Raw genomic sequence first — 115,343 nt, 5'->3', positions numbered from 1 at the left:
TGCCGCCGGAGTGCACCACCCAGTGGTCGATGTCCGAGGCCAGCAGCCCCGTACCGTGAAGCAGCCGCTCCAGCGCCCCCTCCGCGTGCGCGCCGACGACGTACGGGATCTGCGGGTCCAGCCAGAAGCTGAACTTGCCGTGCCCCTCGTCCCAGTCGTAGCGCATCGCGTCGACGGCGTCGGGGATGATCCGGCTGGAGAACTTCAGCAGCGCCGGCGCCCCGCCCGCATCCCCCGGGCCCCCGCCGCCGGGCGCGGTGACGGCGACGGCCGCCGCGCCGTCCCCGAAGAGGCTGTTGACGACGGAGGAGCGCATCGTGCCGTCGAAGACGTACGCCGCCGAGCACACCTCCACGCACACCAGCAGGGCCAGCTCCCCGGGGTGCGCCCGAGCCCACCCGGTGACCGAGGCCAGCGCGTTGAGACCGGCGTTGCAGCCCATTCCGACGACGTCGAGGCGCGAGCAGGCGACGTCGAGGCCCATCTCCTTGATCAGCAGGGCGGAGAACCCGGGCGTCAGGAATCCGGTCGAGGTCACGCAGCACAGGTGGCGCACGTCCGACCGCCGCGCCCCGGTGTCGGCGAGGCAGTTCTCGACCGCCCGCCGCCCCAGCAGCAGCCCCTGCTCGGTGTGCTTGCGCAGCAGCGCGCCCTGCGACTCCACCGCCCGCGAGCCGTCGGGGCCGGCGGCGGGGAGCGTCAGGCCGCGCCGCTCGATGGCGCTGTTCAGGAAGAGCGAGCGGACCCGGGGATCGGTCACGGCCAGCAGGTCGAGCAGCTCGCGCTGGCTGTAGCTGGTGTCGGGGACGGCCGTGCCGACCCCGGCGAGCCGGGCCGCGGCCCCCGTGTCCGGCAGGCTCATCCGAGGTAGTCCTCCAACCCGCCTTCGCGGACGGTGTCCAGCGTGAAGCAGTGGAAGCCCCCGCCGAACAGCCGCCGGTGCCGGTGCCGGACCGGGACCGCCGTGAAACCGTGCTTCTCCAGCGTCCGCGCCAGCTCCGGGCAGGCCTCGTTGACCAGCACGGTGTCCGGGCCGGCGGACAGCACGTTCAGGTCGATGAACGGGCTGGTCAGCACCAGGTCCTCGTCCTCGTACCGGGGGAAGTTGTCGCCCTCCGGGGCGGGCGCGACGATCCGGTCCCACTTCCGCAGCGCCTCGGGCAGCTTCTCGGCGACGGCCTCCGAGCGCACGAGCAGGGTGCCGGGCCGCAGCGCGAGGACCATGCTGTCGATGTGGCTGTCGCTGAGCCGGTGCACACGGTGGATCCGGAACCGGTCGCCGACGTGCCGCTCCAGCCAGTCGCAGGCCAGGGCGTGGTGGGCGGTGGAGACGTTCACGACGAGGTCGCGGCCGAGCCGCAGCACCTGCGCCCCGTCGAACATCATCTCGATGCCCACGTCGTAGGGGGAGGGGCTCGGGGTGCCGATGGGCTCCGTCGGGCCGCCGATCGTGCTCTCGCGGGCGTAGTCCAGGTCGAACGACGCGTCCGTCATCAGGGGGCGCGGCATCACCGTCCAGCGGGCGCCCTGCGCGAAGTACCGCTGGAACACCGGGGTGAGGAACTGCGTCTCGAAGTACCGGGAGCGGATCATCGGAGGCGTCTCGATGATCTCGTCGCCGAGGATCAGCGTGTTGTCGCGGATGTTCAGCGGCGGGACCACGGACGCCGACCAGGCCGGGGTGCGCACCTCGCTGGTGCCCGGGTCGAGGTCCATCGGGCGGAGCACCGTCACCCCGAGGGCGGTCAGGGCCGCCGCGATGCCCTCCAGGTCCTCGACGAGCTCGTCGACGTAGCGCTGCTTGATCGGCACCCGCCCGCGGCGGGCGCCGTCCGGTCCGGCACCCCCCTCCCCGGCTCCGCCGACGGTGAGCCTCGGGTAGTACCACTCGGACCGCGTCGTGTTGTCGCCGGCGATGTTGTCGTGGAAGAAGAGGTCGAAGGACAGCTCCCGCTCGTGGGAGGTGTAGTGGGCGGCCGAGCCGACGACCACCTCCTTGAGCGGGGACCATTCGTCGAAGCTGTTCAGCGTCATCGTGAGCTCCCTCGCTCGCTCGAAGTGCCCGGCCCGGCCGGCGTGCGCCCGGGCAGTGCGGGCAGCCCGGGCCGGAGCGGCAGCGCCAGGGAGAGGTACTTGCCGTCCTCCTCCAGGCAGATCCCGTGCGCGACGCAGGAGCCGAGGAACTCCTCGACCTCCGCCCGCTCGACGGCTTCGCCGTCCGCTCCCGTGCCGCCGCCCAGCTCCCGGTGGATGCGGGCGGCGCTGCGCGGGGCGTCGCCGCACAGCTCGTACGCCCGGGCCCGCCACCCGGCGAGGGTCGTCTTGCGGCGCCGGCCGCCCCGCGTGTCGAACAGGGTCAGCCAGTCCGGCCCCCGCCGGTACGTGAGGGTGGGCCGGTCCGCGGAGGCCCATTCCCGCCCCCACGCCTCGACGGCCTTGGCCAGCTCGGCGACGGCGTCGGGGGAGGCGGTGTCCGGAGCCCGGTAGTCGAAGAAGTAGGCGATGCGGCCGTGGTCCAGCCCCGGCACCGGGAACGCCAGCCGGTAGGCGCTCTTCGGCCGGATCTCGCCCATCCCGAAGGACGGGTCGGTGAAGTACGGGCTGAACCGCTCCAGCCAGATCCGCCCGACGCCGGCGGGCGGCTCCAGGTGGGTCAGCAGCGGCACGAGGGCGGCCTGGCCGGTGTAGTCCTCGTCGGTCTCGCCGGGGAAGCCGGCCAGCACGTTCCAGTCGACGCGGACGCCGTAGTAGTGCGCCCACTTCAGCAGGCGGACGTTGAGGAGACGCGAGGAGCCCTTCCGCATCAGCCCGAGGACGTGCGTGCTGAGGCTCTCCAATCCCGGCTGGATCTTCCACACCCCGGCCTCGGCCAGCAGCCGCACCTGGTCCCGGGTCAGGTTGGCCTTCACCTCGAAGAACAGGGCGGTGTCCCACGGGGCCCCGCGCAGCCCCGAGCAGAAGGTGTCGAGGTAGGCCATGTCGAGGATGTTGTCGACGGCGTCGACCGCGAGGACCCGGTGCCGGCGCATCAGCTCCTCCAGCTCCGCCAGCGCCCGCTCCGGGGACTTCGCCCGGTACTGCATGCCCAGCGCGTTGAGCCCGCAGAAGGTGCAGTGGTGCTTCGCGCCCCACCAGCAGCCCCGGGAGAACTCCACGAGCAGCCGCTGCGTGTTCCGGCCGATCACCCGGTCCCGGCCGAGGGCGTCCAGGGCGGCGAAGTAGTCGTCGTAGTCGGGGACCGGCAGCTGGTCCATCTCCCGGGTGCGGGCGCCGGGCGCGGGGGTGGTCACCCGGCCGTCGGGGGTGCGGCCGCAGACGCCCGGCAGGGCGGCCGGGTCGGCGCCGCGCGCGACGGCCGCCGCGAGCCGGGGCAGCGTCACATCGCCCTCGCCGACGACCACGTAGTCGATGAAGTCGAAATTCCGCAGGTACTCCGGCCCCATGTCGCCGTCGTAGTTCGCGCCGCCGAATACGGTGATCAATTCGGGGCGGGCTTCCTTCAGGCGGCGCGCGAGCGCCAGCGCGGCGACGTTCTGGATGAAAGTCGACGTGAATCCGACGATGTCGAATTCCGACCAGATGTCGCGGGCGGCGAGTTCGTCGACCCACGCGGGGAGGCGGCGGCCGCGCAGATCGGCCACGGCGTCCCAGTCGGCTCCCGCTTCGGCACACATTTCGGCCACTTCCGGGAAACGCAGCCGGTACTCCTCCACGTCCTCGGTCACCCCGAAGGCCGCCGTCCCGAAGAGCCATTCGCCGAACAGGTGGACCCGTTCGGAAGGGGCCTCGGTGATCACCTCGTAGAGGTCCGTCCCCAGTTCGGCGGCCAGCTCCAGATTCGGGTAGACGCTCCGCGCGTCGTGCCCGAAGGAGCGGAGCGCGGCCTGGAGCAGCCCGCACTGGATGGACGGGGTGTCCGTCCGCGCCCACGGCATGTTCACCAGCCCGATCCGCAGCGGCCTCGCCGGGACGCAGTCCGGTGGGAACAGGGGCCGGTCGATCAGTTCCAACTCACCGCCGCCTGACACGATTCCTCCGTACGTCCGCTCCGGCAGGCCGGACCCCTCCCCGGCGGGCGGGGAAGGACCCGGGTCGCGCACTGGCCGGTCCGCCGGCTCAGTTTCAGTCCTTGACGTTGCTGGCCGAAACGATGCCGATGTCCTTCACATTGCTGTCCGAGACGATCTCCGCGACGTCCGCGTCCTCGATCTCGGTCCAGACGATTTCACGCTCCATGGTTCACCTCCTTCCTCATATCCGGACATGAGATTCCGTCGGTGAACGGTCAACGATCGTAGGAAGCCCGTCAGCGGCGAACAAGGTGGCGATCCGGCCACGGAGACCAGCGGCCGGGCTGCCCCGGCCGATTCCCGTGGGGTCCCGGAGGCGGGAGAGGCGCTCTTGACGCCCTCTCACGCCGATTTTCACAATGGGCCGGTCCCGCCGGGCCGGAATCCTCCGCCCGCCGCCGGAAAGGGCACTGCGACCACAGGGAGTATTGCCGGATGCCGCGACTGCTCATCGGAAACGACTGGAGCGAGGAACTGGAGGAGCCGGCCGGCATCGGCTGGGCCGTGCAGCGCCTGCTGTGGTTCGCCCGCGACGGCGACGTCCTCGTCCTGCCCGTCCCGCCGGAGGAGGAGTTCCTCTCCTACGTCACCTCCCTGACGGGCACCCGCCGCGACTCCCTGGAGGTCGTCGTCCCGCCGCCCGGCCGCATCGGGACCGGCGCCCTCACCGCGGACCGGCTCACCGACCCCGCCTTCGTCGCCGAGCTGCACAAGCGGACCGCAGGCCGGCCCGTCGACGAGGTCTTCGCCCTGTGGCCGGACGCCGCCGTCGCGGCCGCCGCCGACGCCCTGGGCTGCCCCGAAGCACTCGAAGGACACGCCTTCCTCGCGCAGAGCGGCGGACTCCTCGGCAGCAGCAAGGCCGTCTTCCGTGCGCTCGCCGCCGGCGTGGGCGCACCCCTCCCCGACGGCGCGGTCTGCGCCGATCCGCGGCGCGCCGAGGAGCACATCGCCCGCCTGCTCGACGACGGCAGCCCCGTCATCCTCAAGCAGGACTTCGCCTCCGCCAGCGAGGGCAACGAGATCCTCGGCCGCACCGCCGACGTCGACCTGCGCGGCGCCCGGGCCGTACGCGTCCTCCCCGACCGGGCGGCGGTCACCGCGTACCTGGCCGAGCGCTGGGACTGGCTGACCGTCGGCGGCCGCGACCGGGTCGTCGTCGAGCGCTACCACCCCGGCAGCCGCGCCTACTTCGCCGAATACTGGATCTCCGACGCGGGCGTCCGGCTCGGCGGCCACGGCGAAATGCAGTACCGCCCCCTGCCCAACGCCCAGGTGATGCCCGCCCCGGACCTCACCGCCCGCCAGCTCGACGCACTCCTCGACGGCGGCCGCCGCATCTCGGAGGGGCTCCGCGCCATCGGCTACCGCGGCATCCTCAGCGCCGACGCCGTCGTCACGCCGGAAGGGGACGTCCTCTTCACCGAGTACAACGGCCGCGCCACGGGCTCCACCCACATCTACGAGATCGTCGGCAAGCGGGTCGTCGGCCCCGGCTTCGGCACCGACCGCATCCTGTTGGAACGCGTGTGGCCCCGGCACTGGGAGGTGCCCTCCTTCACCGACGCCCTCACCCGGCTCCGCGACTCCGGCCACGCCTACGACCCCGCCACCCGCCGCGGCGCGGTCATCCTGGCCGCCTACCACCCGGGCCGCAAGGGCGTCATGCTCTGCTTCGCGGACGACACCGTTGAGGCCGCCCTCCACCGCGAGGAACAGGTCGCGCGGCTCTTCACCTCCGCCTCCTGACCGGCCCGGGCGGGACAGCGGCCGCCGATTGCGCCGAGGGGGGTCCGCGGCGCCCGGTCCGGCGGTACGCTCCCGCTGCGCCCGCTGCCCGCGGGCCGGGTGGGGAACCGTCGGGGGTGGACGAGTTGGCGCTGGACGACCGCTATGCGTTGAGCGTCGGATGCCGGGTCAGCGTGGAGAGCCGGGCCGGCATCACGACCGTGAACTGGAGCGTGGCGCGGCTGTCGTCACCCGACATGCGCCGGCCGCGGCAGGGAGAGGCGTCGGTCGCCTTCTCGTGCCCGCGGTGCCGCAGGGACTTCACCGCCACCGTCGAGAGCGCCGCCAAGGCCCGGCGCAAGCGCATGGTCTACCTGGTGATCGGCAGCGTGCTGCTGCTCTCGCTGCTGGTCACCCTCCCCATGGCCTTCCACCTCGGCGGCCAAGTGCGGGAGGAGGACGACCCGTCCATGAACCCCATGGCCGTCCTCGTGCCCCTGGTCGCCGTCGGGTTCATCGCCGGACTGACGTTCTTCCTGTTCGGCCGCCGCTACGAGGGCATCAGGAAGTACCGCCTGGTCCGGCCCGACGGGAAGCGGACGATCCTGGTCCAGGGGCACCGCTTCGACTGATCCGCCGCCCGCCGAACGGCGGATCCGCCGTGCACGCACCGCATACCCGCCGGTACGCCACGCCGAACGGCCCGGAACGGGAACGCGCGGGGCCCCGCGTACATCTATCAGTACGGCGCGGCCCCGCGGGGGCCGCGCCGCACGTAACTGCACGGTGTGAGGGCAAGGCGGGGCTGGGATGAAGGCGATAACGGTGGCGGGCGGCTCTCCGGACGACCCGGAGCGCGACAGGACGGCCGCGCCGGGGGCGGGCCGGGACGACGCGTCCGCGGAACCGGACACCGCGGCCGCGGCGGACGGGGCCGCGGACGAGGCCGCGCCCGCCGCCGAGTCGCCCGAGGCGGATGCCGACGGGGACACCGGCGCCGCGCCCGCGGCACCCTCCGCCGAGGCACCGGACGGCGAGCCCGTTGAGGACACCGCCCCCGGGCCCGGGCGCGAACCCGCAGCCGACCCCGCCCCGGAGGAGGCGGCCGCCGGGGCCGGCACCGACGCCGGTACGGAGGCCCCGACCGCCGAAGCGGAGCAGGCGGGCACCGCTGAGGCGCCTGCGGCAGCCGACTCCCGGGCGGAGGCCGCCGAGGCCGACGCGCAGCCCGAACCGACGGCCACCACCCGGGAAGCGGGGCCGTCGCCCGCCCCCGAGGCCGACCCGGAGCCCGAGCCGGCGGCCGACCCCCGCGAAGCGGCGCCGTCGCCCGACGGGGAGGACCGCCCGGAGGCGGAGGCGGCGGACGCCGCCGTGGAAGCCGCGCCGTCGCCCGAGCCCGGGGACTCCGCGGAGGAGACCCACCCCGAGCCGGACGACGTGCCCGAGGGCCGCACCACGACGGCGCCCGAAGACGGCGCGAAGGCCGACGCGACGCTGGTGTTCGCCAAGCCGCCGCGCGGCCCGGCCGGCACGCCCGCCAAGCCGGCCGCGAAGCCCGACCCGGAGCCCGCGCCGCGCGCCGATGCGCCGGGGGACGACTCCGGAGCCGAGCCCGCCCCGACAGGCGCGGACGACGACACGCGGACCCTCGTCTTCCGCGCCCCCGACGCGGCGAAGGCGTCCCGAAAGCCCACGCCCACGCCCGCGCCCACGCCCGCGCCCGAGTCCGAGTCCGAGCCGGGCCGCGCGCCCGCGGCGGAGGACACCGAGGAGTCCCCTGCCCGGGGCGACCTGCCCGCGCCGTCCGACAAGGACGGCCGGAAGTCGCCCGCGTGGGCGCGTACGGAGGAAGAAGGGGAAGGCGACCCGGAGCGAACGACCCGCTTCGCCGCCCTCAAGCCCCCCACCACCCCGACGCCCACCGCACCCAAGCCCACCGCACCCAAGCCGACCGCACCGCGCCCCACCGCCCCGAGGCCCGCCGCCCCGGCGCCGGCCGCGCCGTCCCGGTCCGCCGCAGCGGCGCCCGGCACGCCCCGGCCCACCGCCCCGGGGCCCGCCGCTCCGGCGCCGGCCGCATCCCGGCCTGCCGCCGCGGCGCCCGCCACCCAGCGGTCGGCGCCCCGCCCGCAGCCCCCCTCGCCGGCACCCGCTCCGGCGGCGTACCAGCCGCCACCGCTGGACCTCCCGCCGCTGCAGCTCCCGCACGCGGAGCCCGGGCGCCGCCCGCTGCTGCGCAGCGCCAGGCTGTGGGCGCCGGTCGGGGTGCTGCTCCTCGCCGGGGGCTTCGTCGGCGCCCAGCTGCTGCGCCCGCTGCCCGCGCCCCGGCTCGTGGCCGCCGAGACCGCCCGTACCGTCGACGGGCAGTTCTCCGTTCCGTGGCCCGCCAAGGGCCAGGGCGCGGTCCGCGTCGCCGGCTCGGGCGACGTCGGCTCGTTCGGCGAGCAGAAGCCCGTTCCGACGGCCAGCGTCGCCAAGGTGATGACGGCGTACGTGATCCTCAAGGGCCATCCGCTGCGCAAGAACGAGCCCGGCCCCTCCCTCACGGTGGACGCGAAGGCCGTTGCCGAGGGCAAGTCGGAGGACGAGTCCCGGATCGAGGGGCTCACCGCCGGCCAGAAGTTCAGCCAGCTGGACATGCTCAAGATGCTGATGATCCCGTCGGGCAACAACGCCGCACGCCTGCTGGCCCGCTGGGACACCGGCACCGACTCCGAGGCCGCGTTCGTGGAGAAGATGAACGCCGCGGCCCGGGACCTCGGGATGAAGGACACCACGTACACGGACCCCAGCGGCCTGGACGCCGGGACCGTCAGCACCGCCGCCGACCAGCTGAAGCTGGCCGAGGCGGTGATGAAGGACGAGGTGTTCCGCTCGATCGTCGCCATGCCCAGCGCGCCCATCAAGGGGCTGCCGCAGCCGCTGTCCAACAACAACACGCTGCTGACCGCGCAGGGCCTCAGTGTCCGCGGCATCAAGACCGGCTCCAGCACGCCTGCGGGCGGGGCGCTGATGTGGGCGGCGTACAAGTCGGTCGGCGACGAGACCCCGCTGATCCTCGGCACCTTGATGGAGCAGCGCGTGGAGGGACCCGACCCGAACGCCACGAAGAGCCTGGGCCTGGTGCTCTCCAACAGCAAGAAGATCATCGAGGCGGTGCGCTCGGCCCTGGCATCGGCCCCGCTCGTCCGCAAGGGCGACGTGGTCGGACACGTGGACGACGGCCTCGGCGGCCGTACGCCGCTCGTGGCCGCCAAGGACCTGAACGCGATCGCCGTCCCCGGCCAGCAGTTCAAGCTGACCCTGTCCCCCGGGGCGTCGCCGCTGCGGCGCGAAGCGAAGGCGGGCACCGAGGTCGGCACCCTGACGGCCGGCGAGGGCGACGGCGCGAAGAGCGTGCCGGTGGCCGTCCGCACCGCCCTGGAGGAGCCCTCACTCGGTACCCGCCTCACCCGCCTGCGCTGACGCCCCGCCCGCCCGCGCTGCCGCCCCGCCTAGGGGCGGCGGCCGGTGGTGGAGGCGAAGCCGAGCCAGGTGTGGCGGTTGTTCCACCAGCACCAGCCGACCTTGGGCGCGTTGCGCCGCTCGCGGCCGTCGCGGCCGGTGCCGTTGCTGATCCAGATGGCCGGCGTACGGGCGTCGAAGCTGCCGTTCGGCTTGCGCAGGCGCGAGCCGATCGTCATGAAGCAGCGGTTGCGCTCCAGGACGGCGGGCTGCTGGAGCAGCCAGTGGATGCCCTCCGTGAGGAGCAACGGGGTGCGGTCCTCCTTGTGGAGTGCGGGCAGCGCCTCCTCGGGGCTCCAGTTGGCCATCCGGTCGCCTCGGTCGGGGCCGGCGACGACGTAGAGGGGCGCGTCGGGCAGGTCGATGCCGTCCGGGGTGAACCGGTCGACGTCGGCCATGTCGGTGACGACGAAGCCCGGCTTGTCCCCGTGGCGGAGCAGCGGTGCGAGGACGGAGGCGGGTGCCAGGTCCGGGTGTACGGCCAGCAGGAGGTCGCCGCCGTCACCGCCGGCGGTGACGGCGTACGCCCGCAGCCGGTCGGCGGGGATCCCGGCGACCTCGGGCACCCCGAGCCCGATCAGCCGCTCGGCCTGCTCGGCGAGCGAGGGGAGCGGGACGGCAGCGGAAGCGGAAGAGGCGTCGGAGGCGGCAGCGGAAACGTTCTCGGGCAAGGTACTTCCTCGTTTTCGTGATCCGGCAGTACAGGGCAGTGCAGGGGAGGGGAGGAGCGCGGCGGACGGGATCTAGCGGCTCAGGCCCCGGAACCGCTTCACGGCCAGCGGGAAGAACACCGTGATCAGCGCCACCGGCCAGGCCACGGCGAGCAGTTCGGCGTGCTCGGCGGCCCAGGAGCCGCCGCCGGTGCCGCCGGGGCTGCCGACGAGGCCGCGTACGGCGGTGGCCGTCGCCGACAGCGGGTTCCACTCCACGACCGCGCCCAGCCAGGCGGGCATCGATCCGGGCGCGGCGATGGCGTTGGAGAGGAAGCCGACCGGCCACACCAGGATCTGCACCGCCTGCACCAGTTCCGGCTTGCCCGCGACCAGCCCCAGGTGGATGCCGACCCACAGCATCGCGAACCGCAGCAGCAACAGCAGCCCCACGGCCGCGAGGAAGGCGGCGGTCCCGTGGTGCCAGCGCCAGCCCATCGCGTACCCGACCGTGATCATCACGGCGAGGCCGACCGCCGACTGCAGCATGTCGGCGATGCTCCGGCCGACGAGGACCGCGCCGGAGGCCATCGGCAGCGACCGGAACCGGTCGATGACGCCCTTGCCGAGGTCCTGGGTGACCGCCAGCATGGTCGCCTCCAGGCCGAAGGCCATCGTCATGGCGAGCATGCCCGGCACCAGGTAGGCCGTGAAGTCCCCGTCGACGCCGCGGCCGCCGCCGATCAGGAAGCCGAACATCAGCATCATCATCACCGGGAAGACCAGCCCGACGGCCACCTGGGCCGGTTCGCGCCCCCAGTGCATCAGCTCGCGCCGGGTCATCGTCCACGAGTCGGCGGCGGCCCAGCCCAGGCGCGTGCCCGTGCCGTGCGCCGCGCTCGCCCCGAGCAGCGTGGTCGTACTCATGCCGCGTCCTCCTTCTTCGTCAGGTGCATGAAGACCTCGTCGAGGGTGGGGCGGCGCACCGCGATGTCCCGCGCCTCGATTCCGGCCGCCTCCAGGGCACGTACGGTCCCGGTCAGGGCCGCCATCCGGTCGGTGACGGCGGCGCTGACCAGGCGCAGGTCCTCGTCGACGACGGCGTCGCCCGGCAGGAGGGCGGCCGCGCGCGCCAGGTGGGCCGCGTCGTGCAGCACGACGTCGATGCGGTCCCCGCCGGTCGCCGACTTCAGCTCGTCGGGGGTGCCCTCGGCGATGGCCCTGCCGTGGTCGACGACCGCGATCCGGTCGGCGAGCTGGTCGGCCTCCTCCAGGTACTGCGTGGTCAGCAGGACGGTCGTGCCGCCGCCGACGAGGGAGCGCACCGCGTTCCACACCTCCGTGCGGCCGCGCGGGTCGAGCCCGGTCGTCGGCTCGTCCAGGAAGAGCACCTCCGGCCGCGAGATGAGGGCCGCCGCCAGGTCGAGCCGCCGCCGCATCCCGCCGCTGTACTGCTTGACGGCCTTGGGGCCGGTGTCCGAGAGCCCGAACCGGGCCAGCAGCTCGTCGGCCCGGCGGGCGGCGCCGCGCGCGCCGAGCCGGTGGAGCCGGCCGAACAGCTCCAGGTTCTGGCGTCCGCTCAGCTCCTCGTCGACGGCGGCGTTCTGGCCGACGAGCCCGATGCGGGCGCGGACCTCGTCGGTGCGGGTCCTGACATCGGCCCCGGCCACCTCGACGCGTCCTTCGTCGGGGCGCAGCAGCGTGGACATGATGCGCACGGCCGTGGTCTTGCCGGCGCCGTTCGGGCCCAGGATGCCCTGGACGGTCCCGGCCCGGACCGTCAGGTCCAGGCCGTCCAGGGCCTGCTTGGCCCCGTACTTCTTCCGCAGGCCTTCGACGAGGATCGCCGGTTCGCGGTCGGTCAACGCATGACCCTTCCGTAGGTGGTCAAACTTGACTAGCAAGGAAGAAGGTACGATGCCCGAGCCGATTAGTCAAACTTGATTAGCCTCGGTCCTCGGCGCGGGCCCTCGGCCACGGGCGGCCCGCCCCGACACCTACGCTGGTCGAACCTGTCCTGAAGGGAGACGCCCATGTCAGCGATCCGGCTGCTGGTCCTCGGCGCGGTCCGCCAGCACGGTCGCGCACACGGCTACCAGGTGCGCAACGACCTGGAGTTCTGGGGCGCCCACGAGTGGTCCAACGCCAAACCGGGCTCGATCTACCACGCACTCAAGCAGATGGCGAAAGAGGGCCTCCTCCTGGCCCACGAGGTCGCCCCGAGCACCGCCGGCGGCCCGCCGCGCGTCGAGTACGAGATGACGGAGCAGGGCGCGGAGGAGTACTTCGCCCTGCTGCGCCAGGCGCTGACCTCGTACGACCAGAAGATGGACGTCCTCTCGGCCGGCATCGGGTTCATCGTCGACCTGCCGCGCGAGGAGGCCGTCGCGCTCCTGAGGGAGCGGCTCGCCCGGCTGGACGAGTGGCGGTCCGCGGTCACCGACTACTACACGCCGGAGAACGGCCCCGGACAGCTCGGGCACATCGGCGAGATCATGAACATGTGGGTGCACTCGGCCGACAGCGAGGGTGCGTGGACCAACGGCCTGATCGCGCGGATCGAGGGCGGCGCGTACACCTTCGCCGGGGAGGGCGAGCCCTTCGTCGGCATCCTCGCCGACGACGAGCCGAACCCGTACGCCGCGCCCCGCTGAACCGGCAGCAGCCGCATCCCGCACGTCAGGCGGCCGGATCCTCCGGCGGGAGGTAGGGGCCGAAGTGCCCGGCGACCGCCTCGGCGACCGCGGCGGCGTCGCGCGAACCGTCGACTTCGATGACCCGGATCCCGAGCCGCCGGGCGGTCCGCACGGCGTCGTCGGCGACGAGCACGTCCCGGGCGAGCCGGTTGGCCTGGGCTCGGGCCGGGTCGCTGACGGGATGCCCGAAATTGGCGGCGCGGGGCAGTTCGCGCAGCTGGCGCCGGCGGAAGGCGGGCGTGGGCACCATGACGACCATCCGGCGCGGCGAGTCGACGAGCGGTGCCACGAGTTCGGGGCGCAGCCCCCAACCCTCGGCGATGACGGGCCGGCCCGAGACGAGCGCGCGCAGGTCGTCCAGAGCCCACTCGAAACGGGCGGGGAAGCCGGCCAGCGTCTCGGCGGCCATCTCCTCGGGGCCGGTGCGCACCCACGCCTGCTCCGGGTCGGGGCCGGCGGCGGGCTCGCCGAGGCGTACGCGCCGGGCGATCCTGCGGTCCTCGTGGCCGCGGGCGTCGTGGAAGTCGTAGTGGTACGCGGTGACGCCGTACCGGCGGGCCAGCAGCCGCGCCACGGTGGACTTGCCGGCCCACTGGCCGCCGCCGATCCACAGCGCGCGGCGCAGGGTGCCGAAGGGATCCCACACCCCGCCTGCGGCGGGGGAGGGCTGGTCGGTCATGCGCGGTCCTCCTGAGGCGAGCGGCGGCGTTGCCGGCCGGGCGGGCCGGGCCCGGCGGTACGGTACGCCCCTCCGGTACCCGTGCGGCGCGATCCCGCCACGCGCCCTCCCCGCCGGCACGCCCTCACGTACCGGCTCGCGCCCCCCGCGTACCCCCGCGCGCTCCGGCGTAGTCGGCAGGCCGCCCACGCCCCGCCGATGCGGTGAAGATCGTGCGTGGCATATGCGACATGCCGTATGCCTCGCCCCAGCATGTCCCTTGCACTGCCGACCACCACCACACACACCCGTGGAAAGGGACCCCTGTGGCCGACGCCAAGAAGGAAAACGCCAGGAAGTTCGCAGGATCCGTCGGACTCGTGACCCCGCTGGACCAACCGGCCGCCTCCCCGGCACCGCCGGCCGACGAGGAGTGGCAGCTGCCGCACGGCACCGCCCGCGTCTACTACGGCGACGGCCGCCAGGGCATGGTCCGGCCGGTCGTCCTGGCCGACGGCTTCAACATGGGGCCGACCGACTTCGACCGGCTCTGGGAGGGCCTGGAGAACGGCCGGTTCCCGTTCGTCAGCGAACTGCGGCGCCGCGACCGCGCGCTGGTCCTCGTCGGGTTCGACGAGCGCAGCGAGTCGATCCTCCGCAACGCCGAGACCATGACCGCCGCCATCCAGCGGACCATCGCCGAGCAGATCGGCGACGCCCCGCTGGCAGTCGGCGGGTTCAGCATGGGCGGCATCGTCGCCCGCTACGCGCTCGCGCACATGGAAGCGCAGCGCATGGACCACCGCACCGCCGTCTACGTGTCCTTCGACAGCCCGCACCGGGGCGCGTGGGTGCCGATCGGGCTGCAGGCCTTCGCGCACTACCTCGCCCAGAGCGGCAACGACACCTACCTCCGGCAGATCAGCAGCCCGGCCTCGCAGCAGATGCTGTGGCGCCACCTCGACGCGCTCGACGGCACCCCGCAGGAGAGCCGGATGCGCCGCGAGTTCAAGGAGCAGCTCCAGCGCGTCGGCGGCTGGCCCCGCGTCCCGCGGCTGCTCGGCGTGGCCAGCGGTCGCGGCGACGGCACGGGCAACGGCGTCCGCGCTGCGGACAAGACGCTCAGCTGTGCCGGACCGCTCTTCGACGGTACGCACTTCCTCGCCCAGTCCCAGGGCGAAAAGGCGGAGGTGGCCGTCCTGAACGGCCTCCTCGGCGGCCCGCACACCATCACCACGAGCGGGTTCCCCGAGCTGGACGGGGCGCCCGGCGGCACCCTCGAATCGTTCGGCATCATCGCCGACACCCTCGCCTCCTTCGGCGAGCGCGTCGACCTCGTCCACCGGTCCGTGTGCTTCGTCCCGTCCGTCAGCGCGGTCGCCGTCCGCGACCTCGACCAGCAGGACGACCTGTACGCCGACATCGACGCCCTGTCCCCGGACCAGTCCGAGCTCGACGACTTCATGCTCTCCACCGCCAACGACCCGCACAGCGCCATGACCCGCGAGATCGCCGAGTGGGTCTTCGACCGCCTGCCCGACTGACCGCCCCGGCCCGGCCCTGCCCGCCGGAAGCGGGCCGGGCCGGGCAGTCCCGCGGACGTGATGCAGGTCACACCGCAACCCTGTCAGGGATCGCAAGGCCGTCCGGTTCAAGGTGCGAGACCACGCCGGACCACGGCGGATCCCGAGCAGACAGGAGCACGGACATGCAGCACCGCATCGTCGTCCTCGGCGCCGGCTACACCGGAGCGACCGCCGCCGGCCGCATCGCCCGCCGGCTGCACGCCGACGACGTCACCATCACCCTGGTCAACGCCGAGCCCGACTTCGTCGAGAGGGTCCGCCTGCACCAGCTCGCCGCCGGCGAGGAGCTCCGGCCCCGCCCGTTCGACGAGATGTTCGCCGGGACCGGTGTGCGGCTGAAGCTCGCCGAGGTCACCGCCGTCGACGTCGACCGCAAGGCCGTCACGGTCCAGGGCGGCGCCGGGCGCGAGGAGCTGGCGTACGACACCCTGGTCTACGCCCTCGGCAGCTCCTGGAACGACGGCGGCGTCCCCGGCGCCGCCCGGCACGCCCACGAGGTGTCCAGCCGCCGCGGCGCCCTCCGGCTGCGCGAGCGCCTGGCCGCCCTGGAGGCCGGCCGGCCCGTCGTCGTGGTCGGCGGCGGCATGACCGGCGTGGAGGCCGCGACGGAGATCGCCGAGGCCCGCCCCGACCTCGACGTGCACCTGCTCACCGGTGGCGTCCTCGGCGACTGGCTGTCCCGCAAGGGCCGCGACCACCTGAGGAAGGTCGCCGACCGCCTCGGCATCACCGTCCACGAGCACGCGCAGGCCGCCGCCGTCGCCGAGGACCGGGTGACCACGGCCGACGGGACGGTCCTCCCCTCGGCGGCCACCGTCTGGACCACCGGCTTCGCCGTCCACCCGATCGCCGGCGCCACCGGCCTCGAACTCACCGACGGCGGGCAGATCGCCGTCGACTCCACCATGCGCTCGCTCTCGCACCCGGACGTCTACGCGGTGGGCGACGCCGCGATGGCCCTCGGCCCGAACGACCGGCCGCTGCGCATGTCCTGCGCCTCGGGCGTGCCGATGGCCTGGCAGGCCGCCGACGCCATCGCCGCCCGGCTCGCCGGGGCGAAGGTGCCGCACATCCCAATCCGCTACTACCAGCAGTGCATCTCGCTGGGCCGCACGGAGGGCCTCATCCAGTTCGTCACCGCCGACGACCGCGCCGTCGAGAAGGCCCTCACCGGCCGCACCGCCGCCCTCTACAAGGAGATCATCTGCAAGGGCGCGGCCTGGGGCGTCGCGAACCCGACCCTGAGCATGCCGACCCGCCGCCGCCGCGTCACCCGCGGGCAGACCCCGGCCGCGGCCGCCCCCTCGGGGGCGGCGGCCTGACCGGGGCCCGGCCCCGACCGCGAACGGGGTTGCCGGGGCGGACCCGCGGCGCACACCGGCGCCACGGGTCCGCACCGGCCGTCAGCGCGGGGTGAGCAGGCAGAACTCGTTGCCCTCCGGGTCGGCCAGCACCTTCCAGTGGATCTGGGACTGGTCGATCCCCGGGTCGGTCGCGCCGAGGGCGCGCAGCCGGGCGGCCTCCGCCTCCAGGTCGTCCCCGCGGTAGGGGGCGATGTCGAGGTGGACGCGGTTCCACACGGTCTTCGCATCCGGCGTCCGGACGAACTCCAGGTACGGGCCGACGCCTTGGGCGGAGCGCATCGACGCGTGGTCGTCGGCGGTCTCGACCACGGTCCAGTCCGTCGCACCGCCCCAGAACCGGGCCATGGCCCGCGGGTCGGCGCAGTCGACCACCACCGCGGCGATCGGACCGGTGTCCCGGTAGAGCGGACGCGGCTCGAGGACGCAGAACTCGTTGCCCTCCGGGTCGGCCATGACCGTCCAGGGGACGTCGCCCTGGCCCACGTCGGCGAGCGTCGCGCCCAGGTCCTTCAGCCGGCCCACCAGTTGGGCCTGGTGGGCGGCCGAGGTGGTGGCCAGGTCGATGTGCACCCGGTTCTTCACCGTCTTGGGCTCCGGCCGGGCGATGAGGTCGATGCAGACCGCCGACGGGTCCGGGTAGGAGAAGCCCACGGGTTCGAGGTTCGTCACCCCCGGGCCCTCGCTGTCGATCCCCCACCCCAGCACCTCCGCCCAGAACCGGCCGAGCGCGGAGTCGTCCTGCGCCTTCATGTTGATCTGCACGAGTCGTGTTGCCATACGGCGGATCCTAAGCTCCGGTCTCGGCGGTCTCCGCGGTCTCCGCGGCCGGAGGGGCCGAGGCGGACACGGGCACGCCGAAGGAAAGGAAGTCCGTCACCACACTGGTGGCGCCCGCCGTCTGCGACAGCCGCACGGGTACGCCCTTGCCGTCCACCCACACCTCGGCCACCATGCCGACCCTTGCGGGACCACGCTTGCGCGCGCCCCCACCCAATGAGCGCGTCTGTGCAGAAGCCGGTCCAACTCCCCTCCGGGTCTCCTACAGTTGCTCCACGACGTTGCAGCGTGGGCGGGGGTTGCGGTGAGCGACGTACTGGCGCCCGGGGGCGCGGGAGACGATGAGGGCGCAGGCGGCTCCGGAAGCCGGGGGAGCCGGACCAGGAAGGCGGCCGAGCTGGCCGCCGTACTCTCCGCGACGACCGCTCTGGCCGCCCTCGTCCTCGGGCTGATGGGGCTGCTGAACCCGGGCGATGCCCAAGGCGGCAGGCGGGCCGCCGGCGCGGGCGGGACAGGAGTGGCCGCACCGCCCGCCGAGACCCCCTCGGCCGTACCGACCGGCCCCACCCCCGGCGGTGCGGCCACTCCCGCCGTGGCCGGCACCTCGGCTGCCGCCCCGGCACCGTCCTCGGCGCGCCCGACCGCTCCCCCCTCCGACCCGCCCCCGCCCGTACCGGCCGGCTGGCACCGGGTCACGGCGAAGGCGCTCACGCTGTCGCTGGCCGTGCCCGACGGCTGGAAGCTCGACACGGACACCGCCCTGCAGGCCAACTGGGTCTCACCGGACGGCCGCTACGTGATCGGGGTGAAGCGCGACGGCAGCAACGGGCACACCGCCCAGTCCGCCGCCATCGGCCAGCTCGCCTGGTACCGCAAGGCGGAGGAGTCGAAGATGCAGGGCCTGACCGCCGCGACCCACGCCGACCGCCAAGGCGGGAAGGACGCCGTCCGGCTGGAGCTCGACTACCGGTGGCCCGAGCGCAGCACGCCCTGCCACCGCACGGAGGTCTTCGTCGCGGGGGCGGGCAACCAGGTCTACCAGCTCCTCGTCAACGACCAGGAGTACGACCCCCGCGCCTCGGAGCTCCCGCAGCTCCTCAAGACGGCGCGGGACCACCTGCGCACCGACACCGCGGACTGAGCTCGCAGGCCGGCCCGGGATGCGGCCCTCAGCGGCCGCCCGCCGGGTCGCGCGGCCAGCGCGCCGGCCCGTAGAGCCGCTGCACGGCCTCGACGTCCGCGGCGGAGAGCTCGCGCCGGCCGTCGCCGCCGGAGGCCGTCATCACGGAGTCGGTGTCGGTCGTCGTGTGGCCCAGGCCCAGGGCGTGGCCGATCTCGTGCACGGCGGCGGCCTGGAGGTCGGTGAGCAGCCCGGGCCGGTTCGTCCACGTCGGGGCGTCGTTGAAGTGCACGTCGCCGGCGAAGGGCTCCGGTGCCGTCGCGGAGGGCGGCGGCCACGCATGCCCCAGCACCATCGCGTTGTCGTCGAAGGGCGGCGTACCGAGGAAGGCGGGCGGATCGCCGTGCCCGCGCACCAGGAAGCCGATGAGGACGTCCACGCGGTACAGGCGGGTCAGCGCCTGCACGGCCCGTGCCTGCACACGGTCGAAGGCCGGTCCGCAGCGGACCGCGAGCGCGAGCGCGTGAACCGCGCCCGCGGCCGCGAGCGGGGGCGGGACGTGCCGGAACGTCAGCGGCGTCACCGCGGCCCAGGTGGCGAAGGCCTGCGCGACCGCGGAACCCGCCTGCGCCGGCGTCAGGTCGGGGGTGTGCCGCACGAACCCGTACGTCAGGTCCGTACGCGGCCAGGCGCGGATCGTGGGCACCGCCCGGGGCACCGCCGTCGCACCGGGCAGCAGGTCCGGCACCCCGCAGCGCGGCCGCCGCAGCTGCGCCAGGGTGCGCTCGCCCGCCTCGCCGTCGGCTTCGAGCCCGAAGCACTCCTGGTACCGGCGCACGGCACCGGCCAGCGGCTCGTCGTAGTGGTCGGCGGCGCTCGGCGAGTGCGACGCGTACCCCAGCCGCCGCAGGTACGCGTACAGCACCGCGACCTCGGGGCCGTGGTCGCCCCTCTTCAACGGCTGCAGCGGGGCTTTCGGCATCCGCGCCTCCCGGAGTCGGTGCGGCCGGCGGCCGGCACACGGGAACCCGGCAGCAGGGGGATCATCCGCGCAGTGGTGCTGCTTCCACGATAGGAGCCGCCCGGGCGGGCGCAACCCAGTGGACGCCCGCGCTCACTCGCCGTCCCAGTCCTCGTCCCAGTCCCCGTCCTCGTACGCGTGCTCCTCCGGGACGTATGCGAGCGGCTCGGCCACCCACCCCGCGGCGAGCACGAGCCGGGAGGACCGCTGCACCGCGAGGAAGCCGAACGGCCGGTCGAACCGGACGTCGACGGTCCGCACCCGGTACGGAGGCGACGGCAGCAAGCCCGCCCCCACCGCGGCGAAAGCGGTGACGGCGGCGGCCTCGAACCCCTTCGCGTGGAACCGCGCCACGGCCGCCTGCCGGCCCGAATCGATCAGGAGCGGCTCCCGGCTGACCCCGGGGAAGTGGCCGGCGGCAGCGCGCGTGCATGCGGTCTCCAGGCCGAACAGCCCGGCGTGCTCCAGCAGGTCGTGCTCGGCGTCGACGGAGAAGGCGACGGTGTCGACGCTCAGCCGCGGCTCGGGCCGGTACGCCGCCCCGACACCGACCCGGAGCCCCGGCCCGGGCACGCCCTCGGGCAGGGAGAAGCCGTCCACCGACGGCACCGCCCGCGTCGCGGCGGCGATGCCGCCGGCCAGCACCTGCCCGGCCGGGGCGTCCGCGGCGCCGAGCACGAGGTGGACGTCCACCCCTCCGTCGCCGACCAACTCCAGCACGGTGACGGGCCCGGCGGGCGTCCCCGCGACCCGTACGCGGTGCAGCAGCGAGGTCGTACGCAGCAGCCGCAGGACCTCCCGGCCGGCCCACGGCCCCTCCTGGAAACTCCCCGGCCACTCCCGGAACGGCCGTATCCAGCGGAGCCGCAGCGCCAGGGCGGACGCCAGGACCAGCCGGGTGGCCTCGGTCAGCTCCACCGGCATCCGCTCGACGAGGCCGCCCGTCCGCGCGGCCGCCCACTCGTCGAGCAGCCCGCGGTCGGCGGCCGGGTCGCCGCCGAGCCGGCCCCGGGCGCCGTCGGGCAGCCGGGCCTCCCACTCCGGGTCGAGCGGCAGGTCCGCCCGCGCCCACAGCCCGGTCGCGGCCTCCAGCCCCCGTACGCGCCCCAGCGCGGCCAGCAGCTCCCGAGCCGCGCCGGCGGCCCGCTCGGCGGGTATGCCGAGCGCCCCGGCCAGCTCCGTCCTCGCCGGGCCGCCGGCCCCGTCCGCCAGCAGCGCCAGCAGGGGCCACACCCCGGCGGCGGTCAACACGGTCCCCGTACGCCCGTCGGCCGCGACAGCGGCCTCGGCCCAGCACCCGGTCAGCCGGTTGACGGCCCGGACCGTCGAATTCCTCGCACTCATGCGCGGAGCCTAAGGCCGCCCCACGCCCGCCCCGGAACGCTTTTCCACGCCCGGGCCTTCAGGACACTCGGGTGTACCGGGAGGCGGCTCCTTCCCGCTTGTAGGCCTCGACCCGGTGCCACGCGTCCGTCCACTGGCGGATCTCGTGCTCCCCGGTCACCCCGCAGGCCCGCACGAAGTGCAGCAGCACCGTTTCGCTGCACCCGCGCCTGCCCTTGAGGACGTCCCCGATCGTGGTGCTGGGCAGGCGGCTCACCCCGCCGGCCCCGGGGACGGCGGCGCGCTCCTCCAGCGTGCGCAGGGTCGGCTGCCCGGCTGCCAGCCGCAGCTCCCGCATCGCCTGGAGGAGATCGGCGGGCTCCACCACGTAGGGAAGGGCCGGCGCGCTCCTCGGCAGGGCGACCGCAGTGCCCCGGGCGTCGACGGCCGCCTTCGCCGCACGCTGCCAGAGCTTCTTCGCCTCGGTCACCGAACCGCCGCAGCACCGGACGTACGCCTCGACGGTCTTCCACGGCGGGAGGCTGCGGCCCTTGTCCGCCCGGCACAGCGCCGCCACGGAGGCGGGATGGCCCATCTGCTTCGACGTCTGCGCCATGCGGCTGTAGGAGAGCCGGGACGGGCGGAGCGACCGGAGCCACTCCGCCAGTTCCCTCCTGGCCACCTCAGCACGGGCGCTCGTCCCGCGCCCCACCGCTACCGCGAGCGGCGGGAGGGGAGGACCTGCATCAGCCGGCGGACCAGCTCGATGCCCAGCAGACCGCCGACGCCCACCGTGACCGCGGCCGTCTGCAGGTCCATCCCGGCGAGGACGAGGCCGGTGAAGAGCCCGAGGACGAGCACCACCATGACGGCGGGGACGGCGGGGACGGCGGGGACGAGCGGGGAAGCGGCGTGCGTGTTGTCGTTCGTCTTGCGGTTCAAATCCACCTCGCGACTGGTAGCCGACTCGACCGGTGCCTCTGCGATCTGACGGCCTGCCAGAGCCGGCGGATCAGACACCTCCGGCAAATTCTTTCGGCTCGCAAGCACGGCGCCTAGCGCGTACGAGTCGGGGAACCGGGACACGAGGGCGCAACGGCCCGCGACCACGCCGCCGCACACCCCTCGCCCCCCGCGCTGACCTGCGGCGGAGCGGGAGCAGGCGTTCCACGCGAAGGTGGGACGAACTGAAACGGGCCGTAGCGCCGCCCCCGCGGGGTGGGGCACTCTCTTCCTTGTTCCGCACTCCACAGGTGGAGGAGAGGGTTATGCAAGGGTCATAGGGGTGCCGTCCGGCCACGCCGCTCCGGGGGGACGTACGCCTTCTGGAAACGGCCTTCCCTCTGTCCGTTTCGGACTGGGGCAGCGGCCCTGGAGCCCTCCCCTGCCCTCTCTCGCCCCACCTCGGCCTTCCCGGCCGGTAGGCCGACTCGACACGCACCACACCGGGCCGGAACCTGTGCCAGCGGGTTCCCCCAAGCACTGGCGCCGTCAGGTCCCTGGAATCCCCAGGCCCTGACGGCGCTGCTGCGTGGGGGGACCTCCCGGCGGGCCGGAGCCGGTGCCCTGTACCCCCCCGATGCGCGTTCGGTTAGGGTGGCCTTGCCTGGCTGCAGGTTCGGGCACCGCTGCCGCAGGTGGCAACCCATGGAACGGAACAGTCAGAGGCAGGGCGCAGGTGAGAGACGACGGCCGGGCGCGTGCGCGCCGCGCCCCCGCGGGGACGGAGCACCCATGCGGGTGACGGGCGCCCCCTGCGCCGCCGCCCCCCGGACCGGGACGAGGCGCCGTGGATGAGATCGCGCTGACGGCCGGAGCCCTCTACGTCATCGTGCTGCTCCGCGCCGGAGGGACCTTCGCCGTCGGCTGGCTCGCCGGCGCCGGCGCCCGGCGCAGCCGGTTCGCCGAGCGGATCTCCTCGGCGAAGTTCCAGCGGGTCGAGCGGGCGATCCAGCGCTGGGGCGCCCCGGTGGTGGCCGTCTCCTTCCTGACCGTCGGCTTCCAGACCGCCGCCAACCTGCTGGCGGGCAGCATGCGCATGCCGCTGGTGCGCTACCTCCCCGCCCTGTTCGTCGGCGGGGCGGCCTGGGCGCTGATCTACGCGACCGCCGGGCTCGGCGCGCTCCGGGTGCTGGGCCGCCTCTTCGCCGAACACCCGGCCCTCGGGGCATCCGCCGCGGCCGTCCTCGTCCTCGCGGTGTGCGGCACGATCGCCTACCGCAGACGCCGTGCGACCCGGCCCTCCCGCTCCGCGGCGGACGAAACCTGAACCAGCCACCCCTCCCGGGACACCGCCGTCCATCGTGTGAGGGAAAGCAGGATCGTGCCTGCCTGGTCCGACCGGGTGAGGCCGAGCCCCGGCCATCGACCGCGCGGACGCCGCACCGCGACCCTGAGCGCGCCGATGCATCCACCGGGACCGCATCGAAGCGACTCACGAGGAGCCCCCATGCGCGTGCGAGCGAACCTCACGCTCGGTCTGAGCCTGCTCACCCTGGCCGCCGCCGTGACCCTCTCCGCCCCGGCCGCGGCCGGCGGGACACGGGCCGCGGCCGCGGCACCGGTGCTCGTCCGCAACGCCGGCAACGGCTACTGCCTGGACATCAAGACATACGGCGAGGGCGAGCCCGTCATCATGTGGGAGTGCCACGGCGGCACCAGCCAGCAGTGGCGCTTCGAGCCCGACGGGACCATCCGCAACCAGGGCAACGGCCGCTGCCTCGACATCCGGACCTACGACGTCGGCGAACCGGTCATCATGTGGAACTGCCACGGCGGCAACAGCCAGCTGTGGCGCAAGGCGACGGACGGCACCATCCGCAACACCGGCAACGGCCGCTGTCTCGACATCCGGACCTACCTCCCGGACCAGCCCGTCATCATGTGGAACTGCCACGGCGGCACCAGCCAGCAGTGGTACTGAACCCTCGCACACGACCAGGCCGAGGCGCGCCGGCCGCGCCTGGGCCGGTGGTCGACCCGGCAGCGGCGGTGCCGATGAGTTCGCCGCGCCCGACCGGTCTCCCCTTCGACGCGACCGTCCTCGACAGGGAGAGCACCGGCACCATGTCCACCATCCAGCCTGTGATCATCACCGCGCACCAAGACCTGCTCCGCGCCTTCTACACCGAGCTCTTCGGAGCCGTGGAGGTCTTCCGGTTCCCGGCCGAAGGGCCGCCCTTCTACCTCGGCCTGCGCATCGGCGACACTGACCTCGGCCTGGTGGCCGAGGAGGACCCCGGGCCGGGTAGGGCGCCGCGGATCCTGCTCGGCATCGGCGTCGACGACGTCGACGGGACGCTCGCCCGCGTGGAGGCACTGGGCGGCTCGGTCCGCAGCGGCCCCCGCGACATGCCGTGGGGCCACCGCGTCGCCCACATCGCGGACCCGGACGGCAATGCCGTCAACCTCACGCAGCCCGTTCCGGCCCGCTGAGACCGGGCCGCCGCCCCGCCTCCTCCGGCGGCGGCCGGGAATCACCGGTCGCGGGGCGGCGTTGTGGCCGGCATGGCCGACGCACCCCGGCACGGCCCCGATGCGGACACCCCGTCCGCCGCCACCGCCGTCCGCGCACGCCTCGCCGCCGACCGCGCCGACACCCTCGCGGAGGCGGCCGCGCTCAGCCGCGAGTACGACGGGATCGTCGCGGCGAACGCCCTGGTCGCCGTGGACGACGAGCACGACCCCGAGGGCGGCAGCACCGCCTTCGAGCGGGCCCACGTAGCCGCCCTCCTGGCCCGGACCCGCGAGCACCTGCAGGAACTGGACCGCGCCCTGGACCGCCTCGCCGAGGGCAGCTACGGCCGGTGCGAGGACTGCGGCAACCCCATCCCCCCGGAACGCCTGGAGATCCGCCCGGCAGCCGCCACCTGCGTCGACTGCGCCGCCTCGACCCCTCACCGCCCGCCCTACCCCGCCTGACCCCCGCCCCTCCTGCCTGATGCGGCGCATCAGCAGCCGCTGCCGTGGAACACGCACATCAGCGCCCGGCCGCCCACCCCCAGGAGTCCACCGTGCCCGACGACCACCCCGGCACCCACGGCCGTACCCTCCCCGTCGACGCCCCGGAGGCGGTGTACGCCCGGGTCCGGCACGAGGTCGCCGCCCGCGCCGACCGCCTGTGGGACACCGCCCTCGCGCTCCACCGCGACCCCGAGCCGGCCTACGAGGAGCACCGGGCGGCCCGGCTGCTGACGGCGGAGCTGGCGCGGGACGGCTTCCGGGTCGAGCGGGGGACGGCCGGCCTGACCACCGCGTTCACCGCGCGCGCCGGCAGCGGCGAAGGCCCCCGGGTGGCCCTGCTGCTGGAGTACGACGCGCTGCCGGGGCTCGGCCACGCCTGCGGGCACAACCTGATCGCCGCGGCCGGCCTGGGCGCGGCCCTCGCCGTGCGGGCCGCCCTCGGCGACCCGCAGGGCTCGCTGCTGGCCGTCGGCACGCCCGCGGAGGAGCGGGGCGGCGGCAAGGTCGCGCTCGTGGAAGCGGGGGTGTTCGACGGCGTGGACGCAGCCTTGATGGTGCACCCGGGCGTCCACGACTGGTCGTGGGCGCCCCTGACGGCCAGCGCGCAGGTCCGGGTGGGGTTCCACGGCCGCGCCGCCCACCCGACGGGCAACCCGACGCAGGGCATCGACGCCCTGGGCGCGCTCATCCAGCTCTTCAACACGCTGGGGGTGCTGCAGCGCCGGCTGCCGCCCGGCTCCCACGTCCAGGGCATCGTCACCGACGGCGGCCGCGCCACCAACATCGTGCCCGAGTACGCGGAGGGGCTGTTCGGGCTCCGGGGCGCGACCACGGCCGCCCTGGAGGCACTCGCCGGCGAGCTGGAGCGGTGCGCGGAAGGCGTGGCCGCCGCCACCGGGACCAAGGCCACCGTGGAGCGGGCAGGGTCGCGGTACGAGCACTTCCGCGACAACCCCGTCCTCACCGCCCGGTTCACCGACCACCTGGCACGGGCGGGGATCCACCTGACCGAACCGGAGTCCGGCGTGTACCTGGGCTCCTCCGACATCGGCAACGTGAGCACGCGTGTGCCGGCCATCCACCCGTTCCTCGCCATCATGGACGCGGCGGACGGCTCCGACCACACCCCCCGGTTCGCCGAGGCGGCCGCGTCTCCCCGCGCACGCCGCGTCCTGCTCGCGGCGGCGGAAGCCCTCGCCTGCACGGCGGCGGACGTGCTGCTGCACCCGGAGGCCGCCGCGCAGGCACATGCGGCGCTGCGGGAGCGGGCCGAGTCAGGCCTGTGACACCGGGCCGCGGCGCCCGCGCCGTCAACCGCGCCGTGTCGGCCACCGGGTCGGCATTGCGGCGACGGTGCAGCCTCAGGCCCTGAGGTCGAGCAGCAGGGCCATCACGCCCACCAGGGTCGCGCTGCTGACGATCTCCCCGCGGGCGATCATGCCGGGGATGTCGGCCGACGGGATCCACTCCAGCCGGTCCGACTCGTTGCGTTCGCTCGGCTCGCCGATGCGCCGGACCCCGTCCGCGCGGAACACGAAGTGCCGGCTGTCGGTGATCCCGGCCGCGGGCTGGGCGCTGATCAGCGCACTGACGGTCTCCGGACGCCAGCCGGTCTCCTCCTCCAGCTCCCGCGCCGCGGCGACCTCGGGGCTTTCGCCGTCCTCGACCAGGCCCATGGGCAGCTCCCACGCCCAGGTGTCCGTGACGAAGCGGTGGCGCCACATCATCAGCACCCGCTGCCGCTCGTCGACGGCCGCCGCGACGGCGAGGTCCCGCAGCCGCACCACGTGGTAGTCGGTGCGGACGCCGTCCGGCTGCTCCACGTCGAGGGAGCGCAACCGCACCCACGGGGTCTCGTAGAGGCTGTGCTCGCCGTGAACGGTCCATCGCATGTCGTGCCTGCCCTCGGGGATCGTCGGTCGGACCCGGTGTGCCGGGGTCGCGGAGCCGCACCCCGGGGCCCGCGGCGGCGCTGCACTGCCGCCGCGGGGCCTCCCGTCCACGATCCGCTGGACAGAACCTAGTCCAGCGGGTCCGCCGCCAGGACCCACAGGTCTCCGTTGCCGCAGGTGATGCGGCGGCCGGTGCCCGGGGGCGGCTGGCGCAGGGTCGTGCGGCGCAGCCGCCAGCGTGCGCCGTCGATCACCGCCACCGGGCCCTGTACGCGCGGGTGGTGGCCGGCGATGTTCCAGGCGCGGACCTGGGCGTGGATGTCCGCGGCCCGCCCCGACCAGTCCACCGCGGCGTAGTCCTCCGCGAAGAACCCGGCCCAACTGCCCTTCCGCTCCGGCTGCGGTTCGCCCGCGTCCCCGCGCACCAGTCGGCGCAGCACCAGCGGCAGCATCTCCGAAGCAGCCTCCAGCACAAGGGCGTTGACCCCGGTGAACGACCACACCTCCTCGTCCAGGGCGATCGTCGTACGCGCCAGCACGGAGCCCGTGTCCAGCTCTGCGTCCATCCGGTGCCATGTCACGCCGATCGTCCGCTCGCCGTTGCGCACGGCCCACCCCACCGGATTCGGCCCCCGGTACGAGGGCAGGTCGGACGGGTGGCAGTTGACGGTCCCCAGCCGGGCCGCGGCCACAGCGGCGGCGGGAAGCCTGCGCGGGTAGCCGTAGCTGACGGCCACGTCGACGGCGTACGCGCCCAACAGGCCCGCGATCGAGTCCGTCCGGGCGGGAACGGCCAGGTCCACCCCTGCCGGCAGGTCGTGCTCGCCGAGCACGTGCCCGGGCCAGTCGGCGGGGCGCCGGTGGCCGACCACCACCGGGACCCGGTGCCCGAGGGCGCGCAGCGCCTCGACCAGCGGGGGCGCGGTCTGCGGGAGCGCGGCGACGACGGCGACGCGCAGGACGGGTGTGTCCGGCGCGTTCACCGGGCGGTCCCGGCAGCGGCCTCGGCGGCCCGCAGCGAGCGCGGCCGCAGATCGGTCCAGGACGTCTCGACCCACGCCAGGCAGGTGGCCCTGTCGGCCCGCGGGTGCACTTCGCGCCAGCCGTCCGGAACGGCGATGTGGGCGGGCCACAGGCTGTGCTGGCCCTCGTCGTTGGCGAGCACGGCGAAGGCGCCGTCGGGGTCGTCGAACGGGTTCATGCAATCTCCTCGGATGTGGCGGTGCGCAGGCGCTGCCGCGCATGGCACTGCGATGGATCAATGGGGGAGGGGCCGGCCCCGTGCGCATCCCGGGGCGGCCCCCGTGCGCCTATCGGCGCCCGGTCAGCTCCGTACGGCCGCGACGGCCGCACCGTCGAGGCCGGGGCCGGCGGCCCCGTGCGCCCCGGCGGCCGCGCCGCCCGGCCCGGAGTCCGGCTCACCCCCGGCCCCCGCCCCCGCTGCGTACGCCGCGGCCAAGGCGGCCGGCGTGGCCCGCTGCATCACCTGGGCCAGCGTCACCGACGGGTCGAGCCGCTCGCGCAGCCGCTGCAACAGCCGGGCCGCGAGCAGCGAGTGCCCGCCCAGGTCGAAGAAGTTGTCGTCGACGCCGACCCGCTCCAGGCCCAGCACGTCGGCGTACGCCTCGACCACCGCCCGCTCGGCCGGGGTACGGGGCTCCCGCAGCACGGCCGGCGCCCGCTGCGGCTCGGGCAGCGCCCGCCGGTCCACCTTGCCGTTCACGGTCAGCGGCATGTGCTCCAGCACCATCACCCGGGCGGGCAGCATGAAGTCCGGCAGCACCTCCGCCAGCGCGGCCCGCAGCGCAGCCCCGTCGAGGGGCGCACCGCTCTCCGACGCGCCGACGGCGTAACCGGTGAGCTCCTTGCCGCCGCGCCCGTCCGGCCCCGCCACCACGGCGGCCTGCACCACCCCGGGCAGGGCGGCCAGAGCGGCCCGCACCTCGTCCGGCTCGATGCGGTGCCCGCGGATCTTGACCTGGTCGTCGTTGCGGCCGGTGAACTCCAGCGAGCCGTCCGGCAGCCTCCGCGCCAGGTCACCGGTGCGGTACATCCGCGCCCCGGGCGGCCCCCAGGGGTCGGCCACGAACCGCGCCGCGGTCAGCCCCGGCCGGCCCAGGTACCCGCGCGCCACCTGGTCGCCCGCCAGGTACAGCTCCCCGACCAGCCCCTCGGGCACCGGCCGCAGCCCCGCGTCCAGCACCCTCACCCGCGATCCGGGCACCGCCCGCCCGATCGGGGGCCGTGCGGGCCAGCCGGCCGGCTCCCCGGCGACCTCGCCCGCCGTCACGACGTGCGTCTCGGCCGGCCCGTAGTGGTTGTGCAGCCGCTTCCCGCCGCGGGCGCACAGGCTGCGCAGCTGCGGCCCGACGACGAGCGCCTCGCCGGCCTGCACCAGGTGCCGCAGGTCCGGCAGCGCCTCCCGCTCCCCGTCGGCGAACTCGCACAGCGCCGCCAGGACGGGCGTCGGCGCGAACAGCTCGGTGACCCGGTGCGTACGAAGCCACGCGGTCCAGGCAGCCGCGTCCGCGCGGGTGTCCGCGTCCGGGACGGCCAGCGTACGGCCCGTGCACAGCGCGGTGAGCACCTCCTGCGTGGCGACGTCGAACGCCATGGACGTGAACTGCGCCGTCACCGACCCCGGTTCCGCGGGGAAGCGCTCCTCGTGCCAGTCCACGAGCCGGTCCAGGGCCGCCCCGGGCATCACCACGGCCTTGGGCGTCCCCTGCGTGCCCGACGTGTGCACCACGTACGCCGGGTGCCCGGGCAGCCGCACCGGACGGCGGCGCACCCGCCGTCCACCGGGTCCGGCCGGCGGCTCGGCAGACACGTGCCGCGGCTCCAGCAGCATCCGCGGCACGGCGGCGTCGACCAGCGACAGCGCCGCATCGAACTCCGCCTGCCGTACCAGCAGTGCGGGCCGCCCCTCGGCGGCCAGCGCCGCCAACCGGGCCGCCGGGTGCCGCGGATCCAGCCACAGGTACGCGGCCCCGGCCTTGAGCACCGCCAGCATCGCCGCCACCGCGTCCCGGCCGCGCCGCAGGCACAGCGCGACGACGTCCTCGGGCCCGATGCCGCGAGCGGACAGCTCCCCGGCCAGCCGGTCCGAGGCCGCGTCCAGGCCCCGGTAGTCCAGCACCCCGGCGCCGTCCACGACGGCCGGCCGCCCCGGAGCCGTGCGCACGTGCCCGGCGAACCGCTCCAACACCGGCACCGGCACGGGCAGCAGCTCCTCCCCGCCCCCGCCCGCCCCGCCCGCGGCGGCGGCCGCGACCGGCTGCGCGGCGGGCGCGTCCAGGTCGGCGGCCAGCGCGTCCAACGCCTCGACCAGCCGCGCCCCGATCTCCCGCGCCCCCTCCTCGCCGATCCGCCCCGGCTGGTACTGGACCCGGATCGCCACCCGCTCCCCGGGCGAGACCAGCACGCACAGCGGGTAGTGCGTGCCGTTCTCCACCCGGCTGGACACCACCCGCAGGTCAGCGCCCCACCGGGTGGCGAAGGCGTCCGTATACGTCTCCAGCACGACGACGGTGTCGAACAACTCGCGCAGCCCGGTCCCGCGGATGATCTCCGCCAGCCCCAGGTGCTGGAACGGCATCATCTCGGTCCGCTGCTCCTGGAGCGCCGCCAGCAGCCCTCCCCGGTCGCCGGCCGCGGCGGTGTCCACGCGCACCGGAACCGCGTTGTTCATCAGCCCGACCATGGACTCGACCCCGGGCAGGTGGGGCGGCCGGTCGGCGACGACCGTGCCGAACACCACGTCCGTCCGGCCGGTCAGCTGGGCCAGCACCAGCGCCCACGCGCCCAGCACCAGCGTGTTCAGCGACAGCCCCCGCTCCCGGGCCCGCGCCCGCAGCGCGGCCGTACGCCCGGCCGGCAGCTCCACCAGCACCGTCCGCGGCCGCACCCGCTCCCCGCCGCCGCCCGGCGGCGGCGTCAGCAGCGTCGGCTCGGTCACGCCGCCGAGCAGGGCCTGCCAGTGCTTCCCCGCCAACGCCGCGTCCTGATCGGCGACGTACCGCAGGTACGCCAGCGCCGACGGCCGCGCGGCGAGCGCCGGCACCGCGCCCGATGCGGCCTGCCCGTACAGGTCGGCCAGGTCGGCCAGCGCCACCTGCATCGACCAGCCGTCCATCAGGATGTGGTGGTAGCTCAGCAGAAGCAGCGAGCGGTCCCCGCCCAGCCGCAGCAGCACGGCCCGCAGCAGCGGCGGCGCAGCCGGGTCGAACGGCTCGTCCCGGTCCCGGCGCGCCTCCGCCTCCGCGGCGGGCCCGCGCTCGCCCTCGGGCAGCCCCGCCAGGTCCACCTCCCGCAACGGCACCGCGGCCTTCTCCGGCACGAACTGCACCGCCCGGCCCCGGCAGTCCCACCGGAACCCGGCCCGCAGGGCCGGATGCCGCTCGACGAGCACGCCCAGCGCCGACCGCAGCGCACCCGCGTCCACCGGCCCCTCCAGGTCGAGCAGCGTCTGCACGTGGTACGGATCAGCGGCGCCCCCGCCCTCGTGGGCGTGGTAGAGCAGCCCCTCCTGGAGCGGCGAACACGGCCACTGCTCCTGCGCACGCTGCCCGGGCATGACGACGTGCCCGGCCCCTTCCGGCTGCGCTCCGCCGTCCGCCCGGGCGAGAGCGGTCAGCACACGGGCCCACTCCCCGGCCAGGCGCTCCGCGTCGCCGCTGTCGACCAGCCGCGCGGACCACCGCCACACGGCGGTCAGCAGCGGCTCCCCGGTGCGCTCGTCGACGACCGCGTTGACCTCCAGCGGGTGCGACAGCGGCTGCCGGGCGGCCCGGTGGATCCCGAGGACGGGCGCCTCCGCGGCGTACGGCCACGGGTCTCGGCCGGCGACGGCGTACCGGCCCAGGTAGTTGAAGAGCACCGGCCGCCCCGGCGCGGCGGCGAGGAGCCCGCCGGCCTGCGGGTGCAGGTGGCGCAGCAGCCCGTACGAGGCGCGGTCGCGCGGCACCCGCCGCCACTGCTCCCGTACGGCGCGCACCGCGTCCGCGAGCTCCGCGTCCGCCACGCCCGGGTCCGCGGCCAGGCGGACGGGGAACATGCACGTGAACCAGCCCACCGTGGAGGCGACTGCGGGCTCCGCGCCGCCCGCCGCCGCCCCGTCCCGGCCGTGCCCCTCGGTGTCCAGGACCAGCGTCGCAGACCCGCTGCACCGGGCGGCGGCCACCGCCAGCGCGGCCAGCAGCAGCTCCTGCGTCGTCGCACCGTAGTACGCCGGCGCGGTGGTCAGCAGGGCCCGGCCGACCTCGGCGGGCAGCACCGACTCCACCGAACGGGACGTCCCCACCGTGTCCAGTTCCGGATCCAGCGCCCCGCGCGCCGGCCACGGCCCGGCCGCCGGGGCGCACGCCTCCAGCCAGTGCGGCAGTGTCGCCAGCACCTCGTCGCTGCCGGCCCGCGCGACCTGCGCCCGCACCCACTGCCGGTACGGGGTCCTCGCGCCCCAGGCGCCCAGTGCCCGCGGATCCTCCGCGGCCCGCGCCAGGTCCTGCACCAGCACCTGCCAGGACACCCCGTCCACCACCAGGTGGTGCGCGGCCAGCAGCAGCCGGCCCGCCCGCGCCGGGCCCGCGTCCCACCACACCGCGCGCAGGGCCCGCCCCGCGGGCAGGTCCAGCGACCGCATGACGCCCGCCACCGCCTCACGGACGTCGCGCGCGGACGGGGCGCCCGGCAGCTCCCGTACGTCCACCACGTCCAGCAGAGCGCCCGCCTCCACCTCGCCCGGCGGCAGCACCTCGGGCTGCCACACGGTGTCCGCGGACGGGTCGGGGAGCCGGGTGCGCAGCGCGTCGTGCCGGTCGAGCACCGCCTGCAGCGCCGCGACGAGCGCCTCCCGCCCCAGCCCGGGCGGCGTCTCGACGAGCTGAGACTGCACGAACTCGCCGACACCCGGGCCTTGTTCGCGCAGCCACAGCGCGATCGGCGGCAGCTCCAGACGGCCCGTCGCCGACTGGTGCAGCAGGTCCGCGGCCGGCGCCGCCGCCTGCGCGGAGGCGGCCAGCGCTCCGGGGGTCCGCAGCCGGAAGACGTCCTGCGAGCTGATCGCCACGTTCTCCCGGCGGACCCGGCTGACCAGCCGCATCGCCGTGATGCTGTCACCGCCGAGCGCGAAGAAGTCGTCACCGGTGCCGGCCCCGGGCAGCCCGAGCACCTCGGCGAACGCCGCGCACAGCGCCCGCTCGGCCGGCGTCCGCGCGGCGCCGCCCGCCCCGCCCCGCACGGCGGCGGGCGCGGGCAGCGCAGCCCGGTCCACCTTGCCGTTCACGGTCATCGGCACGTCGTCGATCAGCAGCACCGCCGACGGCACCAGGTACTCGGGCAGCGTCCGGCCCAGCCGCTCGCGCAGCTCCTCCCCGGTGACCGCCGCCGCGCCGCGCTCCGGCACCGCGTAGCCGACGAGCCGCCCGCCGTCCGCGACCACCACCGCCTGCGCGACCCCGTCCAGGGCCGCCAGGGCGGCGCGCACCTCGCCCGGCTCGACCCGGTGGCCGCGGATCTTGACCTGGTCGTCGTCGCGGGCCAGGTACTCCAGCGCGCCGCCGGGCCCCCGCACGGCCAGGTCGCCGGTGCGGTACATGCGCGCACCGGCCGGACCGTACGGGTCGGCCACGAAGCGCTCGGCGGTCAGGCCCGCCCGCCCCAGGTAGCCCTGGGCCAGCTGCTCGCCTGCGATGTACACCTCGCCGGGCTCGCCGTCCGGCACCTCGGCCAGATCGGGCCCGAGCAGCCGTACGGCGGCCCCCGGCAGCCCGGTGCCGATCGGAACCCGCCCTGCGGGCAACGGCTTCCCGGGCGGCAGGGCGTGCAGGGTGGTGAAGGTGGTGCACTCGGTGGGGCCGTACACATGGCCGAGCGCCAGCTGCGGACAGGCGGCCCGGATCCGTACGAACGCCTGCGGGTCGGCGGCCTCGCCCCCGGTGAGCACGGTGTGCAGCCCCCGCAGCGCGCCCGGGTCGTCCGCGGCGATCTGGTTGAACCAGGCGGTGGTGAGGAAGACCCCGGTGACACCGTGCCGGGCGACCAGTGCGGCCAGCCGGTGGGCGTCGAGCCGGTCCTCGGCGGGAACGACGACGGTGCCGCCCCGGGTGAGCGGCAGCCACAGGTCGTGGCTGAGCGCGTCGAAGCCGAGCGCGGAGACGAGCGCCGTGACCCGGTGCCCGGGCTCCTCCCAGTGCGGGTCGGCGGCGAAGTGCGCCAGGTTGCGGTGGGTGACCTGGACGCCCTTCGGGTGCCCGGTCGACCCCGACGTGTAGAAGACGCACGCCACCCGCCCGAATTCCCCCTCCGCCACCCCCGCGGCCGGACCCGTACGGGATCCCGCGCGCCCGGCCTCCGGCACGGCGACGGCCCGCGGCCCGCCGGGGCGCCCGGCCACTCCGGCTGGTACGAGCACGGCCGCGCACCCGGCGTCGTCCTCGACGGCGTCCAGCCGCTCGGCCGGCGTCCGCGGATCCAGCACCACGGCGGCGGCGCCGGCCTCGAACACCGCGAGCAGCGCGGCGACCAGCCGTGCCGACCGCGGCAGCCGCACCGACACGGCGGCCCCGGGCCCGACCCCGGCCTCCCGTAACCGCTGGGCCAACTCGCCTGCGTAAGCGCACACTTCGCGGTAGGACCAACTCCGGCCGCCCTCCTCCACCACCGCGGTGCCGTCCGGCGCGCGGAGTGCGGCGGCGGCGACTGCGCGGTGCACGGGCAGGGGCTCACCGGTGTCGCCGACCGGGTAGGCGGGTGCCCACGTCGCTGCTGAAAAGATCATGGACGTCATCCAAGACGCACCGAAGTGACGTTCCGTCCGGCCGCCACCCGGTCGGCGCAATTTGATCATCCGATCGGGTGCGCAAAACCGGAATGCGCCCCACCCGCGACCCCAACCCCCCTTCTCGGCGGCTCGGTTCGACGTCTGTCCCCGCCAAAGGGGGCGCACACCCACCCCGCACGCCCCACCCGCGGTCGGCCGCAACGCACGAAGCCGCGCCCGCACACCGGAGGACCGCCGCAGGACCTCACCACCGGAGCGACATAGACTCCCAACCGTCCCCTCGGCAGGGCCTGACGGCGATGCGGCAGGCGGAACCCGACGTCGCCTGAGGAGAAAGCCGTGCACACCAGCGAGCCGCCAACCGTCCTCGGCCTCATCCGCTCCGCCGGTCTCGCAGTGGACGGGGTGCACGGGAACACCCCCGGCCCGTCGGTCGAGACCGCCTGGCGCGCGATGGCGGGCTTCACCGTGGAGCCCAGTGCGACGTTCCCGCTGGCCGCGGACCGCCGCGGAGTCCACGACCTCTGGCTGGCCCACGCCCGCCGCTCGGGCGTCATCGCCGGTGACGGGACCTTCCTCGTCACCGCCGTGGCACTCCGCAGCGCGGACACCGGCTGGATCCGGGCGCGCCTCACCGACACCGCCGACGTCGCCCGCCTCGTCGACGACCAGCAGCGGATCGAGTTCATCGCCCGCTCCGCCTCGGGCGACCGGATCTGCGGCATCACCGCGGAGGAGTACGACTACTGGCTGATCACCCTGCCGCTCCCGCCTGCGCAGTGACTCCGACCGCCGCAGGCCCTGCCGACCGGTCGCGCTGGGCCCAGCGCACGGCGAGTGGCGCGGCGAGCCCCGTCAGGGCGAACATCGCGCCGACGACGTACCACCCGGGCCGCCCCCACGTGATGCACAGCGAGATCAGCAGCGCGGGCCCGACCGCTTCGGCCAGGCCTGCACCGAGACCGAAGACCCCGAGGTACTGGCCTGTGGCGTGCCGGGGCGCGAGGGCGAACGAGACCTCGAAGCCGGCGGCCGAATGCCACAGTTCACCGATCGTGTGGACGGCGACCCCTGCCAGCAGCAGCGTTGCCGCGGCCCATCCCGGTACGCCCGCCGACAGCGAGATCAGCACGCACGCCACCAGGAAGGCGAAGCCGGAGCGCCTGTAGGCGAGAGCCCCCGCCGAGGGCGTGCCGATCCCGCGGCTGGCCCGCATCTGGCAGGTGACGACCACCACGGTGTTCAGCAGCATCGTCCCCGAGATCAGCCAGTGCGGCGCCGAGGTCTGCGCGACCAGCCACAGCGGAATGGCCACGGTGAGCACCTTGAACTGGATGGCCATGACCCCGTCCAGCACCGTCAGCGCCAGGTACGGCCGGTCCCGCAGCGCGATCCACCGCGGACCGCCCACGACGGGCTCGGGCTTGACGGGCCGCAGGCGGAACAGGATCACCGCGGATCCCGCGAAGGCGAGCGCGTTGCCGACGACGAGGAGCCGGTACGCGTCCACCGTGCCGACCTGCACGGCCCACCCCGCCAGCACGGCCCCCAGCGAGATGCCGATGTTGGTCACGGCCCGCAGGTACGCCCGGAACTCCTGCGGCCGCTCCCCTCCGTGGTGCCGGATGATCGGACTCCGCGCGGCCAGCCCGGCGCCCTTCGCCCCGACGGCGGCGCACACCGCGGCGACGAACGGCCAGAAGCTGTCCGCCAGCAGGAATCCGGCCGTGGCCAGCGCCTGCACGACGAGCGTGGCGGCGTACACCCCGCGCGCCCCGCGCCGGTCGGCGAGATGCCCGACGGCGATCCCGACCACCAGCGAAAGGGCTCCGGCGATACCGAGCCCGAGCCCCACCTGCCCGGCCGGCAGCCGCACCGCCTGGGTGAAGTAGAGCACCCCGGCGGTGAGGTAGAGCCCGCTGCCGACGGTATAGACGAAGTTCGAGGCGGCGATGGTCCGCTGCGGTCCGGAGTCCGGCAGTAGGTGGGGCATGGCGTGCTCCGCATCCTGTGGGCAGACGACAAGACCCTCCAGGCTTATTGCAATAGACATGCAACAGCAAGTGGTTTGCACAAACGTGCGTGACGACGCCCGGTGCCGATCGTGGACGAATGGACCGGGCGACGACCTGCCCGTCCGCAACCTGCGTGTATCACTTGATCAAAGATCAGCTCACCCTCCCCGGCGGGCCGATCGCCCTCACCCGGGCCACAGGTGCAGGAGCCGTCCGTGTCACCGTGCTCGATCAGGAAGTGCGAAGAGGCATGGCTCTCCGGCTACTCGCGCGGCGACGCCTTCGGCAAGGAAGCGATCCAGGTACTGCTCAAGCGGCCCGCGGACGACGGACACCGCACGCCTGGTCATCGCCTTCCCGGCTACTCGAACGCGATGGCCGAACTCCTGCGGGCAAGGTGTCCCGCCACCGGGCGCAGACCGGCGCGCGATGGAGCGCCCTCGGTTTCAGGCTCCGCTCACCGGATTGATCCGAGCCCTTGCGCGGCAGGCTGTACGTGCCGCGAGCCATATGGCCTCGAACTCGTCGACGCCGAGATCGTGCGGGTCATGCCCGTCCCACTCCTGGACGGGCACTTCGGCAGTGGCACCGAAGACGCTCTCGTAGGCCTCCAGTGTTCCGTCCGCCAGAGCGGCCTCCCACTCGGCAAGTGAAGCTGCGGCCACCGGCTCCTCGTGGGGACCTCGCAGTTCAACCTGGCGGGTGACCCAGCCGTCGCTGTCGACCTCGAAGCAGAACCACATGTCTTCCTCGTCCCAATAGCAACGAAACCACTGCGTCATTCCGCCATTGTCCCGTGGACCTGCGACGAGCCGACCCCGACGGCCCGCTCGGCCGGGAACGCGCCAACGGGCCGGGGAATCTCCCCCACGCGACGGGGCCTGATCCTTCCCGTGTGCGAAACCACACCCTTTTCGGCGCTTGAGTCGCCACCCGGAATCGGCCGCGGGCCGCCACGACCGGCGCCCGTGCACCGCCAGGCCGATCAGACGTTGCTGTCAGCGCTCTGTGTCATCATGCGGACGCGCGCCCAGGGGAGTGGGCCGTTTTCTCATGCAATGCCGGGGGGCCGAGAATGGGTGCGGGTACTGAGCCGGACGGCACGTCCAGGTCCGACGAGGAGTGGGAGCGGTTCCTGCGTGAATCCGTGGCAGGTGCCGCCGGCGCGCCCAAAGAGCCGTCCGCCCGGGCCCGGGAGGTGGCGAAGCGGCTGCGCGCGGAGCCAGGCCCCCCGGAGGGCTGGCGCAGCCACAGGCCTGCGCGCCCCAAGCGGCGCACGGGCTGGTACGCGGTCGGGCTGTTCGCCTCGCTGGGGCTGCTGGCGGTGGTGGCGCTTGCGCCAGGGAGGGTGGGAGGCCTGTTCGCGGGCGCTGACTCGCCGCCCCCGGCGGCGGAGACCGCCCGCCCGACCCAGGCACCCCCGGCGGCGGCAGCCCAACGCCCCACCAGGCAGGAGCCCTTCCGCGGCTCGCCGGCAGCAAGCTGGGCCGACGGGGCGGAGGGGATCACCGTACCGAAGGCGGAGGCCGTGGGCTGGATGAGCACGGCGGAGGTCGAGCAGGCCCTGGCCCGCACGCGCGACTTCCTCATCGCGTCCAGCCTGGACCGCGGGGTGCTCCGGGGCGGGCACCCCGAGAAGGCGATATCCCTCATCAACCCGCACCAGAAAGACGTTCAGGACTTTCTGAAGACTGCTTTCCAGACCCCGAGTGAGAAGAACGACCCCCTCCTCCTCTTCAGCCGCTTCCAGCCCTCCCGCACCCAACTGGTCGGCGACACCGTGAAGACCCGGGGCCGGCTCACCTACCGGGAGGGCGAGCGCGGCGCGCTCCGGGTGTCGGCCGACGTCACCTTCGTCTACCCGGTCATCCGCGCGGGCGCAGGCGGCGACGACGACATCCTGCGTACGATCGTCCGGCGCGAGCTGGTATTGAGCTGGGACGACCCCGCCAAGGTGATCACGGAGCCGGGCACGTTCTCGATCACCTCGTACAAGTACGACGTGACCAACGGCGGCTGCGGCGCCCCCACGGGCCATCTGACCCCGCCCTTCGGCAGCGAGGGCCGGGCGGACGGGGCCGGCGCGGAGATCGACCCGTACGACCGCAGCGCGCCGGTCGGGCAGGGCGGGCCTTCAGGGGGCGCATGCGGGAAGGCGACGCGGTCCTAGCGTCGGCAGCCTGGCCCCCATGGCGACCCTCGCGGCCGAGGCGGCGGCGCACGGCCCGATCCGCTCCCGATGGCGAGGCCCCTGCTCCGTACGCGGGCACACCCCGCCCGGTGCCTGACTGCACGTCCCTTCCGCCGTCAAGTGACGGATGCCGCGGCCCCCGTGCCCGCCGGAGAGTTTGCGGTGCAGGCCTCGCTCCGTCCGACCGAAGGGAACCCGTCATGCACCCCCACCACCCGCACACCCCGGTGCGTTCGCGGCCCGCGCCGGTGCCGTCCCTGTGTCTGGACGTGGACCGGATGCTCGACGAGTTCACGCGGCTGCCGATGCGCGCCACCTTCCGCTTCGACGCGTTCCTCCCGGCGGTCGTCACGGTCGGTTTCGCGACGGAGCGCGGCCGGGAACTCGTGCGGCGGCCCATCGGCCGCGAGCTGCTGCACGGCGGTCTCACCGCGATGAGCGGCTGCGGTGAGGTCCGCATGTGGCCGACCCTGCCCCGTGAGCGGCCGTCCTCCTGGCTGCTGCTGGAAGCACCGGAGGTGGAGGCCCTGTTCGAGGTGCCGACGGCGCGGCTGGCGGCTTGGCTGGAGACCACCTACCGGGCCGTCCCCGCCGAGGCGGAGTGGGGCGGCCTGAACTGGGACGGCTTCCTCGGCGAACTCCTCGACGGCCCGGACGCGGCATCCGCTTGACGTCCCCGGGGGCCCCGGCGCCCTCCCGGCCCGCCCCCGCCGCCGCGCCCGCCCCTCCGTCGCCGCGGTGGAATATCCCGCGACGGGGGGCAAGCCCGCTGTTACCCTGTCCGCGACGTTGACCGTGTACCGAGGAGTCGCAGACGTGGCGGGTGAGGACGACATCTCCGGGTGAGATCCGGATTTGACGGCCGCAGGGCGCGCTGAGGAAGTGCCGCCGGGTGGCCCGTTCGTCGTACCCGCCTTCCGCACGCCTGCCCGGGGCGGAGCCCTCTCCGCTCCCACCCTCCCGAGGTACCTCCATGTCCGACGCCACCGTCGTCTGCTCCCACCTGTCCTTCTCCTGGCCCGACGGCACCCCCGTCTTCCGGGACCTGTCCTTCACCCTGGCCGCCGGCCGCACCGGCCTGGTCGCCCCCAACGGCTCCGGCAAGAGCACCCTGCTCAAACTGGTCGCAGGAGAACTGCGGCCCGCCACCGGGTCGGTGTCCGTCGGCGGGACGCTCGGCCATCTGCCGCAGAGCCTCCCGCTGACCGGGGACCTCACCGTCGCCGACGTGCTCGGTGTGGCCGACGTGGTCCGCGCCCTCGACGCCGTCGAATCCGGCGACGTGGCCGAGGAGCACTTCACCGCCATCGGCGACGACTGGGACATCGAGGAGCGCACCCGCGCCCAGCTCGACCGCCTGGGGCTGGCCGGCCTCGCCCTCGACCGCCGCCTCGGCACGCTCAGCGGCGGCCAGGTCATCCAGCTGGGGCTTGCCGCCCAGCTGCTCAGGCGCCCGGACGTCCTCCTCCTCGACGAGCCGACCAACAACCTCGACCGGGACGCCCGGCTCAGGCTGTACGACGTCCTCGCGGACCACCACGGCCTCCTCCTGGTCGTCTCGCACGACCGCGACCTCCTCGACCGCATGGACGGCATCGCCGAGCTCGGCGGCTCCGGCCTCCGCTTCCACGGCGGCAACTTCACCGCGTACGAGGAGGCCGTACGCGCCGAGCAGGAACTCGCCGAGAAGAACGTCCGCAACGCCGAACAGGAGCTGAAGCGGGAGAAGCGGGAGATGCAGCAGGCCCGCGAACGCGCCGAGCGCCGCGCGGGCAACGCCGCCCGCAACCTCAAGAGCGCAGGACTGCCGCGGATCTTCGCCGGGAACATGAAGCGCGGCGCGCAGGAGTCCGCCGGCCGGGCCGGACAGCTGCACGCCTCCCGGGTCGACGACGCCAAGGCCCGCCTCGACGAGGCCGGACGCGCCCTGCGCGAGGAGCAGCGCATCGTCCTCGACCTGCCCGGCACCCGGGTCCCGTCCGGCCGCGACCTCTTCCGCGGCACGGGGATGCAGGTCCGCCGCGGCGGCCGGAACGTGTTCGCCGACGGCGGCATCGACCTGTCCGTACGCGGACCCGAACGCATCGCCCTGACAGGCCCCAACGGCGCCGGCAAGACCACCCTCATTCAGCTGATCACCGGCGCGCTCGTGCCCGACGAAGGGGAGGCCAGGCGCGGCGACGGCCGTATCGCGCATCTCTCGCAGCGCCTGGACCTGCTCGATCCGGCCCGCACCGTCGCGGAGAACTTCGCCGCCTGGGCGCCCGAGCGGCCCGAGGCGGAGCGGATGAACCTGCTCGCCCGCTTCCTCTTCCGCGGCTCGCGCGCCCACCTGCCCGTCGGCGTCCTCTCCGGCGGCGAACGGCTGCGTGCCACCCTTGCCTGTGTCCTGTGCGCCGAACCGGCGCCGCAGCTACTGCTGCTCGACGAGCCGACCAACAACCTCGACCTGGTCAGCGTGGGCCGGTTGGAGAGCGCCCTGGATTCCTACCGCGGGGCGTTCGTGGTGGTCAGCCACGACGAGCGCTTCCTCGCCGAGATCGGCGTGGACCGCCGCCTGCGGCTGGCCGGCGGCAGGCTGGAGGAGGCGGCAGCCCCCGCAGGGTGAGCCCCGGGCAGGGGGTCCCGCGCCGGGGCCCCCTGCGCGCCGTCGCCGTGACGAGCCTTGCTCCCCCTCACCGTCACCTGCCAGGATGGTGATGTGAATCTGGACCACGTCTTCGTCTGCGGACACCCGGTGCTCGACTTCGTCGCGACGCTGCGCGCCCGGCGCTCGACCCGCTTCGAGATGTTCGTGACGCCGGACCGGCTGTGCGCCTGGTACCTGGAGTCCGGACTCGTGGACACGGTCACGCCCGCCGGGGAGGACGAGGTACGGGAGGCGATCGCGCTGCGCGAGGCGGTGTACCGGCTCGTCACCAACGCCCGCCTGGCCGAGGACTTCGACCGGCAGGCACTCGGAGTGCTCAACGCCGCCGCGCGCCGGGTTCCGCCGGCCCCCCAGCTCACTCCCGGGGGCCGGCACACCGATGCGACGCCCGCGCAGGCGCTGGCCCTCGTGGCCCGCCGGACCGTCGAACTGCTCAGCGGCCCCGACGTCCCCCTCCTCAAGGAGTGCGGCAACCCGGAGTGCACGCGTGTCTACGTCGACCGCTCCCGCGGGATGCGGCGGCAGTGGTGCGGCATGGACTCCTGCGGCAACAGGATCAAGGCCGCGGCCTACCGCGCCCGCAAGAAGGGCTCTCCGGCCGCCGCCGGACGCTGAACCCCCCTCTCCTGCGCCGCCGTCCGGGGGTCGGCGAAGCGCCGGCCGCCCGGCGGCCTCCCCGCAGCCCGGTCCCGAAGACGCCCGCCATCACCCGCCGAACCGGTGACACCCTCCGGCCGTCCGCGCGACGGAAAGACACCGCCCGCACCGGCCGGCGGCCCCGGCGGCCGGTGGCCGCGCACCGCTCCGCGTGACGGTACCCGGGACGGACACTACTCTCTGGATCACGCAGTCCGGCCCGGGTCGCCCGGGCAGGCCGCGGTGAACGGAGCTGAGGAACAGTGGAGTTGAGCGCGCGATCGATGGTCGGTCGTGACGGCGAGCAAAAGGTGCTGTCCGCGTTCGTGGCGGCCCCCGAGGGACAGGCCCTCGTCCTGCGCGGCGAATCCGGAGTGGGCAAGAGCGCCCTGCTCGACCTCGTCGCGGACCTGGCGGCGCAGCGGCACCGGGTGATCAGAGCAGCGGGGGTCGAGGCCGAGTCACAGCTGCCGTTCGCCGGCCTCCACCAATTCCTCTACCCGCTCCTCTCCTTCGTCGACCAGCTGGACGAGGTCCACCGGAAGGCCTTCGACGTCGTCTTCGGCAGGAGCGCAGGCACCCCGCCCTCCGTCATGACCCTCGGCATCGCCGTCCTCGACCTGCTCTCGCTCGTGGCTTCCCGCCGGCCCGTGCTGCTGGTCCTCGACGACGGCCAGTGGCTGGACACCGCCAGCACCGAGGTGTGCGGATTCGTGGGACGCCGCCTCACGGGCAGTTCCATGAAGCTCGTCGTCGCCCTGCGCTCGGAGGTCCGGTCCGGCTTCGATTCCGCCGCCCTGCCGGAGCTCGCGGTGGGCGCCCTCTCCGAGGCGGCCTCCGAGGAACTGCTGGACCTGCGCCATCCCGGTCTCGCCCCCAGCATCCGGCGCCTCGTCCTGGACGAGGCCCGGGGCAACCCGCTCGCCCTCCTGGAGCTGCCGCCCCACGTACGGGCCGGCCGCGCGGGCCGCACCCCCGAGGAGCTGTTCGGGTACACGGGAGTCCAACTGCCGCTGCGCCTCCAGCACGTGTACGGGACGCGCATCGCGTCCCTCGGCGACGCCGTACGGGCCGAGCTGCTGCGCGGCGCCCTGGACGGCGTGGGGGCCGGGACGCCGTCCGGCCCGGTACCGGGCTCCCGCTACCGCATGCGGGACGTCGACGAGGCCGCGGCCTGCGGCCTGCTGGACCACGACCCGGTCAGCGGCGACTTCGTCTTCCGGCACCCCCTGGTGCGGTCGGCGGTCGTCCGCATGGCGACCCCCAACGCCCGGCGCGCGGCCCACGCGGCCCTCGCCGAGGTCCACCGGGACGACGTGGAGCGGCATGCCACGCACCTGGCGGCGGCCACCGTCGACCCCGACAGGAAGGCCGCGGCAGCCCTGGAGGCGGCTGCGGAGTCGGCGACCAGGCGAGGCGGCGCGGTCACCGCGGTCGCCTGGCTGACCCGCGCCGCCGAACTGAGCGAGACCCCGCAGGAGCGATCCAGGCTGCTCGGCGACGCGGCGTTCGTGGCGGGTCACGCCGGACTCCTCGACCACGCCCGGAAACTCGTCCGCACCGGCACGGTTCCCGGCGTTGCCCCGTCCACCGCTTCCGTCGTCACCTCGGCCTACGTCGCCCTCTACGAGGACGGCGACGTCCGCACCACCCACGGCCAGGTCCTGGCGGCCGTCCGGGAGCTGCACAAGAGAACGGGGCGGGCAGAGCCGCACGAGCGGGAGGGGGTACCGGACCGCCTCGTGAACCTCCTGCTCGCCATCAGCCAGTACGCCGGCGACGAAACCCTGTGGCGGCGCACGCACGACCTGCTCCGCTCCCTCGGCGCCGGGGTGCCCGCGCACTCCCTCGTCTACGAGGACACCTGGAGCGACGTGGTCCGCCGCGGCAGCGGCGCGCGCGAGCGGCTGGAGCAGGCCATGGCCGGGCTGCGCGACCTCGAACCGTGGGACCTCACCCGGCTCTCCGTCTCCGCGTACCACCTGGACGTGCTCGGCCGGTTCCGGCCCCACCTGCAGCGCACCGTGGACCGCGAGGTGGAGACCGGGGCCGCTGCGACCGGCATGACCATGCTGCACCTGATCATGCTGGACCAGATCGCGTCCGGCGAATGGCAGGAGGCCCGGCGGACCGGGCAGCGCTGCCTGGACCTGACGGCGTCGCACGGGTACGCCCTCTTCACCCACCAGACGCGGGCCTACCTGGGGCTGCTCGCCGCCCTGCGCGGCGATGCCGAGGAGGCCCGCGAGCTGCAGGCCGTGGTGGACGCCTGGGCGCGTCCGCGCGGGGTGGGGTTCCTCACCCAGATCGCCGACGCCATCGGCACCGCCGCCGCGCTGGGGGAGGGCGATTACGAAGCCGCCTACCTGCACGCCATCGGCATCACGCCGCCCGGCACCTTCGCGCCCTGCGTCCACCAGGCCCCGCGCACCCTCCTCGACCTCGTCGAGGCGGCCCTGCACACCGGCCGCGCGCAGCAGGCGCGCCGGCACGCCCTCGCCGCCGAGGAGGCCGGCCTCCCGGACGTCTCCCCGCGGCTGGCCCTGCTGACGTACGGCGCCCTCGCCATGACCGCCCCGGACGCTGCGCAGGCGGACGCCCTGTACGCCCGCGCGGTCACACACCCCGAAGCCGACCGCTTCCCCTTCGAGCTCGCCCGCATCCGCCTCGCCCACGGCGTCCGGCTGCGGCACACCCAGGGCTGGAAGGCGGCCCGGCCGTCACTGACGGCGGCCGCGGAGACGTTCGAACGGCTGGGCGCGCCGGCGTGGGCCGGGCGGGCCGCGGCCGAGCTGCGGGCGTCGGGGCCGGCCGCCGCCGCGAGCGCGTCCGCGCCGGCGCTGACCTGGCAGGAGCGCCGGATCGCCGATCTCGCGGCCGGCGGTCTGACCAACAAGGAGATCGGCGCGCGGATGCACCTGTCACCCCGCACGGTCAGCTCCCACCTCTACCGGGTGTTCCCCAAGCTGGGCATCACCTCCCGGGCCGCCCTCCGCGACGCCCTGGGGAGGCTCCCCGCCCAGTAGCCCCCGGGGACCGGCCGGACGGGTGGGCGCGGCACCTCTCAGCGCACGCCGCCGGGCCGTGCGTGGATGCCGTGCTCGTCCAGCCAGGCCAGTACGTGGTCGGCGACGCGACGCCAGCCGCTGTCGATGACCAGGGAGTGGCCGCGGTCGGCGAACTGCTTCAGCTCGGTGACGGCCAGGCAGTCGCCGTACCGCTTGTAGACCTCCCGCGTCACGGAGTCGGGTACCAGCCTGTCCTCTTGCCCGGAGACCAGCAGCAGCGGGCCCCTGGCTGCGCCGGCGGTGCAGGCGGGGGCCTGGTGGGCGGACGCGGCGAGGTCGGCGAGCAGCCGCCGCGGCGCCGGCATCGCGTGGCGCACGAAGAGGGAGCCGGCTTCGGCCGTGTCGACGGTGTTCGCGAGGACCTGGCGGAACCGGCCCGCCGTCAAGGACACCAGGTGTCCCGCGGGCCGGACGGGCGGCGTCCACAGCCGGGCGGCGTCGGCAGGCAGGACGGCGCCGCCTCCCGGAGCCGGGGCGATGGCCACGGCGGCCCGGCCGACCCGGATGCCGGCGAGGCGCTGCGCCACCAGACCGCCGACCGAATGCCCGATGAGGACGGGCGAGGTGTCGAGCGACGCCGCGACCGCGGCGTAGTGGTCGGTCAGCCCGTCCAGCCCCACGCGGCCGAGCACGTCCGGCGCCCCGGGCCGGAGCCCCGGCGCGCCCTCCCCGGGCCAGCGCGGCACGACGGTGCGGAACCCGCGCCGTGCGAAGCGTTCCGCCCAGGAGTCCCACGACGAGGCGCGCAGCCAGGCGCCATGGATGAAGACGACAGGCGTGCGGTCCACCACGGGTCCCTCCGAGCATCCCCTCCGCCCGCGTCCCTGCGCCCGGGCGGCCGTCCCAGCCTGCGCTGCGCCGCTGCCCGGGGACGACAGTCGAATGACTCAATCTCCGCGGTGCGTGGCGTCTGCACTCCCGACCGAACGTCACCTCCTTGACCGGTGACGGGAGTTGCTGCCATGGTTGCGTCACCACCTCAACCGGTGACGTCCTGGGGTGTCCCCGGACGAAGAAGCCAGAAGGAGACAGCAATGAACCTGCGCAGAACGGCCCTGAGGGTCGCGTTCGCCGCCGCCGCGGTCACCGGGGCCCTCGCCGCAACCGCCACGACCGCGAGCGCGGCCGTCCTCACAGACATCGGGACCGGGTCCGGCAAGTGCCCCGCCAACTGGGTGTGCCTGTGGAGCGAGAACGACTTCATCCGGGGCAACCCGGACGGCGACTACGGGGCCGTTGGCTCGGACGGCAATGTCTCCGACATGGGGAAATTCTTCTTCGAGAGCAAGTTCGCGCGCTGGAAGGGGATGCAGGACCGCACGTCATCGGTGGTGAACAACACCGGCAGCAGCATCTGCTTCTACGAGCACAACGGCTACGGCGGCCTGGAATTCAGGATCGGCCCCCGGGAGAAGTGGGCCTCCGTCCCGTCGTGGATCAACGACAAGATCAGCTCCTTCAAGTACTGCTGAACCGGAAACGAAAGGAAGAAAAAAATGAAGCGATCCATCGGGAAGACGGCCAGGCTGGGGCTGGCGGCCGCGGCCGCCGGCGGCTTGGTCCTCACCGCGGCCACCTCCGCGAGCGCCGCCAGTGCCTTCTCCATCGGCCACGGGGCCGGGTCGTGCCCCAACGCCTACGTATGCCTGTGGACGGAAGGCAACTTCATCCAGGGCAAATTCGTCAACGACGCCAAGTTCGGCTCCTTCGCCTCGAACCAGAACGTCGGCGACATGGGAAAGCTGAAGCGGGAATCCGGCGGTGACAAGGGAATGCAGGACGTCGCTTCCTCGGTGGTGAACAACACGGGCAGCAGCATCTGCTTCTACGAGCACAACGGCTACGGCGGCCTGGAATTCAGGATCGGCCCCTGGGAGCAGTGGCCGTCGGTCCCGTCGTGGATCAACGACAAGATCAGCTCCTTCAAGTACTGCTGACCCGCCCACTCGATCCGAACAGAGGAACGACATGCGCAAGAAGATGGCGAAGCTCGGACTGAGCGCGGCTGCCGTCACCGCCTTGACCCTGACGACGGCCACTTCCGCGAGCGCCGCCACCATCCTCGGCCTCGGGACGGGCGCCGGTGCATGCCCCGCGAACTACGTCTGCCTGTGGGCCGACGGCGACTTCGTCAGCGGATCCCCCGCCGGCAAGTACGGTTCCATCGCGGCCAACCAGAACATCGGCGACATGGGGAAGCTGCACCGCAGCGGTGCCCTGTGGTCGGGCATGCAGGACGAGGCGTCGTCGGTGGTCAACAACACGGGGAGCAGCATCTGCTTCTACGAGCACAACGGCTACGGCGGCGCGCAGTTCAAAATCGGCCCCTGGGAGAAGTGGCCCTCCGTCCCCTCGTGGATCAACGACAGGATCAGCTCCTTCACGTACTGCTGACCGCCGCACGGTTGCGGAGCCGGCCCGGCGGCACACCCCGAACCCGCCGGGTCGCGCCGGTTTGCCTGAACATGCCAGAAGATGATCATCTGGTGGCGTCGGTTCACGCGAAGACGAAGGAGCACCATGCGCGCCAGCGCCGTACACCGCGTTTCCACCCTCGCCGCCGGGATCGGTCTGACCCTCTCGGCGGCCGTCTCGTTCGCCACGCCCGCCTCGGCCGCCGCCATCACGTGCAAGGAGTCGGGCGGTGAGCTCTACGTCACCGCGACGTCCGCCCCCGTGCGCACGGCCTACTACGAGACCGGGCGGGTCGTCGACACCGTCCACCGGGGCGACAGGCTCAACTTCACCATGTCGTGCAAGAACTCCAAGGGCAACCTCTGGTACCTGGTCGACAAGACCTACGGCGTGAACAAGGGCTGGATCTACTCGGGCAACGCGGCCCGTATCTGAGCCCGGCCGGTCGGGCCGCCTTCCCGCACGGGACGGCGGCCCGCCACCGCCACCCGCCACGACGCGCCACGACCCGGCACCACCTGCCACCACCCGGCCTGCGCCGTCAGGGCCCCGCGGACGGCGTTTCACGCGGCCGGGGCCTGCGGAGGCGTCTAGTCTCCGCCTGTGGGACAGCCCGACCAGCGCGCCGAAGGCGCGGGACCGTTCACCACCCGCCTCACCTGGCACCCGCCGAGCGGCGGTACCGCCGTCTGGGAATCGCGGCCCGCCCGGCGCCGGGGCCTCATCGCCCTCAGCCCGCCCGGCGCGGCCGCCGCCCGTTACGCCAGCGCCGACGACACCTCCCTCACCCGGCTGCGCCGGCTCAACGCCATCGCCGCCACCGCCTTCGTCATCGGCGGAGCGCTCTTCGCGGCCGGCGCCGCCGTCGCCCAGTTCGGATCCGGCGACGCCGTCACCTGCGCGTCGATCTACTTCGCCGGCGGCCTGTTCTTCAACACCGGCGGCTACGTGTCCCTGCTCCAGGCCGTCAACGGCCCGCGCCACGTACCCGGAGGCGAAGGAACCCTGATCACCCGCCAGTGGCGGTGGTGGAGCTACGAGCCGACGCGGGCCGACTGGCTCGGCGCCTTCGTCCTGTTCGCCGGCACCCTGGTGTTCGCCGTCAACCTGTTCGACTCCTTCCTCCAGGGCCTGACCGTCCAGCAGACGAACCGGCTGGTCTGGGCACCGGACGTGATCGGCTGCGTGCTCTTCCTGATCTCCGGCCACCTCGGGTTCGCCGAGATCTGCCACGGCCGGCCCTGCATCCGACGGCGCGACCTCGGATGGTGGATCGTCGCCGTGAACCAGCTGGGCTCCGTCCTCTTCGCGGTCTCGGCGCTCGCCGCGTACACCCGCCCCGCCACCGGCAGCCTGATCAGCTCCGACATCGCCAACTGGGGCACCCTCGCCGGCGCCCTCTGCTTCTCCCTGGGCGGCATCCTCCAGTACTACGAACGCCCCTGACCGACAGCTGCGGCGGCGAAACCCCTTGCTTAATGGTCAAGAGTCCTTGACCATTGCGGCCATGCCCAATGCCGATCTTCCCGAGGCGCTTCACGTCACCACCGACGAGCAGCTGCGCGCCGTCTCCAACCTCACCCGTCACCGGATCATGGCCGTGCTCCGCTTCGAGCCGGCGACGATCACCCAGATCGCCGAGCGCGTCGGCCTGGCGAAGGGAAGCTCCAGCTACCACGTGCGCCTGCTGGAGCGGGCCGGCCTCGTCAAGGTCGTGCGGACGCGGAAAGTCCGCGGTGTGACGGAGCGGTACTACGCGCCGGCCGCCCGCTCGATCGTGCTGCCCGACCCCGCCACAGGGCAGCCGGACGTGCTGATGCGGCACGCGGTGGCCGACCTGGAGGCATCCCCCGTGGATGGCCCGCGCCACGTACGGATGGCGCACCTGCGCCTCACCGACGACCAGTTCGCCGAGCTCGGGGCACGGCTGCAGGCCCTCGCGGACGAGTACCGACAACTGTCCGACCCCTCACTGCCGGACGTGTCCCTCGCGTTCGCACTCTTCCGGCCGGCACCCCGCAAGCAGACGACAGAGGGCGGCGACGACGACGGCGAGGGGGACCGCGCATGACCAAGGCAACCGACAGGCTCCCGACCGGCTTCGGACGGCTCTGGACCGCGCAGACCGTCTCCTCCCTCGGCGACGGCGTCATGCACGGCGCCCTGCCGCTGCTCGCCCTGACCCTCACGCGCGACCCGATGGCCCTCGCCGCCGTCACCGCCGCGGCGACCCTGCCGTGGCTGCTCTTCGGCGTCCTCGGCGGGGCGCTCGTGGACCGCTGGGACCGCCGGCGCACCATGTGGGTCACCGACCTGGCACGCGCCGCACTGCTCGCCATACCCGTGGCGGCCGCCGCACTCGACGCCCTGAGCATCGCGCTGCTCGCGGCCGTCGCCTTCCTCCTCGGCCTCGGCGGACTCCTCTTCGACACCGCCGCCACGGCCTACCTGCCGGACCTCCTCCGCCGCGACCCCGCACTCCTGGAGCGCGCCAACTCCCGCCTGCGCGGAGCCCAGACCGCCATGTCCGGCTTCGCGGGACCGCCCGCGGGCAGTGCGCTGCTCGCCCTCGGACGGGCGTTCCCGCTGCTCGCGGACGCGGTGTCGTTCCTGCTCTCCGCCCTGCTCGTACGCACGCTCCCGGCCGTGCCCCGGCCCGTGCCCGAGGCCCGCGAATCACTGCTCCGGCAGGCCCGCGCCGGAGCCTCGTACGTCTTCCGCGACCGGCTGCTGCTCGGTCTCGCACTCCGCCCCGCCGTCGGGAACGTCGCCTTCCTGGCCGTGGAGACCGTCCTCGCCCTCTTCGCGCACGACCGCCTCGGCCTCGGCACGCACGGCTTCGGCCTGCTCCTCACCGCAGAGGCCGCCGGCGGCCTCCTCGGCGCGGGCATCGCCTCCCAACTCAGCCGGAAACTCGGCACCGGCACCGCCCTGACCTGCACTGCCGCCGTCGAAGGCCTCGCCATCCTGGGCCTTGCCGCCGCCCCGAACCCGTACGCGGCCGGCCTGGCCCTCGCCGCCTGCGGAGCGGGCATGGGCGCCACGATGGTGCTCGGGCCCTCCCTCCGGCAGGCGATCGTCCCGGCCCACCTCATGGGACGGGTCGCCTCCACCTCCCGCATGCTCGCCGTGTGCGCGGCCCCCTTCGGTGCCTTCCTCGGCGGCTGGCTGGCCACCACCCACGACATCCGCACCCCCCTCTACGCCGCCGGTCTCCTCCTCCTGGCGATGACGGCCGTCACGGCATCCATGACGGGCAACCGCCGCGTCGAAGCGGCCCTGCTCGCCGCCGCCCCGCCTCGACAGGCTTCCGGGGACCCCGCGGAGGATGGCGCCGCCGCATGCGGGACCGGCCCGCTCCCTTCCCCGCCCCCGCGGTAGTGGGCGGTCACCAGAACCAGGGTGTCGATCACGCGCCGGCGTGAGCGATGGCGCGGCTCGGCCAGCGACCTGGCCCTGGTGGCAGTCGTCGTCAGCGCACTGCTGGGCCTGGTGGCGTCCACGTCCGCGAGGGCTGACTGGTCTGGTGCTTCGCCGTGTCCAACAGCCTTGACGAAGTCCCGTGCGGACCCTCCGTGACCCAGAGTGTGTCTTCCCGCCCGTGGTCCGCGCTCGTGCGCCCGGTCCGCACCGGGGGGTGCGAACCGCCGCCGGTGGGGGCGCTCCCGGCTGCCGCGGGAGGGCGTGGCAGCCGCCGTGGCCGCGGCGACGGCTCGGACGCGGATGCGCGTGGCGTCGTCTGCGCGGCCCTTCGGACATGCCCGTCCGCGTGCGGCCCCGGGGTGGTGGACGGTGTCCGATGTGTGCCACGCTGCGTGGACAACCAGCCTGGTCTGGTGGGAGAGCCCGCGCCGCCCTCACGGGTCATTCATGACCGGGACGCGGTACGGGTTCACCCGCTCGGCTGCAGGCGGCCCCATGCCGCCGCTCGACGCCCCCGTCTGCGGGGGCGTGATGGGCTCGACCCCCGATTGAGGGGTGGACCGTGAACGACGTCACGGTAGTGACATGTCACAACCCGCAACATGCCCGCACGGTGATCACCGTCACCGGTGACATGGACGTCCAGACGTATCCCGAACTCGAGAGGGCCTCGCAGGCCGCAGCCGCGATCCCGCTGCCCGGCCGGACACTGCAGATGGACCTGTCCGGTGTCTCCTTCATGGACTCCAGCGGCCTCAAACTCCTGCTCCTCCTGCGCAGGCGCCTTGAGGCGGCAGGCGGACACCTCACCGTGACCGGCCTCCAGCACCAACCCGCGGCTCTCCTCCTGCTGACCGAAACGCACGCCCTCCTCACCGCCGGCGCTCCTCGCGAAACTCCGGGCCACGGCAGCGCACTCCCGGCTCCCGGCCGAGGACCGGACGGCCGCTGACCCCTCCGGCAGGGCCAGGTGCCGCGCGCCGGTCCCTCGGGATCCTCGGGACGATCACGACCGGCCCGGAGGGCGGCGCCGCCCGCGGCTGTCCGAACCCGGAGACGCGGCTGCCTTCGCCCGGCGCACTCCGTGAGGGAGGCGTCGGGCGAAGGCCGGGGTTGGACGCCCGCTTCCGCGGGACGTCTCAGCTGTTCCAGGTCTCGGTGTACGAGTCCGCGACCGTGACCTTCGCCCAGGAGTTGGTGACGCGGCAGTTCCGGGACTGATGCGTGACGTACACCTGGTACTCCCGCTTCTTGATGCCGATCTTGTAGTTCACCCGCTTGCGGGCGGGCACCTCGATCATCACGGTCTTGCCCTTCGCGATGGAGACGCTGGCTTCGACGGACACGCCGAGCTTGGAGCTGATCTCCGCCGCGGCCAGATTGAGCGTGCCTCCGATCTCGCCGCTGACGCTGCCCGTCAGGCTGGCGCTCAGCTGCCCGGTGATGCTCTCGCGCGTCGTGGCGGCGCTGCGGCGGTTGTCGATGACACCCGACGCGACCACCTTGTGCCAGGTCGACGAGATCTCCGTGTACTTGCGCTTGTAGACGTTGTCACAGATCTCGGCTGCGGACGCGGGCGTCGCCGACAGGCCGATCAGCCCGCCGGCGAACACGACCGACGCGGTGGTGGATGCCATGAAAGTGCGGACAGGAGTGCCCATGTTGATTCCCCCTTGGTGTGAGGCTCCGACGTGGTCAGTGGCGGAGCGGTGCCAAAACTAGCCAGGTGCTGGTCGCCCCCACAACTTTTTTGATCGGAATCTGAGCTTGCGGAATTTGTTGCCGGTGCCGTTGGCGAAAGCGAACCAAAAGGTTGATTTTGTCGCCGGTGTGCTTGTTCGTGCGCTGGTTTCTGGTTCGGTTCGGGCGATCTGCGGGAGGCCGCGGGGACGCTGCTGCGCGGCGTGGACGGCGACCGGGTTGCGTCGGGGTCCCGGTGCGGCAGGCACGGGCGCGTGGGCGCGCGGAACAGGCTGGAGCCGCACCGGGGAGCCGTCCCGCACCTGCTTCACATCGCAAGGCGCGGGTCGGGGGAGTTCGCTGTGCGACATGAAACCCGCACCCTTCCCACGCTGTGCACGGTGAACCCGTCGCCGACGGCGATTCCCTGGTACGTTCCGGAAGTCGGCCGGCTCGGCGGATTTTGAGCGTGCGGTTCCGATGAACGGGACAGGGTGCCGAAGTCGCGTGGCATGCATTTGCATGAGAAATGTGCACTATGCTTTCTGGCTTCGCCTGGCGCGTCTCCAGCCGGATATTCCGTTCCGGCGGGCCCTGGAGGTCGGTGTCCTTTTCCAGGACCCACTGGCTGATGCGGGATGTCGTCGATCCGCTTTTCCCTGAACGCCGTCCGGGCCTGGCCGGAGCACCACCAGGGGCAGCTGATCACCGCTCCCTCCCTGCTCCGCGGCCTGTGACTGGCCGGGCCGCCAGGACGCCCCCTGCACGGCCGTCGGCCGGTCGTCAGCGGGACGGGCAGGGGGCCTGCGTGACCTTCCCGGCCTTCGCGGTCGACGTCGACGGGTCCAGGGTCAGGCACTTGCCGGTCCACTGGTTGACGAAGTAGTAGCCGCGGTCCTGTCCGCCGGCGCCCATGTTCACCGGGATGACGTTCCACAGCTGGCTGCCGGAGGACCACTTGGTCTCGCAGGGCCACCAGAAGAGCTGTGTGCCGTCGCCGGGCGGCGTGCCGTTGTTGTAGGGGACGGTCAGGCAGGAGCCGTTGCCCGCCTTGATCCAGTAGTGGCCCTTGCCGTCGTAGTCCGGCTTGGTCGCCGTCCACTGGTGGCTGCTGGGCACCGAGTCCGCACAGGCGCGCTGCGTCACCAGGCCGCCGCTGCCGTCCGGGAACTCGTCACCGCGCACCATGCAGCGGTTCGAGCCGTAGGTGCTGCGGTACTGCTTGCCGTTGACCAGCCACACCGCCGGATCGGGCGGGTAGACGTACGCGTCCTTGTTGAGCCCGGCCACGACCGAGACGGGATTGACGCCCGCGGTGTCGCTCTCCTGGAAGAAGTTGACCGCCACGAAGTTGGGTGCCCGGCCCGCGACGCCCCGGCACGTCTCGATGCGCTTCGTGAGCGCTTTCCCGTTGTGGCCCGCCGCCAGGTCCTGCGGGTTCCCCGCGTCCGAGTTGAACTGGTTCATCGTGAACAGCGGGGTCATCTTCGTGCCCGGCATGGTCCTGGTGTCGAGCGGCTTGCTCTGGCCCCGGGCGTCGCAGCCCGTCGGCGCGTTGCCCATGCCGTAGCCGTACTTGTTCTCCACCGTGTGGGTCCAGGTGTTCATCAGGGTGCCGGAGCCCACGGCCATGTCGCCGTCACTGTCCTTGAAGATCACCAGACGCTGGTTGTCGGCGACCATGTCGCGCAGCAGCGGCCAGTTGTTGTAGTAGATGCCGTACTTGTTCTGGTTGAACAGCATCTTCTCGGCACCCGTGGCGCCCAGCATGTCGGTGATCGTCTTGCCGAGGGCGTCCTGGTCGGCGTAGTTCTCCAGGAAGACCGTGACCACTTCCTGCCGGTTCTTCTGCAGGAAGTTCACGATGGTCAGCAGCGCGGACTTGAAGTCCTCGTAGCAGGCGAACTTGGTGTGGCAGAGCCGGACGGGGCCGGTGCCGGTGGAGTCGTAGGTGTCGAGCATCAGCGCGCGCACCCCGCCCTCGAGCTGCTCCTTGATGGTGCGCGACTGGCTCGGGGGGAGGGGGAATCCGTTCCAGTTGTGGGCGTAGGCGTTGTGCGTGGTCACCCACGACCACTGGTCGTAGCGGGTGTCGCCGTACTTGCCGGTGTCCGCCGCCGCCGCGCTGGTCGGCGCCGTGAGCATCGAGGCGAGGACGAGGAGCGGGAGCGCCGGCAGCGCGAACAAGCGCAGGAGGCGGGCGCGGCGGCCGGAGCCCGGGCGGGTCGCGGCACGACTGGTTGTCATCTGTCATTCCCTGGTCGAAAGCGGCAGCCGACGCCTGCGCAGAGGTCGTCGACGGGCCGGAGAGCTGAGGTTCCCCCGGGTCCGCCGCGCGGCTACTGGGGGGTGGCACAGCGCGGCGGACCTCTCCGGCGGGAGGCTGGTCAAGCCCCCGTCCGGTCGGACCCACTCAACCGCGTGGAAGCGGAGGCGGACCAGGCAGTTCCGGCCGCAGGAGTACGGGACGGCCTACTTTTGCGGGAAGGGCTCGGCGCGACCGGCCCGCCTGTACGGCACCGGGGAACACACAGGCCCGCGTACGGACCCACCGGCCATCGGAGGCTTCCGCGAGCGCCGCCGGAGGGTGCGCGGCGACGCGGGGCCGAGTGGGGGCCCCGGGCGCAGAGATCACGCCCGCGTCGTCAGCCGCGCGACCGCCGCGTCGTACCGGGCCCGAACCCCTGCATCCGCCGAGACCCGCAGCAGGACGCCGAGCGCCCGCACCGCACCGTCCTCGTATCCGGCGGACTCAGCCTCCCTTGCCGCCAGGTCGAGTTGCGCGATGCCCTCGGCCTCGTCCCCGAGCCCCAGCAGCGCCTCCCCCCTCACCATGAGCAGCAGTATCCGGGGCACGTCGGACGTGCCGGGACGATCGTCGAAGGCCAATGCCGCCGTCGCCGTGTCGAGTGCCCGGCGCCATTGCCCGGCGTCGGCCCGATGGCGGGCGAGGTGCTGCAGGGCCAGCCTCTCAAGGGTCCGGTCGCCGGCTTCGCGCGCCAGCTCCACCGCCCGCCCGCACCCCTGCGCGGCCTCGTCCAGGCCGCCGAGCGCGGCTTGCGCCATGGCCATGACGACCAGGGCGTTCGCCTCGGCCGCCGCGTCACCCGCCCGGGAGGCGAGCGCGGATGCCGCCCGCAGGTGGACCAGCGCCTCCTCGATGCGCCCTTCCTCGATCAGCACCCAGCCGAGTACGTTCAGCACCCGCGACTCGCCGTGCCGGTCGGCGTCGGCCCGCGCCGCCGCCAGCCCGGTCTCCAGGAGCGGGACCCAGCCGTCCCGCACGCGCCACACGATCAGCGGCCACAACACCATGACGATCCGCCAGGCCCTGCCGTGCAGTCCGGCGGAGTGTGCCGCGGCCACCGCCAGTGCGAGGTCGTCCCTCTCCGCCGCGTACCAGGCCACGGCGGAGGCGCGGTCGTCGAACTCCCGCACGGCGGCGGGCGGCAGGTGGTCAGCCGGCAGGGGGAAGCACTCCTCGTTGCCGGGCTCGGCCGCCGCCACCGCCGCGAGGCCCGTGGCCACGTAGTGGTCGAGGACGCGGGTGAGCGCCTCGGGCCCGACGTCCAGGCTCCGTGCGTAGAGCCGCACGAGATCGTGCATGGTCCACCGGCCCGCCGCCGTCTCCGTGACGAGGTGCGCGACGGCCAGCCGCTCCAGGCAGGCCTCGGCGGCTGCCGGGTCCGTGCCCGCCAGGGCCGCCGCCGCATACCGGTCGACGTGCGTCCCGGGGTGGCGGCCGAGGTGGGCGAACTGGCGGGCCACCTCCTGCGGGAGCTCCTGCAGCGTCACCCGCAGCGCCGCCCGCACACCGGTGTCCTCCACGTCCAGCAGACCCAGTCGGCGCGTCTCGTCGGCGAGCTCGGCGGCCATCGCCTCCAGGGACCGGCCGGGCCGTTGAGCCAGCCGTGCGGCCGCCACCCGCAGCGCGAGCGGCAGCCCGCCGCAGAGCTCGGCCAGACGTCGCGCAGCCACCGGCTCGGCGAGCACCCGTTCCTCGCCCAGGACTCCGGCGAGGAGCATCGCGGCGTCCTCCGGCCCGAGCACGTCCACGGCAACGGGCCGAGCGGTGTCGGTGACGATCAGCCCCGGCAGCCGGTGCCTGCTGGTGACGACGGTGACGCAGCGGCGGCCGCCCGGCAGGAGCGGCCTGACCTGCTCGGAGTCCCGGGCGTTGTCGAGGACCACGAGGAGCCGACGGTCGGCGGCGAGAGACCGGAACAGCGCGGCCGCGCCGTTCGCCGACTCCGGGATCCGGCCCGGCGGCACGCCGAGCGCCGCCAGGAACTCGCGCAGCACACCCATGAGGACGGGCTCGCCCGTGCCGCCGAACCCCCGCAGGTCGGCGTAGAGCCGCCCGTCGGGGAATCCGGCACGGCCCCGGTGGGCCCAGTGCAGCACGAGGGCCGTCTTCCCGACCCCGGCGGGCCCGACGACCAGGCAGACGGGCGCCTCACCCGCGGTGGCGCGGGTCAGGGCGTCGAGCTCCGCCGCCCGCCCGTGAAAGCCGCGCGGTGCCCGCGGCAGCAGATCGGGCGCACCGGTCTGCGACGCAACGGCATCCGGTGCGGCGGCAGGCGGTGGTACGTCCGCGGCGGGAGCCCTCCGGGGACGGCCCAGGCTCGCGGTGTGCTCCAACTCCCGGGCCCCGGCCTCGTCCAGGCCGAGGGCGGCGGCCAACGCCTGCACGGTCCGGCGCTGCGGTCCCCGGGAACGCCCGCGCTCCATGTACGACAGCGCCCGCACGCTCACCCCCGCAGCGTGCGCCAGCTCCTCCTGGCTCAGCCCGGCCTCCGTCCGCAGACGGAGCAGCAGCGCGGCGAAGCCGCCGGTGACCGGCGTACCGGTGTCCATGTCTGGATTTCCCCTGGTCAGTGCGGCCCAGCCGGAATGCCGTACCCCTCCCGCAAAAGTATGCACGACCTACTTTTGCAGGTGAAACGCGCTGTCCTGACCCCAGCCAGAAGGCGCCCGCAGCGAGTGCGTCCGGACCGGTTCGGAGGAGGCAGTCATCGCGCTCCGGGTCACCGCTTCCGGCGGCCGACGGGTGTCCGCGCCCATCCACGGCCACCCCGACGGCAGGGGCAGTCTCCACCGACCTCGCGTCGGTGCGCGCGGCGCCTGAAGACCGCGACGACTTTGGCCTCCGGGGCCACGACGCAGCCGACCGGCCTTCCTCGGGGCACATCAACGCTCCGCGCGTCGGCTGGGCCGCCTACCTGGTCCGACTACGCCTGCGGCAGTGAACATCAGACGGTCGGAACATCGGCGATGCGATAGCCCACCCCGGGCGTCGTCGTGATGACGGGCGGGCTGCCCAGCTTGCGGCGCAACCGGCTGATGGTGACGGTCACCGTGTTGCTGAAGGGGTCGGCGTTCTCGTCCCACACCTGTTCCAGGAGGTTCTCGGTGCTCAGGAAGCCCGGACTGGCGCGCAGCAGTGCCTCCAGGACGGCGAACTCCTTGACGGAAAGCTCCAGCGGACGGCCTTCACGCAGGGCGGTCCGGCGTACCGGGTCGAGTTCGAGGCCGCCCGCACGCAGCGCGCGGGCCGGTGATCATTTGGCAGAGCGCGTCGCCGTGAATGCCGGGCAGGTCGCGGTCGAGGACCACCACGTCGTACGCGTTCAGATCGAGCTTGGCCGCGGCGGCCAGACCGTCGTGCGCCACATCGACGGCCATCCCCTGATCCCGCAGTCCCTCGGCGACGACCTCGGCAAGCGACCGGGCGTCCTCCACGACCAGAACCCTCACCGTGTCATCCTCCCGACCCGGCTGCCGTCGGGAGTGCGGCCGCAACGTGCAGGCCGCCTTCCGGACAAGGGCGGTGTCCGCCCGGGTTCCTCCTACGCGGCGCTGGTGGTCACCGGCAGCCACGGCGTGCGGATGCAGTACGACTACCGGCACGACATCGCCGGCAGCGGCAGGGGAGTCTCGGGCGAGGCGCCGCGCTGGCTGCGGCTGACCCGGTCAGGCGACACCGTCACGGGCCACGCGTCCGCCGACGGCACGCAGTGGACCAAGGTCGGCACCGTGCGGCTGCCCGGGCTTCCCGAGACCGTGCAGGTCGGCTTGTTCGCCACCTCTCCCGGAGACCTGACCCTGTCGCGGACGGGCCTGGGCGGCGCCGCGGAACAGGTGCGCTGGACGCAGGCCGGCGGCACCTTCGACAACGTCTCCCTCAAGGGCACAGCCGCCGGGAGCTGGAGCGACGACGCCGTCGGCGAGCGGAACCGGACGGATTGGGAGAAATACCACCTGGTGTCCGGGCGGTGGAGAAGAACGGCACGATCACCGTCACCGGCACCGGCGACATCGGCCCGGTGGGCGCCGAGGACGGCGCCCACTCGGCGGAACGCACCTTGGGAGGCCTGCCCCTGGCGCTGCTCATCGTGCTCGTGGTCGGGGTGCGGTTCGCCACCGCCTGACAACGCACCGGGTCCGCGGGCGGCGCGCCGGTCACCCGCCTCCGACTCGCGGCGAAGGCGATCGTCGTCTCAGCCGTCACGTTCGTCACCGCTCTCCTCGCCATCGGCATCGTGACCCCGGCGGGCGCGGCGATCCTGAAGGGCAACGGGATCCCCGTCATCGGGTGTCCGCGCTCACCGGTGCACGGGTCGTAGTCGGTACGGCCGGCGTCCTCGCCCTCGCCGCCGTGCTCGCCCTCGCGCTCGGCTTCCTGCTGCGGCGGGCCTGGCTCGCGATCCTCGTGGCCGTCCTGGCGGTCGCAGTCCCGTACGTCGTGACCTCCGTCCCACTGCTGGCCGACGGGCTGTCCCAGTGGCTATTGCGGGCCACCCCGGCCGCCGGCTTCGCCGTCCGGCAGACCCTCGTCGAACATCCGCAGACCGTCGCACACTACGCCCCCTCCGCCGGATACTTCCCGCTTCCGTGGTGGGCCGGGATCGCAGCGCTGTGTGCATACACGGCGATGCTCCTGGGTCTTGCTCTGCACCGCCTGTCGCAAAGCGACGGGCGGGCCGGCCGACTGACCGACTGGAGGTGACCCCCGGCACTGCGGAGCGTGCATGAGAGCCGCCAGTGCAGGCCCCGGCCGGTCGTGTCAGTCGGCAGGATCGGCCGGTTCGGTCCTACTGGTGCACGGGTCGGGCCGCCGCTCTCGCGGGCGGTTCGAACCCGTGCGCTGTGGCGGATCAGCAGGGCAGCCGGTTCAGCAGCCAGCTGCCGAGTTCCTGGGTGAGGGCGGTGTGCGTCGTAGTGTCCGAGGAGCACCTGAACTCGTCGACCTCGCTCTCCTCCGGGTCCAGCTGGTAGATGTTCGCGTAGAGGTCTTTGTGCTGGTCGAGGTCGCGGATCGCGACCGCGCTGACGGAGGGGACGAAGCAGACGCTCCCGTGCCGCAGGTCGGTCGTGGCGCCGGCCTTCTCCAGCGCGTCGGCGATGATGCCGTAGGAGCGGAGGGTGCCGCCCGGGGCGCCGTCGAGTTCAGGGAACTCCCTCGTCTTGATCGTCCTCTGGGACGGGGGGAACCACCGCCTCAGTTCGGCGACGGTGATGTCCTCGCCCTGGGCCTGGGTGTAGAAGGTCGTGTCGGGGTACACCCGCCCGATCTTCAGCGCCCTCATGCCGGGCGGGATCTGCAGACCCGTGCCGTCGCCGCGGCCGTTGGCGACCGCGATCTTCCTGGGGTTGCTCGGCCAGTTGCCGACCTGTGTCAGGGCCTGGAGGAACCGGGTGCGCTCGGGGGCGATGTCGATCTTCCTGGTGTTCGGGTCGTAATGCCGCCAGAGCATCTGCCGGGCGGCCGGGCTGTTCATCTGCCGGGCGAAGGGACTGTTCGACCAGGGGGCGAAGTGCGCGAACGCCTGGAGGGCGATGGGCACGACGGCGCCGCGGTGCGGGGTGTCGTAGGAGAAGTACAGGGCGGCGCGGTGCTCGAACCCCTGCTGTTCCATCTTGGCCAGTGCGTAGCGGGCGACCAGGCCGCCCATGCCGAAGCCGCCCACGGTCAGCGCAGCGCCGCCCGACTGCAGGGTGTTGGCCTGCACGATGGCGCCCATGACGGCTTCGGCGTTGTCGAGCATGGAGGCGGACCGCTCCTCGTAGCCGACGAGGATGGCGTCGCGGCCCTGGCTGCGCAGCTCCGTCAGGAAGGGAAAGTCGCGGTCGAGCCCGGAGTGCAGCCACTTCAGATTGCTCTTGCCGAGGCTGAAGCCATCGGCAATGATCACCGGCCGGGTGACGTCCTCGTTGCCCTCGCCGAGGAAGACGTGTGCGAAACCGTTCGGCAGAATCCACTCCTGGTCCGGCTCCGGGACCGGATACGCCGGCCCGGCCGGCGGCTCGGCGCTCACGGGCGTGGCGAGGATGACGTCCCCGAAGCCCCGCTCGGACCGGCCCTGATCAAAATCGGACAAGGTTGTCTCCTTCCGTGCGCGCGCATGGCACAGCAGCCCACCGCGAAGGTGGGCTGGGGAACTGCGAGCGGCGCCAGACAGCACCATCGTCAGCAGTACGGTTTGCCGACCGGCCACGACATACCGGGGTCTTCATCCATTGGAGGGATCCGCGGCCCGAGCGCCGCGGCTTGGCAGCGGCCGCCGTCCTGCCCTCGGCAAGGCCGAGGAGGCTTGACGTCACCCTCCTTGGGTCCGCAGGCTTGACCGCCTTTCAGGGAGCGAGCAGACGGCGAGGTGCCGACAGGGCGAGCCTGGCCAGTTCGACGCGGGAGTGGATGCCCAGCTTCGCGTAGATCCTGCGCAGGTAGTAGTTCACGGTGTGCGGGGAGAGGTGGACCGCGCTGGCCACCTCGCCGTTGGTCAGGCCGTCCGCCACGAGCGCGGCGATCGTGCGCTCCGTGCCGCCGAGTTCCTCCCAGCCGGCCACCGCCGCCCCCGCACGGACCGGCTCGGGGGCGTCGACCACGGCATAGCGGCCCGCGTGCTCCCGCACCAGCCAGGACCGGCCGCGCCCCGCGGCGGAGGTGCCGCGCGCCCCGAGCAGGGTCCGCAGGTCCGAGGCCGCGCAGGCGCGCGCCCAGGCGTCGGTGTGCTCGGCGGCGGCCCGGGTCAGACCGTCCGGGTCGCATTCGAACAGGGCGCGGGCGTGCAGGGCCGCCGTCCGCAAGGAGGGGGAGTCGGGGTCGGCCGCAGCCAGGAGCTCTGCGGTACGCAGGGCGGCCTGCCCCGGCTCCGGGTTCCCGGCCGTACGGGAGAAGCGGACGAACCAGGCGGCTGCGCCCGGTTCCGCCAGGTGGAGCGTACGCAGCGACGGCAGGTGCCTCCCGGCACCGGTCAGCAGAGCGGTCGCGGCCAGGTGTTCGCCCTGCGCGTGCGCCACGACGAGCTCCAGCCACGCGGCCGGTACGGGCGCCAGCTCCGTCACCTCCGGCCCGAACTCCCGCAGCCGCCCGAGCTGCACCGCGGCGCCGGCGGCGTCACCGCGGCGCAGCGCCACCCGGCACAGGGTGGACCGGGCCCAGGCCCGCAGGGTCGCCGGCCCCCCGCCGGCGGCCGCCTCCAGGGCGTCGAGGGCGGTGAGGGCGGCGTGCTCGGCCTCCGCTGACTCCCCGGCACGCTCGTGGGCCTCGGCCCGTACGAGCTCGGCCGCCGGCCGGAAGACGCCGAGGGGGCCGGCGGGCGTGTCCTCGAGGACGCGGGCGATCAGCGCGCGGGCGGCGTCCGGCTCACCCGCGCAGACCAGCCGCCGGGCGTGCGCCACCCGCGGGTACGCGCGCTCGGCGGCGGTGTCGGGGGTGAGGGGCTGCTCGACCGCCGCCGCGCCCGACCGCAGCGCCTCGCTCACCCTGCCCTCGCTCCAGCGCAGCCCGGCCAGGGCGGTGGCGGCGGCGCGTCGGGCCTCGGGACCGCCGTCGCGGAGGCTGTCGATCGCCGCCAGGGCCTGCTCCGCGCCGACCGGGCCGAAGCCGCCGGGGGCACCGCCCGTACCCACCATCACCAGGTCCAGGACCACCCGGCGCAGCGTGGTCACCTCGCTGCCGGGCAGCGGCCCGTTCAGTGCGCTGCGGGCGAGCAGCAGGGCGGACTCGACGTATCCCGAGCCCAGCAGCGTCGCCAGGGCGCCCGTCACGCCCGCCCCGCCGTCCGCCGGGCTGCCCGGCTTGGCCCGCGCGGCGCCCTGACGGCCGAGCGAGGCGAGGTCGCGGGCGGGGAGGTCGTGCCCCGGGGCGAGCCGGCGCGCCTCCTGGTGCAGGGTGGAGCGCACACTGGGCGGTATCGCCTCGAACACGGCACGCCACAGCAGCGGCTGCTGGAAGGTGACTCCTTCGTCGGTGAGCCGCAGGACCCCCGCGGCCAGGGTTTCGTCGAGGGCGGGGAGCAGGGCCGCGGTACCCGTGCCGAGCATGGCGGCGGCCTGGGAGAGCTGGAAGGTGCGGCCCAGCACGGTGCCGACCCGCAGGAGTTGGGCGGATTCCCGGGACAGCCGGCGCAGCAGGCCGGCCACCGCCGCCTGGACCCGGGACGGCAGCCTGCCCGGTGTCAGCCGCACCAGCTCCCCGTCGGGCCCGATCCGGCCCTCCTCGCGCAGGCCCTCCAGCAGTTCGACGATCAGCCTCGGATTGCCGTTGGCGCAGGCCGCCACGTCCAGCACGGCCTGCTGCGGCGCCACGGCGAGGAGGTCGGCGACGAGTTTCCGTACCGCCTCCTCCTCCAGCGGCGCCAGCTCCAGACCGGCGATCGGCGGCCCCCCGGCGTCCTCCCACGAGCTCTCCCCCGCCGGGTCGAGCCCCCCGGTGCTCGCGCTGCGCGCCAGCAGGACGGGGACGGGGGGACGGGCCGCCGGGCCCGTGGAGCGGAGGAGGTCGAACAGGGTGTCGGCGGATCCCGGCTCGGCGTCGTCGACCACGACCAGCGGCGGGGGGCCGGCCGACGCCACCGCCTCGCGCAGGGCGGCACCGGCACTGCCGCGCAGCTCCGAGGCGTGGTGCTGGTGGACGGTGAACCCCCGGCGCCGTGCGTGGCGCGCCGCGTCGAGCAGCAGCCGGCTCTTGCCGACGCCGGCCTGACCCCCCACGACGAGGAGCTCGGGGTGTCCGTGCGCCGCTCTGTCCAGGAAGCCGCCCAGCCGCCGGAGTTCCCTCTCACGTCCGTATAACGCCGGCGCAGACATACGTTCTCTCCCTGAGCACCCCGGCCCACCGCCTTCCGGTCGACCGACCGGTATTGCACCACGGCAGAGACGGAGAACGTCAGGTCGTGCGAGCGGAAGTATCAACTCCCCTGGGCGGCGGCGCGGACCGCGGCGGCGACGGCCGGCGTCACACGCGGGTCCAGGGAGTGCGGGACGATCCGGTCCGCGGCCAGGTCGGGGGCGGCGACCGCGGCGATCGCCTCGGCGGCGGCGAGCTTCATGTGTTCGGTGATGCGGGTGGCTCCGGCGTCCAGCGCGCCGAGGTAGATGCCCGGTGAGGCGAGGGTGTTGATGACCTGGTTGGGGTGGTCGCTGCCCCCGGTGCCGACCACCGCGGCGTGCCGGGCGGCCAGCTCGGGGTGGATCTCCGGTTCGGGGCTGGACAGCGCGAGGACCACCGGGTCCGGGGCCATGGAGGCGATCCACTCGGGCGCGACACGCGCCCCGGACACGCCGACGAACACGTCGGCTCCGAGCAGCGCCTCGGCCGGGCCGCCGTGCACGCGCCGGGGATTGGTCAGCGCGGCGAGCTCCGCCTTGACCGGGTTCATGCCCGCGCGGCCGGGGACGAGGATGCCCCGGGAGTCGAGCACGGTGACATCCGTGACTCCCGCGCTCAGCAGGATCCGGGCGCAGGCCACGCCCGCGGCCCCGGCTCCGTACACCACCACCCGGCGGGTGTGCAAGGGCCGCCCCAGGACGGTGGCGGCCCCCCTCAGGGCGGCGAGTACGGCGATGGCGGTGCCGTGCTGGTCGTCGTGCATCACCGGGCAGTCCAGCGCCTCGGTGAGCCGCGCCTCCACCTCGAAGCAGCGGGGCGCCGCGATGTCCTCCAGGCTGACCGCCCCGAACGAGTGGCGCAGCCTGACGACGGTGTCCACGATCTCGTCCACGTCCGTCGTGGACAGCACGAGGGGGATGGCGTTGAGACCGGCGAACTTCTTGAGCGCCGCCGCCTTGCCCTCCATCACCGGCAGCGCCGCGAGCGGGCCGACGTCGCCGAGGCCGAGTACGGCGGTGCCGTCGGTGACCACGGCCACGAGGCGTCCGGCCCAGGTGTAGCGGGCGGCGAGTGCGGCATCGGTCGCTATCGCCTCGCTCATCCTGGCCACGCCCGGCGTGTAGGCAAGCGAAAGGGACCGCGCGTCGCCGAATTCGGTGGTGACCTCCACGGCCAGTTTTCCGCCGGTGTGGGCGGCGAATACCTCGGCATCGGTAACGGGCTTTTCAATCGTCGTCGTGATCATGCGCAAAAGGATAGGCAGCGCACCGCGGAAGGGGCACTACCCGCCCGAGTAGTCCTGCCCACGGCCCCCTTCCTACTCGGCCGGGTAGTGGCCGCCGAAGGACGCCGCCACCAGCATGGTGAGGGCCCGGCCCCGTACGGCCCGGCCCCGCGGGCCCTTTCACCCCGCCGCCTTCCCATCGATGTCCGCCCCCGAGGAAACAAGAGATCCCACCATGGCAACCCTGATCATCAGCAACCAGCGCACCGAGGAAATGGTAGGAGACCTCGATTCGCTCACGCCGGAATACCGCCGCTACGTCGGCAACCAGGCCCAGCGGATGGCCTGGTGCCTGAGCGAGGGGGACGTCCTCGTCCTGCCGACGGCACCGGACGAGGAATTCCTGCGCCATGTGACCGGGCAGCTGGGCATCGACCGGGATGCGGTACGTGTGCTCGTGCCCCCGCCGGGGCGGTACGGCGAGGGCGTGCTCTCCCGCGACCGGCTGTGCGGGGAGGCGTTCGTGGGGGAGTTGCGCGAGGCGGTCGCCGCCCACGGGGTCGACCAGGTCCTGCCGTTCCACTTCGACAGCTCGGTGGCCGTCCTGGTGCGCGCCCTCGGCCTGGACGGCGTCACGGCCGGCTTCGGCTTCCTGGACCAGAGCGGCGGCCGCCTCCTCAACAGCAAGGCCACCTTCCGGGCCATCGCCGGAGGCGTCGGCGCCCCGGTCCCGGAGGGCGGGGTGTTCACCGCCCAGGAGGACGCGGCCCGGTTCCTGTGGGAGCGGTTCCTGTCCCGGGGACTGCCCGCCATCCTCAAGCAGGACTTCCACGTGGCCGGCTTCGGCAACGAGATCGTCAGCCCGGTCGCCGGGGTGGATCCGCTCGGCGCGCAGCGGACCGTGGTCGCCGCCGACCGCGAGGAGCTGGAGAAGTACCTGACCGACCGCTGGCCGTGGCTGACCGACGGGGGCCGGGGCAGCGTCGTCGTCGAGCACTACGTCCCCGGATCGGTCCCGGTCTACGCGGAACTGCGCGTGGAGGAGCACGGGGTGGAGTTCACCGGGCACGGCGAGATGCGGATGAAGCCCGTCCTCAACGGGCTGATCGTGCCCGCCCCCTCGGCCTCGGCCGACTCGGTGGACTTCACCGGCTTCCTGGAGGCGGCGGCCCGGTTGTGCGAGCCGCTGCACGCCATGGGCTACCGGGGCATCGTCAGCGTGGACGCCATCGTCACCCCTGACCGGGACATCCTCGTCAACGAGTTCAACTGCCGCACCGGCGGGTCCACCCACATCCACCGGATCGGCGAACGCGTCGTGGGCGGCGACTACTTCACCGACCGGGTGCTGGTCGAGCTCCGGCGCTGCACCTTCCCGCCCTTCGCGCGGACGGTGCGCTCGCTGGAGGAGGCCGGACTCGCCTACGACCCGGCCACCCGTACCGGCGTACTGATCACGGTGGACGACAACGGCCCGGGCGGCGGCTTCGGCGAGTACTGCGTGGTCGGGGAGACCCTGGCGCACGCCGAGGAGCTCGAAGAGCGGGTGGCGCGGCTGTTCGCCGGCCTGGGCGCGGAGGGCTGAGCGCCATGGCCGCCGAACGCTCCGGCTACCGGGCGCTCATCACCCGGGACCTGCTGCTCTGGTCGCTGGCCGCACTGGCCGGCAAGGCCCCCGTGGCCATGGCGCCCCTGGCGCTGGTCTTCCTCAGCCGCGGGACTGCGGGGGGCTACGCGCTCGGCGCCACGCTGGCCTCCGCGTACGTCCTGGGGGAGGTGGTGTGCGCGCCGCTGCTCGGCGCCCGCCTCGCGCGCAGGCCGATGCGCCGGGAGCTGAGCGCGGGACTGCTGGTCGGGGCCGCCGCCTTCGCCGCGCTGCCGCTGGCCGGGGACGCCCCCGCCCCCGTCCTGCTCGCCCTCGCGTTCGTCGCGGGCGGAGCCCCGGCCGCCTGCCCCGGCGGCGTCCGGTCGCTGCTGACGCGCCTGGTCCCGGAGGAGTCCGTACCGCGCGCGCTCAGCGCCGAGGCCGTACTCACCCAGATCACCTGGGCGGCCGCGCCCGCCGTCGTGGTGCTCCTCGCCCTGCAGGTCTTCCCCGGGGCACCGCTGGTCCTGGCCGCGGTGCTCGCCGCGGCAGCGTGCCCCCTGCTCCTGCTGCTGCCGGAGCCCGCGGCCGCCGCGCCCGGGAAGGGGCACACCGGCCGCCCGATGACGCGGACCCTGCTGGCGGGCTGGCCGGTCTACCTGACGAGCGCAGCCGCCATGGCGATGCTGGCCACCGCCGAACTGGTCCTGCCCGCCCTGCTGGAGGACCGCGGTATCGCCCTCGGCTGGTCGGGGATCCTGCTCGCCGGGTTCGCGCTGGCCAGCGCACTCGGGGCGTTCTGCTACGGGTTGCGCACCTGGCCCGGCGGGGTAAGGGTGCAGAGCCTGGTCCTGCTCGCCGCGACGGCCGGCTGCGTCGCCCTGGTCACGGTGCTGCCGGGTCTCCCCGGGATCGCGGTCGCCCTCGCGGCGGCGGGGGTGCTCCAGTCCGGGGTGATGGTGTCGCGCAGCCTCAGCCTGCGCGACCGCCTGCCCGAACACGCCCACGCCGCCGGGTACTCGATGATGTACGCCGTCCAGGGCGCCGGATACAGCCTGACGGCTTCGCTGTCGGCGCTGGTCCTGCGGGTGGCCGACGCCTCCACCGCCATCCTCGGCGGGGTGGTGGTCGCCGTGGTGATCACCGCGGTGAGCGCCCTGGCCGAACGGAGGCCCACCCGTGTCGGCCGGCCCCTCGGGGCAGGGCAGGACGCACCCGTGTGAGACGCCACCGCTCCGACCCGGCTCCGCGGCCCGCACCGTCCAGGCGGTGCCCGGCGGAAGCCGGGCCACCGGGCGGGCGCCGCGGAGCGTCCGCTCTTTGGCCCGCACAGCGGCTCTTCTCGCCGGACGACGGCCCACTCGACGGCTCCGAGCCGGGCAGCGCGGGAGGCGGCGCCGCAGGAGCGCGGCCCTCTCGGGACCTGCTGACCCCTCCTATCGGTCGTCGACCGAGGCGAGGTGGCGCCTCAGTTCCGTGGCGATCTCCTCGTTGCCGCCTACGGCCGGCAGGAGCCGTGGCTCCTGTTCGCCGTTGGCCACGGCGGGGCTGCTGGCGAAGCGCACCGGATACGGCACCGGGACGGAGGAGAACCGCAGCCACCGGGCGACGGCACGCAGATGACGGGGTCATGGGCGAGTGGGATGATCGGGATGTGGGAACTCCCCGTCCTTCGTTCCGTCGCCGCCTCCTGATCGAGGCGCTCAGGGTAGTGGCGGCACCTGCGCGGGTCCAGACGGAGTGGCTGGAGGAGCACGGTGTCGTGACGGACGAGATCGCCCTCGGCTTCGATGATGCATTGCGTCTGGCCGACCGCTTGGTGGAAGAAGGATTCCTCCACCGTGACTCCCTGCCCGAGCTCCGGCTGATCGATTCGATCTTCCATGAGATGAGCGGCGACGACTCCACGGATCGGTGGACGACTGCGGCTCTGAGCACCGACGCGGGGTGGGGCCGTGCCCGCACGCTGGCCCGTCAGGCTCTCGCCCGTGAAGGCGCGAACGCGTCGCCACTGCCCCACATCTGTGTCGTCCGATAGACGGCTCGACGGATCAGCCCATCACCACCCGTGCGGTGATGCCGCCCTCGGGGCAGGCGACAGCTGGTGAACGAGCTGGTCGACACGGCGCCGAGCTCTAATCCGGGTCCTGCCGAACCCGCGGAAGGGGGGACCTGTCGCCAGGCGGCACTGCACGGATTCGTCCGCAAGGTCAAACGTCGGGGTGTCAGAGCGGTCTTGTGGTGAACAAGGTGGTCCCGTGTACCGCGTCCACTTCCTTCCGGTCGGTCTCGATGAACCCGACCTTGGCCAGCACTCTGCGAGAAGCGGTGTTCCAGTCCCAGACGGTGGCCCACAGACGTTCGTACCCAGACGACCGCGCCCATTCCAGAACCGCCAGCGAGGCCTCGGTCGCATACCCCTGACGCCAAACTCGGCGCAGCAGCTCGAACGCCAGTTCCGGTTCCCCCGCCGATCCGCGCCCGCTGTCGACCAGCCCGCAATACCCGATGACGTCACGAGACGCCTTCCGTTCGACCGCCAGCAACCCGGTCGACCACACCTTGTGTGTGCGGATCGAATCCTCCAGCTCCGCGACCGTGGGGCGTCCGTCCCTGTCGATCCGGCGGTGCGGCGGCACTCGTGGATCACGCTCGGTCCACAGTTCACGCTGGACGACAGCCTCGTCCACCCGCCACGGTCTGAGCAGCAGCCGACTCGTCTCGAGTAAAACCTCACTGCCCGGCAAGCCAACAGTCATGACCCAACCGTCTCACGTCCGAACGAGTTGCCGTGTGAAGGGGCTTGCGCCGATCGGAGCGCTCCATACGCAAGACACCTGAGCGTCGCCTGGGGCCGGGGCACTTCCCGGTGGGACACGCTGACCCGTTGCGCAGACATCCGCTTCGCGGCCACGGCAGTGCCATCACGTTCCTCAACATCTCCGAACCTTGCCTGCCCGCCCTCACGGACACGGCCGGTATGGCTGCGGGGCCTGCCGTTTCGACGAACAACCCCGATGCGGTATCCGCACAGGCTCGCCAAGCCCACGGCCCGACGCCCCCCGTACGCGTTCACAGCCCGGATGAAGACATGAACGCAGCCACGATGCCGGTCGTGAGGAAGAGCACCACTCCTCCGTGCAGGGCTATCGTGACAAAGGCCTTGGCCTTGTCGATCCTGCTGAGTGGCCTGCGACGCCGGGCAACGGCCGAGCACGACACCCACAGCCCCGGCACGCCGACGACGAAGCCGCCGAGGACCACGGGTACCACCAGCCAGTCCCATTCCGCCTGAGCCAACAGCACCCAGGCGAGCAGGACGAGCGCCTGGGCGAGGTGCAGCCGGCGTGCCCGGGACAGCGGACTGCGGGGGGCCGCGGCCAGCGGCGGCCGAGTGGGCCGCGGCGGTACGAAGCCGGGCTGGCGCGCCGACCCCGTGGGGGCGTGCCCCTGCAGCGCGGCGCGCATGGACGCTGCGTCCGGGTAGCGCTGGGCCGGGTCCTTCGCCAGAGCACGCGCCACCACGGCCTCCACTGCCGGCCCGGCCGCGATGCCCATGGAGGCGAGGGTGGGCGGGGGAGCGGTGAGGTGCAGGTAGCCGATCGCGTAGCCGGAGTCCGCCTCGAACGGCAGCCGTCCGGTGATCATCTGGAACAGCATCACACCGACCGAGTAGAGATCGGACCGGCCGTCGATGTCGGGGCGGCCCAGCACCTGCTCGGGCGACATGAAGCACGGGGTGCCGACCAGCACCCCGGTACGCGTGAGGGCGGTCCCGACGCCCTCGGCGGCCCGCGCGATGCCGAAGTCCGCGACCTTGGCCGTCCCGTCCGCCGCCAACAGCACGTTCCCCGGCTTGATGTCGCGGTGGACCAGCCCGTGCGCATGGGCGACGGCGAGCCCGGCCAGCACCTGCGAGGCGAGACCGAGAGCCTGCGCCACCGGCACGGGGCGCCCTGCGCCGAGCAGCTCAGCGAGGCTGCCGCCCTGAATGAGTTCCATCACGATGTACGGGACGGGCTCGTCCCCCGTGTCGTGGACGGCCACCACGTGCGGATGGTTGAGAGCGGCCATGGCCTGCGCCTCACGCCGGAACCGGGCCGGATATCCCCCGTCGAACGACAGTCCGGGCCGCATCGCCTTGAGGGCGACCATCCGGGCCAACTTCGTGTCACACGCCCGGTAGACGTCGGCCATGCCGCCGCTGCCGAGCTTCTCCTCGATCCGGTAGCGGCGGCCACCGGCCAGCACCGATCCGGGTCCCAACGTGTCCCCCACGGGGCCGAGCATGGCACAGGCCGCCCACGCAGACGGGCAGTTCCGCCATTGTCCCGGAGGTGCCCCCGCGGCTTCGGAACGGCCAGACGCCGCCAGGGTCGCTCAGAGTGCACTGCCACCCGCCGGCGTCCACGCACGCGGCTGGTGCCGTTGGTCATTGGATGAGGCGCGCCCATCAGGGCGGTTGGTGGTGTGCGTCGGCCGGCAGGCACGCCATATGGCTGGTCGCAAGGATGACACTGGGCGGGGCACTGCCGCTGCCCACGCGATCCGAGCGGCCGACGAGAGACGAGGTGCCCGGCGTGGCGGAGGGCGCGAGGGATCCGGAGAGCGCGGAACGGACGGCAGCGGTTCCGTCGAACACGGGGGTTATCACAAGAAGCTGAAGCGGACGCTCGGCTCCTTCCAGGTGTTCACGATCTCGTTCGCCTTCATCTCGGTGCCGGTCGGCATCCTCGGCACCTACGACGAGGTGCTGCGCACCGCGGGGCCGGTGGGGGTCTGGCTGTGGCCGGCCGCGGGAGCGGGGCAGGTCCTGGTGGCGCTGGTGTCGCGCAGTTCACGGCCCGTATCCCGCTCAGCGGCTCCTCGTACCCGTGGGCCTCGCGGCTGGCCACGCCGAAGGTCGGCTGGGGTTCGGCCGGCTGTCCTTCTGCTTCCTGGCGGTCTCCTTGGTGGCCGTCGCCAGCGCACTGGCGAGCCCCGCGGCGAGGGTGATGCCGCGCCCGTGACGTCTCGTGGATGAGGCATGGACACCACAGGTGTTGGCCTGTGGCTTGCCCTGCCGGTGAGGGTCTGGATTGCGGCGAGGGCCGACGACCGGGCCGCCGTCCGCGGCCGGGCGGCCTGGCGCCGGGGCGGCGGCGAACAGCCGACCGGTGACCGGATGGTGGAAAGGATTGGGTGGATACGGGGTGGCTCCTGGCGTTACTCCGCAGGCGTGATCCGCCAGGTTCCCAGTCGTACGTCGAGCGTGGCGGTGAGGTCTGCTTGCGGGAACGGGACGCCCAGCCGCCACGGGTCCGGCAGGGCAGCCAGTCCGATGGCGACCAGATCCTCAGCGACGTGGGACAGGACCCCCGTCCAGTGAGGGGCGGTACCGATCAGCTGTTCGGGCAGCCAGGGCTCGGGCTCGGGAACGCGTGCGAAGGGCTCCTCGGTGAGTTCGGCGAGGGCGGAGCCGGCCAGCAGGGCCAGGAGCCGCGCCAGGACCGCTGCGGGCAGGGCGGGGTCGCGGGTTTCCAACATCATGTAGCAGTCGTCGTGGCCCGAGAACCAGACCCAGGAGTCTCCCAGGCGGCTCAGGAGCGATTCATCGATGCCGGTCGTGCCGAGCACGAGGGCGAGCTCGTCGAGCTGCTCCGGGGTCACATCGGCGGACACGTCGATCAGAGTCAGTTCGTAGGGCGACCAGGTGCCGTCGAGCAGACGGGGCAGGAGGTCGCGATCCAGCACCAGGAACTCCTCCCCGAGTCCGTTCGTGCCGGAGGCCCAGTCTCCGAGGTCGTGGACCGTGCACGGCACGTCGAGCTCGGCCGCGATCAGCGCGGGCTGCAGCGGATGCCAGTCCTCATCCAGGTAGGAGTTGGTCTCCAGCGACACCACTGCGACCGCGTCGTTCGCCACGGCCACGAGTAGGTCGACCAGCTCGCCCGCCTGGGCCGCACCGGCGGAGACCCGCCACAGCCCCTCGGCCTCGCGGACACTGAAGCTCAAGGGGAATGGCCGGCGCTCCACGCCGACACTGTTCACACTGAACGCGCCCTGCCGTCCTACCTCGATCACTGCCCCACCCTGAAGAAACCACCGGCCGGCCTGCCCTGCCCACATGCGTCAATCATCGGCGGTCAGCAGGGCCGACCTGCCACGGCAGGCCACCCTCGATGCGGGCGGCGTCCTGGAACCGCGGCCGCCGGTACCTGACACTGTGGTTGGCCGGAGAGGCCAACCACCGCGCTCTGTCGCGCTCACGCGTTCCTCCGAAGAAGCCTCGGCCCGGCCTGGGGGTCCAACGGGCCCGTGGGGCTCCGCCGGCGGCGATGTCGTCGTCCGCTTCCAGGCTCATGCTTGGTCGGCGAAGTTGCCGCACACTCGGCGCAGCGAGGATCTCGTCGAGATCGACGCGCCAGGTCAGGCCAGGCCACAGCCGTGATCGGCTCTCACGACCCATCCACAGCACCCAACAGGTCTCGCCGAGGTCGGCGAGGAACCGGCGGCCCGGCTGGATGTTGCGCAGGCCTGGACGACCGGGACGGACCGAAGACGTTGTCTGACGCGGCGGCGGGTGCGGCCGCGTGCCGTGACTCACGCCGCCGTGGTGCGGAACGCGCTGGGGCTGAGGCCCTTGTGGCGTTTGAAAGCGGTACTGAAGCCGAAGGCGTCGGCGTAGCCGACGGTCTTGGCGATCTGGGCGATGCTGAGGTCGGTGTCGGCCAGGAGCGCCTCGGCGTCGTCCATGCGACATTCGGTGAGGTAGGTGAGCGGCGGACGGCCCATCACCTTGGTGAAGCGCCGGGCGAACAGTGCCCGGGAGACGCCGGCGTGAGCGGCCAGCGACGCGACCGTCCAACTCGCGGCGGGCCGCCCGTGGAAAGCGTGCAGGGCAGGGGCGAGGACCGGGTCGGCGAGGCCGCGGTACCAGCCGGGCGCGTCGGCGCCCGCCCGGTCGAACCAGCTGCGCAGCGTGCAGACCAGAGCCCAGTCGAGGAGCCGGTCCATCAGCGCCTGGGAACCGGCGGAGAGCCGGGCGGCGTCGGCGGCGGCGTTCTCCAGCCAGGTGCAGACCTCGGCGTCCTCAGCGATGACCAGGACGGGCGGCAGGGCGCGCAGGAGCCGTTCGTGGCGGTGCCCCGAGGCGCGGTAGGCGCCCACGATCAGCGCGGTCGCTCCCTCCGGGCCGCTGCCCCAGTGGATACCGTCGAGTTCCTGCCCTGTGCACGCGGCGTCCGCGGTGAAGCAATTGATCTCGTACGCGGTGTGGGGGAGGTGGACGGTGGCAGGCTCGTCCGCCAGGCGGAACCGTGCGGGGCCGCCCTGGACGACGGCCGTGTCGCCCGGGCCGATCGCCCGCTCGGTGCCGTCGGACAGCAGCAGCGTGCCGCCCCCGCGCAGCACGCTGATCATGGTGAGGGGAGCGGCGTCGGCGAAGGTGATACTCCACGGGGCCGTCAGGACGGCATGGGTAACGACCGAGCCCTCGGCCCGGATGCCGCTCAGCAGCGAACTCAGAGGATCCACAGCGCAAGCGTAGACGATCTCCAATGTCCTGGAGCGTTTCTCCCATGGATCATCTACGGGTGCCGCGGTTGTACTGGACTCACTGCACAGATCGAGCCCTCGGGAGACACCGTGCCGCAGCACAACATCGACGCCAGGACAGCCCTCGTGGTCGTCGCGCACCATCGCAGCGACTCCCTCACCGCCCACACCGCCCGCCGCGCGGCTGCCCGGCTCGAGGCCGCCGGATACCGCATCGACCTGCTCGACCTGCACGCCGAGGGCTTCGACCCGCGGATGAACGTGGAGGACCAGCCGGACTGGGGCAACCGGGAGAAGCCGTACTCGGCCCAGACGCAGGCCCATATGCGGCGGATCCTCGACGCCGATGTCGTCGTCGCCGTCTTCCCGGTGTACTGGCAGAGCGTGCCCGCCGTCCTCAAGGGATGGATCGACCGCGTATGGAACTACGGGTTCGCCTACGGCCGCAGCAAGCCCCGCCTGGCAGGCAAGCGCATGCTGTGGCTGGCCCTGGCCGGCGCCACCGCCGACGACCCGGTCGTGGAGTCGATGCAGTCCTCCCTCGAGGCCGGCCTGAGCGACGGCATCGCCTACTACTGCGGCTTCTCCCGCTCCACCGTAGGCCTGCTCCTGGACGCGGAGGAGCGACCGCAGCGCATCGACGCCGAGGGCAATCTACTGGTCGGCGAAGCGGTCACCGGCGCCGAGCGGGAGGCGCAGTACACCGATTTCGACCGTCGGGCACGGAAGTTCGTGGAGGAATTCCTCGCGGAGGAACTCGTCGCGGTCTGACGGCCTCCGGCTCCTGTGGGCCGACGCTGCCGCAGTGCGTGCGACATGTGGGGAACCTGGTGGCCCGGCCCGCGCCGGCGGACGCCTCGGACCCGACACCGGACGACGACGTGCGGGTACCGGGCCCGTGCTGTGCCGGGCAGCCGTGACGCGGTCGAGAGCACGGCACGTTCCCCTGGCCTCCGGCTGGACCGGCACCTGCACCACCTGCGGCCGACGCCTGCCCCGCAACAGAACCAGACCGAGAACCTAACGAAGCACTAATAGGCGGACCCTGCCGAAAGAGGCGCGCGTTCAGGACTGAGCGCCGACGGCCCTCGCATGAGCGGCCGCAGCCGTCCGGGAAGGCGATGCCTGTGAAGCGTTTCGCCTGCCTGGAGACAGGAGCTTGCAACAGCTGCAGCCACCGGCAGCCGGGTGGGTAGCGCCGCGGATGAAAGAAGCGATCCAGTGCCTTCACGGGCGACCATCCGCCGCGCCCGCCACATCCCCCGCCCGCTCCTGCCAGTAGGCGAGGTTGTTTCGGGTGGTAAGGGTTCTGGGGTGGTCGGGGCCGAGGGCCCGCACCTGGTCGGCCAAGAGCTCGGCGAAGGCCCGTGCCGCTCCCGTCGCGTCCCCCGCCTCACCTCTCCAGTAGGCGAGGTTGTTTCGGGTGGTGAGGGTGTCGGGGTGGCCGGGGCCCAGCACCCGCACCTGGTCGGCCAACAGCTCGGCGAACGCCTGTGCCGCTCCCGTCGCGTCCCCCGCCTCACCTCTCCAGGAAGCGAGGTTGTTTCGGGTGGTGAAGGTTCTGGGGTGGTCGAAGCCGAGGACCCGGGCCTGGTCGGCGAGGAGCTCGGCGAAGGACTGCGCCGCCCCCACTGCATCCCCCGCCTCCGCTCTCCAGGAGGCGAGGTTGTTTCGGGTGGCAAGGGTGTCGGGGTGGTCGGGGCCCAGCACCCGCACCTGGTCGGCCAACACCTCCGTGAAGGCTTGTGCCGCTCCCGTCGCGTCCCCCGCCTCCCCTCTCCAGTAGGCGAGGTTGTTACGGCTGGTAAGGGTCCTGGGGTGGTCGGGGCCCAGCACCCGCACCTGGTCGGCCGAGAGCTCGGCGAAGGCTTGTGCCGCTCCCGTCGCGTCCCCCGCCTCCCCTCTCCACGAAGCGAGGTTGCCTCGGGTGGTGAGGGTGTCGGGGTGGTCGGGGCCGAGGACCCGGACCTGGTCGGCGAGGAGCTCGGCAAACGCCCGCGCCGCCCCCACCGCATCCCCCGCCTCCCCTTTGCAGGAGGCGAGGTTGTTTCGGGTGGTGAGGGTGTCGGGGTGGTCGGGGCCGAGGACCCGGACCTGGTCGGCGAGGAGCTCGGCAAACGCCCGCGCCGCCCCCACCGCATCCCCCGCCTTCTCCCTGCGGGTAGCGAGGTTGTTTCGGGTGGTGAGGGTGTCGGGGTGGTCGGGGCCCAGCACCCGGACCCGGTCGGCGAGGAGCTCGGCGAAGGCTTGCGCCGCTCCCGCCGCGTCCCCCGCCTCCCCCCTCCAGGAAGCGAGGTTGCCTCGGGTGGTGAGGGTTTTGGGGTGGTCGGGGCCGAGCACCCGGACCTGGTCGGCCAACAGTTCCGCGAAGGCTTGCGCCGCTCCCGTCGCGTCCCCCGCCTCCCCTCTCCAGTAGGCGAGGTTGTTGCGGGTGTTGAGGGTCCTGGGGTGGTCGGAGCCGAGGACCCGCAGCTGGTCGGCGAAGAGCTCGGAGAAGGCCTGTGCCGCTCCCGTCGCGTCCCCCGCCTCCCCTCTCCAGGAGGCGAGGTTGTTGCGGGTGGTCAGGGTGTCGGGGTGGTCGGGGCCCAGCACCCGGACCCGGTCGGCGAGGAGCTCGGCGAAGGCTTGCGCCGCTCCCGTCGCGTCCCCCGCCTCCCCTCTCCAGGAGGCGAGGTTGTTGCGGGTGGTGAGGGTTCCGGGGTGGTCGGGGCCGAGGCGGTGGGCGGTGATGTCGGCGAGGCACTCGAAATGGTCGATGGCGGCGGCGACTTGGCCGGCTTCGCCGAGGCTGCGGCCCAGGCGGAACAGCAGCGCGTGTGCGTCCGGCTGGTACAGGGCATCTGCGGCGTGGCGCATGAGCGCATCGGTGTTGGCGCGCAGGGACTGCGCGAGATCGGCGTCGCGTTCGACGTCGGGCCAGGCGGCTTCGAGGGCGTCGGCGGCGGCCCGCGCGGTCCGGTCGTGCCGGCCGGGGGTGAGGGTGTCGCGGGCGGCGCGCTGGATGAGCTGGTGGGCGCGGACGGCCTGGTGAGGGGCGCCCGGTGTGTGGTCGACGAGGCTGAGCCGGTCCAGGGCCCGGAGAGCGCCGAACGCCTCCTCGGGGGTGACGGGCGCGGCGGGGCGCTGCCGCTTCCGCGGCCACCACCTGGGTCGCCGCGTTCGCTCAGGGCCGGCGGCGGTGCGGTGTGCGGCAAGGTAGCCGCGGGCTTCCGGGCTCGTCAGGACGTCGTGGGGGATGCCGTTGGCGTCGAGGAAGGCGGCCAGGTGGAGCATGGGGCGGGCCAGGCCGGCGGGCCGGAGTGTGTCTGCGCGGTCGATGGAGAGGGACCAGGCGGCGGCGAGGGTGGCGGCGTGGTCGTCGGGCAGGGCGTCGGGCGCGAGGTCGGTGAGCCTGGTCGCCCGGTCGGCCAGCAGCTTTCGGTAGGCGGCTGCGCTCTGTCCTGAGTCGACGAGGTAGGCGGCTGCCTGGGCCAGGGCCAGGGGCAGGTGTCCGAGGTCGCAAGCGAGGGCGGTGAGCTGCTCGGCGGGCTCGCTGCGGTCCTGGGCGTCCAACGATGCGGTGAGGTAGGCGAGGGATTCAGGGGGGTTGAACACGCCCACCTCGATCCGGCGGCGGCCTTGCCCGAACAGGGCGGCATCGCGGCGTCGGGTGGTGAGCAGCACCCGCCCGTACGGGCTGGCCGGCGGCCAGAGGCTGTAGCGGCGGGCGGGGTCGTCGGGGTGGATGACGAGGTCGTTGGGGTCGGCGAGGTCGTCGAGGACGATCAGCCACCGGCAGGGCCGCTGCCCGGGCTTGGGGGCCAGCCAGGCCAGGAACTCCTTCGCGGCCCGTTCGGGATCGTCGGGATCGGCCCGGCACAGTTCGGCTCCGGCCTGGGCGTACGCACTCACCACGGGCGACCGGGCGCTCGCCGTGACCCAGACCAGGACGTCCAGGGCGCCTTCGTCCCAGGCGGAGCGGGCGTGGTCGGCGGCGAGCTGGGTCTTGCCGACCCCGCCCATCCCGGTGAGCACCTGGCAGAGCACCGCGGTCCCCCCGCCGGCCACCGCTGCCCGCAGCCGGTCCGCCTCGGCACGGTGGCGGAAGGACCGCGCCGCGGAGGGCACCACGCCGACCTGGTGCGGCCAGGAGGCCGGCTCCCGCGGGGTGCGCTGCACGGTCAGCGTGTGGACGTAGCCGCTGATGGCGGTACTGCCGCCGCTGGCCGTGACGTCGCCGGTGCGGGACAGGCGCACAGAGTCCGGGCCGCCGCCTTGACGGACGGGCCCCCGGTAGCCGGTCACGGCCGTCTCGTCGGCGGCCTCGGCGCTGCCGGTGTCCGCCACGGCCACCGACAGCCCGGGGACCTTGCCCCGCGCCCTGCGCGACGATGCTTTCACCATGGGTGCGGGCCTAGTTCGAGTAGTCGATGCCGGAGACGGAGTTCTTGCCGGTGGCCTCCCCGGTCCGGTCGGCCCTGGCCGAGCCGCGGCCCCGGCCGCCAGGCCGCCGGATGCCGGTGACGCCGCCCCGGTCGGCGTTCCCGGTCCGCGTGGCCCTGTCTGCCGGTCCGGCAGAGGACGGGCGCTGGAACAGCGCCCAGACCAGGGCGGCGATGCCGGCGGCGGCCTGGACGGTCGCCCCGGCCAACTGCCCCGCATTGGGCCCGTCGAGCAGCCACAGCAGGGGAGTGGACAGGACCGCGGCCACCGCCGGCACGATCACCGCGATCTTCCACCCCTGGGACATAGCGGCTCCCCCTTGCCCGACTGCATGCCGCCAGCGGCTGCCGGCTTGCCGCATTATCCCCAGGACCCGTCGCGAACGCCGGGGAAATTGCCTTCCCGGCACCTCGGGCTCCCACCGTCCCCTGCCCCAATTCTGCCCCAACGCACCGAAAGTCCCACCGATCGCTGCACGGCACACGGCTGATCCGGATCCTGATCTTCCGCTACGGGCATATGCGGTAACCCGGAAAGGTGTTTCATGGACGGCACCTGGAGCGGCTCACCCCGGTAAAATGCCAAAGGATCACGAGTTGCACGTGGGGAGCCATGCGTACCCGCCACAGCTCACCAGAAGGCGAAATCAGGAGGGAATATGCTCAAGCTGAACGCCCCCATGGACGGCCCCTCTGGGTTCAGGACAGTGATTTCAAACGACGACTATCCGGAATCGCAGTACGGAAACACCGGGCCGGGGTGGAGCTGGATGTGGGTAAATTCCCCCTTCGCCTTATCTTTCGTGGAGGGGCAGTTCACCCGCAGGGTTTTCAAGCAATACCAGACGTCACATCGCGACCTGCGGTCCTTCGTCGGCGAAAGCCTCGCTCCCAACGATCCGCGCTGGTCCAAAGCATGCGCCGCTGCTCTTCGTGACACGACCGCACAGGAATTCATTCTGGTCTGCGAGATCTGGGCATTCGCCTCGTTCGAAGTCCGCTCGGGTCGGAGTGCGGAAGCAGGCACGGCCTTCTACAACGGATGGGTCGCAGCCATGAACGCCGATCCGCGGGCTGCGCACGCACTGCAGCGGTCCGGGAAACCCACCGTCATACCGATGGGCTGACCACTGGTCCCGTGCCATCCCGCTCATCGCGAGGTGTTCCGATGCCGGGGCCGGGAACATCCCGCCGTTATGTCGGACATGCCGGGTCCAGGTGGCACGGGGGCGCGTGACCGGAGTTCGGCCCGGGTGAGTCTCCTCCGGTCGCCGCGCAGGCGGCGGCCTTCGGATCGGTCGCGGTTCGGGCCACCTGGCTGACGCTCCCTTGGGCAGCGGGAGTTCGCCGACCGCTTCGCCCTTGCCGGGCCCGGTCAGCCGCCGGCCGAGGCGGCCGGAGCGCACGACGTCGCCGTCCTCGCTGAAGAACGCGCCGCCCCCACCGGCAGGGATGTCGATGGTCCCGGTCACGCGGGCCTTCGCCGGGTCGGTCACGTCCCATACGGCCAGCCGCTTGGTGCCGTCGGCCACCACGGGCGTCCGCCCGTCGGGAGAGAGGGCCGCACCGCGGGTACGTCGGACCGGGGCGCGGGCGCAGGCGTGGCATCGGCCGCGGCGCGGGGCGCGGACCGGGGCTCGATGTCCTCGTACTCCTCCGGCCCGGCCCCGTCGCCCGGGATCGCCCCGGGGGTCCACCCGCCGGACACCGTCGCCGCGGGCTCCTCCGCGCCGCCGGGCGGGATTCCGTTTGATTCGGGGTCGAAGTACTGGCCCGGGAAGCGGAGCGGTGTGTAGGCGTCCGCGTCCGTGTTCCAGGTCGTGGTGCCCCACAGGGCGCTGCGTGTGCGCCAGGCGACCGCGCCTGCCTCATCGACGAGTTCGGTCGGTGTGCCGATCAGGTCGGTGACGACGGCGAAGAACCGGCTGTCGATCTCGTTGCCGTCGCTGTCGGCCAGCTTCTCGGTCTGGGCCAGGGGCAGGAGGCCGTCGTGGTTCCAGGTGAGGGTGACGGTGTGCGGTCGGTCAGCGATGGTGGTCGTCTGCTCGCACAAGGTCATTCCGTAAAGAGAGTCTCCTCTGCGACGGTGACGCCGTCCGCCGCCATGCGCCGCTTGGCGCTTCGGCGGCCGAGCGCGTCGTACGTGTAGCGCCACACCCCGGGTGCGCTGGCGGAGGGTGATCCTGCCGGCGGCGTCGTACTCGTAGCGGACCCGGCCCGCGCCGACGAGCCGCATCCTCTCGTAGGTGCGCGGTCCGGTGGCGTCCGAGCCGCCCGGGTGGCCAGCAGGCTAAAAGGCCTGCGTTTGGTTGCCCGCGGCGTCATAGGCGTAGCGCTCGCTCCAGCCCGCGGCGCTCACCGCGGTGACCCGGCCGACCGGGTCCAGCTCGTACGTTCGGGCGCCCGCAAGCTCGTCCTCCACGCCCACCAGGTAGCCGTCGGCCCGGTAGGCGTAGCCGCGCCGCTGCAGCAGCCGACCGTCCGTGCCGGTCACCTGCTGGTCCGCTCCGCTGTCCCAGCCGACCTCCTCGGCGACATCGGCCGCCTTGCCGCCGCCCCACTCGACGAAGTCGCCGACGTCTGCGCCGAGCTGGTTGGCCGCCGAGCGCCTACCTGAACCAGAGCGACTACGACATGTCGATGTCCCACGACCGCCGAGCCCTGGACCTTTACCGCACCACGGGATCGACGAAGGGGCAGAGCGCCGCGCTCAACAGCCTGTGCCTCGCCACGTGGTACCTGGGCGACCTGAAGGAGGCCCTGCGCCACGGCGAGCGGTGCGCGGAACTCGGCCGCAGTACGGGCTTCCGCACCAGCGAGGCCATCGCCACGGGCAACGTGGGGGCGATCCTCCACGAGATGGGACGGCTGGCCGAGGCAGAGGAGCAGCTCACCCGTGCGCTGGTCCTCTACGACGAGCTGGGCTTCCCGACCGCCGCGGCGCTCGCCGAGCGCAACCTCGGAGCGGTGCTCCACGAGAGCGGCCACGCGGAGCGCGCCCGCGCGGCCCTGGACCGGGCAGCCGGGATCCAGCGGCGCCTCGGCAACCAGGTCGACATCGCCTACACCTTCTTCTGGCTCGCCCTGACCATGATCAAGGCGGGCGACCGCGCGGGCGCCCTCGACCACATCGACCGGGGCTTCGAGATCGCGACCGGTGAAGCCCGCGCCGAGTCCTACCTGTACGTGGGGCGGGCCCTGCTCTCGCAGAGCGTCGGCAACCACGGCGTCGCCCTGAAGCACTTCGAGACGGCCCGCGGCCTGGCCCGGCGCTGCAATGCCCGCACTCCGGAGCTCCGGGCCCTGCTGGGCCTCGCGGACTCCAGCCTGCGCCTGGGCCGGCCGGCGGACACGGCGCGCTTCGCGGAGGCGGCCCGCGCCTCGGCCGGCCGCAGAGGGTACGGACTCTTCGAAGCCAGAGCGCTGCTCCTGCTGGCCGAGGCCTCCCTGGAGCACGGCGAGCCCGAAGCCGCCGCACGGCAGGCCGGGCAGGCTGCCGCCCTCCTCCCGGAGCCCGGCCACCGCACGTACCGTGCCGAGGCCCTGGCTCTGGCGCAGAGGTCGCACAGGGAGCGACGGCCTGACACCCCGTCGGCCCTGGCAGAGTAGGCGGCATGACAAACAGTTCCGGCCCTGCTCCCGAGGATGTAGGCGACCGCCAGGCGATCGAGCACATCCTCGGTCGGCCCTTGAGCCAGGCATGGCCGACGGGTGCACTGGCACCGGGCAGCCGGGTCACAGTCGTTCGCGACCAGGACTGGGACGGCCCTTGGCAGGTCGAGTTTCTCGGAACGATCGATGCCATGGGTGCACCCGAACCCCACACACATGCCCGGGCGCTCAGGGGCGAGCTGCTGTACTGGGTCACCTTTGACGCACCGCAGTACGACTGCGACGGGGCCGGTCCCTACCGCAAGGCCCAGATCCGGGGCCGGTACCTACGGGCCGAGCAAGAGCCCGAAGCGTAGGTCGGTCAGCCCCGCGCTTTCGCGCTCGCCGCGTAGACCGGAACGTATTCCTGGCCGGAGACCTCCGCTATGGCTCGCACGATCAGGTCGGAGACCGCCCTTCGCGCGCCGGCGTCGGCGGCGGAGCCCTCGTACAGGGAGAGGTCGACGGGCTTGCCGAAGGTGACCGTGACCTTGGCCGGACGCGGAAGCACGCGCCCGGGTGCCAGGACGCGATCGGTGCCGCTCATGGCCACCGGCACCACGGGCGCGCCGGACGCGAGAGCCAGCCATGCCACGCCCGTTCTGGCCCGGTAGAGCCGGCCGTCCGGGGAGCGTGTGCCCTCGGGATAGATGCAGAAGACGCCCCCGTCCTTCACCACCCGAAGACACGCGTCGAGCGAGGCCACCGCGGCCCGTTGGTTCCCGCGGTCGACCGGAACCTGCCCACTGCCCCGCATAAAGGACGAGACGAGCCGCCTCGGCCAGGAACCTCCGTCGAAGTACTCCGCCTTCGCCATGAACGTCACCTGCCGGTCCAGCACCAGCGGCAGGAAGGTCGAGTCCACGATGGACAGGTGGTTGGACGCGAGGATGACGCCGTTCGACTGCGGCACGTTCTCCAGTCCCACGGCTTCGAGCCGCGCCGCGGTGCGCAGCACCGGTCCCGTCAACCGCTTCATGTGCTCATACATCAATGCGTTCCTCCACGCCCGGTCACGAGGCCGTCGGCCCGAGGTGGGCGTCCAGCGCAGCTTCGATCAAACGGTCGTGGCTGTCGAAACCGTCGCCGCCGAGGGCGAGTTGCAGGCTTCTCCAGGACCACAGTTGGGCGATGCCGTGCAGGTTCGCCCACAGGGCGGCCGCGGTGACGGCCGCCGAAGGCTCCGGCGCCTGTGCCGGGCACCGGGCGACGAGCTCGGTGACGCGCTGGAACATCGGGAGCGTCGCCTCCCTCAGCCCGCGGCTGTCCGGAGTTCCACTCTGCTCGCCGCCGTCCAGCAGGTCGTGGCGGAACATCAACTCGAACATCCCGCGCCGTTCCAGTGCGTAGGTGACGTACACCCGCGCCAGCGCCGCCAACTCGTCGCGCGGTACGGCACTCCCCGTCGTGGCCGCGGCTGCGGCGGCCCGCGCGTTCAGCTCCTCGAAGCCCCTGCGCGCGATGGCCGACAACAGCGCCCGGTGTGTGGGGAAGTAGCGCCGCGGCGCACCGTGCGACACACCTGCCCGGCGGGCGATCTCCCGAAGACCGACCGAAGCGGTGCCCTCGGAGAGCACCAGCTCCACGCCGACATCGACCAGTCGTTCGCGCAGGGAGCCTTCACCGTTCATAGACACTGTCTACCAGCATCAGTGGACACTGTCTACCGCCAACTCGCCCGCGCGGACCGAGGGGTGGTGTGCGCGCTGACCGCCTTCCCGGGCCCGACGGCCTTCGTGGGTCCGGATCCGGCACGTTCGCCGTGGACCGGCTACCGGGCGCCGGGCCCGGCGCCCCTCAGGGCGGACACCGGAACGGCGAGCGCGGCGCCGTCCGTTTCGGTGGACCACCCGGTCGACCACGGCCCGACGGCCGGCTCAGCCGCCGGGGCAGAAGCCGGCGCCGTGGAGGGAGGCGCCGGCCTGGCCGCTGTCGTAGGCGGCGAGGCTGGACCAGCCGCACACCTGCACGGCGGCCAGGTTGCCGGAGACCCGCAGGTAGTGCTTCCCGCGCAGGTCTATCCCTTTGCGGTCCTTGCCGCCCACGATGTTGACGTCGATCCAGGCCCGGTCGCCGGGGGTGTGGACCGCGCCCAGGCGGAAGGAGGTGAGAGCGCCCTTGTTGCCGCTGCAGTGGGCCCGGCCGTTTCCGCTGGTGTCCGTCAGGAGGCAGTAGTCGGAGACGAACGCCGTCTCGCGTACGTCGATGCGGATGTTGTAGCTTCCGGCCGCCTGCGCGCTCGGTGCCGCCGCGGCCAGGAGGCCGATGGCCGCTCCCAGGGCGGCTGCCGCCGTTGCCGGCTTGTTGCGCAGAACCTTCATGATGTGACTCCTTGGATGGGGGTGGAGGAAGGGAGAAGAGGACGGATCGTTTCCGGGGCGGGCCGTGCAGCCCGGCGGACGGGCCGGTGCCCGCCCTTCCCGGCCGGGCCGGTCGGCAGGCGCCGACAACGACCCGGACGGAGGAGTGCTTGCGCCGAGGGCTTTGCGGGGCTGGTACGCCGGCGCATCCGAGAGGGCCTGGGCGGCGGCCCGGTCGGGGAACTCGTGGATGACGAGTGCCGGCGGGCACCGGTCGCCTTCCGGCACGAGGAGGTTTCGGCCTCCCGCACCAGCGGCAACACGGCGCCGGCGTAGCGCTGGAAGCCGTCGGGGTCAGGGATGTCGAGGCCGAGCACGACGTACACGCTCACGGGCGTTCCATGGGTGCCCCTCGCGTTGCGGCCGCCGCCCCGGCGGGCTCGTTCGGAACCAGGGGACGTCTGCGGACCGCTGCGGCCGGCGTCTCAAGGCAGGGTCAGGACTCGCTTGCCGCGGGTGTGGCCCGATGCTGCGGCCTCGTGGGCCAGGGCGGCGTCGGCGAGCGGGTACGTGGCGGCGACGGTGACGGTGAGCTTCCCCGAGGCGGCCTGGCGGGCCAGCGCGGCCAGGTCGGCGGGGTCGCGCAACTGCGGCCCGGCCTCGAAGGCGACGCCGAGCGCCGGGGCGGTGAAGTCGGCGATGGTGACGATGCGGTCGGTGCCACCCAGCAGCTCCACGGAGTCGGACAGGGCACCCTTCCCGGCGGCGTCGAAGACCGCGTGGAGGCCGCCCGGGGCGAGTGCGCGGACGCGCTCGACGAGGCCGGGCCCGTACCGGGTGGGGATGGCGCCGAGGGAGGCGAGGTAGTCGAGGTTGGCGGCTCCGGCGGTGCCGATCACGCGGACGCCCTGCCGGACGGCGAGTTGCACGGCCATCGTGCCCACCCCGCCCGTCGCCCCGTGGATGAGCAGGGTCTCACCTTCGGCGACGGCCAGCCGGCGCAGCACGCGCCGGGCGGCGTCCCCGGCGACGGGCAGCGAGGCGGCTTCCGGCCAGGACAGCTCGCGGGGCTTGGCGGCGTAGCGGGAGGCGAGGGCGAATTCGGCGTAGGCGCCGCTGTCGGCCCAGCCCAGCACCTCCTCGCCGACCGCCACGTCCTCGACGCCCTCGCCGAGGGCGTCGACGGTTCCGGCGAACTCCGATCCCAGGACCGAGGGAAGAGTGGTGGGGAAGACGTGCTCCATGGCTCCGGAGCGGATCTTGGCATCCACCGGGTTCACCCCGGCGGCACGGACGCGGACGCGGATCTGGCCGCGCCCGGGCGACGGGACGGGCTGTTCGGCTTCGTGCAGGACCTCGGGTCCGCCGAAGCGGTCGAAGACGACGGCGCGCATGGATGTGCTCCTTGAAGGGTCATGGTCGGTGGGTTCGCCCGGCGGGCCGGCCGTCGCCGGTGCCGGTGCGGTCGAATCCGCAGATGGACTGTTCGACGGCCGCGGCCGTGGCGACGAAGGCTTCGACGGCGGCCGGGTCGAGTCCCTCGGTGGCGGTGGCCTCGAGGGCGGCCCACATCCTTTCGATGGGACCTCTGAGAGCCCGCCCTTGGTCGGTGAGGTGGACGTTCATCACCCGGCGGTCGTGCTCGGACGGGGTGCGGGTCAGCAGTCCGGCTTCCTGCATGCGCTTGACCGACTTCGAGACGGTCGAGTGGTCCAGGCCGACGCTTTCGAGGAGCTCGGACTGGGACTGGCCGTCGCGGTCGAAGAGCTGCATCAGCAGCAGCTCTTGGCCGGGGTGGAGGCCGAGCTCGCGGAGCATGCCTGCGGCGTGGGCGCGGTGTGCGCGGGCAAGGGTGAAGATCGCGTAGCTGAGGCGTCCTGACCGTGCGGTGGACGGGACAGGCGGCCGGGCGGCGGTGGACATGGAAGCTCCTGGATCGGCGGTGCCAAGCGGCCGTGGAAAGGCCGGGGACGTACACCTAACACGCACTTAGGTGGCCGGCCAAGTATGAGCGGTGCAGGTGGGACGCGGGGCAACCGCATCGTCGGCTGCAGGAGCACATCGGCCATTCGCCTCGGCGGCTTGTGAACGTACCGGGGCGGCAAGGGGCGTGCGGTCACGGCGACACTCCGAGGCTGAGGGGGAGAGGGGCGGGATTTACGTTGCCAGCCACATAAACGTATCACAAGAAACGTGGTCGACCACATAAATCCTCCGACTCCGCTCGGTACAGCCGTCGGCAGCATCGACGGCGCCGCAGAGGCCCGGTGGGACCTGGGCGGCAGTGACGTCCTGGTGCAGTAGGGCTTTGGCGTGGCCGGCGAGCGGAAACACCGAGGGGGGCCGTGCAGACCGGATCCGGTCTGCACGGCCCCCCTCGGTGTCGGTCATGTCATTCAGGTAGCGCATACGCCGCCGATGACGTTCCGAGTGCGACTGAGGGCGCACTCTTCGGAGCACCTTGCCGACCCGCCTGCGAGGAGAATCAGACCGTGTCCCACCCCGCCGACCCCGCAACTGCGCTGTCCTTCTTCCCCCGTCGGGCTGCCCCTCCGGCTGGCCCGGCTTCCGCCGGGCCGGTGGTGCCGGAGTCCCTGGAGGTGCGCACGCGCACGGACCGGCAGGCCTTGGGGCCCGGCCGGCAGCGGGACAACCGGGACAGTGACCCCCGGCCCCCGCTCGGATGCGGCAGTGGACCCGGGGCCCCTCGGGACCCTGAGCGCGGATCGCTCCCCCCGGGAGGGCCTGGGCGGTCTTGAGCGCGGTGAAGCTCGGGGCCCGATGACCTCGCTCTCGTCCCCGAACGGCCACTACACCACCTCGTCATCGGGGCGCGCCCCGCCCGCGGCGTGGCGCGTATTCCACTGCGCCGACGAGCCTCTCATCCGGACTCAGGAGCGGCGGAAGGCCGCGCCCAAGGCGCACCGCTCCCCGGCAGGCGGGGCTGCGGCCTGCGGAGGATGCTCGCGCCCTGCCGCCCATCCGGCTCTCTCGTGCACACGCTGATGGGCTCGCGCCGTACGCCGATCCGAAGTTCGGCGCCGGCACGCCCGGTTCCAGCAGATGCGGAAGGCCCCGCCCGATCTGATGATCGGGCGGGGCCTCGCTCGTTCCTCCCTGCTGTCAGGAGGTGAAGTAGCCGTTCAGGTCGGCGATCACGTCGGTGGATCCGGAGTTGTTGTAGAACGTGACCCAGCCGTCCACGACGGGGACGACGACGAGGTTGGCGACGGTCTGCCCGGGGGTGTAGTTGAGATTCGACACGCCCGGCCGTGCGATCCCGTGCGGGTGGACGATCAGGTGGCTGGCTTCGGTCGGGTTCGTGACCGTGACGTTGAGGACGACTGCCGTGACGCCCTGTACGGGGACTCCCGCGGTGCCGGTCACCTGGAGGCGGACGACATCGCCCGGCCCCACGGCTCCGGCGCGGGCGCCGGTGCCGTCGCGGGTGTCCAGGAGGCGGACCGGACCGGCCGCGGAGAAGGCGGAGCCGGTAGCCGCGTAGTAGCCGGTGACGTCGGCGATGAGGTCGACGGTTCCGGAGTTGTTGCGCAGGTCGACCTTGCCGTTGACCACCGGGACCGTCACCAGGTTGGGGACGATCTGTCCGGGCGTGAAGTTCAGGTTCGACACGCCTGGCGCCGCCTGGCCGTTCGGGTAGACGGTGACGTGCCCGGCCTCGGTCGGCTGGACCGCGGTCACGTTCATGATGACGGCCGTGACTCCGCTCGCGGGGATGCCCTTCACACCCGCGACCTGCAGGGTGACGACCCCGCCCGGACCGACCCGCTGTCTCTGCGCACCCGTACCGTCACGCGTGTCGAGGAACCGCGCGGGCGTGATGGGGTTCAAGGCGGAGCCCGCCCCGGTCTTGTCGGTGTAGTAGCCGGTGACGTCGGCGATGAGGTCCACGAATCCGGCGTTGTTGCGGAGGTCGACCTTGCCGTTGACGACCGGCACCGTCACCAGGTTGGGGACGATCTGCCCGGGCGCGAAGTTGAGGTTCGACACCTTGGGTGTGGGCTGCCCGTTCGGGTAGACCATCACGTGCCCGGCCTCGGTCGGCTGGACCGCGGTCACGTTCATGACGACGGCCGTGACTCCGCTCTCGGGGATGCCCTTCACGCCCGCGACCTGCAGCGTGACGACGCCGCCCGGTCCGACGCGCTGCTTCGTCGCGCCGGTACCGTCACGCGTGTCGAGGAACCGTGACGGGCCGAGCGGCACAAACCGGCTGCCCTTCAGGGGCTGGGCCGTGACGGTGTAGGCCTTGGGCAGGTAGCCCCGTGACGGGACCCCGGGTGTGTACTCGACGCCGTCGAGCAGCAGGTCGTACTGCCCGGGCTCCAGCCCGTTCGTGTCGACCTTGACGTGCAGCTGCTTCCCGTCGGTGTTTGCGGTGACCGGCTCCAGGACCCGCTCAGGGAAGCCGTCGCGGACCAGCTTGAGCTTGCTGCCGAAGGTGAGACCGATACCGCTGACGATGGCGTCCGTACGCGTACCGGACATGCTCGTCGACGGGCTGATGCCGGTCGGGTTCGGCGCCGGCGGCTCGACGCAGCCCTCCCGGCATTCTCCCTGGAAGGAGAAGTCGACGGGGGTGCGTGCCCGCTTGGGGCTGAGCAACAGCACTGCCTGGCCGGGCGCCGCGCCGCCACTCGTCGCGCAGCTGAACGCGAACCGTTCACGGTCGGCCGTGCACCCGTACCCGGCGGTCTCGGAGGTCCATCCCGGGCCGCTCATCAGGTCCAGACCCGGCTTGTCGAACTCCGTGGTGCTGGTGGTGCCGGTGACGGCGATGGTCTGGCCGGCCCTCATGTCGATCACGGCGCAGTAGGCGGTGGAGGCTTCGGAGAGGGTCCCGCTGCGGGTCGGGAAGTCGTTGACCGAGACGCGGTTGGCGGTGCACTCCGGGGCCCAGCCCGATGCCGTGCCCACCCGCCAGGTGTCCAGCTTCGCGGCGACGGGGCCGCTGTGGGCCTTCTCGGGTCCGATGATCGCCAGGTATGACGTCGAGCCGGCGACACGGCAGGAACCGGTCTTCAGGCACACGGCGCGGCCGTCGCCGTCGACGACGGTCAGCGGGGCGGCGTCATAGTACGGAACGGCCGGGGTCCGCGCCGCGATCCAGAACTTGTCCGTGGCGGCACCGTTCAGCCGCACGCAGCGCGTGTCCAGGAGGGACGTCAGGTCGAAGGCGAGAGAAGGGCCGCCCGTCTTCGTGGAAGGCGGTTCCCCGCACTGCGCGGTCGCGGACACGTCGCGCCGTACCAGGCGGTACGTCTCCGTTCCGCCCGAGGCGGTGGCCCAGCTCTCGAGCAGCGCCGTGAACGGCTCACCGGGTGCCAGGGAGCAGACGTTGGCCGCGGACGTGGAGGTGGTCTCACATGTGACGTTGCCCGCCGCGTCGACCAGCTTGACCTTCGCCGTCACGTCCCTCGGGTTGCCGGAGACGTGGTCCAGCAGCTCCGCGGTGGAGTGGGCGTTGCCGGGCACGCTCAGGCAGGCCTGCGACCGGTTGAAGGCCACCGACACCTCGGCACCCCAGGTGCCGTTGCCGAACGCGGACTGCGGCCACGGCGTGCACCCCTCGGCCTCGCCGGTCCGGTGGAACACCAGTCCGAAGGTCGCGGGTGCCTGGCTGCTCCTCAGCACGGCGCGGAAGGGGGCGGTGCCGGCCAGCTTGCAGATGGCGCCGGAGTCGCACTGCTGCCGGGTCCCGGACGCGTCGTAGAGGGTGTACGCGGCGTAGCTGCCGCCGGTCGGCGGCCGGTTCAGCACATAGACGCCCTTGCCGCTGGCGGTGGGGAGGGTCAGACAGAGGACGTGCCCGGGAGCCGTGAAGGTGCCGGTGGCCGGACCGGCCGCCAGACCGTTGTCGTGGGTCGCGGTGCAGCCCCTGGTCTCCCTGGCGGAGTGGAAGGCGATGCCGAAGGCCTTGAAACTGTTGCTCTTGGGGTCGGCCGACCAGGTGTAGTCACCCGGGGCAAGGTTGCAGACGTCGTACCGGAGGCAGCTGGACACGGTCTCGCCGGCCTCGGACAGGATCGCCGACGGGAGCGGACGGGAGCCGGAGGCGACGACATCGGCGTAGGTGTATTCGGCGGCCTGGGTGACCCGCAGGATGCGGCAGTGCTCCGTCCGGGTCAGGTCCGGCAGGCTCCCGTACGCCTGGGGCTCGACCACGGCGCAGCCCTCCGGCTTGGAGAGCCGGGCCGCGGTGTAGTCGTAGTCGACGGCGTTCCCCGAGGACTGCAGCGCCGAGATGCGGAACGGTGCGGTGCCCGTGAGCTTGCAGTCGACGGCTTCCGCCAGGCGGCCCCTGGACGTGCAGACCTCTGTGCCCGAGGCGTCGTACACGCTGTGCAGGACTTCGGGGCTGCTGCTGTAGGTGCGCAGGACGTCACCGACGACCAGGTCCAGGGTGTAGCAGTCGCCCGCCGAGCCGGCCGACAGCGAGCGGTGCAGCACGGTCGGTGCGCCGAGCCTGTGGTCGGCCGCGCCGACGGCCTTGCACCCGGTCGAGGAGAGCAGCGGGGTGTACGACACGGAGATGCCGTTCGCCGTGCTGCTCTTGTCCGTCACCTGCACCGTGTACGTTCCGGCCTGACCGGTGGGGCACCGCAGCGCCGTGTACGCGGGGTGGCGGACGCTCTCGCAGGTGACGGCGCCGCCGCCGGGCGCGATCAGCTTGGTGGTGGACGCCTGCGTCGCGACGACCTGGAGCATGACCAGGTCCTTCTGCTGCGGCAGGGCGAGTGAGAAGGACGCCGTCTTGGACGGGTCCACCGTGCAGTTGACGACCGTGTGCGGAGCGATGGCTGCCGGACAGGGCTCGGCGAGGTCGCTGCTCTGCTGAAGCGTGCGTACGGCCGCCTGGTTGTCGGCCGTGGGATCCGGCGTGGGCGTGGCCTGCGGACCCGCGGCCTCCGTCGGGGCCGAGGCCCCGGTGGCCGGGGCGACCGCGGCGGTGATGGGCGCCGCGGGGGCCGCGGCCTCGGCGCCGGTCTGACCTGCGAGTGAGGCCAGCAGGGTGAGCAGCAGAGTGCCCGAGACGGCTCTCGCCCCGCCCCGCCGCCGTCTGCTCTGCCCTCTTCTGCCGATCGGCAGCAAACTCATGAACCCCCCAGTTCCAATGGGCCCGACCCCCCGTGACCTGCTCGGAAGCTCTGGGCAGCCGGAGTGTAGCGCCTACCCCGAACAGCCCAGGGGGCGGGATGCGCCGTCGGACCACGCCCCACCCGGCGGGAGGCTGGGGGGCGCGGCCCGCCCACCGACGACCTCGGCCTGCGCAGCCGGGACCGCTCGACCCGGGCGTCGACTTGCTCCAGGGGGCCCGCGCCCGCCTCGCCGGGCAAGCGCCGCCCGGGCCACGCGCTGGAACGGTCCAGCACCAGCGGTGCCTGCAAGCGCTTCAGCAGGAAGGCGATCCGGTCCCGCGCTCGACGGCGCCCCGGGGCGAGGGTGAGATGGCGGAGCGGGCGGCGACCGGTGCGCTGGAGCGGCTGAGGGGTGTCGGCCCAAGACCGCGCAGGTGGTGCGCGAGGCGCCGACCGCGAGGTCCCGGCGTATCTGCGGCGGCTGGGGGAGGAGGCGGACGAGGCGGCCACGCCCGGCACCGAGCTGCGGGCGGCGCTGCGCGGCGACTGCCATCTGCACTCGGACCGTCCGACGGCGGCAGCCCGATGCTGACGCGGCTGCGCGAGGCGGTAGCGGCTGGGGTGTTCTTCGCCATCGACCCCGACGCTCACGCGCCGGCCGGCTGGACCGGCAGATCATCGGCTGCACCCGCGCCGAGGAGTGTGGCGTGCCGGCCGACCGCGATCAACACCTGGTCGGCGGAGGGCTGCTCACGCGGAAGCGGACGCGGCGGGCGCCGAAGCAGGCCGGCTGGCCACCGACGACGACTTGTGCGGTACCGCTCGGTGGCTGCCGGGCCGCACCGGGATGGCCAGATCGGGCTGGACGTCCCGAGGCGCCTGCCCGCCGTGCCGGCGGACGACGCGCCCCTTCGGGCGGCTGGCCGGCCGTGTCGGCGACGCCGCGCGACCGGTTGCCCGGCGGTGCCGCACCGGCCTCGGCCGGGATCGTTCGCGCACGCGAGGAGCGCCGGTTTCGGCCGAGAATCGACCCTTCTCTGCCTCATATGCCTGTGGCATCACGGCTGGATCGCCTGTGATGCTGCTGGTTGACCGTCGACGGGGGAACGAGGAAGCCGGTGAGAATCCGGCACGGTCCCGCCACTGTGAAGGGGGAGCGAATCCGCACGGCCACGGCCCGCTGGGCCGGAAGGCGCGGAGGAGCGTCGATCCCGAGTCAGGAGACTCACCCCGTCGATACCTTGACTATCGGGGCGGATTTCCCCGGGAGAGGTTCGGTGGCACCCATGTGTCAGCGTTCGCGAGGCCGCCACACGCGCTTCCGCTCCGGCGGATCGAGGGCCGCGTCCCCTGGTGCGCCCCCGCCCGAGTCATGGGCCCACCGCGCGCGGCGTCGCACCTTCCCGGGCTGATCTTCCGGGCGACCCGTCCGCCCGTCTCCCGTCTGCCTGTCCGCCGGTCCGGCCTTGTCCGTGCGGCCCGCTCATCCGCTTGTTTCCTCCCCCTGCACGCCCACCCATGCCGCAGGGTCCGTTTTTCATGCCGGTAATTCTGCCAGAGCGGCCGGCCGCTTTTCCCGTAGCCCGAGAAAAACACCCTTGACTTTCCGTTCCCGACTCTCGGATGATCTTCGGGCAACACCAGATATCCGCCCGGATTTCCGCGCCGCCGGCGTGGAATGGAATGAGGGAGTGAGATGGCGAGCACCGAGACGAAGACGCTTCAGAAGACGGACATGGACGCGCTGAAGGCGCTGGTCGGCGACCTGGACAATGCGCCGGTCAAGAAGTCGAAGCAGGCGAACGGCCGACGGACTGCGCACCACCACTACGTCCGCTAACCGCCGGCAGGTTGACGCTTCCGGCCGGGGGCGATGACCCCCCGGCCGGGGCAGCCGTGAAAAAGACGGGCCTATCAGCACACAGGAGGCCGCCCATGCAGCTCGGATTCCTTGGGCACAACGGATTTTCGGTGGGCGACCAGAGCGCTCCCGTACTGATCGACGCCATATTGCTTTCGAGGTATGGCGAGGAATACACGTCCAGTCCCGTGGAGATTTATCCGCCCCGGGACATCGCACTCGACCGGATGCCGGTGCCGTCCGCGGTCGTGATCAGCCATGAGCATTCGGACCACTACCACCTTCCCTCCCTCGACAAAATCGACCGCGATGTTCCGATCGTCGTCGGCCCTTTGATGATCGATCGGGCGGTCAAAGCCGTGGAGGCACTCGGTTTCACCGTGCACCGACTCGGCTTCGGCGAGACCCGCAGGTACGGGTCGGTCCTGATCACCCTCTTCCCCCCGGGGGCGGACACCGTCCTGTGGGAGAGCCGGGTGAGCCAGGTGTACGTCAGGGACGCTGAGGACCCGGAGATCGGCGGTATCTACCTCGGGATCGACGCGCTGATCTCCGACGAGTTCGTGGCACAGGTCGAGGAAGGCTCACTGCCCCGGCCGGCGGCCGTCGCGGTCAGCAACAACGCGCAGATCACGCCGCCCGGCGTGTTCGGGTCGTTGGACAACCTGCGGTCCGCGGACATGGCCGAGCACCACGGGCGGCGTGCGGCGTTCGCCGGGTTGGAGATCCTGCAGGGCATCATCGCCGGCACCATCGAGCAGACGTCCGTCTTCCGGGGCAGCCACTTCCTGATCTGCGGTGGCGGCTTCCTCAAGGACTATGAGCAGATGGGTCCCTTTCCGTTCTCGGAGCAGAAGGAACTGGCCGACCACGCCTCCGAGCTCTCACGCTGGGTGGACGTCTGCGGCCCCGAGCCCGGGGACATCCTGGAGGTCGGTCCGGAGGGAATCAGCCGCACGGGGCTGCTGACATGGCTGGGGACCGACCGACAGCGCTTCGCTGAGCTCCGGGCCCGGCGGGACGCGTTCCTCGGTTCCGGCGAGGTCATCCCCCTGCGCCGGATCATCGCCCCCCAGAGCGCGGAGGAGGAGGAGAAAGCCCTCCGCGACATCGAGAAGGAGCTGACCTATCTCGCCCGTGCCATCCTGCTGTCCCCGCTCGGCCAGGATCTGATCGAGGCGACTCGCACGGCCGGCCAGGACGTCAGGCCCCTGGTGCTCAAGATGCTCCGCTCGCACCGCGAGGATGTGTCACTCGCATTGGACCTCGGCCGCGGCGCCTTCCTTCCCGTGCAGGACCTCCCGCTGGCGGAGGCTCTCGAGGCGTACCCCTACGGCATCGTCGTCCACGCGTCCGACTTCGCCGGTGTCCTGCGCGGCAGCCTGCAGATCTGGGATGTCGTCGGGATCGCCATGCACTCCTGGTACGCCAACGACACGTTCGGTTCACCGGTGGCCCTGCTCTTCGACGCGCTCGGCGAGCAGGCACGGCCGGACATCAGCTGCAAGGTGTACGACCTGCAGTTGGACGCGATAGCGAAGGGGATCGAGTAGATGACGGACGCCGTCACGTTCATGGGCCAGCAGTCGTGGCTCGTGGAGGTCGCAGGGGCGCGGATCCTGGTCGACCCGGTTCTCGACACGTCCTTCGGGCATTCGTCCGCACTCCGCTTCGAGATCCACCCGGCGCGCCGCATCGACATGGACCTGATGCCGCCGGTGGACGCCGTGATCATCACCAATGAACACCTCGACCACTTCCACCTGCCGTCACTGCGGCGCCTCCCCGCCGACATCCCCGTCGTGATGCACCGCCTGATGCCCGCGGTCTGCGTGGACCACCTCAGGGAACTGGGGCGCGAGGTGCACCTCCTCGGCCACGCCGAACCGATGAAGATCGGCGGCGCCGAAGTACTGCTCCTCCAGGGCGACAAGGACGTCCCTGTCTGGGAGAGCCGCGTCACCAGCCTCTACGTCAGGCCGGCAGGTGCGCCCGGTGGTGTCTTCATCCAGTCCGACACCGCCGTCAGCCACCGGACGCCGGCCGACTGCACCCCCGAGGTGTTCATCGCCACGCACAACGCCCAGGTCCCTCCGGCGGGTGAACTCGGGGCGTTCGACAACCTGCTGCCCGTCCCCGCGGCGGACGCGCCGGAAGTCACGGGACTGGAACTGCTGTCGGCCCTCCTGAACGACACGGCGGCGCTGCTGCCCTCCGTCCGCCTGTTCGCGCTCAGCGGTGGGGGGTACACGCAACTGCCGCGCAAGCACGGTGAGTTCCTGTGGAACGACTTCGGAGCGCTGGAGCGGGTCGCCAACGCGCTGTCGATCGACAAGAAGGTGCTCGGGCTGGCGCCCGGCGAGTCGGCGGTGTACGGCCGGGCCCCCGTCGACAGGGAGCTGGTTCCATGGATCACCCCCGTCGCTCCCTCATCGCCCGTCGAGTCCTCGGACCGGCAGGCACGCGCCGACGTCGACCTGAGCGCGCCCTTGCCGCCCCTCTTCGAGCAAGGCGTCGACGAGGCCGATATGCGCCTCGTCCTCCGGGAACTCGCCGGACTCGCCCCGCTCCTCATGCTCTCCCCCCTCGGCCGGAACCTCGTCAACACCAACACCTACCTGGGCCGGCGGGTCGGCCCGTCGCGGTTCGCCGTGCACCTGCGCGGAACGCCGCGAGGGGACGAAGTCCACGCGCTCGACCTGAACAGCGCAAGCTTCCAGGTCCGGCCGGGCGGGCTGCGAGACGCCCTCTTCTCCATCCCCAGCGGCATCGACGTGAACTGCGCCGACCTGCTGGCCGTGCTGCGCGGTGAGATCCACATCTGGGAGCTCGCCGTGAGCCGGCTGCGCCAGTGGTACGTGGGAGACAGGATGGAGAGCCCCGTGGCCTTCCTCTACGGCGCCCTCAGCGAACAGGTGCGGCCGGACCTCGCTGCCCGCCTGTACCGGGCGCTGCGGGACTGAACGGTGGCGATCGTGCTCATCGGCCCCCCCGCGGCGGGGAAGACGACGGCGGCCGCGGCGGTCGCCCGTGCCCTGGGGCGCGATGTCGTGCACTTCGATACGGCCCGGGCGCAGAGGTACGCGCGGTTCGGGTACACCGGTGCCAGAGCCGACCGGCTCTTCGAGGAAGGAGGAGCACGGGCACTTCACCGCTACGAGGCACGGTTCGAGGCGCGGGCCCTCGCGCAGGAGGCGGAGCGCCGCCCCGAAGCGGTCCTCGACACGGGAGGCGGCCTCCTCCTGCAGTACGCGGACGTGGACGCCCGGCGGGTGGGTGACACCCTCGCGGCGGCCGACCTGACGGTACTCGTCCTCCCCCACGCCGGTGACCGGGAGCGTTCCACGCGCTGCCTGGTCGCCCGCGTCCGGGCGCGGGGAGAGGGCGACGCCTCCACGGCCGAGTGGCTGGACCGCGGCGGCGAGCGACTCCTCGACGCCCTGGTAGGCGCCGGCCAGGCGCACGTGCCCCTCGCCGATCTCGTCGTGGACACCGCCGGTCCCGTACCGACGGCTGCCCCGGGTGGAAGGCCACCCGGTACGCGGCCCCCCGCGTCCCTGGTCAGGCGGGTCACCAGCGCGTTGGCCGACCGGCCCGTGCGGGTCGTGGGGAGGTGACGATGTTCTCCGTCCTGCGAGTGCCCAAGCTGGGGCGAGTGTGGGCTGGACAGTTCGTCAGCATGGTCGGCGACGGCGTGTACACCGTCACCGTCGCCCTGTACCTGCTGCACCGGGACGACGCACCGCGGGCGTTGGGCACGCTGCTCGCCGCGACCGCGCTCGGCGGGATCGTCACGCTCCTCCTCGGTGGTGCCGTCGCGGACCGGACGCGTCGCTCACTGGTGATCTGCGTGGCCGACCTGCTGCGGATCCTCGGCGTCGCCGCCCTGCTCCTCGCAGGACCGGACGCCCCGATCGAGCTCCTGGCCTTCCTCGGGCTCGTCTTCGGTTGCGGGGCGGGCGTGCACCGTCCGGCGTACACGGCGCTCATCGCCCAGCTGGCCGGGCGGGACCGGCGGCGTGAGGCGTCGGCGCTGCGCGCGGCCACCAGCCGCTTCACCGGCATCGTCGGACCCGTCGCCGGGGGGATGGTCGCCGCCGCTTCGTCACCGGGGGCCGGGCTGCTGATCAATATCGCCACCTTCGTCTTCAGCATGGCCACGCTGGTGCGCCTGGACGAGCCGCACCCCGGCTCAGCCGCCGACGGCCCGGCGAAGACGGGTCTGGTCCGGGAGGCGTTGGACGGCGTGGCGTACGTCCGCGGCCACGGCTGGATGCTCGGCATCATGCTGCAGGGCACCGCCCAGGCCGCGCTGGTCATCGCCCCGATGGCAGTGGTGGTGCCGCTCGTCATCGGCGGCCGCGGACCGTCGGCGCTCGGCCTCGTCACCGGTGCGACGGCGTGCGGCGCACTGGTGGCGACGCTCGTCGCCCCGCGCATCCGGTCTCGCCGGACCGGCACCGTCGCCATGCTCGGCCTGTTGTGCGAGCTGCCGCAGATCGCCACCGTGTGGGCGGGGGCGCCGACCGTGTGGGTGGTCCTGTGCAGCGTCTGCGCCGGAGCGGGATCCTCGGTGTTCGCCGTCCTGTGGGGCGCGGCACTCCAGGACCGCACCCCTGACAGCATGCTCGGCCGGGTGTTCGCCCTCGACGCCCTCCTCACCCAGGCACTCGTGCCGGTGTGCGTGGCGGCGGCGGGACTCCTGCTGGGAGTGCTGTCCGTGTCGGTGATCACCGCCTTCGCCGGGTGCGCGCTGATCCTCACCGTGGTCGCCGTCCTACCCGTGCCGGGCGTTTCCACCCTCGGCTCGCCGCCGAAGCGGCAGCCGGCGGCGACCCGGTCCGGAACCCCGCCGTGAAGGCGGACGTGGCCTCGATGTCGTGCCCGGACGCCGCGGGCCCGCCGCATGGTGATCGCGACGGTCCGTGAGCGGCCGAACGAGGAGGCTGGAAGGTCCCGGCCGGGCGCGAGCGACCCTCGGAGGTGGCGCGGCGTCCGGGCCGCGCCCTCCGCTCCTGTCCGGAGCCGCTCTTCCGCGACCGAACGTCCCGAAAGCACGCCTTCGACACCACCTTCGACGGCCGCCTCTTTGCAGCCCCTCAGCCTGGGGCAGTGGGAAAGCCCGAGGGGGAGCGGACCATCGCATGGCTCCACGGCTTCCCCCGACCACGCACCCCCGTACACCCCACCTCCACGCACCCGGCAGTTCACCGGCCGTCGTCTCCAGGACACCGGGCGGGCGGCCGCCGCGGAGACGCGGAGGCCGTCGCGGACCGGGGCATCAGGGCGCGCAGGGTCGCGCCGGCCAGGCGGTCCGCAAGTTCTCAGGGCGGGCCCTGCTGCCAGGCGGTGCTGTCCGCGAGGCGCTCCCGCGGGTCCAGCCCGCCTTCCGGGCCGAAGGGCGGCGCCGGCTGTCCGGGCCGCGAGCAGGGGCCGGGCCCGGGTGCTCACCAGCAGGGCCGTCTCCCGCTCGTAGCCGATGCAGTCCTCCCTGGAGGACACCAGCCGGCCGTACTCCGCCACCCCGCCCCCGAGCTGCTGCAGGGCCGCGGCCCGGTCAGAGGCCCGGCACCCGGACCCGCGTCAGGTGACGGCCCGGGATCGCCCGCAGCCGGTCCGCGTCCGCAGGGACGGCGAGACCGCGCCCGGGCAGCACCATGCGGAGCGCCTGCCGGTCACCGGAGAACACGGCGAAGGGTGCCGGCGCTCGGCATAGCGGATCAGGGCGGTCCGCTGCTGGTGGGCCGAGGACAGGAGCCGGTGGGGGCCACCCCGTGCTCGTCGACGACGGCCCTGCAGTCCCCCGCCGCCTCCAGCCCCCCGGGGGGAGCATTCCCGCCGTCATCGGCGTCGTCCCGCCGTCGTGCACGACAGCACGGTGACCGGAACCGGGCCCGGCACGCTCGGAATCATGTGGCAGGCGAGGGCGGGACCAGCGCAGGGTGCGGCCTGCACCCGGCCTCCGCACCTTCATACCCCCACCGGGAACCGGGTTGCCCGGGCGACCGGGCGGCCCGCGGTGGCGGTGGGTCGGCGTGCGTGTCAGCGGTGGAGCCACCACTCCTCGTTGCCGTCGAGGAACCGGGATACGGCCGCCGCCCTTCCTCGGATGTGGGCCGAGAGCGTGACGAAGCTGCGGCCCGTCGTCGTGCGGCCGAGGGTCACGTCACCGTACGGGTTGGGCACCCAGCCGTACGCCGGCTCGACCGGCGAGTCCTGGGCGGGCGGGCGGTGGTCGCGGGGCGGCCGTGGAGGAATTGCGGGCAGCGGTTGCGGGTCGGCCGACTGCCATGAGCCGTCTCCGGGACGCAGCCGGTACACGACGGGTTGGAGCCGGTGGGTGAGGGCGCACACCTCCACCAGTTCGGGCGTCACCACGTGGGCGGCGAAGCGCGCGTGCGGGGTCAGGCAGTGTTCGGGCAGGCCCAGCGGCCGGGGAGGCTCCCAGCCGCGGCCCGCCCGGTAGTCCGCGAGGTGTAGCCGCAGGTCGCGGCCGATGCCCAGGGCCAGCAGGTCGTCCGCGGTCGGGGCGAGGGCGGCGAGCGCTCCCCCGGGCAGCAGGCGCGCCGCCTTGTCGACGACGGTGTGGGCCTTGCCGGGCCACTCGCCGCCGCGCGACCACCAAGCGTTGACGAGGCGCGAATCGCGGTCGAGGAGGAGCACCTCGACGGTGCGGCCGCGGGAAGTGGCGGCGAGCGAGCTGAACGGGTGCAGCCGCAGGTCGCCCGCCATGGGGGCGGGTTCGCTCCAGGGCCCGTCCGCTGGGCGGCGCTGGGCGTAGAGCCGATGTCCTGAGGACACGGTGAGCACGTGGACGGACCGGTCCGGCTGCCGAGCGGCGGCGAGGGCGCGGATACGTCGCGCGCCGGTGCCCGTCAGAGTGGGCAGGACCGTACGGACCCAGGTGTCGCGCTGGAGCCTCCACTCGACCGGTACGCCGCCGCGCAACTGGGAAAGGACGACGGTGGGCCGCTCGGGCGGTACGGCGACGATCGGTGCATCGGGTTCGACCGCCAGTGCCGGGCTGGTTTCCGGATGCGGTCCGGGCCGTCGGAGGCCGAGCAGGTGCAGCAGCATCATGGGCGGGGTCGAGGTGTCGCCGCCGCGGGCGGGTTCGGCGAACGTGCCCCGCAGCACCTGCGGGTCGGGGCGGCCCCCGAAGGCGGTGACCCGTGGTTCGGCGACGGGGAAGGCGGGGTTGCGGACCAGCGCGCAGTCGAAATCGACCGGCTTCATGGGTGTGAGGGAGCGTCGCGCACGGGTGATCGGCGACCCGCGCTGCGGCATGTGGTCGACGTAGAAGCGGAACTGACGGCCCACGGGCCAGGCGTTCCAGGCGGGGACGGTTCCGCCCGGTGGCGGTGTGACCAGTGTCGGACGCAGGGTGACCGAGGTGTGGGGCTCCCCCACGTCGATGCGGGTGGGGTGCGCGGGGTCGAAGGGCGGTGTCACGGTGTCCGTGCTGCCCTTGTCGGCCACGTCGATCTCGACGTCCCAGACGAAGAGGTCCGGGCGGGCGCGCAGCAGGGGAACGGCGACCGGGGAATGGAGGTAGAAGCCCGGCCGCATCGGCGGGGCGTCACCGGGGCCGGGCAGCTCAAGCTCCTCGCACAGGGCGAGGTAGTAGTCGCGCAGCGGCTGTTCTGCGCGGCTGTCCAGGTCGAGTCTGACCGAGTTCTCGTTGTCGATCATGACGACACCGCCGGCCCAGCCCGGATTGCGGTCCGCGATGATCGTCTTGATGTGCAGGGCGTGCAGCCGGCCCCGCTCCGGCGTCGGCTGGCCGGCAGGCGGATGCGTGGACGGATGTGCGGACGTGTCGTGCGAGCTGCTGTAGCCGATGTAGAAGAAGACGATGCCCCAGCCGGCGGCCGCTGTCGCGGCCAGCCGGTCCATCCAGTGCCGGTCCGGGCTCCTGGCGGAGACCGTGAAGCTCCCGGGCGGGTGGCCCGCCAGGGGCGGCCCGTCGACGTAGGCGCCGGCGAAGCGCAGGTTGGAGGCGTCGAACAGCTCGGTGAGCCATCCGGGCGGCGGCGCCTCGGCCCGGTCGAACCCGAAGAGGTACGGCGCGATCCGCGGCGCCGGCGCGGGCGGCGCCGCCGGTGCCGCGGCGGGCCGGGGCACCGGTGGGGGCGGCGGAGCGGGCGGGGCCGGCCGCGCCGGCGCCGGCGGCGGAGCGGGCTGGCCGGCGCCGGGGACTGTCCTGGCGGGCCGGCTCGGCCGCCGCGGCGGGGCGGGGTGCGCGGGGCGGTGGGCCATGGGGGCGTCTCCCGGTGGAGGGTCGGGCAGGTCAGGTCAGGGCTCGGCGGTGGCGGCCGATTCCTTCCAGGCACCGCTCGCGTCCTGCTCCCAGACGGGCAGCGCCGTCTTGGTCTTGAGCCGCACGAGGTCCGTGGGGACCTCGATCTCCCACGGGTCCCCGACGGGGCGCTCGTTGCCGGGGGCGCCGGTGGCGCGGCGGATCTCCTCGGAGATGGGGACGTAGTCGGGCTGGTTGAGGCCGGGGACGGGACCGCCGCCCCAGATCTTCCCGAACTGGACGAAGTACCGTACGTCGTCCTCGAAGCCGGGCCGTACCGGGAAGACGACGCGGGCGGCGCCGGCGCGCAGGAATTCCGCGAAGGCCGGGTCGGTGTCGCTGGTGAGAGCGCGCGCACGCCACCGGGACTTCTGGGACCAGAAGTAGGGGTAGAGGAGGTACTGGATGTTCTCCCACTCGAAGGCCTGCTCGAAGAAGCGGATGCAGGGGGCCTGGTCGCGGGCGCGCCCCAGGTCGATCTGGGGGAACTTCTCGACGGGGTCCACGGTGACGGCGCCGAAGCCGTCGAACAGGTCCTGGGTGAGGAGGCTGATGCACGCCTTCTTCAGTTCGCCGAGGACGAGGTCGCGGTTCTCGGCCGGGTTGCGCCCCTGCGGTCCACCCAGCGCCTGGACCTGAGCCTCTGACACCGCCTTGTCGTAGGCCTGTTTCATCGCCGTGTACGCGGTGACGATCGCGTCGTACGTCTTGTTCTGCCACTTCTCGTAGTTCTCCGGGGTTCGCGCGCAGCGCAAGTCGAACGCGGCCACGAAGTTGCGCGTCTCGAAGGAGCTGACGCCGATGCCGAGCGAGTTGCGGACCTGGCCGGTGAACGTGTAGGTGCTTCCGGCGCTGTCCCAGGTCCCAGCGGCGCCGACGGCCAGGTCCAGGTTGGGGAAGGTGGACCCGCCCGGCGGGGCCATGCCGTTGCCCTTCCACGCCCAGTGGAGCGAGACGGCCTCGTAGCCGTCGGGTACGGAGATCTCCAGCGTCTTGTTGACCGCGCCCGGTTCCTCGCCGGTGGCCCCTTCCAGCACCTTGCCGACGTCCGTCCGGCCGCCGGGTGCCGGCTCCAGGCCGGTGGCCCGGTACCGCCGTCCGATGGTGCGGTAGCTCGACTCCGTGACATCGGACGCGTTCTCCGTCAGCGGCGGCGGGAGTTCCGCGACGAGGGTCGACTGGCCCTGCCGCTGGACCGCGTCGATGAGGAAGGCGGCGGGCTCCGGGACGATGGTGTCGAACAGGAGCCTGCTGCCGTAGTTGTACATCTGGGCGCGGGTGACCCGGTTGACCCACTGGTAGAGCCCGCTGATGTTCGCACCGCCGACTCCGGCGGCGCCGGGCTTGTTGTCGAAGGCGTGCTTGTTGAACTCCTCGAACTCCGCGATCGTCTTGCGGACGTGCGCCTGCCTGGTCTTCTCGGAGAGCCTCGACGCGGCGCGGCTGGTGACGTCGCGCGAGACCGCCGAGGCCTGCTTGAGGGAGGTCTCCTCGCTCCGGTTCTGCGCCACCGCCACATCGGCCTTGACCTCGACGCTGAAGCCGTACCGCGCCGTCACGTTGAGGCCGGCCTTGAGGCTGGAGTCCTCCTTGACGACGCTGCTCGCCTCGCGCTGCAGGGAGAACCGGTCGGTGGTCTGGGTGTCGCGCTCCTCCTCCTCGGAGGTCTCCGTCTCGGTCGAGTACGTGTCCTCGGAGCGCTCGAAGCGGCGGGTTTCGCGCTCGCGGAGCTCCGACTTCAACACGTTCTCGATGTGCGAGAGTTCGCCGCCCTGGTAGCGCAGGATGTGCTCCCGGACCACGATGAGGTCACCCACGCCGATCGGGCGCAGCACTCCGGGCTTGCCGGACGGCAGCTCTCCCGTGGGCGGGTTCTCGTAGTCGCTCCCGCCCGAGCCGGGATCGGCATCGGGCTCCGCCGTCACCTCGAAGGCCATGCCCCTGCTCGCGTACAGGCCCGGTCGGGGCGGGCTGTGGGGGCGCCGCGTCGCGGAGGGCCGCTCGACGGCCGCCACCGTCCCCTGGGGCTGCGGGAGCGGTGCGATCTCCACCGGGCGCCTGCGGAACGTACCGGCGGTGGCACCGGCGGACCGCTGGACCAGGTCGATGCCCTGCAGGATCAGGAGCAGGCGGGGGCCGCTCGACGGCTTGTCGTGGCCGGCCCGGAGGATGTCGATCGCGGCGTCCGAGAGGGTGGCCAGGTCCTGCTTCCACTCGTTCGTGGTGATCAGCTGGGCCGGTTTCCTGCCGTACTTCTGCTCGGCGGCGGCCGAGATGGCGGCGCAGGCGTAGTCGGGGCCGTCCCCGAGGGACGTGTTGAAGGAGAGGTGGGCGGCCTTGAACGCGGTCCGTCCCAGGATCTCGTCCAGGGTGCCGGGGTGGTCGGGCGGGGTCTGGCCGCCGGTAGCGGCCGCGGTGCTCGCAGGGGTGGAGTGGGTGATGTGGAAGCGGCCCTCGACCGCCTCGGCGGGCCGGATGACGGTGAAGCGCAACAGTTCATCCACGGCGTTCTCCTGACCTGGGGCGGCGCGGGAGGTGGCTGTGCGGGACCACCATCCGGGTTGTAGCCGGTCCAGGCCGCACGGCGACAGGGGTCGACGCAGTGACTCACCCGGGTGGGTGACGTGCTTTGCTGCGGAAACGGCACTGCAGAACGGCGATGGCGTCCGCTTCCCATGCGGTGGCTCTGGGGGCCCGGCGCAGTTGGAGGACGAGCGTGCGACGCTCTGGGTGAGCGAGGACGAGTACCGGTTCAGCGGCCTGCTGATGCGGCGGATGGGGCTCCGTGACGCGGCGCTGGCGCTGCGGCTGCTGGGCGCGGTCGCGCAGGACCCGGTGGGCGGGTACGCCTGCCTCGCGCCGGTGGTCCCGGGGCGGGACGTGGCGCTGCCGGCGGAGGTGGCGAGGATCGCCCGGGTGGGCCGGGCAGCGGTGGCGAACTGGCGCCGGAGGCAGTCCGACGCGGGCCTCGGCTCCGGCCACTGCTCCTCCCCCTGGTTGTCGGCGGTCTGCCTGCCCTTCGCGACGCGGGTGAGCGCCTCGCGGAAGACGGGGAGGAGGAGCTCCTCGTCCACCTGGTAGGCGATGTTCTGGTGCCAGGACGGATCGTTGGGGTCGGACAGGGGTGATGGGCGTCGGGGTGCCCTCCGGTCACCAGCCCTTGCGGACGGGACGGCCCGGGTCAGACCGCTGGACGGGCCCTTGAGTCTGTCGACCACCCGGTGGAGGTGGTCGGCGTCGATGTAGCCGTTCGCCGTCGATGACGGCCACCGGTATGACCCCGGTGCAGGGGCTCACGGCCCAGCACCTGGAAACGGCCCGCCACCTGCTGGAGTCCAGCCACCTCCAGGTCGACGACGTGGCCGGTCGCCTACTGCCGCGCCCTTCGGCCCGCCGCGTCGGCATGACGTCCAGGGTGCCACTCAGGCCTGCCGCTGACAGGATCGGACCAACGGCCCGCACCTGCGGACCGGTTGCCGCCGACAGCCGACAGCCGACAGCCGACAGGGGAGCAGACCATGACCGCCTACGCCATCGCCCACCTCCGCCCCGAGACGATGAACGAGGACATCACCGTCGTCATCATCGGCTTCCCCGACATCGAGCGGGCCCGCGCCTGGTACGCCTCCGAGGCCTACCAGGCCATCCTCCCGCTGCGCACGAACCACATGGCGGGCGAGGCCGTCCTGGTCGAGGGCGTCCCGGCCGACTACGACGCGACGAAGACTGCCGCCGACCTGCGCGCCGAGGCCGGCCTCTCATGGGCGACCGGGCCACCTTCCTGATTGCGGGCACCGGCGGTTACACCCGCCTCCGCTCCTCCGAGTGGCGCGGCGGCAGTGGACGGTGTCGGCCGAGCAGCTCGCTGAGGCGGCCCGCGCCCGCATTCCCGTGCCCGGCGCCCAGCGGGCGCTGGTTGGACCTGCCCCTCGAACACGCCTACCTCATCCAGTGTGGCGGTCGGCCGGCAGGACCGCGAGAACGCCGAAGCACACCTGGTGGCCCGGCTGCGCGGCACGTGGCGCGAGTTCGACCCGAAGGCGAAGGAGTCGCTCCGGGCGGATGGGGCGCGCACCTTGTTCTGGGACGGTGCCGACTCCCTGTTCTGGACGGCCGTGCACACGGTGACCGACCCGGCCGCCGCTCTGGCGGGGGATGGCGGTCGACGTCTACAAAGAGGTGACCGCGGACCTGGCCGCCGGCAGCGCGAGGTTCCTGCCGATCGCCGAGCACCGCAAATGGCTGTGCATCGGCCTGAGGCCGCGCGGCGGGCGTATTGCGCCCCCCTCCCGCCCCCCGCAAGGCGAGCACGCAAAAAGCATCCCGGTGACCACCGCCACCGCCACCGCTCCCCACTCCGACTGCGGCGGCGACCCCCGCCGCGGCGACCCGGACCCGGACTCGACCCAACCCCGGCCCGAACCCCAGCTCCGGCCCGGGTCTCGACTCCGAGCCCGCAGCGGGGCCGGGCAGGCGAGGGTGCCGAGCTTCGCGCTCCCCGTAGCGGCTGGCGCCGACCGCCTGCGCTGAGCGGCGTCACCGGCGTCCGCGCCGCCCCACGCATCAGCCCCGCGCTCCGGCCTGACGCATGGGCCTCACGCATCGGCCTTGCGCGCTCCGGAGAGGGGCGCCCGGCCGGGGAGGGGTTCAGGCCGTTCCGCGCTCGGCCGCGCTGCGCTCCACGCAGAACTCGTTGCCCTCCGGGTCCGCCATCACGACCCAGCCCATGCCATCGGGGGTCCGCCGGTCGTCGACGACCCGCGCGCCCAGCCCGGTGAGCCGCTCGACCTCCTCGTCCCGGGTGCCGGTGGGCGGCTGGATGTCCAGGTGCACGCGGTTCTTGACGGTCTTGGCGTCGGGGACGCGGATGAAGAGCAGCCCGGGCACCCCGGGCACGCCCGGGTCCACGAGCACCTCGTCGTCGCCCGGCTTGTCGTCCGGATGGACCGAGGCGCCGGTCAGGGCGGCCCAGAACCCGGCCACCAGGTAGGGGTCGTGGGCATCGAAGGTGATGTGCCGGACGGGGTTGAGGTAGGACACGGGTCTCCTTGTGCGCTGACGCCGCGGCGGGTGCCGCCGCGGCGCCAACCTAGCCGCGCACCGGGAGCCGCGCAGCCGATTTCACGGCGGCCCAGCGCACCCGGCCGTACTTCACGCTGCCGGTCCGGATCCGTTCCAGGCGGGCCGTCGAACCGGTATTGGGGGAGTGCAGGATCCGGCCGCCGCCCGGCGCAGATGCCCACGTGGTAGACGCTGCCTCCCGAAGAAGACGAGGTCGCCCGGCCGCCTGGAACCGGCCGCGACGTGCGTGGTGCGGCTGTACTGCTGGGCCGCGGTGCAGGGCAGCGCCTTGCCCGCGCGCTTGTACGAGTAGAGCGTCAGCCCCGAGCAGCCGAAGCGGTACGGACCCGTGGCGCCCCACAGATGCGGGGAGCCCTGTGAGTGTGCGGGGTAGTGGCAGTGGATGGGTGCCAGCCGGTGGCTGTGCCGGGGAGGGGCTGGCTGCTCGCCCGTCAGGGGCTGCTGGCCGACCGTGTGGAAAGCGGAGGTGCCGATCAGCGGTTGTTCCTCGACCCGCCCGCCGCGCACTTCGCCGGATCCGAGAGCACCAGCACCGAGCTGCTGAAGCATTCGCCCACCTGGCACAGCACCAGCGGGCCGCGGCGGTTTCCCCCTACGACGTGGTCGAGCGTGAGTTCCGCCGTAGCCCGGCGCGAGGCCACGCATGCCTGTCAGTGGGCGTGCTTGGGGGGTCCCTCGGCTCAGGCCCGGGGCTGAGCCGAACCGTTGGTGTTCAGCAGGGTGAGACCGAGGTGGGTCAGCGTATGGAGGGCTTCCTTCCGCTCCCGGGTGAGAGCGGTCAGCCCCGCCTTGCGGAGGGTGGTGGCGTGCTCGCTGGCGCTGGCCGGCGACACGCCCGCCCACCGGGCGAGCTGTGTGGTCGTGCACGCCGGATGGTCGGCTATCACGCACAGGACCACAGCCCTGGTACGACCGAGAAGAGCGGACAGCGCCGGTGGTACCGAGGCGCTGACGTGTCCTGCCGGAGCCGAAGGAGCCCACAAGGGTGCTGCGTCGACCGTGTCGTGCAGAGCCGGATACACCATGACGACCGTGTCGTTCTCAGGTCCGGCGAACAACTGGGGGACCGGCACGCAGAACACCGACGGGGCCAGTACGAACGGACGACCCGCCAGGCGGAAGTCGATCTCCCGCTGGAGCACGGGCCGGTAGCCCGGGATCTCCAGTACGGGGGCGTTCCACACGGCCATGGGGTGGAGGCTGCGCAGGAGGGCCTCCACTCCGCCCTGCACCATGAGCCGGCCACGCCGCGTCGTCTCCGCCCGCAAGTGCTGCTCCATGGGCCCCCAGTACGGGGAGATGGCGACTTGGTGGCAGCTCTTCAGGGCGGCAGCCAGCCTTCGCATCGCCCGCGGATCGGCATCCCTCACCTCGGTCGTCCACGACGCTCCTCGCGGTGCCGGACGCACGGAGAACTCCGATCGCAGCCGCTCGTCCGATGCACTGACCAACCGCTCCAGCCCCTCGTCCACCGTGACCGCCGCCCCTGTCATGGTGAACAGATCCACCAGCCCCCCGTCCGCCGGGCTGAGGAAGCGGGCCGCTTCCCTACCGTCAGCGCCGATCCGCGGCCCGGTTCGCGCACGCCACCCTCCGAACAGCACTGCACGGTCCCGCCATTGCACAGTCCGCAAGCTCAGCACCGTTTCAGCGAGCGGCCCCAACGGCGTGACCCGCAACTGCGCCAGGTCCTCGGCGGTGAAGTGCACTCGTAGCACGACATCCCCTTCCCTCTGCCGACGATGCTTCCCGCCGCGCTCGTTTCGGCACAGGCCGAATCGAGTCGAACTGGACACCGAACGAGGCGGAGACTCTCCTCGACCGCAAGGTCCCGAGAAGACCGACATGGCAGAGGAGACAGTCATGCGCATGCGCGACGCAGTGGGAAGCCTGGTGCTCGGCGCCGTACTCGCACTCGGAACGGTGGCGGGCACCGCTCAGGCCGCACCGACGGCTGCCCCGTCGAGCGAGGCGACACCGCTCTCGGCCGCTCCGGCCGGCAAGGTGTTCATCGGCAACTACCCCAGTAGCACGGCGTGCCACATCGCGGGGACCGCGATGGCCGGCGACGACCACACGTGCATCCGATACGGTACCGAGTACGGCTTGTGGATCTTCGTGTAGTCAGTGGCCGACAGCGGGGTCCGGGGCCGACGCGCCGGCCCCGCAAGGCACCTCCGCACCGCACCTCCGCACCGCACCTCCGCACCGGTGCGCACCGGGTCGTCGCGCACCCAGGGTATCGGCGGTGTTTGGGGGTCGGGGTCCGGGATGACGTTCACCGTGCACCGAATGATGCTGCGGGCGATGCAGGGCACGGCCGTGGTGGGGGAGTCCCGCGCCCAGTCCCGCAGTCGCGGGCAGCAGCACACATCCGACCTCGTCCAGCGCGAAGGAGTCCGGGTACAGGTCTGGCCCGGACAGACAGGCGGGAACATCCGCGGCGCGCAGAGCGTCAGGTTCAGGTAACGGCTGGACTCGAAGACGAAAGGGCGATGCCGTAGGAAAGCGCGCCGTCCGCGGCCGCGCCCGCGGATGCGACAACGCGGGTAGGCGAGGGCGGCCGCGGTGGCGGCCCGACTGCTGTGCAGGGCCGGCGCACCGCCGTCACGGTCGGGCCCGGCGCGGACGTCATGGACGGCGGACCGTGGTCCGCCATGCCTGGTGCCGTTACCGGTGTGCCGCCCCGTGCTCCTGGCCTGCCGCCCGCCGCCCGGCCCGCGACGGAGCAGACCCGTACGCGGCGTCCGCCGCCGCGCCGGAAGCCACCTCTGCCCCGGCTCCCGCCCGGCGTCCCGGTCCCCGACGGCTCACGGGTCTCCGCGGCGGCCGCCCGCTCCCGTTCCGCTACCACCCCGGTCGGCGCCGCGCCCGGCCAGGCCGCTCCCGTGGAGCGGCCTGGCCGGGCTGGGGAGGCACATCCGAGCGGGTCGAGCGCGCGCCGGCTCACTGGACCGGACACTCGTCCTACACGCCTCTGGTCAGTCGTCGAGCGTTTGGTAGACCGTGGTCCAGAAGTCCTGGTGGAGTCGGGGGGTGTCCGCGGAGTCCATGGCCGTCTGCGTCAGCAGAATCCCGATGAGCCGTTCCGCCGGGTCGGCGTACGCTGTCGTGCCCAGGCCGCCGTCCCACCCGAACTGCCCCACGGACGCGAGGTCACGCCGGTGGGTGCGCACCGCCATGCCGAAGCCGTAGCCGCCGTGCCGTCCGAAGAGGTCACTGAACTGGTCCTTCTCGACCTTCTGCTCCGGCGTCAGGTGGTCCGTGGTCATCAGCTCGACCGAGGCGCGGGAGAGGACGCGCTCGCCTCCGTGGCTCCCCTTGTTCAGCAGCATCCGGTGGAAAGCGTGGTAGTCGTCGACGGTGGAGACAAGACCGTCACCACCGGCCTCGAACACCGGCGGCCGGCTGTACTTGCCGCCGACGGCCTCGTCCCAGGTCCTGAGTTCGCCGGTCTCCGGGTCGTGGGCATAGCTGGTGGGAAGCCGGTGCATCCGGTCGGCAGGCACGTGGAACCCGGTGTCCACCATCCCCAGCGGCTCGAACAGCCGCTCGCGCAGGAACTCCCCGAAGGGCCGGCCCGCCACTCTCGCGACCAGGACCCCGAGCACGTCCGAGCCGACGTGGTACTGCCACCGTTCGCCGGGCTGGTACATCAGCGGAAGAGCGCCCAGCTGCTTGATCCACTCGTCGGGGCCGACCGTCGGCCAGTTCGCGGTCCCGTCACCGACAACGCCCCGCTCCCGGATGGCGACCTGGATCGGGTACGTGTCCGGCGGAGCCGGCACCAGGCCGAAACCGAAGGTCAGGGTCAGCAGATCGCGCACGGTGATCGAGCGCCGGGCGGGCACGGTGTCGTCCAACGGGGCGTCGATCCGCGCCAGCACCCGCCGGTTCGCCAGCTCGGGCAGCCAGGTCTCGACCGGGTCGTCCAGTCTCAGTCGGCACTCCTCGACCAGGATCATCACCGCCGCGGCAGTGACAGGCTTGGTCAGGGAGGCCATGCGGAAGAGGGTGTCCCGACGCATCGGCCCACCACCCGGAGCCCCCGCAGTTCGCCGGTCGCCGCGAGCAGCGCCGTCCGGCGCTCCGCCGTCCGATCCACCGTGGAGTCCGCCGTCCGATCCGCCGCCCGAGCGGCCGACCGATCGAGTATTCGACCGATGAGCCGCGTGCAGGGTGCCCAAGGCCTCGACGTGCACCCGGTCGCCCCTGCCGACCAGGGCGACCAGTCCGGGAACCGCCCCGGACTCGACGTAGCCGGCAAGCACCTCGCGCATCCGGTGCAGCCCCGCTCGCGAAAGCCCACCGTCCGCGCCGCCACTCAGAGCCCAGTTCCCCCGCTCGTCCCAGCTCGCGGTATGTCTGGCGGCCTGTGACATGTCGTCCCCCTGTGTTCACTTTGATCGCCGGGTTGGTCGTCCGGCTTGCCCCTTCAGCATTTCGCCTGACCGGAGGGGGAACAACGGGAGATCACGAAAGGCCGGATAACCTGCCGCTTATCGATCGTGGTGCGTCATCACAGCGCCGAGGGGGACGGGGACGGGACCGGTGGAGCTGAGGGACATCGAGATCTTCCTGACGCTTGCGGAAGAACTTCATTTCGGCAGGACGGCCCAACGGCTGCACGTGTCGCAAGCGCGGGTCAGCCAGGCTCTCAAGAAGCAGGAACGAGGCGTCGGGGCACGGTTGTTCGAGCGCACCAGCCGAAACGTGCGGCTGACCCCGCTGGGCGAGCAACTGCGCGAGGACCTGATACCGGTCTACCGGGGGCTACGGGAGAGCGTGGAGCGGGCCAGGCGCGCCGCGCGGGGCACGACCGAAGTGCTGCGCGTGGGCATGCTGCCGAGCAACGCCCACGATCTACGGCCCTACTGGGAGGCGTTCCGCGCCCGCCACCCGCAGTGCGCCCTGCGCATACGGCACAACCCGTTCGTCGACGCGTTCGGCCCGCTGCGCCGGGGAGAGATCGACGTCCTGGTCGCCTGGCTGCCCGTCGAGGAGCCCGACCTCACGGTGGGGCCGGTCATCTACACCGAGCACGCGGTGGCACTCGTCGCCCACGACCACGAACTGGCCGTCCGGACATCGGTCTCCCTGGAGGTCTTCGGCGACTTCGGCATCTGGCAGGGCCCGGCCGGACCCGATTACTGGGCGGACGCCTTCACGCCCTTCCAAACCCCCAGCGGCCGCCCGATCGAACGCCACAGCCCGGCCATCAAGAGCCTGGACGACATGTTCACCCAGGTCGGAGCCGGGGACGTCATCCACAACCTGGGCGCCCACGTCACCCGCTACCACGCCCGCCCCGACATCGTCTACCTGCCCATTCACGACTGGCCGGGCCTGCGCTGGGGCCTGGTCTGGCGCAGCGACACCGAGTTCGCCCCCGTCCGGGCACTTGCCCAGCTCGTGGGGGACTTGGGCACGGCGAGGCACCGAGAGTGAACGGACCGCTCCCCGTCCGCGTGCCGGCTGTATCGCCCCACAGCGTTGTTCGCGCGTCACCGCTCTCGGCGGCACCCCGCACGCGACCGTGACTCGACGGCGGCGGGTGACAGCCCCGGGCGGTCATGCTGCCGTCGGGACGGTGCAGCTGTCGCTCAGGAGCGCGCCCCGGTACGCCCGGTCGGGGCCACCGGGAGACCGGATCGGCGGGCCGGGCCAGTAGCGCGCCCTCGATGCGCGGGTCGACGCGCTATCGCGGCGTTGCCGCTGCAGCCGCCGCCGGCGCAGACGCCCAACCTGTTCGAGCTCGCCGGCCGTCGTTGTGCCCGACACCACGGACGCCCTGGCCTGGCACAAGTCCCCGAAGAGGACCTCAACCAGGTCTGGCTGCTGGCTCGCGGCCCGGAGGGTGATCGTCCGTCGGTCCGGGCCTGGCTCCAGCGGATCGCCCGCACCTGGGCCGAGCAGCTGGCCGGCATGCACGCGGCCGGCTGGGCCCATGCCGACGGCCAGCCCACCAGCGCCCCCATCACCCGTCACCGCCGCCGTCCCAGCGACGTCAGCGACACACAAGTTCAGGCGCAGCCCACCGCCGCCGTCTGGCGCCTGGGCGTTTCCTTGACGAACGGCGACCTGTCCGATCCAGATCATTCTCACCGGGGATTCCTGTGCCCGCACTCGTATCGCTGGTTCGTACACTGCGGGGGTGGAAGACCATGAGGCCGCCATGACCTGTGCACGTCCGGCGCCCGCCTTGCGGCGGTACGTCGGCTCGTATACCGGTTTCGATCTTCGTGGGTTCCCGGCGGGGGTGCACTGCGGCCCGCCGAGTCGTGTGCTCACTGCGGTGATCAGCCTGTCCGGCCCTTTGGAGGTGGCGGCGGGTGTGGGCGACGGGTCACCGGTCATGCGATTCGGCAGTGTGGCCGGTGGTCTGATGTGCCGGTCCGTCGCGATACACCACGACGGACGTCAGGAAGGCGTGCAGGTGTCGTTGACACCGCTCGGGGCTCGGGCCGTCTACGGCATGCCCGCCGCTGTGCTCGCCCACCGATTGGTCCCACTCGAGGAGCTTCTCGGAGCGCTTGGCGTCGAGCTGGTCGACCGGCTCCGCGCGGCATCGACCTGGGCGGCGCGGTTCACCGTACTGGACGAGCTGCTCCTGCGCGCTGTTGGCCGTGGCGCCGGCGGCGACCCCGTGGCCCGGATGCGCCCCGAGGTGGCCGAGGCCTGGCGCCGCCTCGTCGCCGCACGGGGCCGCGTCCGGGTCGGTGCGGTCGCCGAGGAACTGGGCTGGAGCCGTCGGTACCTCACCGAGAGGTTCCGTGGCGAGGTGGGCCTGTCGCCGAAGACCTTCGCCCGGGTCTTGCGCTTCGAGCACGCGCATGAACTGGCCACCACGCACGACCCGCTCCCGTGGGCCGATGTGGCGACCGCCTCCGGCTACGCAGACCAGGCCCATCTCGTCCGGGAGTGGAGCGAGTTCACGGGCCGCTCGCCGACAGCATGGCGTCGCGGCGAAGTCCTGCTCGGGACCGGGTAGTCGCCGCCGGCCGCCCGTCGCGTCGGCTCGGCGTTCCCTTTCCTTCAAGACCGCCCTGTTGCCGTCCTGTGACGATCGTCGGCATGAGACTCGTCAATCACGAACCCCACGCCATCGACCTTCGGACCACCCCCGTGCACCTCGGGCTGGGGTCGAGAGCGAAACCCGTCGAGGGCTTCGCCTGGGAGCCGGAGGTGCTCCAGGCCTACAGCGCCGCGGTCGCGGGGGACGGCGCCGAGGGCCGGATGGTGGCGATCTTCGACGGCGACGGCTTCGGCGACCATTGGGAGCGCCACCCCGCCGGAGACGAACTGGTCGTCTGCCTCAGCGGGTCGGTGACGGTCACCCGCGATGGGGGCGGAGTGCCCGAGCGGGTGGTGCTCGGGCCGGGCGAGGCCACCGTCAACCCGGCCGGGACGTGGCACGCGGTCGACATGGCGGGACCGGCGTCCATCCTGACCATCACCGCCGGCCTCGGCACCGACCACCGCCCCCGGACCGCAGCCGGCCCGACCGGGCAGGCCGGCACGTCCGGTCAGGGAACACCGTGACGACCCGTATCGCGTGCCTCGGCGACAGCCTCACCCGCGGGCAACTCAGCGCCGACTACCTGGACCTTCTTCAAAGACGCCGGCCTCCCGGCGACGTAAGGCTCGCCCGCTTCGCCGTCAACGGCGACTTCGCCCACAACCTCTCACGGCGCCTCGATGCCGTCGTCGCGGACGCACCCGACGTGATCACCGTGCTGATCGGCACCAACGACGCCCGAGCGAGCCTGCCCGGCTACCCAGTCGAGCGAGCCATGAAGCGCAAACAACTGCCCCAGCGCCCGTCGGCCGACTGGTTCCAACAGTGCCTGCAAGCCGTCGTCGAACGGCTGCGAACGCAGACCGACGCGACGATCGCCCTGCTGTCCCTCCCGGTCCTCGGCCAACAACTCGACGGAGCCGCGGCGCGGGCATCACAGGCGTACAGCCGCATGATCGCCGAGGTCGCCACCACCACCGAGGCGGCCTACCTCCCGCTCCACGAACGCCAGACCGAGGAACTACGCCACGCGGACCCGCCGCCGATCCCCTACCGGGCCCCGACACCCGCGGAGAGCGTCAGCGTCCTCGTCCGGCGCGCCGTGCTGCGCCGCAGCCTGGACACGGTCTCGCGGCGCCGGGGTCTCGTGCTCACGACCGACCACATCCATCAGAACAGCCGCGGCGCCGGCCTTGTCGCCGAGGTCATCGACACCTGGCTCTCCACCCGGAGCGCGTAGCCGGCTCCGGCGGCGGCCCCTCTTCCTGCGCATTCGGTTTCCACCCCACCTGGCAGGCTGACGAGTGGGCCTCTCGGCTACCACGGCACCCGCCGACTCAACGAGCCGCCGGGATGTGAGGCCGGTACACCGTTGCGGACCACACACGCTGATCGACAGGTTGTCTTCCATGGGGAACCGGCGACAGTTGATTGCGAGTGCCGCCGCTACGAGGCCGGATCGGGAGCCGTTTGGCTGCTGTCGGGCAAGGATGAGCGCGCCTCTGCCCGGCGGGTCCGCCCCAAGCCGGCTCCAGGCCACCGGTGGCGACCCGCGCCGTACCTGCGACCTGTTCGGGCTTGTCTGTCGGCGCGGCCTTGCGACGAACGTCGAGGGCTGCATTGGGAGAGGTTCCCCCCGGGATGGAGGTACCGCTGTGATCGGCCGACTCCTGTGTGGCCTGCTCACCGGTCGCGTACTGGAGACCAACGACGTCCCCTGGGCCGGAGGATGGCTCACCGCCGGTGAGCCCGACTCGGGCCTGTATGTCCCGTCCGCCGGGACCCGGCAGTCGGCAGCCGGCATCATCGTGGGGGAGGGTCAGGTGATCATTTTGTACCGCCGGTAGCTGGTCTGGGTTGCTGCTGGGATAGGTGAGCCGTGTTGTGGCGCTGGCCTGTGGTGGTAGCTGGCTGGTGTGTGTCCAGGACGGCTGCT

At 73.0% G+C, this 115,343-nt stretch carries 92 protein-coding genes, 3 pseudogenes and 1 riboswitch (1 of these 96 running past the window's edge); of the genes and pseudogenes, 47 read left to right on the top strand and 48 right to left on the bottom strand.

Going from position 1 to position 115,343, the window contains the following annotated elements; genetic code table 11:
• The 4 genes from dpgA to IE170_RS32955 all read right to left on the bottom strand — a co-directional run.
• A protein-coding gene (gene dpgA / locus IE170_RS27005; RefSeq protein ID WP_189812058.1) for a 3,5-dihydroxyphenylacetyl-CoA synthase DpgA crosses the window boundary here: on the bottom strand, positions 1-862 show its 5' portion. 221 nt of this gene lie to the left of the window's left edge; 862 of the gene's 1,083 nt are visible here — the first part of the coding sequence; it begins with the start codon at positions 860-862; the stop codon falls past the left edge of the window.
• Positions 859-2,034 (bottom strand): glycine amidinotransferase, encoded by a 1,176-nt coding sequence (locus IE170_RS27000; RefSeq protein WP_189812057.1) that lies wholly within the window; start codon positions 2,032-2,034, stop codon positions 859-861. The genes dpgA and IE170_RS27000 overlap by 4 nt, the downstream gene beginning before the upstream one ends.
• On the bottom strand, positions 2,031-4,028 hold the full coding sequence (locus IE170_RS26995) for a RiPP maturation radical SAM C-methyltransferase (RefSeq protein ID WP_189812056.1): 1,998 nt from the start codon (positions 4,026-4,028) through the stop codon (positions 2,031-2,033). Before IE170_RS26995 ends, IE170_RS27000 begins: the two co-directional genes overlap by 4 nt.
• Positions 4,029-4,122: 94 nt before the next feature.
• On the bottom strand, positions 4,123-4,236 hold the full coding sequence (locus IE170_RS32955; RefSeq protein WP_216827151.1) for a pheganomycin family RiPP precursor: 114 nt from the start codon (positions 4,234-4,236) through the stop codon (positions 4,123-4,125).
• Positions 4,237-4,505: 269 nt separating this feature from the next.
• Here IE170_RS32955 and IE170_RS26990 point away from each other — a divergent pair, with 269 nt between their 5' ends.
• The 3 genes from IE170_RS26990 to IE170_RS33270 all read left to right on the top strand — a co-directional run bounded on the left by IE170_RS26990 (position 4,506) and on the right by IE170_RS33270 (position 9,266).
• Positions 4,506-5,819, top strand: coding sequence for a preATP grasp domain-containing protein (locus IE170_RS26990; protein WP_189812055.1), 1,314 nt, complete (start codon positions 4,506-4,508; stop codon positions 5,817-5,819).
• A gap of 116 nt (positions 5,820-5,935) precedes the next feature.
• Positions 5,936-6,430: a hypothetical protein gene (locus IE170_RS26985; protein ID WP_189812054.1), complete on the top strand. Its 495-nt coding sequence runs from the start codon at positions 5,936-5,938 to the stop codon at positions 6,428-6,430.
• A gap of 178 nt (positions 6,431-6,608) precedes the next feature.
• Positions 6,609-9,266 (top strand): D-alanyl-D-alanine carboxypeptidase, encoded by a 2,658-nt coding sequence (locus tag IE170_RS33270; protein ID WP_263406944.1) that lies wholly within the window; start codon positions 6,609-6,611, stop codon positions 9,264-9,266.
• Positions 9,267-9,295: 29 nt separating this feature from the next.
• Here IE170_RS33270 and IE170_RS26975 read toward each other — a convergent pair whose 3' ends face one another.
• The 3 genes from IE170_RS26975 to IE170_RS26965 form a co-directional block, all read right to left on the bottom strand.
• A complete protein-coding gene (locus IE170_RS26975; protein WP_189812053.1) occupies positions 9,296-9,976 on the bottom strand; it encodes a DUF5701 family protein in 681 nt (226 codons plus the stop codon).
• Positions 9,977-10,048: 72 nt separating this feature from the next.
• Positions 10,049-10,882, bottom strand: a complete 834-nt coding sequence (locus IE170_RS26970) for an ABC transporter permease (RefSeq protein WP_189812052.1) — start codon at positions 10,880-10,882, stop codon at positions 10,049-10,051.
• On the bottom strand, positions 10,879-11,820 hold the full coding sequence (locus IE170_RS26965; protein ID WP_189812051.1) for an ATP-binding cassette domain-containing protein: 942 nt from the start codon (positions 11,818-11,820) through the stop codon (positions 10,879-10,881). The genes IE170_RS26970 and IE170_RS26965 overlap by 4 nt, the downstream gene beginning before the upstream one ends.
• A 168-nt stretch (positions 11,821-11,988) precedes the next feature.
• Between IE170_RS26965 and IE170_RS26960 the strand changes: the two genes are divergently transcribed.
• On the top strand, positions 11,989-12,609 hold the full coding sequence (locus IE170_RS26960; RefSeq protein ID WP_189812050.1) for a PadR family transcriptional regulator: 621 nt from the start codon (positions 11,989-11,991) through the stop codon (positions 12,607-12,609).
• A gap of 25 nt (positions 12,610-12,634) precedes the next feature.
• Here the strand turns inward: IE170_RS26960 and IE170_RS26955 are convergent, their stop codons facing one another.
• On the bottom strand, positions 12,635-13,330 hold the full coding sequence (locus tag IE170_RS26955; RefSeq protein WP_189812049.1) for a hypothetical protein: 696 nt from the start codon (positions 13,328-13,330) through the stop codon (positions 12,635-12,637).
• Between the two features lie 305 nt (positions 13,331-13,635).
• Here IE170_RS26955 and IE170_RS26950 point away from each other — a divergent pair, with 305 nt between their 5' ends.
• Complete coding sequence (locus IE170_RS26950) at positions 13,636-14,853, top strand: esterase/lipase family protein (RefSeq protein ID WP_229885194.1); 1,218 nt, start codon at positions 13,636-13,638, stop codon at positions 14,851-14,853.
• Positions 14,854-15,017: 164 nt separating this feature from the next.
• Positions 15,018-16,217, top strand: coding sequence for an NAD(P)/FAD-dependent oxidoreductase (locus IE170_RS26945; protein WP_189812047.1), 1,200 nt, complete (start codon positions 15,018-15,020; stop codon positions 16,215-16,217).
• An 81-nt stretch (positions 16,218-16,298) separates the two neighbouring features.
• Here IE170_RS26945 and IE170_RS26940 read toward each other — a convergent pair whose 3' ends face one another.
• Complete coding sequence (locus IE170_RS26940; protein WP_189812046.1) at positions 16,299-17,036, bottom strand: VOC family protein; 738 nt, start codon at positions 17,034-17,036, stop codon at positions 16,299-16,301.
• A 10-nt stretch (positions 17,037-17,046) separates the two neighbouring features.
• On the bottom strand, positions 17,047-17,211 hold the full coding sequence (locus IE170_RS26935) for a hypothetical protein (RefSeq protein ID WP_189812045.1): 165 nt from the start codon (positions 17,209-17,211) through the stop codon (positions 17,047-17,049).
• A gap of 129 nt (positions 17,212-17,340) precedes the next feature.
• On the opposite strand from IE170_RS26935, the gene IE170_RS26930 reads away from it, so the two are divergent.
• Positions 17,341-18,177 (top strand): hypothetical protein, encoded by an 837-nt coding sequence (locus IE170_RS26930; protein ID WP_189812044.1) that lies wholly within the window; start codon positions 17,341-17,343, stop codon positions 18,175-18,177.
• A gap of 28 nt (positions 18,178-18,205) precedes the next feature.
• Here IE170_RS26930 and IE170_RS26925 read toward each other — a convergent pair whose 3' ends face one another.
• The 4 genes from IE170_RS26925 to IE170_RS26910 form a co-directional block, all read right to left on the bottom strand.
• The gene (locus IE170_RS26925; RefSeq protein ID WP_189812043.1) at positions 18,206-19,138 is read right to left on the bottom strand and encodes a matrixin family metalloprotease; all 933 of its coding nucleotides are present in this window, start codon (positions 19,136-19,138) and stop codon (positions 18,206-18,208) included.
• A gap of 132 nt (positions 19,139-19,270) precedes the next feature.
• On the bottom strand, positions 19,271-20,521 hold the full coding sequence (locus IE170_RS26920; RefSeq protein ID WP_189812042.1) for a serpin family protein: 1,251 nt from the start codon (positions 20,519-20,521) through the stop codon (positions 19,271-19,273).
• Positions 20,522-20,579: 58 nt separating this feature from the next.
• Positions 20,580-21,116 (bottom strand): hypothetical protein, encoded by a 537-nt coding sequence (locus IE170_RS26915; protein ID WP_189812041.1) that lies wholly within the window; start codon positions 21,114-21,116, stop codon positions 20,580-20,582.
• 98 nt (positions 21,117-21,214) lie between these two features.
• Entirely contained in the window at positions 21,215-21,448 is a 234-nt protein-coding gene (locus IE170_RS26910; RefSeq protein WP_189812040.1) for a hypothetical protein, read from the bottom strand.
• Between the two features lie 841 nt (positions 21,449-22,289).
• Here IE170_RS26910 and IE170_RS26905 point away from each other — a divergent pair.
• From IE170_RS26905 to IE170_RS26885, 5 genes are all read left to right on the top strand, one after another.
• Complete coding sequence (locus tag IE170_RS26905; protein WP_189812039.1) at positions 22,290-22,769, top strand: DedA family protein; 480 nt, start codon at positions 22,290-22,292, stop codon at positions 22,767-22,769.
• 180 nt (positions 22,770-22,949) lie between these two features.
• Complete coding sequence (locus IE170_RS26900; protein ID WP_189812038.1) at positions 22,950-23,423, top strand: RICIN domain-containing protein; 474 nt, start codon at positions 22,950-22,952, stop codon at positions 23,421-23,423.
• Positions 23,424-23,566: 143 nt separating this feature from the next.
• Positions 23,567-23,935 carry a VOC family protein gene (locus tag IE170_RS26895; protein WP_189812081.1) on the top strand — a complete coding sequence of 123 codons (369 nt, stop codon included), beginning with the start codon at positions 23,567-23,569 and terminating at the stop codon, positions 23,933-23,935.
• Positions 23,936-24,007: 72 nt separating this feature from the next.
• Positions 24,008-24,421 (top strand): TraR/DksA family transcriptional regulator, encoded by a 414-nt coding sequence (locus IE170_RS26890; RefSeq protein WP_189812037.1) that lies wholly within the window; start codon positions 24,008-24,010, stop codon positions 24,419-24,421.
• A gap of 92 nt (positions 24,422-24,513) precedes the next feature.
• Positions 24,514-25,749 carry an amidohydrolase gene (locus IE170_RS26885; RefSeq protein WP_189812080.1) on the top strand — a complete coding sequence of 412 codons (1,236 nt, stop codon included), beginning with the start codon at positions 24,514-24,516 and terminating at the stop codon, positions 25,747-25,749.
• Between the two features lie 75 nt (positions 25,750-25,824).
• On the opposite strand, the gene IE170_RS26880 is transcribed toward IE170_RS26885, so the two are convergent.
• From IE170_RS26880 to IE170_RS26865, 4 genes are all read right to left on the bottom strand, one after another.
• Positions 25,825-26,355: an NUDIX hydrolase gene (locus IE170_RS26880; protein WP_189812036.1), complete on the bottom strand. Its 531-nt coding sequence runs from the start codon at positions 26,353-26,355 to the stop codon at positions 25,825-25,827.
• Positions 26,356-26,483: 128 nt separating this feature from the next.
• Positions 26,484-27,338, bottom strand: a complete 855-nt coding sequence (locus IE170_RS26875; protein ID WP_189812035.1) for a methionyl-tRNA formyltransferase — start codon at positions 27,336-27,338, stop codon at positions 26,484-26,486.
• Complete coding sequence (locus IE170_RS26870) at positions 27,335-27,556, bottom strand: MbtH family protein (RefSeq protein ID WP_189812034.1); 222 nt, start codon at positions 27,554-27,556, stop codon at positions 27,335-27,337. The genes IE170_RS26875 and IE170_RS26870 overlap by 4 nt, the downstream gene beginning before the upstream one ends.
• Positions 27,557-27,679: 123 nt before the next feature.
• Positions 27,680-34,132 carry a non-ribosomal peptide synthetase gene (locus IE170_RS26865; RefSeq protein ID WP_189812033.1) on the bottom strand — a complete coding sequence of 2,151 codons (6,453 nt, stop codon included), beginning with the start codon at positions 34,130-34,132 and terminating at the stop codon, positions 27,680-27,682.
• 342 nt (positions 34,133-34,474) lie between these two features.
• Between IE170_RS26865 and IE170_RS26860 the strand changes: the two genes are divergently transcribed.
• Complete coding sequence (locus IE170_RS26860; RefSeq protein ID WP_189812032.1) at positions 34,475-34,918, top strand: hypothetical protein; 444 nt, start codon at positions 34,475-34,477, stop codon at positions 34,916-34,918.
• On the opposite strand, the gene IE170_RS26855 is transcribed toward IE170_RS26860, so the two are convergent.
• Together IE170_RS26855 and IE170_RS26850 are read right to left on the bottom strand one after the other, a co-directional pair.
• A complete protein-coding gene (locus tag IE170_RS26855; RefSeq protein ID WP_189812031.1) occupies positions 34,890-36,128 on the bottom strand; it encodes an MFS transporter in 1,239 nt (412 codons plus the stop codon). The genes IE170_RS26860 and IE170_RS26855 overlap by 29 nt on opposite strands.
• A gap of 468 nt (positions 36,129-36,596) precedes the next feature.
• Positions 36,597-36,932 (bottom strand): hypothetical protein, encoded by a 336-nt coding sequence (locus tag IE170_RS26850; RefSeq protein ID WP_189812030.1) that lies wholly within the window; start codon positions 36,930-36,932, stop codon positions 36,597-36,599.
• 293 nt (positions 36,933-37,225) lie between these two features.
• Between IE170_RS26850 and IE170_RS26845 the strand changes: the two genes are divergently transcribed.
• The 5 genes from IE170_RS26845 (at position 37,226) to IE170_RS26825 (ending at position 44,653) form a co-directional block, all read left to right on the top strand.
• The gene (locus tag IE170_RS26845; RefSeq protein WP_189812029.1) at positions 37,226-38,320 is read left to right on the top strand and encodes a hypothetical protein; all 1,095 of its coding nucleotides are present in this window, start codon (positions 37,226-37,228) and stop codon (positions 38,318-38,320) included.
• Between the two features lie 221 nt (positions 38,321-38,541).
• Positions 38,542-39,012: an SsgA family sporulation/cell division regulator gene (locus tag IE170_RS26840; RefSeq protein WP_189812028.1), complete on the top strand. Its 471-nt coding sequence runs from the start codon at positions 38,542-38,544 to the stop codon at positions 39,010-39,012.
• A gap of 302 nt (positions 39,013-39,314) precedes the next feature.
• Positions 39,315-40,949, top strand: coding sequence for an ABC-F family ATP-binding cassette domain-containing protein (locus IE170_RS26835; protein ID WP_189812027.1), 1,635 nt, complete (start codon positions 39,315-39,317; stop codon positions 40,947-40,949).
• 93 nt (positions 40,950-41,042) lie between these two features.
• Positions 41,043-41,606 carry a CGNR zinc finger domain-containing protein gene (locus IE170_RS26830; protein ID WP_189812026.1) on the top strand — a complete coding sequence of 188 codons (564 nt, stop codon included), beginning with the start codon at positions 41,043-41,045 and terminating at the stop codon, positions 41,604-41,606.
• A 305-nt stretch (positions 41,607-41,911) separates the two neighbouring features.
• The gene (locus IE170_RS26825) at positions 41,912-44,653 is read left to right on the top strand and encodes an AAA family ATPase (protein ID WP_189812079.1); all 2,742 of its coding nucleotides are present in this window, start codon (positions 41,912-41,914) and stop codon (positions 44,651-44,653) included.
• 38 nt (positions 44,654-44,691) lie between these two features.
• Here IE170_RS26825 and IE170_RS26820 read toward each other — a convergent pair whose 3' ends face one another.
• Positions 44,692-45,483 (bottom strand): alpha/beta hydrolase, encoded by a 792-nt coding sequence (locus IE170_RS26820; RefSeq protein WP_189812025.1) that lies wholly within the window; start codon positions 45,481-45,483, stop codon positions 44,692-44,694.
• 246 nt (positions 45,484-45,729) lie between these two features.
• On the opposite strand from IE170_RS26820, the gene IE170_RS26815 reads away from it, so the two are divergent.
• From IE170_RS26815 to IE170_RS26780, 8 genes are all read left to right on the top strand, one after another.
• Entirely contained in the window at positions 45,730-46,167 is a 438-nt protein-coding gene (locus IE170_RS26815) for a peptidase inhibitor family I36 protein (RefSeq protein WP_189812024.1), read from the top strand.
• Positions 46,168-46,191: 24 nt separating this feature from the next.
• A complete protein-coding gene (locus IE170_RS26810) occupies positions 46,192-46,632 on the top strand; it encodes a peptidase inhibitor family I36 protein (protein WP_189812023.1) in 441 nt (146 codons plus the stop codon).
• Between the two features lie 31 nt (positions 46,633-46,663).
• Positions 46,664-47,089 carry a peptidase inhibitor family I36 protein gene (locus IE170_RS26805; RefSeq protein WP_189812022.1) on the top strand — a complete coding sequence of 142 codons (426 nt, stop codon included), beginning with the start codon at positions 46,664-46,666 and terminating at the stop codon, positions 47,087-47,089.
• Positions 47,090-47,215: 126 nt separating this feature from the next.
• On the top strand, positions 47,216-47,545 hold the full coding sequence (locus tag IE170_RS26800; protein WP_189812021.1) for a hypothetical protein: 330 nt from the start codon (positions 47,216-47,218) through the stop codon (positions 47,543-47,545).
• A 168-nt stretch (positions 47,546-47,713) separates the two neighbouring features.
• Positions 47,714-48,556 carry a hypothetical protein gene (locus tag IE170_RS26795; protein WP_189812020.1) on the top strand — a complete coding sequence of 281 codons (843 nt, stop codon included), beginning with the start codon at positions 47,714-47,716 and terminating at the stop codon, positions 48,554-48,556.
• A gap of 61 nt (positions 48,557-48,617) precedes the next feature.
• On the top strand, positions 48,618-49,181 hold the full coding sequence (locus tag IE170_RS26790; protein ID WP_189812019.1) for an ArsR/SmtB family transcription factor: 564 nt from the start codon (positions 48,618-48,620) through the stop codon (positions 49,179-49,181).
• On the top strand, positions 49,178-50,491 hold the full coding sequence (locus IE170_RS26785; RefSeq protein ID WP_189812018.1) for an MFS transporter: 1,314 nt from the start codon (positions 49,178-49,180) through the stop codon (positions 50,489-50,491). Before IE170_RS26790 ends, IE170_RS26785 begins: the two co-directional genes overlap by 4 nt.
• 604 nt (positions 50,492-51,095) lie before the next feature.
• Positions 51,096-51,485, top strand: coding sequence for an STAS domain-containing protein (locus IE170_RS26780; RefSeq protein ID WP_189812017.1), 390 nt, complete (start codon positions 51,096-51,098; stop codon positions 51,483-51,485).
• Between the two features lie 187 nt (positions 51,486-51,672).
• Here the strand turns inward: IE170_RS26780 and IE170_RS26775 are convergent, their stop codons facing one another.
• The 4 genes and pseudogenes from IE170_RS26775 to IE170_RS26760 form a co-directional block, all read right to left on the bottom strand.
• Positions 51,673-52,170: a hypothetical protein gene (locus IE170_RS26775; protein WP_223855674.1), complete on the bottom strand. Its 498-nt coding sequence runs from the start codon at positions 52,168-52,170 to the stop codon at positions 51,673-51,675.
• A gap of 826 nt (positions 52,171-52,996) precedes the next feature.
• Entirely contained in the window at positions 52,997-54,460 is a 1,464-nt protein-coding gene (locus tag IE170_RS26770; protein ID WP_189812015.1) for a phosphoinositide-specific phospholipase C-related protein, read from the bottom strand.
• A 384-nt stretch (positions 54,461-54,844) separates the two neighbouring features.
• Positions 54,845-57,070 (bottom strand): XRE family transcriptional regulator, encoded by a 2,226-nt coding sequence (locus IE170_RS26765; RefSeq protein WP_223855675.1) that lies wholly within the window; start codon positions 57,068-57,070, stop codon positions 54,845-54,847.
• A 395-nt stretch (positions 57,071-57,465) separates the two neighbouring features.
• Positions 57,466-57,970: pseudogene (locus IE170_RS26760) on the bottom strand (response regulator transcription factor).
• 518 nt (positions 57,971-58,488) lie between these two features.
• On the opposite strand from IE170_RS26760, the gene IE170_RS26755 reads away from it, so the two are divergent.
• Positions 58,489-58,644, top strand: coding sequence for a hypothetical protein (locus IE170_RS26755; RefSeq protein WP_189812014.1), 156 nt, complete (start codon positions 58,489-58,491; stop codon positions 58,642-58,644).
• Between the two features lie 164 nt (positions 58,645-58,808).
• A complete protein-coding gene (locus IE170_RS26750; protein WP_189812013.1) occupies positions 58,809-59,222 on the top strand; it encodes a hypothetical protein in 414 nt (137 codons plus the stop codon).
• A gap of 148 nt (positions 59,223-59,370) precedes the next feature.
• Here the strand turns inward: IE170_RS26750 and IE170_RS26745 are convergent, their stop codons facing one another.
• The 3 genes from IE170_RS26745 to IE170_RS26735 all read right to left on the bottom strand — a co-directional run bounded on the left by IE170_RS26745 (position 59,371) and on the right by IE170_RS26735 (position 64,575).
• Complete coding sequence (locus IE170_RS26745) at positions 59,371-60,594, bottom strand: lipase family protein (protein WP_223855676.1); 1,224 nt, start codon at positions 60,592-60,594, stop codon at positions 59,371-59,373.
• Positions 60,595-60,847: 253 nt separating this feature from the next.
• Positions 60,848-63,307, bottom strand: coding sequence for a LuxR C-terminal-related transcriptional regulator (locus IE170_RS26740; protein WP_189812012.1), 2,460 nt, complete (start codon positions 63,305-63,307; stop codon positions 60,848-60,850).
• A 101-nt stretch (positions 63,308-63,408) separates the two neighbouring features.
• The gene (locus IE170_RS26735) at positions 63,409-64,575 is read right to left on the bottom strand and encodes an NAD(P)-dependent malic enzyme (protein ID WP_189812011.1); all 1,167 of its coding nucleotides are present in this window, start codon (positions 64,573-64,575) and stop codon (positions 63,409-63,411) included.
• Positions 64,576-64,789: 214 nt separating this feature from the next.
• On the opposite strand from IE170_RS26735, the gene IE170_RS26730 reads away from it, so the two are divergent.
• Both IE170_RS26730 and IE170_RS26725 read left to right on the top strand, forming a co-directional pair.
• Positions 64,790-66,139 (top strand): preATP grasp domain-containing protein, encoded by a 1,350-nt coding sequence (locus IE170_RS26730; RefSeq protein ID WP_189812010.1) that lies wholly within the window; start codon positions 64,790-64,792, stop codon positions 66,137-66,139.
• Positions 66,140-66,144: 5 nt separating this feature from the next.
• Positions 66,145-67,362 (top strand): MFS transporter, encoded by a 1,218-nt coding sequence (locus tag IE170_RS26725; protein WP_189812009.1) that lies wholly within the window; start codon positions 66,145-66,147, stop codon positions 67,360-67,362.
• A 213-nt stretch (positions 67,363-67,575) separates the two neighbouring features.
• Here the strand turns inward: IE170_RS26725 and IE170_RS26720 are convergent, their stop codons facing one another.
• Positions 67,576-67,716, bottom strand: coding sequence for a hypothetical protein (locus IE170_RS26720; protein ID WP_189812008.1), 141 nt, complete (start codon positions 67,714-67,716; stop codon positions 67,576-67,578).
• 185 nt (positions 67,717-67,901) lie between these two features.
• Between IE170_RS26720 and IE170_RS26715 the strand changes: the two genes are divergently transcribed.
• Entirely contained in the window at positions 67,902-68,177 is a 276-nt protein-coding gene (locus tag IE170_RS26715) for a hypothetical protein (RefSeq protein WP_189812007.1), read from the top strand.
• 187 nt (positions 68,178-68,364) lie between these two features.
• Here the strand turns inward: IE170_RS26715 and IE170_RS26710 are convergent, their stop codons facing one another.
• From IE170_RS26710 to IE170_RS26695, 4 genes are all read right to left on the bottom strand, one after another.
• Positions 68,365-68,898, bottom strand: coding sequence for a GNAT family N-acetyltransferase (locus tag IE170_RS26710; protein WP_189812006.1), 534 nt, complete (start codon positions 68,896-68,898; stop codon positions 68,365-68,367).
• 313 nt (positions 68,899-69,211) lie between these two features.
• Positions 69,212-70,417, bottom strand: coding sequence for a serine/threonine-protein kinase (locus IE170_RS26705; protein WP_189812005.1), 1,206 nt, complete (start codon positions 70,415-70,417; stop codon positions 69,212-69,214).
• Between the two features lie 927 nt (positions 70,418-71,344).
• Positions 71,345-72,133, bottom strand: coding sequence for a hypothetical protein (locus tag IE170_RS26700; RefSeq protein WP_189812004.1), 789 nt, complete (start codon positions 72,131-72,133; stop codon positions 71,345-71,347).
• Positions 72,134-72,721: 588 nt separating this feature from the next.
• Positions 72,722-73,654 carry an AraC family transcriptional regulator gene (locus IE170_RS26695; protein ID WP_229885191.1) on the bottom strand — a complete coding sequence of 311 codons (933 nt, stop codon included), beginning with the start codon at positions 73,652-73,654 and terminating at the stop codon, positions 72,722-72,724.
• A 111-nt stretch (positions 73,655-73,765) separates the two neighbouring features.
• On the opposite strand from IE170_RS26695, the gene IE170_RS26690 reads away from it, so the two are divergent.
• Complete coding sequence (locus tag IE170_RS26690) at positions 73,766-74,446, top strand: NAD(P)H oxidoreductase (protein WP_189812002.1); 681 nt, start codon at positions 73,766-73,768, stop codon at positions 74,444-74,446.
• Positions 74,447-74,902: 456 nt separating this feature from the next.
• Here the strand turns inward: IE170_RS26690 and fxsT are convergent, their stop codons facing one another.
• Together fxsT and IE170_RS26680 are read right to left on the bottom strand one after the other, a co-directional pair.
• Positions 74,903-78,058: an FxSxx-COOH system tetratricopeptide repeat protein gene (gene fxsT / locus IE170_RS26685; protein ID WP_229885189.1), complete on the bottom strand. Its 3,156-nt coding sequence runs from the start codon at positions 78,056-78,058 to the stop codon at positions 74,903-74,905.
• Between the two features lie 10 nt (positions 78,059-78,068).
• Entirely contained in the window at positions 78,069-78,404 is a 336-nt protein-coding gene (locus IE170_RS26680) for a hypothetical protein (protein ID WP_189812001.1), read from the bottom strand.
• A 351-nt stretch (positions 78,405-78,755) separates the two neighbouring features.
• On the opposite strand from IE170_RS26680, the gene IE170_RS26675 reads away from it, so the two are divergent.
• On the top strand, positions 78,756-79,223 hold the full coding sequence (locus IE170_RS26675) for a hypothetical protein (RefSeq protein ID WP_189812000.1): 468 nt from the start codon (positions 78,756-78,758) through the stop codon (positions 79,221-79,223).
• A gap of 623 nt (positions 79,224-79,846) precedes the next feature.
• On the opposite strand, the pseudogene IE170_RS26670 reads toward IE170_RS26675, so the two are convergent.
• A pseudogene (locus IE170_RS26670) lies at positions 79,847-80,479 on the bottom strand (RHS domain-containing protein); the annotation flags it as partial.
• Positions 80,480-80,736: 257 nt separating this feature from the next.
• Between IE170_RS26670 and IE170_RS26665 the strand changes: the two are divergent.
• Together IE170_RS26665 and IE170_RS26660 are read left to right on the top strand one after the other, a co-directional pair.
• A complete protein-coding gene (locus tag IE170_RS26665) occupies positions 80,737-81,705 on the top strand; it encodes a tetratricopeptide repeat protein (RefSeq protein WP_189811999.1) in 969 nt (322 codons plus the stop codon).
• A gap of 5 nt (positions 81,706-81,710) precedes the next feature.
• Positions 81,711-82,064 (top strand): ferrous iron transport protein A, encoded by a 354-nt coding sequence (locus tag IE170_RS26660; RefSeq protein ID WP_189811998.1) that lies wholly within the window; start codon positions 81,711-81,713, stop codon positions 82,062-82,064.
• A 5-nt stretch (positions 82,065-82,069) separates the two neighbouring features.
• On the opposite strand, the gene IE170_RS26655 is transcribed toward IE170_RS26660, so the two are convergent.
• The 6 genes from IE170_RS26655 to IE170_RS26630 form a co-directional block, all read right to left on the bottom strand.
• Complete coding sequence (locus IE170_RS26655; RefSeq protein ID WP_223855678.1) at positions 82,070-82,738, bottom strand: lysophospholipid acyltransferase family protein; 669 nt, start codon at positions 82,736-82,738, stop codon at positions 82,070-82,072.
• Between the two features lie 22 nt (positions 82,739-82,760).
• The gene (locus IE170_RS26650) at positions 82,761-83,378 is read right to left on the bottom strand and encodes a TetR/AcrR family transcriptional regulator (RefSeq protein WP_189811996.1); all 618 of its coding nucleotides are present in this window, start codon (positions 83,376-83,378) and stop codon (positions 82,761-82,763) included.
• A gap of 246 nt (positions 83,379-83,624) precedes the next feature.
• Complete coding sequence (locus tag IE170_RS33605; RefSeq protein ID WP_189811995.1) at positions 83,625-84,335, bottom strand: DUF1330 domain-containing protein; 711 nt, start codon at positions 84,333-84,335, stop codon at positions 83,625-83,627.
• 197 nt (positions 84,336-84,532) lie between these two features.
• A complete protein-coding gene (locus tag IE170_RS26640; RefSeq protein WP_189811994.1) occupies positions 84,533-85,441 on the bottom strand; it encodes an NADP-dependent oxidoreductase in 909 nt (302 codons plus the stop codon).
• Positions 85,442-85,460: 19 nt separating this feature from the next.
• Entirely contained in the window at positions 85,461-85,970 is a 510-nt protein-coding gene (locus IE170_RS26635; protein WP_189811993.1) for a MarR family winged helix-turn-helix transcriptional regulator, read from the bottom strand.
• 1,200 nt (positions 85,971-87,170) lie between these two features.
• A complete protein-coding gene (locus tag IE170_RS26630) occupies positions 87,171-91,166 on the bottom strand; it encodes a hypothetical protein (protein WP_189811992.1) in 3,996 nt (1,331 codons plus the stop codon).
• 1,049 nt (positions 91,167-92,215) lie between these two features.
• A riboswitch (cobalamin riboswitch) is annotated at positions 92,216-92,395 on the top strand.
• A gap of 448 nt (positions 92,396-92,843) precedes the next feature.
• Here IE170_RS26630 and IE170_RS26625 point away from each other — a divergent pair.
• The 5 genes from IE170_RS26625 (at position 92,844) to IE170_RS26605 (ending at position 97,866) form a co-directional block, all read left to right on the top strand.
• Positions 92,844-92,987: a hypothetical protein gene (locus tag IE170_RS26625; RefSeq protein WP_189811991.1), complete on the top strand. Its 144-nt coding sequence runs from the start codon at positions 92,844-92,846 to the stop codon at positions 92,985-92,987.
• A 95-nt stretch (positions 92,988-93,082) separates the two neighbouring features.
• Positions 93,083-94,561 (top strand): MBL fold metallo-hydrolase, encoded by a 1,479-nt coding sequence (locus tag IE170_RS26620; RefSeq protein WP_189811990.1) that lies wholly within the window; start codon positions 93,083-93,085, stop codon positions 94,559-94,561.
• Positions 94,562-95,971: an MBL fold metallo-hydrolase gene (locus IE170_RS26615; RefSeq protein ID WP_189811989.1), complete on the top strand. Its 1,410-nt coding sequence runs from the start codon at positions 94,562-94,564 to the stop codon at positions 95,969-95,971. It begins immediately after the preceding gene.
• Positions 95,972-95,983: 12 nt separating this feature from the next.
• Positions 95,984-96,625, top strand: a complete 642-nt coding sequence (locus IE170_RS26610; RefSeq protein ID WP_191036812.1) for an AAA family ATPase — start codon at positions 95,984-95,986, stop codon at positions 96,623-96,625.
• 2 nt (positions 96,626-96,627) lie between these two features.
• A complete protein-coding gene (locus IE170_RS26605; protein WP_223855680.1) occupies positions 96,628-97,866 on the top strand; it encodes an MFS transporter in 1,239 nt (412 codons plus the stop codon).
• Between the two features lie 1,184 nt (positions 97,867-99,050).
• Here the strand turns inward: IE170_RS26605 and IE170_RS26600 are convergent.
• Together IE170_RS26600 and IE170_RS26595 are read right to left on the bottom strand one after the other, a co-directional pair.
• A complete protein-coding gene (locus IE170_RS26600) occupies positions 99,051-101,132 on the bottom strand; it encodes a hypothetical protein (protein WP_189811986.1) in 2,082 nt (693 codons plus the stop codon).
• Between the two features lie 171 nt (positions 101,133-101,303).
• Entirely contained in the window at positions 101,304-103,811 is a 2,508-nt protein-coding gene (locus tag IE170_RS26595; RefSeq protein WP_189811985.1) for a hypothetical protein, read from the bottom strand.
• Between the two features lie 226 nt (positions 103,812-104,037).
• Here IE170_RS26595 and IE170_RS26590 point away from each other — a divergent pair, with 226 nt between their 5' ends.
• Both IE170_RS26590 and IE170_RS26585 read left to right on the top strand, forming a co-directional pair.
• Positions 104,038-104,388, top strand: coding sequence for a hypothetical protein (locus IE170_RS26590; protein ID WP_189811984.1), 351 nt, complete (start codon positions 104,038-104,040; stop codon positions 104,386-104,388).
• Positions 104,389-104,825: 437 nt separating this feature from the next.
• Complete coding sequence (locus IE170_RS26585; protein WP_189811983.1) at positions 104,826-105,092, top strand: DUF1330 domain-containing protein; 267 nt, start codon at positions 104,826-104,828, stop codon at positions 105,090-105,092.
• A gap of 862 nt (positions 105,093-105,954) precedes the next feature.
• On the opposite strand, the gene IE170_RS26580 is transcribed toward IE170_RS26585, so the two are convergent.
• The 3 genes and pseudogenes from IE170_RS26580 to IE170_RS32935 form a co-directional block, all read right to left on the bottom strand.
• The gene (locus tag IE170_RS26580; RefSeq protein ID WP_189811982.1) at positions 105,955-106,347 is read right to left on the bottom strand and encodes a VOC family protein; all 393 of its coding nucleotides are present in this window, start codon (positions 106,345-106,347) and stop codon (positions 105,955-105,957) included.
• Positions 106,348-106,396: 49 nt separating this feature from the next.
• A pseudogene (locus tag IE170_RS32940) lies at positions 106,397-106,755 on the bottom strand (C40 family peptidase); the annotation flags it as partial.
• 314 nt (positions 106,756-107,069) lie between these two features.
• The gene (locus IE170_RS32935; protein ID WP_229885186.1) at positions 107,070-107,735 is read right to left on the bottom strand and encodes a winged helix-turn-helix domain-containing protein; all 666 of its coding nucleotides are present in this window, start codon (positions 107,733-107,735) and stop codon (positions 107,070-107,072) included.
• Between the two features lie 499 nt (positions 107,736-108,234).
• On the opposite strand from IE170_RS32935, the gene IE170_RS26565 reads away from it, so the two are divergent.
• Positions 108,235-108,513 (top strand): hypothetical protein, encoded by a 279-nt coding sequence (locus tag IE170_RS26565; protein WP_189812085.1) that lies wholly within the window; start codon positions 108,235-108,237, stop codon positions 108,511-108,513.
• A gap of 857 nt (positions 108,514-109,370) precedes the next feature.
• Here IE170_RS26565 and IE170_RS26560 read toward each other — a convergent pair.
• Positions 109,371-110,669, bottom strand: coding sequence for a serine hydrolase domain-containing protein (locus IE170_RS26560; RefSeq protein WP_189812074.1), 1,299 nt, complete (start codon positions 110,667-110,669; stop codon positions 109,371-109,373).
• Positions 110,670-110,940: 271 nt separating this feature from the next.
• On the opposite strand from IE170_RS26560, the gene IE170_RS26555 reads away from it, so the two are divergent.
• The 4 genes from IE170_RS26555 (at position 110,941) to IE170_RS26540 (ending at position 114,647) form a co-directional block, all read left to right on the top strand.
• Positions 110,941-111,837, top strand: a complete 897-nt coding sequence (locus IE170_RS26555; RefSeq protein WP_189811981.1) for a LysR family transcriptional regulator — start codon at positions 110,941-110,943, stop codon at positions 111,835-111,837.
• A gap of 727 nt (positions 111,838-112,564) precedes the next feature.
• A complete protein-coding gene (locus IE170_RS26550) occupies positions 112,565-113,380 on the top strand; it encodes a helix-turn-helix domain-containing protein (protein ID WP_189812073.1) in 816 nt (271 codons plus the stop codon).
• A gap of 83 nt (positions 113,381-113,463) precedes the next feature.
• Positions 113,464-113,931, top strand: a complete 468-nt coding sequence (locus tag IE170_RS26545; protein ID WP_189811980.1) for a cupin domain-containing protein — start codon at positions 113,464-113,466, stop codon at positions 113,929-113,931.
• Positions 113,928-114,647 (top strand): SGNH/GDSL hydrolase family protein, encoded by a 720-nt coding sequence (locus tag IE170_RS26540; protein WP_189811979.1) that lies wholly within the window; start codon positions 113,928-113,930, stop codon positions 114,645-114,647. The genes IE170_RS26545 and IE170_RS26540 overlap by 4 nt, the downstream gene beginning before the upstream one ends.
• The last annotated feature ends 696 nt before the right edge of the window (positions 114,648-115,343 follow it).

It is taken from the genome of Streptomyces toxytricini (assembly GCF_014649915.1).
Taxonomy (GTDB): Bacteria; Actinomycetota; Actinomycetes; order Streptomycetales; family Streptomycetaceae; genus Streptomyces; species Streptomyces toxytricini.
The sequence above is the reverse complement of the archived record's forward strand: the minus strand, read 5'-3'. Positions and strand labels throughout refer to the sequence as shown.

Coding starts and splice junctions, on each gene's coding strand:
- IE170_RS27000 (WP_189812057.1), bottom strand. CDS start 2,034: ATGACGCTGAACAGCTTCGACGAATGGTCCCCGCTCAAGGAGGTGGTC.
- IE170_RS26915 (WP_189812041.1), bottom strand. CDS start 21,116: ATGGCGCAGACGTCGAAGCAGATGGGCCATCCCGCCTCCGTGGCGGCG.
- IE170_RS26710 (WP_189812006.1), bottom strand. CDS start 68,898: ATGACTGTTGGCTTGCCGGGCAGTGAGGTTTTACTCGAGACGAGTCGG.
- IE170_RS26895 (WP_189812081.1), top strand. CDS start 23,567: ATGTCCACCATCCAGCCTGTGATCATCACCGCGCACCAAGACCTGCTC.
- IE170_RS26835 (WP_189812027.1), top strand. CDS start 39,315: ATGTCCGACGCCACCGTCGTCTGCTCCCACCTGTCCTTCTCCTGGCCC.
- IE170_RS26550 (WP_189812073.1), top strand. CDS start 112,565: ATGACCTGTGCACGTCCGGCGCCCGCCTTGCGGCGGTACGTCGGCTCG.
- IE170_RS26605 (WP_223855680.1), top strand. CDS start 96,628: ATGTTCTCCGTCCTGCGAGTGCCCAAGCTGGGGCGAGTGTGGGCTGGA.
- IE170_RS26615 (WP_189811989.1), top strand. CDS start 94,562: ATGACGGACGCCGTCACGTTCATGGGCCAGCAGTCGTGGCTCGTGGAG.
- IE170_RS26635 (WP_189811993.1), bottom strand. CDS start 85,970: ATGTCCACCGCCGCCCGGCCGCCTGTCCCGTCCACCGCACGGTCAGGA.
- IE170_RS26740 (WP_189812012.1), bottom strand. CDS start 63,307: ATGTCTGCGCCGGCGTTATACGGACGTGAGAGGGAACTCCGGCGGCTG.
- IE170_RS26545 (WP_189811980.1), top strand. CDS start 113,464: ATGAGACTCGTCAATCACGAACCCCACGCCATCGACCTTCGGACCACC.
- IE170_RS26855 (WP_189812031.1), bottom strand. CDS start 36,128: ATGCCCCACCTACTGCCGGACTCCGGACCGCAGCGGACCATCGCCGCC.
- IE170_RS26850 (WP_189812030.1), bottom strand. CDS start 36,932: ATGACGCAGTGGTTTCGTTGCTATTGGGACGAGGAAGACATGTGGTTC.
- IE170_RS26900 (WP_189812038.1), top strand. CDS start 22,950: ATGCGCGTGCGAGCGAACCTCACGCTCGGTCTGAGCCTGCTCACCCTG.
- IE170_RS26810 (WP_189812023.1), top strand. CDS start 46,192: ATGAAGCGATCCATCGGGAAGACGGCCAGGCTGGGGCTGGCGGCCGCG.
- IE170_RS26840 (WP_189812028.1), top strand. CDS start 38,542: ATGCACCCCCACCACCCGCACACCCCGGTGCGTTCGCGGCCCGCGCCG.
- IE170_RS26935 (WP_189812045.1), bottom strand. CDS start 17,211: ATGGTGGCCGAGGTGTGGGTGGACGGCAAGGGCGTACCCGTGCGGCTG.
- IE170_RS26765 (WP_223855675.1), bottom strand. CDS start 57,070: ATGGACACCGGTACGCCGGTCACCGGCGGCTTCGCCGCGCTGCTGCTC.
- IE170_RS26970 (WP_189812052.1), bottom strand. CDS start 10,882: ATGAGTACGACCACGCTGCTCGGGGCGAGCGCGGCGCACGGCACGGGC.
- IE170_RS26960 (WP_189812050.1), top strand. CDS start 11,989: ATGTCAGCGATCCGGCTGCTGGTCCTCGGCGCGGTCCGCCAGCACGGT.
- IE170_RS26940 (WP_189812046.1), bottom strand. CDS start 17,036: ATGGCAACACGACTCGTGCAGATCAACATGAAGGCGCAGGACGACTCC.
- IE170_RS26680 (WP_189812001.1), bottom strand. CDS start 78,404: ATGTCCCAGGGGTGGAAGATCGCGGTGATCGTGCCGGCGGTGGCCGCG.
- IE170_RS26815 (WP_189812024.1), top strand. CDS start 45,730: ATGAACCTGCGCAGAACGGCCCTGAGGGTCGCGTTCGCCGCCGCCGCG.
- IE170_RS33270 (WP_263406944.1), top strand. CDS start 6,609: ATGAAGGCGATAACGGTGGCGGGCGGCTCTCCGGACGACCCGGAGCGC.
- IE170_RS26870 (WP_189812034.1), bottom strand. CDS start 27,556: ATGAACCCGTTCGACGACCCCGACGGCGCCTTCGCCGTGCTCGCCAAC.
- IE170_RS26560 (WP_189812074.1), bottom strand. CDS start 110,669: ATGCGCGAGGTGCTTGCCGGCTACGTCGAGTCCGGGGCGGTTCCCGGA.
- IE170_RS26775 (WP_223855674.1), bottom strand. CDS start 52,170: ATGGCATCCACCACCGCGTCGGTCGTGTTCGCCGGCGGGCTGATCGGC.
- IE170_RS26620 (WP_189811990.1), top strand. CDS start 93,083: ATGCAGCTCGGATTCCTTGGGCACAACGGATTTTCGGTGGGCGACCAG.
- IE170_RS26650 (WP_189811996.1), bottom strand. CDS start 83,378: ATGAACGGTGAAGGCTCCCTGCGCGAACGACTGGTCGATGTCGGCGTG.
- IE170_RS26735 (WP_189812011.1), bottom strand. CDS start 64,575: ATGATCACGACGACGATTGAAAAGCCCGTTACCGATGCCGAGGTATTC.
- IE170_RS26630 (WP_189811992.1), bottom strand. CDS start 91,166: ATGAGTTTGCTGCCGATCGGCAGAAGAGGGCAGAGCAGACGGCGGCGG.
- IE170_RS32935 (WP_229885186.1), bottom strand. CDS start 107,735: ATGCGAAGGCTGGCTGCCGCCCTGAAGAGCTGCCACCAAGTCGCCATC.
- IE170_RS26675 (WP_189812000.1), top strand. CDS start 78,756: ATGCTCAAGCTGAACGCCCCCATGGACGGCCCCTCTGGGTTCAGGACA.
- IE170_RS26730 (WP_189812010.1), top strand. CDS start 64,790: ATGGCAACCCTGATCATCAGCAACCAGCGCACCGAGGAAATGGTAGGA.
- IE170_RS26790 (WP_189812019.1), top strand. CDS start 48,618: ATGCCCAATGCCGATCTTCCCGAGGCGCTTCACGTCACCACCGACGAG.
- IE170_RS26805 (WP_189812022.1), top strand. CDS start 46,664: ATGCGCAAGAAGATGGCGAAGCTCGGACTGAGCGCGGCTGCCGTCACC.
- IE170_RS26625 (WP_189811991.1), top strand. CDS start 92,844: ATGGCGAGCACCGAGACGAAGACGCTTCAGAAGACGGACATGGACGCG.
- IE170_RS26925 (WP_189812043.1), bottom strand. CDS start 19,138: ATGCCGAAAGCCCCGCTGCAGCCGTTGAAGAGGGGCGACCACGGCCCC.
- IE170_RS26770 (WP_189812015.1), bottom strand. CDS start 54,460: ATGACAACCAGTCGTGCCGCGACCCGCCCGGGCTCCGGCCGCCGCGCC.
- IE170_RS26565 (WP_189812085.1), top strand. CDS start 108,235: ATGGCAGAGGAGACAGTCATGCGCATGCGCGACGCAGTGGGAAGCCTG.
- fxsT (WP_229885189.1), bottom strand. CDS start 78,058: ATGGTGAAAGCATCGTCGCGCAGGGCGCGGGGCAAGGTCCCCGGGCTG.
- IE170_RS26725 (WP_189812009.1), top strand. CDS start 66,145: ATGGCCGCCGAACGCTCCGGCTACCGGGCGCTCATCACCCGGGACCTG.
- IE170_RS26785 (WP_189812018.1), top strand. CDS start 49,178: ATGACCAAGGCAACCGACAGGCTCCCGACCGGCTTCGGACGGCTCTGG.
- IE170_RS26655 (WP_223855678.1), bottom strand. CDS start 82,738: ATGTATGAGCACATGAAGCGGTTGACGGGACCGGTGCTGCGCACCGCG.
- IE170_RS26665 (WP_189811999.1), top strand. CDS start 80,737: ATGTCCCACGACCGCCGAGCCCTGGACCTTTACCGCACCACGGGATCG.
- IE170_RS26585 (WP_189811983.1), top strand. CDS start 104,826: ATGACCGCCTACGCCATCGCCCACCTCCGCCCCGAGACGATGAACGAG.
- IE170_RS26990 (WP_189812055.1), top strand. CDS start 4,506: ATGCCGCGACTGCTCATCGGAAACGACTGGAGCGAGGAACTGGAGGAG.
- IE170_RS26865 (WP_189812033.1), bottom strand. CDS start 34,132: ATGATCTTTTCAGCAGCGACGTGGGCACCCGCCTACCCGGTCGGCGAC.
- IE170_RS26945 (WP_189812047.1), top strand. CDS start 15,018: ATGCAGCACCGCATCGTCGTCCTCGGCGCCGGCTACACCGGAGCGACC.
- IE170_RS26800 (WP_189812021.1), top strand. CDS start 47,216: ATGCGCGCCAGCGCCGTACACCGCGTTTCCACCCTCGCCGCCGGGATC.
- IE170_RS26825 (WP_189812079.1), top strand. CDS start 41,912: ATGGTCGGTCGTGACGGCGAGCAAAAGGTGCTGTCCGCGTTCGTGGCG.
- IE170_RS26890 (WP_189812037.1), top strand. CDS start 24,008: ATGGCCGACGCACCCCGGCACGGCCCCGATGCGGACACCCCGTCCGCC.
- IE170_RS32955 (WP_216827151.1), bottom strand. CDS start 4,236: ATGGAGCGTGAAATCGTCTGGACCGAGATCGAGGACGCGGACGTCGCG.
- IE170_RS26660 (WP_189811998.1), top strand. CDS start 81,711: ATGACAAACAGTTCCGGCCCTGCTCCCGAGGATGTAGGCGACCGCCAG.
- IE170_RS26880 (WP_189812036.1), bottom strand. CDS start 26,355: ATGCGATGGACCGTTCACGGCGAGCACAGCCTCTACGAGACCCCGTGG.
- IE170_RS26955 (WP_189812049.1), bottom strand. CDS start 13,330: ATGACCGACCAGCCCTCCCCCGCCGCAGGCGGGGTGTGGGATCCCTTC.
- IE170_RS26845 (WP_189812029.1), top strand. CDS start 37,226: ATGGGTGCGGGTACTGAGCCGGACGGCACGTCCAGGTCCGACGAGGAG.
- IE170_RS26920 (WP_189812042.1), bottom strand. CDS start 20,521: ATGAGTGCGAGGAATTCGACGGTCCGGGCCGTCAACCGGCTGACCGGG.
- IE170_RS26640 (WP_189811994.1), bottom strand. CDS start 85,441: ATGCGCGCCGTCGTCTTCGACCGCTTCGGCGGACCCGAGGTCCTGCAC.